The sequence below is a fragment of the Flavimaribacter sediminis genome (genome assembly GCF_019492055.1).
Classification (GTDB): Bacteria; Pseudomonadota; Alphaproteobacteria; order Rhizobiales; family Rhizobiaceae; genus Flavimaribacter; species Flavimaribacter sediminis.
Genome location: NZ_JAICBX010000005.1, coordinates 1 through 113985 on the forward strand (window position 1 = coordinate 1; position 113985 = coordinate 113985).

Sequence of the window (113985 nt, forward strand, 5' to 3'; positions counted from 1 at the left end):
TCAGAAACGCACCATCGAAGAGACATGGCGTCATGTGGGAAGTCTCATCGAGACAATCGCACCCGGCGAATTTGAAAACTATCTCAAAAATGCAGGCTACGCTTCAATCAAAACCTGACGTGCTCTAGCGTCGGGCCGTCGCCGCGTTCGTGCGCAGCGAGCAGTTCCGCGTCGATCCTCTCGATGGCGGTCGCGCTCACGGCGCGCGCTTGAACTGGGACGCCACCCAGTGATGAAACGCATGGGTCGGGCCGTCCATGACGGGCGAGAACCTCCCGCCGTCGAACTTCATCGCATGCCTGCCCTTCTGCATTCCCTCCACGACAAAAATGTCCTCTTCAAACACGCCCTTCCAGAGGTCTGCGTTTCGCCGCCGCATGTCTGCCATGGACGCGTCCTGCATTCCGGGCGAGGCGTAATAGATCGCGACCCGCTCTAGCGTGCGCTCCAAGCCGGTGGGCACGAGAATGATTGCAAACGTCTGATCTCGGTGAACGCCGAGCAACACATTGGGATACAACGCCGCGTACTCCGCGCCGGTCGCCCATTTTTCGCCGAGCCCGTCAAAATCGTCGAACTTTTCGCCCGTCTCGCTGAGCATAGGTCGATAGACGAGTGTCCCCTGACCCGAAAACCTGCCAGGCTCGATGATGTTGTAGTGGTCCTCGAGCCGCGAATAGCTGTTCAGGCCAGGATGCACCCAAGGCAAATGATAGCTCTCGCAATAATTCTCGACGGCGAGTTTCCAGTTGGTCGCCGCATCAAGCTCGAAAGCGCTGTCCTCGCCGCCGAACCAGACCGGTTGTTCGAACTCGCTCCATCGTTCGATCAGGCTGGCCGCATAGTCGGTGAATGACGGCGCGGCGCCAGACATGTTGACGAAGACGATATCCTGCCAGACATGAGAACGGATTTCGATCAGTCCCAGGCTTGCTCTATCGATGGCCTCATGGGTGTTGTAACCGGGTCCGCCGACATGCGGCGTCGTGTGCAGCGCTCCCGAATGGTCGTAACACCAGGAATGATAGGGGCAGCGAACGACGCCGGACAGACGCTTCTTCTTTTCCACAAGGATCATGCCCCGGTGGCGGCATACATTCTGGAAGACCCTTATAACGCCGTCGCGCCCGCGCAGGACGAAAAGCGGCTGGCCAAGCGCCTCGATCGGCATTGCGTCGCCCGGCTCAGGCACATCCTTGCCGAAACACAGGGCCATCCAGTTGTCGAAAAAGACATGCTGCTTCTCGGCCTCGTGCAGACCGGGATCCGTATAGTGCTCGTTGGGTAACCCGCGCGCCTGTTCAACCGGCTGCGTCACCTGTTCGAGCGCAAACTGCTGGAACTGATTCATGGCTCTCTCCCGAGGCAATGACAACGATCACAGTCTGCGCGCGCCTGTCCGTGGTTTCAATATGAATTCGATTGCGCGTCGAGTGAGCAGAATTCACGTCTTCACGCTGCGTCGACAAGCCAGTTGCGCGTCAATTCCTCCGCGGCGCTCAAGGTCCGCTCGCTGTTCCAGGTCAGGTAGTAGGCGCTCGGCGCATCGACGCTGGCGTCGGTTATCGGCACGAGTCGGTTGGCGTCAAGATAGGTCCGGATCAGACGCCGCCAGCCAAGCACGACGCCGGCGCCTTCTTCCGCCGCCTGAAGCGCAATCGTGTAGTTGTTGAAGGTCTTGTTCACAGGCGCGTTTTTCTTGACCCCGCACAGTCGGAACCACTCGTTCCAGCTCATCCATCCGACATCGATCGCCTGAAGCTGCAGCAGCGGCAGGTCGATGAGATCCGCCGCATGGCGCACCGGATGACGCTTCGCAAATTCCCGACCGCACACCGGCACGATGACGTCGGCGAACAGCTTTACCGCCGTCACTCCCTGCCAATTGCCGTCACCGTAGCGGATCGCGAGATCGACGTCGGAGCCTTCAAGATCGCTTGCAATGTCGGAGACCCGGTGGTTGATGCGAATTTCGGGATGCCTTTGCCAGAGCCGCGCAATTCGGGGTATCAGCCACAAGCTGGCGACCGCAGTGGACGCTCCAATGGTTATGACGCGGTCCGAGTCCGGCGCGCGTATCCGCTCGATCACCGCCGCCGTGCGGCTGAACGAAGTGGCGAGCGTGGCGTAGAGTTCATCGCCTTCCGGCGTGAGGACAACGCCGCGATGGACCCGCAGAAACAACGCAACGCCGATTTCCGCTTCAAGCGCTTTGATCTGGTGGCTTACGGCGCCGGGAGTCACGTTCAATTCCTGGGCCGCGTGCTTCAGACTGAGATGGCGAGCCGCCGCCTCGAAAACCGCAAGCGCCGTCAGGGAGGGAAGTCGGTAGTGTCGCCGGGTCAAGGTTTCTCCTGTGCATTCAGAAGATCGTCAATTCGGCAGATTCGTTCTTTTCCAAGGTAAGGTCAATCGAATTGAAAAGGTCAGTCGCGCGTCACGATGCGAAATCCGTCCGCAGGATGAGACAGCCTGACATGGGTGACCGTCTGACCTTCAAGCCAGGTTGTGCGCTCGATGATGAAAACCGGTTCGTTTGGACCAAGATCCAGATGCTCGGTTTCCTGCGGACTAGCGCCGGCCGCGCGAAAGACATGCTCCGCATTCGAATAGGGCACCGTCTGCAAAAGCCATTCGTTCGGGCTGACCGTCTCGAAACGCTCATCTGCCGCCTGCGGCACGACGTCGAGACTGATCCAACGGTTTTCCAGTTGAAAGGGCTTCCCGTCCGCAAAATGCAGGCACATGACATGCAGCGCGCCGGTTTCGGCGGCAAGTCCAAGCTCCGCCTGAATGGCCTGCGGCGGCCTTTCCACACCACGGCTGACCAGTAGATAGCTGTAGCGCCTGCCGCTCTGCTCAATTTCGTCCCTGACAATGCGTATGCGAACATGCGCGTCGCGCGTCATGCGCCGGACAACGCGCGTTCCGGCCTTGCGCCGGCGTTCGACGAAACCGTCCTCGGCGAGCGCCTGCATGGCGCGGTTCACCGTGACGCGGGTCGTTCCGAATTCGCCGGCAAGTTCGGCCTCCGGCGGCATCAGCATGCCGGGTTTCCACTCTCCGCTCTTGATACGGTCGAGCAGGACGCTTTGTATTTCCTTGTATGTCGGCATCAATCAGAGCCTTTCCCGCAAGCTGCGCGCCGCCGACCTGAAGGTGTTCTCGACGGCTTCGCGCGCGATGTGGCGCCCTTCCCTCACCATGTGGCGGCCCGCCGACCAGACATCGCTCACCACGTCGTCATTTCCCGCAAAAAGCCAGCCATCGATCAGTTGGTCTTCGCGAAGTCCCGTCAAGACCGTATGAGCCGTGTCGATTGCAACAAGATCCGCGAGCCGGCCCGTTTCGAGCACGCCGGCGTTACGCTGCAAGGCCTGCGCGCCTCCGGCTGTGACTGTCTTGAAGAGGGTCGTTCCCGTCGACTGCTCGCCAGCCAACATGACGTTGCGCATACGGCGCTTCAGACGCTGGCTGTATTCGAGCTGGCGCAACTCCTCCGACAGCGAAATGCGGATATTGGAGTCCGAGCCGACGCCGAAACGCCCTCCGGCGCCAAGGAATGTTTCGCCGTTGAAGACGCCGTCGCCGAGATTGCCTTCCGTAATCGGGCACAGACCAGCGACGGCCCGTGAGGCGGCCAGTCCAAGAGTTTCTTCCTCGGTCATCTGTGTCGCATGAATAAAGCACCAGCGATCGTCAATCGCGCAATTGTCCAGCATCCAGGCGACCGGGCGCGCGCCCAGCCAGGCCTCGACGTCATGCACTTCCTTTTCCTGTTCGGCGACATGCATATGGATCGGTCCATGCGTGAACTCGTCAGCGACGAAGGTCAGCAGGTCAGGCGAGACGGCGCGCAATGAATGCGGCGCAACCCCGATGGAGCAATCCTTAGGCAGAGCGCGCAACGCGTCATTCGCCGCCCCGTAAAGGCGCAGGAAACGCTCACTGTCACATCCGAAGCGCAACTGTCCTCCGGCCAGAGGCGCCTCGCCCGCCCCACCATAGGCGTAGAGCACCGGCAGGTGGGTGAGCCCGATGCCGGTCGTTCCGACAGCCGCGAATATGCGCTCCGACAGTTCGCCGATATTGTCATATTCACGCCCGCCGGTTTGGTGATGCACATAGTGAAACTCGCCCACAGACGCATAACCCGACTCGAGCATCTCCACGTAGACCATCGCGGCGATCGCCTCGATCTCTTCCGGCGTCAGAATATCGAGGAACCGGTACATGAGCGTGCGCCAGCTCCAGAAATCGTCATGTGCCGCCGAGCGATACTCCGTCATTCCGGCCATGGCGCGCTGAAAAGCGTGGCTATGCAGGTTGCCTGGCGCAGGCAGCACAAGACGCGAGGACAGCACTTCATCGCCCGGTTTTGCGGATACGCCCGTTTCCACGGCCTCAATCAGACCATCGCCGCCGAGGGCGATCCGAACATCGCGAACAATACCTTCGGGAAGCAGCGCCAGAGGTGAAAAAAGGATCGTCATCACGTATCCGCATTTGTTGACATAATCTTATTATGAATATACATAATAATTCGAAAGAAGCAAACGGGAACAGAGCCTGATGGCTGACTTCGTCCTTAAAAATGCGCGCATCGCCACGATGACCGACAATGGCGCGTCCTATGGTCTGATCGACAATGGCGCTGTCGCTGTCAGGGGCGGACGCATTGCCTGGATTGGCGCATCGGACGCGATCCCCGCAGACCACGCCGACCTCGAGACCGAACAGCTCGACGGGCGGCTCGTCACGCCGGCTCTCATCGACTGTCACACTCATATCGTCGCCGGCGGCAATCGCGCCAACGAATTTGAAATGCGGCTTAACGGGGCAAGCTACGAGGAAGTTGCGCGCGCCGGCGGCGGCATCGTTTCGACCGTCACGGCGACCCGCGCCGCAAGTGAAGACGAACTCCTTGCCGCCGCCCTGCCCCGCGTCGATCAGTTGATCGGCGAAGGCGTCTCGGTCGTGGAGGTCAAATCAGGATACGGTCTCGACGTTGAGACGGAACTTCGGATGCTGCGGGTCGCGCGCCGGATCGAACAGACCCGCAATATCAGAGTGCGGACAAGTTTTCTCGGAGCTCACGCAATACCACCCGAATACAAAGACCGTCCGGACGCCTACATCGGCGAGGTCTGCATTCCGGCCCTGGAGCAGGCGGCCGCCGAGGGTCTGGCGGACGCCGTCGACGGCTTCTGCGAATCCATCGCCTTCACGCCTGAGCAGATTTCCCGTGTCTTTGAGGCCGCCAGACGTCTGGGCCTGCCGGTCAAGCTTCACGCCGAGCAGTTGACCGATCAGGGCGGCGCGAAACTCGCTGCAAGCTATGGCGCCTTGTCTGTCGATCATCTGGAATATGTGGGCGAAGACGGTGTGGCCGCCATGAAGGATGCGGGAAGCGTCGCTGTCATGCTGCCCGGCGCCTTCTATACATTACGCGAGACGCAATTGCCTCCGATCGACCTGTTCCGCAAGCACAGCCTCCCGATGGCGGTCGCGACCGACTGCAATCCCGGTTCGTCTCCCCTTTCCTCCTTGCTGACGTCGATGAACATGGCGTGCACGCTCTTCCGCATGACTCCGGAAGAGGTTCTGGCCGGCGCGACGCGGATTGCCGCGCAAGCGCTCGGCCTCTCCGACGTCGGGATGATCAAGCCGGGATTCCGGGCCGACCTTGCAGTCTGGAATGTCGAAAGCCCGGCGGAACTCGCCTACCGCATCGCTTTCAACCCGCTTCAACGCCGCATCATGGCGTCCAAATCATCAAAGGAAACATGAACCCGTGAGCAGCCCGATCCTCACTCCCGGCGCAACGACCCTGCGTCAGCTCGAAACCATCTACTGGCAGGATCTGCCGGCGAGGATTAATCCCGCCTGCAAACCCGCCGTCGATCGCGCCGAGGAGATTATCCTTAAGGCGGCCGCCGGCGACCAGCCTGTGTACGGCGTCAATACCGGCTTCGGGAAACTGGCAAGCGTAAAGATCGCGGCGGAAGACCGGGTCAAACTTCAGCGCAATCTCATCCTGTCCCATGCCTGCGGCGTGGGTCCGACGACGCCGCCGCGCGTCGTCAGGCTGATGATGATCCTCAAAATGCTGTCCCTCAGCCGTGGCGCATCGGGCGTGCGCTGGGGTCTCATCAAGCTGATCGAGGGCATGCTTGAAAAGGGCGTCACGCCGGTTATCCCGGCGCAAGGATCGGTCGGCGCATCCGGCGACCTGGCGCCGCTCGCCCACATGACATGCGTCATGATCGGCGAAGGCGAGGCCGAGTATGAGGGCGCGGTCATGAATGGCGGCGACGCGCTGCGCAAGGCCGGCCTCGAACCGCTCGTCCTGCAGGTCAAGGAAGGCGTCGCCTGCATCAACGGCACGCAATTCTCCACCGCCTATGCGCTTGCTGGCCTGTTCGAAGCCTGGCGCCACGCGGAGGCGTCGCTGGTCGCCAGCAGTCTGTCCACGGACGCAATTATGGGATCGACCGCGCCGACGCGCGCGGAAATCCACGAGCTGCGTGGTCACAGAGGACAAATCGAAACGGCTGCGGCGATCCGACAACTCATGGAAGGTTCGGAAATACGCGAAAGCCACCTCGAAAACGACAGCCGCGTGCAGGATCCATATTGCATCCGGTGCCAGCCGCAGGTCACAGGCGCCTGTATCGATCTGCTGCGGCAGGCCGGCCACACGCTGGAAATCGAAGCCAACGCCGTAACCGACAATCCGCTGATCCTCGACGAAGACAGCATCGTCTCCGGCGGCAATTTCCACGCCGAGCCGGTCGCATTCGCCGCAGACCAGATCGCCATCGCGATCGCCGAGATCGGCGCCATATCGCAGCGGCGCATTGCGCTGATGGTCGATCCGGCGCTCAATTTCGAGCTGCCGACATTTCTCACGCCGCGACCCGGCCTGAATTCAGGCTATATGATCGCCGAAGTGACCACGGCGGCGCTCATGAGCGAGAACAAGCATCTCGCCAATCCCTGCAGCACCGACTCCACGCCCACGAGCGCGAACCAGGAAGACCATGTCTCCATGGCCGCCCATGGCGCGCGACGACTGGAGCGGATGAACCACAATCTCGCCCACATACTCGCTGTCGAATTTCTCTGCGCCACGCAGGGTATAGAATTCCGCAAACCTTTGAAGACAAGCCCTCAATTGCAGAAGGTCGTCGCTCGCATTCGCATCGACATTCCAACCCTGGAGGACGATCGCCACATCGCAAAGGATCTCAAAGACGTCGCGGAACTGATACAGTCGAGACGCCTGATCCGGGAAAGCGGGTTGGAGCCGTTCATTCATCTGGGGGAAGCATGATGGATCCTGTCGAAGTCGTCCGTGGAAGCGGGCCTATCGTTCTGGGCATGCCGCATACCGGCGTCGACGTGCCCGACGATATTCGAAAAGCGCTCAACGCCACCGGCCGTCGGCTGACCGACACCGACTGGAACATTCATCGACTCTATGACGGGCTTCTGGATGATGCGACGACCGTGCGCGCGACGTTCCACCGCTACGTAATCGACGCAAATCGCGACCCGTCCGGAGAAAGTCTCTATCCTGGACAGAACACGACCGGGCTTTGTCCAACCACCGATTTCGACGGCAAGCCGCTCTACCGCGAGGGAATGGAACCGGACGAAGCGGAGGTGGAACGACGCCTCGACGCCTTTCATCGTCCCTATCACGCCGCCCTGAAAGCGGAACTGGAGCGCGTTCATACAAAACACGGCGTCGCAATCCTCTATGATTGCCACTCGATCCGCTCGCACATTCCCTTCCTGTTTGAAGGCGCCCTGCCGGATTTCAACATCGGGACGGACCGTGGAACGACCTGCGACCCTGAGATCGAACGCATTGTCGCCGCCTGCTGCAACAGCGCCTACGGCTACACCTCGGTGGTCAATGGCCGCTTCAAGGGCGGCTGGACGACGCGCCACTACGGCAAGCCGGAAACCGGCGTCCATGCGATCCAGATGGAGCTCGCACAGAGATCACACCTCAAGGCCGAGGCAGCCCCCTTCGATCTGGATGAGCGCAATGCGAACTCCCTGCGACATCATCTCGGCGAAATCCTGCACGCTCTCGACACCTGGGCGCGTGAGCAGACCTCCGGATCCAAATAAATCGACAGAATTCTACAGGTAATCGACCATGACCAATTCACGCCACAACCTGCGCGACGTCTATCCGCCGACCGGGCCGGAACTGAACGCCAAATCCTGGCTCACCGAAGCGCCGATGCGCATGCTGATGAACAATCTGCATCCGGACGTCGCCGAAAACCCGCATGAACTCACCGTTTATGGCGGCATCGGCCGCGCGGCGCGAAACTGGGAGGCATTCGACCAGATCGTCGCCTCCCTCAAGACGCTGGAAGACGACGAGACCCTGCTTGTCCAGTCGGGAAAGCCGGTCGGCGTCTTCAAGACCCATGCGGATGCGCCGCGGGTGTTGATCGCCAATTCCAACATCGTCCCGCACTGGGCCAACTGGGACCATTTCCACGAGCTCGATAAGAAGGGCCTGATGATGTACGGCCAGATGACGGCCGGTTCCTGGATCTATATCGGCAGCCAGGGCATCGTTCAGGGCACTTACGAAACCTTCGCCGAAGCAGGCCGCCAGCACTATGACGGCGACCTCAAGGGCAAGTGGATTCTGACCGGCGGCCTCGGCGGCATGGGCGGCGCTCAGCCGCTTGCCGCCACGATGGCCGGCGCCTGCATGCTCGCGGTGGAATGCAATCCAGACAGTATCGATTTCCGTCTGCGCACCCGCTATCTCGACGAGCGGGCCGAGACGCTGGACGAAGCGCTGGAGATGATCGACCGCTGGACAAAGGCCGGTGAAGCCAAATCCGTCGGCCTGCTCGGCAATGCGGCCGACGTCTTTCCGGAACTCGTGCGCATCGGCGTGAAGCCGGATATGGTCACCGACCAGACCTCCGCACACGATCCGCTCAACGGATATCTGCCGCAGGGCTGGACGCTCGCCGAGTGGCGCGAGAAACGCGAGAGCGATCCGAAGGCGGTCGAAAAGGCTGCCCGCGCCTCGATGAAGGTCCATGTAGCCGCCATGGTCGATTTCTGGAACATGGGCATACCGACGCTCGACTACGGCAACAATATTCGCCAGGTCGCCAGCGAAGAGGGTCTGGAAAACGCCTTCGCCTTCCCCGGTTTCGTGCCGGCCTATATCCGGCCGCTTTTCTGCCGCGGCGTCGGCCCGTTCCGCTGGGCCGCGCTATCAGGCGATCCGGAGGACATTTATCGCACCGACGAGAAGGTCAAGGAAATCATCCCCGACGACCCGCACCTGCACAACTGGCTGGACATGGCGCGCGAGCGGATCGCCTTTCAGGGCCTGCCCGCCCGCATCTGTTGGGTCGGCCTCGGGCAGCGGCATCGTCTCGGCCTCGCCTTCAACGAGATGGTGCGCAACGGCGAGCTGAAGGCCCCTGTCGTCATCGGTCGCGACCATCTTGATTCCGGTTCTGTGGCCTCGCCCAATCGCGAAACGGAAGCGATGAAGGACGGTTCTGACGCCGTGTCCGACTGGCCGCTGCTGAACGCGCTGCTCAATTGCGCCTCAGGCGCAACCTGGGTCAGCCTGCACCACGGCGGCGGCGTCGGCATGGGCTTCTCGCAACATGCGGGCATGGTGATCTGCTGCGACGGCACGGAAGCCGCCGATGCGCGTATCGGTCGGGTGCTCTGGAACGACCCGGCCTCCGGAGTCATGCGCCACGCCGACGCCGGCTACGAGATCGCCATCGACTGCGCAAAGGAAAACGGTCTGCGCCTGCCGGGCATCCTCGGAAACTGAGAAACACGCGCTCCTGCGCCCTGACGCCGGCCAACAAGCCGGCGTCCGGCAACCCGGTTTGACTGTTAATTTTTTGAAGACTTTGAAGTTTCGATTGAAAGACTTTTCGGGAAGCTGCTGGTACTTTTTCGCAAAAGCGAGATAGGATAGATTCAAACCGTTCTATTTCAGCGTCAGGAGAAAGTATGAGCGTACCCGTCCGCAAGCAGATCCGCTTCATCCTCAATGACAGGCCGATCAGTCTCGACGATATCGCTCCCGACTTCACGCTTCTCGACTTTCTTCGCATCGATCAGAGACTGACCGGCACGAAAGAAGGCTGCGCAGAAGGCGATTGCGGCGCCTGCACCGTGCTTGTGGGGCGGCTCGGCGCCAGCGGTCTTGTTTATGAAACCGTCAACGCCTGCATCCGTTTTGTCGGCTCGCTCGACGCTTGCCACGTCGTCACGATCGAGTATCTGGCCGCCTCCGACGGCGCGCTTCACCCGGTCCAGCAGGCGATGGTCGACCGGCACGGTTCGCAATGCGGATTCTGCACGCCGGGCATCGTCATGTCGCTCTACGATCTGTGGCTCGAAACGTCTGACGCCACGCCTGCGGCGGTGGAAAAGGCGCTGCAGGGCAATCTTTGCCGCTGCACCGGGTACGAGACCATCATCGAGGCGGCGAAAGCTGCCAGCAGCGTCGCCTGCGACGATGATCGCCTCGTCGCCGGCAGGGCGGCCATGGAAGCCCGCCTGAGCGAATTGCGCGACGGCGCCCGCGTCGAAATCGAAAGCGACGGCGGCATCATCTTCGTACCCGGGTCCCTGGACGACCTCGCCGAAATCCTGGAAGCAAATCCCGAAGCGACGATCGTCGCCGGCTCCACCGATGTCGGATTGTGGGTCACCAAGCAGTTCCGGTCGATCACGCCGGTGGTCTTCATCAACAATCTCGTGGAACTCAAACAGATCACCGAGACCAGCGAGGGTCTGACGCTAGGCGCGGGCGTGACCTACAGCGACGCCTTCGAGGCGATCGCCGAACGCTATCCGGAGATGCGCGGCTTCTGGGAGCGCATCGGCGGCGAGCAGGTGCGCAATATGGGCACCGTCGGCGGAAATATCGCCAATGGATCTCCGATCGGAGACACGCCGCCGCCGCTTATTGCGCTATCGGCGCAGGTGACCCTGCGCAAGGGCGCAAGCGAACGCACATTGCCGCTCGAGGAATTCTTCATCGACTACGGGAAGCAGGACCGCCGGCCCGGTGAATTCGTTGCGGCTGTCCACATCCCGGCGCTTGACGCATCGCGAAGATTCGCCGCCTACAAGATTTCAAAGCGGCGCGACGAGGATATTTCGGCCGTCTGCGGGGCCTTCAACGTCAAGCTGGAGAATGGTCGCGTCGCCGATATCCGCATCGCCTTCGGCGGCATGGCCGCGACGCCGAAACGGGCGTCCGCCGTCGAAGCAGCGCTAAAAGACCAGCCCTGGAACGAAACCACGATCGACACCGTGATGGAAATATTCGAAAAAGACTTCCAGCCACTGACGGACTGGCGTGCGACGGCGGGTTACAGGCTTCTGGTCGCGAAGAACCTGCTGATGCGATTCTTCCTGGAAACGGAAGGCAATTCGGTCGTCATCGAACGGTTCGAAACGGCGGGAGCGTGACCATGGAACAGACATCCGCCAGCAACACGGAAATCTCCGGCGGCGTTCACACGTCGCGCCAGCATGATTCCGCCCACAAGCATGTCACAGGAACGGCCGAATACACCGACGATATCGGCGAACCGATCGGCACGCTGCACGGCGCGCTGGGCGGAACCGATCGACCGCATGCAAAGATCATATCCGTTGATCTCGACAAGGTGCGAAGCGCGGCCGGCGTGGTCGATGTGCTGACGGCTGCCGATGTGCCAGGCGTCAACGATCTGAGCCCCACAGGGCTCAATGACGAGCCAATCTTCATAACGGACACCTGCCTCTATCACGGACAGCCGCTCTTCGCCGTTATCGCCAAAACGCGCGAGCAAGCCCGCAGGGCCGCGACGCTTGCCGAAATCGAATACGAGGATCTCCCCTTCGAGACCGATGTCGTCGGCGCTATGAACGCCGGATACAAGCACGTCACAGATCCTCTGAAACTACAATATGGCGACGTGGACACAGCGCTCGCCAATGGCACAAACCGCTTTTCAGGCGAAATGCGGGTCGGCGGTCAGGATCATTTCTATCTTGAAGGCCAGGTCTCGCTGGTCGTGCCCGGCGAAGACGATGAGGTCACCGTCTACGCCTCCACCCAGCACCCCAGCGAAATCCAGCACATGGTGTCGCATGCGCTCGGGACCTCGTCCAACGCGGTTACCGTCAATGTCCGCCGCATGGGCGGCGGCTTCGGCGGCAAGGAGACCCAGGGCAACATCTTCGCCGCCATCGCCGCCATCGCGGCCAAACGGCTCAAGCGCCCCGTCAAGATGAGACCGGATCGCGACGAGGACATGACCGTCACCGGCAAGCGGCACGATTTCCACGTCGCCTATGACGTCGCCTACGACAATGACGGCCGGATCGAGGCGCTGGAGGCGACCTTCGCCGCCCGCTGCGGCTTCTCCTCCGACCTGTCTGGCCCGGTGACCGACCGCGCTCTCTTCCACGTCGACAATTGCTATTTCCTGCCGAACACCCGTCTGGTGTCGCGACCCATGATGACCAATACGGTCTCGAACACCGCCTTTCGCGGTTTCGGCGGTCCGCAGGGCATGATAGGCGGCGAACGGGTTATCGAGGAAATCGCCTACAGGCTGGGCAAGGATCCACTGGAGATCCGCCGGATCAATTTCTACGACGAGGACAAGCGCAACGTCACGCCCTACCACCAGAAGGTGGAGGACAACATCATCGCCAGAATCGTCGACGAAATTGAGGAAAGCTCCGACTATCAGGCGCGACGCAAGGCGGTTATCGAGTACAACCAGACAAGCAAAGTCCTCCGCAAGGGGATCGCGCTCACGCCCGTCAAGTTCGGAATTTCCTTCACCGCCACGTTCTTCAACCAGGCCGGCGCCCTCGTCCATGTCTACCAGGACGGTTCCGTCCATCTCAACCACGGCGGCACGGAGATGGGCCAGGGATTGAACACGAAGGTGGCGCAGGTCGTCGCAGACGAATTCCAGATCGACCTGGAGAATGTGCGCATCACCGCGACCCATACAGGCAAGGTGCCGAACACGTCGGCGACCGCCGCTTCTTCCGGCTCGGACCTCAACGGCATGGCCGCCGCCAACGCTGCGCAGCAGATCAAGACGCGGCTGGTGATATTTGCTTCCGAACAATACGGCGTACCGGAGGAACAGATCGATTTCGTGCCGAACCACATGCGCGTGGGAAACCAGTTGATCCCGTTCGCCGACATGATCAGGCAGGCCTATATGGCGCGCGTGCAGCTGTCGGCCGCCGGGTTCTACAAAACGCCAAAAATCCACTGGGACCGCGACAAGGGTCAGGGCCGGCCGTTCTTCTATTTCGCCTACGGTGCTTCGGTGTCCGAAGTCAGCATCGACACGCTGACCGGCGAGTATCATGTCGACCGCGTCGACATCCTCCACGATGTCGGCAAGTCGCTGAACCCGGCGATCGATCTCGGTCAGATACAGGGCGGCTTCGTGCAGGGCATGGGCTGGCTGACGACCGAAGAGCTTTGGTGGGATGACAAGGGCAGACTGCGCACCCACGCGCCGTCCACCTACAAGATCCCGCTCGCTTCCGACAGACCGAAGGTTTTCAACGTGACGCTCGCCCAGTGGTCGACCAATCGCGAGCGCACGATCCGGCGCTCCAAGGCTGTCGGCGAACCGCCGTTCATGCTCGCCAACTCCGTTCTCGAAGCCCTTTCGATGGCCGTCGCCAGCGTAGGCGATTACCGCGTCTGCCCCTGCCTCGACGCGCCGGCGACGCCCGAGCGCGTCCTCATGGCCGTCGAACGGATGAAGAAGGCATGATCCATGGCGCGACCGCTCTCGCCGCTTGAACTGCTCGACGCCGGCGAACCGCTGGTCAGGATCACCGTCGCCAGTGCGCGCGGCTCCACGCCCCGCGAAAAAGGCACTTGGATGCTTGTTTCAGCCAAGGCGCAGGCCGGCACGATCGGCGGCGGTCAGCTGGAGCTTGCCGGCGTCGAAAAGGCGCGCGAACTGCTGACTTCCGGAGAGACTTCGGCGCATCTCGATATCCCGCTTGGACCCGAGATCGGCCAATGCTGCGGCGGCAATGTCGCGCTCTCCTTCGACAGGCTGGACGCCGCGAGCCATGACGCCCTGCAGGCGGAGTGCCGCATGGAAGAAGACGCCCTGCCCTGCGTCTACGTCTTCGGCGCCGGCCATGTCGGCAAGGCGCTCGCCGAGGCGCTCTCTTTGCTGCCTGTGCGCACCGTGCTCGTTGAAAGCCGAAAAGCGGAGCTGGACGGCGCGACCGACAGGGTGAAGAAACGCCTGACCGCTGTGCCTGAAAGCGTCATCGCCGATGCGCCGGCAGGCTCCGCCTATGTGACGATGACCCATGAACATGCGCAGGATTTCATCATTGTCGAGCAGGCGTTACAGCGCCTGGACGCACCTTATGTCGGGATGATCGGTTCGAAGACAAAGCTCGCCCAGTTGCGAAGCTGGCTAAAGAAGGAAGGCGGCGGCGCCGATCCGGCGCGGCTCGTGTGCCCGATCGGCGGCTCGCAGGTCCGGGACAAGCGACCGGCCGTAATCGCAGCGCTCGTCGCCGCCGAACTGATGACCGTGCTTGGCAGTCAACCTCAGTCGTAAAACCCGCAACCCGTACACATAGAAGCTTGACGAAGGCCCGGTTCCTCTTTAGTTTTTCGATATGTGCAAATATTTTCGATATGCGAAAATTATATCCGCATGGGATGAGGAAAAGATTTTCATGTTAATCGCGACGTCGGAAAACCCATGCTGAAGATTACGCTGCTGGGAACTGGCATTCCGAACCCAAGCGTTCAGGCGTTCGGCACGTCCACCCTTATCGAAGCGGGCGAGCAGCGGGTCATGATCGATTGCGGCCGCGGCGCGGTTATCCGGCTGTCGCAACTCGGACTTCCTGTCGGATATGTCGATACGATCATCCTGTCGCATTACCATTCTGACCATTACAGCGGCATTTTCGATCTCTTGATGTCGGGAACAATCCGGCAGGCGTGGGCGGGCAGAGGCGGCCCTCTGCATGTCCACGGACCGGAAGGCGTACAGCACCTCGCCGAAGGCGCCTGGCTTGCGACGAAGCCCGATCGCGACATCCGCGTAGCCGATCACGAGATCGATCCGGAGGACATGCGCATTATCCCGCACGTCTACGAGGAAGGCGTCGTCTATGACCGCGGTGGTCTGAAAATTATCGCCATTCTGGTCGATCACGGCGACAACATACCGACGGCCTTCGGTTTTCGCGTCGAATATGGCGACCACGTCTTCGTGCATTCCCACGACACGCGTTACAACGAAAACCTGATCGCTCAGGCGCACGGCGCTGACGTCTTCATTCACGAAGTCGCAGCTGCGCGACAATCGACACTCGACAATTATCCGAATGTCAAAATCGCGATCGACCACCATTCGTCGCCGGCCGAAGTCGGCCGCGTGTTCGCGCAGACCAGGCCTAAGCTCGCCATGCTGACGCATTTGGCGCTGCTGCCGCCGGACCCGCCGAGCATCGACGGCCTGCTCGCGGAAATCGGTGAGGAATATGAAGGCGTCGTGCTGATTGCGGAGGATCTGATGACGATACGCATCGGCAAAGGCATATCCGTAGAACCTTTCCGGCATCCCGGAAAATGACCCACCAACACCGGCGAGCGATACGCAGCCGGCCTATCGCAAGGGAGGAACTAGCGATGATGAAGACCACCACCGCCCTGATTGCAGGCATGTCCCTGGTTACGGCGAGCGCCGCTTTCGCGCAGGAAAATCTTACTGCGATGACATCGGCGCCCGGAACCGCGGTGCATCTGACGATCTCGCATCTGGCGGAGATTGCAGCAGACCGCGGCATCGCCGATATCCAGATCACGCTCGGACAGACAGGCGTCAACCAGACGCAGGCGGTGGCGGAAGGCAGAGCCGATGTCGGAAACTGCCCGTTCATCCTTCCATTCCTGCTGTCGAAAGGCGCCGGTCCCTACGCCGCCCTCGGCGCGGAAAAAGGCGCTGAGCTCGCCGCCAACCTGCGCGTGCTCTATCCCTACTCCTTTGGCGCCTACATGCTTTACGCCTACGACACGGCCGGCGTTGGCGGCTGGGACGATCTGGCGGGAAAGACCATTCTCGACGGACCGCCGCGCGGCGCCGCAACAGCCGAAGCCCGCAGTCTTATCCAGGTCGTGACCGGCCTGAAGCCGGACGAGGACTACAAGACGATCGAAAGCGACTGGCCGCAAATGGTGACGACCATCACCGAGGGGTCTTCCGATGTCGCCGTCTTGCCGGAATTCATCCCCAGCGATCGACCGCTTCAGGCCCTGTCCGCCGGCAAGATGACGTTCTGGTCCATCCCGAAGGAAACCTTCGAGAGCGAGCCGATGCAGAAGCTGCTATCGTCGCCAGGCACGGCGCCGTTCATCCTCACCATGGAGCAGATGCAGACGCTTGGCGAAAACGCCAAGATTGTTTCCGAAGACGATCTCTTCCGCACGCGCGGCTCGGTCGGCGGCAATTGCGTCAATGCGTCAATGAGCGACGATCTCGCCTATGACTTGACGAAAGCCCATCTCGAAACCCTCGACGCCCTCTACGCAAAAGCGCCATACGCCACGAATATCGGCCTGGAGGAACTTGACCCGAAAAAGTCCGGCATGTGCGGACTGAACCCGGTCAAATTTCATCCCGGCGCCATTCGCGCCTGGGAGGAAGCAGGTTACACTGTGCCGGATTGCGCAATATAGGCCACTGCAAATTGAGCCGGCCGCCTGTGTCGCGGCCGGCCGCGACAACCGGACATCCACCCGACCATCATGACCGAAACTGACGATAGCCACTCCACCAGTGTGTTCGCGCGCAGGCTCCTCTACGCGCTCGCGCTGGTTCTGGTTGTCGTCGGCATGATCAACTCCACGCCGTCAATTCCCGGATGGGACGAATTCTGGCGCAACCTGACGGGAATGCCGGACCTGCTGGTGCGGCGTTTTCCCTACGAATATTTCTATCCTCTCGCCTTTGCATGGATGATGATCATCGTCGTTCTGTCCAGTTCGATCTGGCGCAGATGGCAAGACCGATCAAACGGCTGGCGCATGCTTGGCCTCGCCATGGATGTCGCGCTGCTGGTCGCCGCGCTGGCGATAGCCGCCTCCTATCTCATCGAGAATGAGGCGGTCTGCATGATCGACGTCATCACCGGCGAGCGCGCTATCTTGATGGAAAACGCGCTGAAGGCCGAAAAGGAACTCGCCCAGTTGATGGGCCTGCCCGAGCCCACCAGTGTCGACAACCCGCTGTGCCAGGTCGACACCGGCGTCTGGCTCGTCTGGATCGTCGGCTTTTCCGTCCTCGTCTTTCTCGCCTACAATGTCGAAATCTGGGGCTTCTCGCTGGTTCTGGTGTCCATCGTCATGGCGGCCTACGCCATCGGCACCGTCCTGATCTGGTACGTCTTCGGCCCCGAGGGCATGAACAAATACGCGATCACCGTTCTTGGCGGCGAGCCGCGAACGCTGCTCGACGGGCGCTATCGCATACACGATCTGCTGATAAACCAGGGCTCCGGGCTGCTCGGGCAGTTCCTCCACATCATGTTGAACACGGTGTTCCCCTATATCGTGCTTGGCGCGCTGCTTGCCGTTTCTGCCGGAGGCAACACGCTGATCAAGCTCGCTTTCGTGTGGACGCGGCGGTTGCGGGGCGGCCCGGCCCATGCGGCCATCGTCGCTTCGGCGCTGTTCGGCACCACCACGGGAACGCCAGTGGTCAATGTGCTTGGAACCGGAGTCCTGACCATTCCGATGATGATCAAAAGGGGCTTTTCCAAGGTCTATGCCGGCGGCATAGAGGCGGCCGCATCGTCCGGCGGACAGATCATGCCGCCGATCATGGGCGTCGCCGCCTTTGTGCTCGCCGCAATGACCGGCGTACCCTATCGAGAGGTGGCGATCGCCGCCGCCATTCCGGCCGTCGCCTATTTCTTCTGCATGTTCCTTTCTGTGCTCTTTCAGTCACGCAAGCAGGGCATCGAGGCAGTGGGTGAAATTCCGGACGACATGAAGCTGACGCGCCAGGACTGGACGCATCTTCTCCAGATCGCGTTGCCGATCCTGCTGATCATCGTGTTGTTGCTCATCCCCAAGGACGCCATCGGCTGCGACCCGGTCAGTCGGCTGCTCGGCGCGGAGGTCATCCTGTCCGGAAGCGCCTGCCGCGCTGAAAGCCTGCCGTGGATCATGCAGCTCGTGCAGAATTCGGCCGGAGACGCGGGCAGCGTCGGCTGGTGGGCCTCGATCCTGCTCATGGCTTTGCTCTTCATGGATCCCAAGTTTCGCAGCAAGCCGCGCCTTCTGGCCGACGCCCTGTCGAACGCCGGCGTCACCATATCCACGCTCTACCTGATGTTCCTCGCCGTTTCGGTCATCGACATCAGCCTCAACCTGACCGGGCTCGCCAATTTCGTCGCGCTGGACGTCCTGGGCTGGCTGCGCGCGCTCGACCTTGGCGGCGGCGGTCCCGGTGTCTTCCAGCTTGCTGCGCTTTTAGTAACGATGCTTCTGGCGATCCTGCTGGGCATGGGCATGCCCGCCGTGCCGGCCTACATTAACGCCGCGCTCCTGATGGGGCCGCTTCTCGTCGGACTCGGCATTTCCCTGTTTACGGCGCACATGTTCATATTCTACTTCGCCTGCGCCAGCGCCATAACGCCGCCTGTGGCGGTCGCCTCCTACGCGGCGTCCACGATCACCCGCGCAGATCCGATCGCCACGAGCTTCTCGGCCGTCCGTTCCGGCATCGTGATGTTCGTGATCCCGTTCGTCTTCGCCTTCTATCCCGAATTCCTGCTGGTTCCGGCCGCAGTGCTGAACCCCGATACGGCAGCCGACGCGCCAAGGTTCCTGCCGGGCTATGACGGCGAATTCCACCTCGGCGTTCTGCTGCTCCTGCTGCTTCGACTTGGCCTTGCGCTGTATCTTCTGGCCAGCGCGCTCGCGCGTTTCGATCGCTCGAAACTTGCTGCGTGGGAAACCGCGGCGCGTCTTGCCCTCGCCGCGCTAGTCATGATCCCCTCGCCTTTCGTGTTCATTCCCGCGGCGATCGGCGCAATCCTCCTGATGACCGGACACACGATCAGCGCGCGCCGCAACGCCTTTCCGGCTTGATTGGTTTTCCAAATGAAAAGGGCGCCAGCCTTTCGGCCGACGCCCGTTACGCTTTGATAGCGATCAATGTCAGGCGGCGACTGTCTTGTCGCCGGCCTTGCTCTTGATCGACTTGTCGAAATAGGGAACCGGCGCAACGGTCGCGCGGATTTCGCGCACTTCGTGGTCTTCCACCGTGCGTCGACGCGAGTTTGGCTCGCCCCAAAGCAGGGTTACCTCCGTGCCCGGTTCGGCATGCTCCATGTCGATCAGGGCGGTCGAGAGCATCGAACCCGCATTGGACGAATAGGACATCCAGTTGGAAATGCCGATTCCCTGGCCGTTGCGCATCACCGCATCGGCCTGGAACGACGAATACATCGGAACCGGCAGCGAGATGAACTTGGAGCGCGGGCCGTCAATGGTCAGTGACTGGCGCAGAATGTCGAACACATCCCCATTGTCCCAAACCAGCGTCACCTTCTTGCGCTGCTGGTTTTCCTTCATGCGTGCAAGCGCGTCGCGACCAATGAAGTCGTGATCGAGATTGACGAAATTGCCGTACCCGACCTCGAAAGGATCGACATAATAGTCGGAGATCTCGGAGGACACAAAACTGCCGCCGAGCGATCCGGCCGCCTCGAAGGAGCGCGCCGGTATCCACTCGCGATAGGACTGCATGAATTCGCCTTCGTAGATCGCCGGCAGCGGGCGCGGCATCCAGCCGGATTCCTGCGCCGCTGTGCCATAGGTCACTGAGCCCGCCTTGCGCAGGTCGTAGGCTTCGCCCGCCTTTTCCACGACTTCGCGCACCGCCTGCTGGTCGTCCCATGGGCCGTACACCTCGAAACCAGGCTGGCCCGCCATGCCGTGGCGCAGGGCGCGCACGGTCTTGCCGCCAATCTTGAACTCGCCGATGTGGAAGAACTTGATGTCGGGCAGCGTCCCGTCGGTCACTTCCTGCATGAGCGCAAGCGCATGCGGTCCCTGGAGCTGGAAGCGATAGACATCGCGACGCTCGCGCGGCACGATCATGTTTTCATCCCGCTCGAAAGTCACGTCGTAGTTGGTCTTTTCGGCGTTGAACTGAACCCAGTTCGCGGCGGTCGGCGGTCCGACGACGCGCAGGAAATCCTCTTCCTCGCGAAACACCACCGCATCGGAGATCATCTTGCCGTCCGGACCGGTCATGATCACTTGCTTGCCGCGCATCGGCGCGAAGGTGTCGAACCGGTTGGTTCCAAGCTCCGACAGGAAGGCCATCACGTCCGGACCGCGCAGGCGCATTTCCGTCATGTGATAGGTTTGCTCCAGAAGCGCGACGCTTTCCTTCCATGCGCGCTGTTCGTCACGCCAGTTGGTGAACTCCGGCGGTATCCCCGGGAAGATGGTTGTGCCCATGTTCGAGGTGCGCAGAAGGTCGATCGGACCTCCCGCCGCGTCGATGGCCTGTTGCAGCGTCTTCGGTGTGGGGATGCCGGTGCCTGTCATGCTTATCCTCCCGGTGGATGTTTCGCGTTGTGGATGGAAGCAGCCGGAGACAATGCTGCTTCTATTCTGCATAATATTTTCGGATAGCGAAAATAAATACTCTATTCGAAAATTAATAGCTATTGCGCGAGCAGTCAACGCCTTTCGGCCCTGTCGGGCGGTGGAAGAGTTGAAACCGGCCGTTTGGCGTCAATTCCCGTTCAATGCTTCCAGAATCATCCTCTGGCATCGCGCGGTCATGAAATCGATGAACAGCCGCAGTTTGGGGTCCTGGAAATCCTTGTGCGGATAGATCACGGCGAGTTGGGCGGGAACCGGCGGCGTACCTTTCAACACCTCGACCAGCCGGCCCTCCTGAATATACGCCTGAACTTCGAAGCGCGGGCGATTTGCGATGCCATGGCCTTCCAGCGCCCAGGCCAGAAGCACGTCGCCGTCATCGGAATCGAAGACGCCACGCACATCGATCTTGCTGGCGCCTTCCGGCGTCTTGAGCGTCCATGCATGTTCGGTGGAGCCGGGAAACCGCAAAAGCAGGCAATTGTGATTTCCCTTGGCCAGTTCGTCCGTCGTCGCCGGCGCGCCGAATTTTTTCAGATAGGCGGGCGATGCGCAGAGCACGCGTTCGCACTCCATGATCGAGCGCATGCGCAGGCTGGAGTCCTCGATCACGCCGAGGCGAAATGCGAGGTCAATCCGTTCCTTGAGGATATCGACATTGTGGTCGGAGAGCCGCAGGCGCACCTCGATGTCGGGATAAAGGTCATGAAACGCCGGAATGCCGGAGGCAATGTAACGCCGGCCGAAACCGAGCGGCGCGCTGACGCGGATCGTTCCCTTCGGCTTGCCGGAGACTGACGCAATCGAGGCCTCGGCGTCGTCTACCGCCTGGATGATGCGGTTTGCGCCCTTGTAGAAGATCTGCCCGTGCTCGGTCGGCGTAAGCTGTCGCGTGGTGCGGTTGAACAGGCGGACGCCGAGATATTTTTCCAGTTCCTTGACGCGGTTGCTGGCCACCGCGGGTGAAATACGCATGTCCCGACCCGCTGCGGAGAGATTTCCGAGTTCGACGACGCGGACAAAGACCTTGAGATTTTCAAAGTATGACATGGTTAGACCATATGATTTGACAGATTTTTTTGAAAGTCATCATTCGACTTTCCTCTTTTCAAGAGCGTCGCTGCCCTGCACAATAAACAAAACTGCCGGGGACGATTTTTCATGTACGATTTCGCCGTCGCCTGGGAATGGCTTGCTTTCGCTGCGCGTTGGCTGCACGTGATCACCGCCATTGCCTGGATCGGATCTTCCTTCTACTTCATCGCGCTCGATCTCGGGTTGCAACATCGTCCAGGCCTGCCGGAAGGGGTTTCCGGAGAGGAATGGCAGGTGCATGGCGGCGGCTTCTACAATATGCGCAAATATCTGGTCGCGCCGCCGGAGATGCCCGAACATCTGACCTGGTTCAAGTGGGAGTCCTATACAACGTGGCTGTCGGGCTTCGCGATGCTGTGCATCGTCTACTACGCCGGCGCCGATCTTTACCTCATCGATCCGAATGTGCTCGATATCTCGATACCCGTCGCGATCCTGATCTCGCTCACCTCCATCGCTTTCGGCTGGATCGCCTACGACTTCATATGCAAGACGTTCGTCAACTACAGCAATACGATCCTGATGGTGTTCCTGTACGCCTTGTTGGTGGCGATGGCCTGGGCCTATACGGAAGTGTTCACAGGACGCGCTGCGCTCCTGCATCTGGGCGCCTTCACCGCCACGATCATGAGCGCCAACGTCTTCTTCGTCATCATCCCCAACCAGAAGATCGTGGTCGCCGACCTGATCGCGGGCAAAACGCCTGATCCGATCTACGGCAAGATCGCCAAGCAGCGTTCGACGCACAACAACTACCTGACCCTGCCGGTCATCTTCCTGATGCTGTCGAACCACTACCCACTAGCCTTTGCTACCGAATACAACTGGATCATCGCCTCCCTGGTTTTCCTTATGGGCGTCACCATCCGCCACTGGTTCAACACACAACACGCCCGCAAGGGCAGCCCGACCTGGACGTGGCTGGTCACGGTGATCATCTTCATCGTCATCATCTGGCTGTCCTCCTCGCCGAAGCTGAGCGACATGGACGCAGAGGGCGAAACCTCGGTTCCGGCCACCTATCAACGATTTGCAGACAATGCTCATTTCCCGGCAGTGAAAGACATCGTGCTGTCGCGCTGCTCCATGTGCCATTCAAACGATCCGGTCTGGCAGGGCGTCAACTTCCCGCCGAAGGGCGTGCTTCTGGAAAGCGACGCCGAGATCGCCGCCCATGCGCGCGAAATTTATTTTCAGGCAGGCCGCACCAACGCCATGCCTCCGGCCAATGTCACCGAAATCGCACCGGACGAGCGCGAAATCCTCGTCGCCTGGTTCGAGACTTCGGTTTACGGCGACAGGAACTAGACGTGACCGAAAAGCTCATTCGCGCGCGGTTGCTTTCGTTCAGGCGGCAACCGATGTCCTTCGACGACGCCGACGCCTACGCCTATCACGAAGACGGAGCGCTGCTGATCCGCGAAGGCCTGATCGCCGCCGCCGGCGATTACGCGGAGGTCGCCGGGAGCGCGTCGGCTGACACTCCGGTCATCGATCACCGGCCCTGTCTCGTCATGCCGGGGTTTATCGACCCGCACATTCACCTGCCGCAGATGCAGGTTATTGGCTCCTATGCGCCTGCGCTGCTTGAGTGGCTCAACACATACGTGTTCGTCGAGGAGCAGCGCTTCCGCGATCCGGCCCACGCGCAGCGCATAGCAGCGCGCTTTCTGGACGAACTCACACGCCACGGGACCACGACCGCAGTCGCCTATTGCTCGGTGCACAAGGAATCGGCCGAGGCGTTCTTCGCCGAAAGCCACCGCCGCAACATGCGCATGGTCGGCGGCAAGGTGATGATGGACCGCAACGCGCCGCCGGAACTGCGCGACACGCCGCAGAGCGGCTACGATGACACGAAGGCGATCATCGAACGATGGAACGGCGTCGGGCGGCAGCACGTCGCCATCTCGCCGCGCTTCGCAATTACATCGACGCCGGAACAGATGGAGATGGCCGCAACGCTGCGGCGCGAATATCCCGATCTCCTGCTGCAGACGCATTTGTCGGAGAACCTCGCGGAAATCGAATTCACCAGGGAACTGTATCCGTCCGCGAAGGATTATTTCGACGTCTACGAACACTACGGACTTGCCGGCGAGAAGAGCCTGTTCGGTCACTGCATACACCTAAGCGAGCGCGAGGCCGACGCCATGGCCGAAAGCGGCTCCGTCGCCGTGTTCTGCCCGACCTCGAACATGTTTCTCGGCAGCGGGCTTTTTCCTTTGAAGACGCTGGACGAACGCGAGAAGCGGGTGCGCATCGCCATCGCGACGGATGTCGGCGGCGGCACGAACTATTCGATGCTGAGGACCGCCGACGAGGGCTACAAGGTTTTGCAGTTGCAGGGGCAGAGAATGACGCCGCTGGAATGCTTCTGGCGGCTGACGCGCGGCAATGCAGAGGCGCTTTCCCTCGACCAGCATATCGGATCACTCGAGCCCGGTCGCGACGCCGATCTCGTCGTGCTGGACGCCGGTGCTACGCCGGCCATGAAGCTGAGGATGGAGACAGTCGGCACGCTGGCGGAAGAACTGTTTCTGATGCAGACGCTCGGCGACGACCGCGCCATCGTCGAGACCTATGTCGCCGGAGAACCGGCGAAGAGCGTTCTCGCCACACAATGACAGAGTTCATAGGCGGGTCTGTTTCCCAGACCTGGCAAATCAGATACATCACTCGCCAAATATGTCGAAGCGACGGGCTCAAAGTGGCTGACGATATCAGAGAAGCGGAAAACGGCGAAAACCGGATCGGTCGGCTGACCGAGAACTGGGTCTATGGCGCGCTGCCGATTGCCCTGCTGCTGATCCTGTTTGCTCCCTTCGTCAACGGGATCGCCCTGCCCGTCTACCTCTCCCTGCCGATCTAAATGCTGCACCAGTATGAAGAACACGACGCCGATCGCTTTCGAAAAAGCATCAACCGAATGTTCGGGCCGAAGGCGCGGGGGCTTTCTCACACTGCGGTCTGGATCATCAACGTCATTTTCGTATGGTTTGCGCTGCTCGTCGTCTTCTTCGCGGCGTCGGCCAATCCCGGCTGGGGCGTCGTCGCAGCCTATCTGATGGCGATCAATGCGCTGGTCCATATTGTGGCCGCAGTCCGCACCCGGCAATACAATCCTGGCCTCGTCACGGCAATCGTCCTTTTCCTGCCGCTTTCGGCCTGGATTTTTGCTGCCCAGCCGGCGAGCCTGACGCAATATCTGGCCGGCGCGATTCTGATTGTCGGCCTTCACGCAGCCATCGCATTCCGGGCGACGCGGCCGGTGCGGTGAGTTGAATTACAACACCCAGGGAGACGTTTCATTCGTGGGCTCCGGTCCGCCCGGCCGCGCGCCGGAATGCTCCGGCGTGCTGAAACGGTCGTAATAGGCCGCGATGAGGTCAAGGAAAGACCGGCATAGCTCCGGATTGTCGCCGGCGATATCGGTCTCCTCGCGCGGATCGGTCACAAGATCGAAAAGACGCACAGTTCCGGTATCAAGCCATTCGACGCATTTGTAGCGATCGCCTCTCGCCATACGCGTTGTTCCGTATTCGCAGAACTGCAGGTCACGCCAATCGGCCAGGTCTCCGCCCCCGAGCAAACCAAGATAGGAACGGCCTGCATAGTCTATGTCCGTCGGCGGATTGACGCCTGCGACATCAAGAACCGTTTGGAACAGGTCCAGGTGATCGACGAATTCGGCTCTTCTTTGTTCCTTTTCCACGCCCGGGCCCGACACAATAAGCGGAATGCGGATCGTCTCCTCCACCATATTGAGCGGAAGGGTGCCGTTGCCCTTGCCCCAAATGCCGTGATGACTGCAATTCAGACCGTGATCGGAAGTATAGACGATAAGGGTGTTCTCGCTCACGCCAGCGGCGTCGAGCGCATCCAGCACCCGGCCGACGCCCTCGTCGATCGCCGTCACGGAGGCATAATACTGGGCCAGAGCCTCGCTTTGATGCGCACGATCGATCAGATCTCTGGATTCCAGGTTCTGGGCTCCAAATGGAAAAGATTCGCCTTGAGGCAGCTCGGCAAAGTCATGGCTGCGGTAGCGATCCGCCAGACGCTCGGGATGGCCCTCCCACGGGCTATGCGTCGAGACATGCCCGACCACGAGGAAAAACGGCCTTTCCCCATCGCGCTTCCTGAGAAAGTCGATCGCGGCGTCCGTGATCACGTCAGCCTTGGAGCCGGCGATAGTGACGACCTCGCCGTCCTTGCAATACCGCGCCGGACCGGCTGCGTCGATCGGATAGTCGCCCGCAAGCGCGCCCCAGTGCTCGAAACCCCTTGCCGGTTTCGTGTCGTTTCCGAGATGCCACTTGCCGACCAGCCCCGTTTCATAACCCGCTGATTGCAACAGTTCGGGCGCGGTTTTCTGACCCTCCAGCCAGTCCCGCCCGAAACGCGCTGGCTCGTTGTCGAGGTAGTCATGCACGCCATGCTGCGAGGCGGTGCATCCGGTCAGAAAACAGGCCCGCGCCGGAGAACAGACCGGCGTCGGCGTGAAGGCGTTTTCCATGACCGCGCCCGTGCGGGCGAGGTAGTCGAGATTGGGCGTCTCGACCCCCGGATTTCCCGATGAGCCGAGCGCCCACTGGCCGTGGTCGTCGGTCAGGAATACGATAATGTTCGCCGCCATGTCAGTAGTTGGCCGTTTCGCGCACATAACGGCGCAGCCAGTGCCGCCCGAGCATCTTCCAGGCGTAGTCGGTCAGAAGCCCGAAGAAACCCAGCAGAAAGATTCCGACGAACATCCAGTCGATCCGGAAATAGAGTTTCGACGTCCAGATCAAGTAGCCAAGACCGGATTCCGCCGCCAGCATTTCCACCGCGACGATGACCAGGAAGGAACCGGCGAGCGCCAGCCGCATGCCTACATACATCGACGGAACGGCCGCAGGCACGGTGACAAACCAGAAGATCTGCCAGGTCGACGCGCCCAGCGTCTCGGCGGCGAGCTTCTTGTTCTTGTGCGTTGTCACCACGCCGGTCGCGGTGTTGATGACGACGATGAATCCGGTCGAATACATAACCAGCAGGATCTTCGAGACCTCGCCCACCCCGAACCAGACGAGGAACAGCGTGGTCAGCGCAAGCGCCGGAATGAAGCGCAGAAAATGGATATATGGATCGAAGATCTGCCGCACCGGCATGTAGCTGCCGATAATCAGGCCGAGCGGTATTGCGACCAGGCTGCCCAGAATGAAGCCCGTGATGATACGGAAAAGGCTGATGGCAATATGCTGAAACAGCAGGCCGCGCTCGATCAGTTCGATCGCGCCTGCGACGATGGCGCTGACCGGAGGCAGGAAAAACGGATCGATGAAAAAGCGCGCCGCGATTTCCCACACGATCAATCCGAAAACAATCGACAGGAAGGAGATCCAGAAGCCGGCGATCCAGCGTCCGAGCAGCGCTGTTTTGGGCGGCGTTGTTTCTGTTGTTTCTACGACCATACCTTGGTCACCTCTTCCTCGATATCCTTCGAAAGCTTGTCCAGCAGGTCGATATAGGTCGGATCGGTCTGATCACGGGGATAGGACAACGGAACCTCGTATTCATGCTTGATGCCGGCGCGCGGCCCGGCCGACATAAGCAGGACGCGCTGTCCGAGGTTGAGCGCCTCGCGAATGTCATGCGTCACATAGATGGCCGTGCGCTTGACCTCCGACCAGATCGTGACGAGCTGGGTCTGCAGCATCTGGCGCGTCTGTGCGTCAAGCGCGGCAAACGGTTCGTCCATCAGCATGATTTCGGGACGCATGGCGAGCATCCGGGCGATCTGCACGCGCTGTTTCATGCCGCCCGACAATTCGTCGGGCAGCTTGTCGACATGGCCGGAGAGATTGACCATGCGCAATGCTTCGTCGGCCTGCCGCTTGCGGTCGGCGTCGGAAACCTTGTTCATGCGCAGACCGAATTCGACATTGCCCCGAACCGTCAGCCACTGAAACAGGGCGCTGTCGAGATCCTGGAAAACCATGCCCCGGTCCTTGCCCGGACCGGTCACAGTCTTGCCGGCGACCTTCACTTCGCCGGTCGTCGGCTTGTCAAAGCCGGCGATCAGCTTCAGCAAGGTCGATTTCCCGCAGCCGCTCGGTCCAAGCAGGATGAGGAACTCGCCGTCGGGCACGGTGAGATCCACATCCGCCAAGACCGGAAGGCCCTTTGTCCCGCCATTATAGGCGAAGGAAACGCTGCTCATTTCAATCGTCATTCTTTGTCTCCGGCGGGACTGTTCTGGAGGTTCGATTTACTTCTGAAGCATCGGATCGACTTCGACGCCCGGAATGGCCTCCGTCAGGGCGCCTGCGTCAAACTGCGCGGTGAAATCGTAGGGCTCGATCTTTCCGGTAGCGACCATGAAGTCGTACTTTGCTTTCAGGCTGGACATCGGCGAGCTTCCGAAACTCAGGCCATAGCGTTGCTGCTGGATGACGTTCTTGATCTGCTTCTCATCGCCGCCCACGCTTTTGGCGATCACCGCGACCGCTTCGTCCAGGTCGGACTTCATGTATTCGGAGGCTTTCTGGAAGGCGCGAAGGGTTTTGGCGACCGTGTCCGGATGTGTGTCGTAATAATCCTTCAGGACGACGAGCGGCGCACTCGTGCTCTGGTTGACGACGCTGTCGTCGGCGATGAATTTCCAGCCGTCATCGGCGTCCATGGTCGGAACGCCCTCGCCCCAGATCCACGCTGCGTCCAGTCGCCCGGCCTTCATGGCGCCGACGATCTCGAACAGGCTGGTAAAGCCAACCATGTTGACGTCTTCATCCGGATTGATTCCGTTGTCGGAGAGATAGGTCCGGGTGACGAATTCCTGCGCCGTGCCCGTGGCGACGCCAATATCCTTGCCTTTCAGGTCGCCCGGGATTTCGAGATCGGCCTTGGTGTAGAGCTTGTGCCAGCCCGGAAGCGGCTCGGCGATAATCGCCGGGGACATCAGCTTGCCGGCGGCGAAGCGGGTAAGCAGCGGAAAGTCGATGATCACGCCGAAATCGGCGTTGCCCGCAAGCACCGCGTCGACGGTGTCGACCCCGTAGGAATAGGTCTGAACAACAGGCTTGATGCCTTCTTCTTCCAGGAAGCCCTTTTCGGCTGCGACAATGGCGAGCGAGCCCATTCCGTAGCCGTCAGTCGCATAGCGCACGACTTCCTGCGCTTGCGCCGAGACATTGAGCGCGACCGTTGCGGCGAGCGCCACCGCGGCGCCGAGTACTTTGTTTTTCAACATGCCATGTGTTCCTTCTGGTTGGTTCAGGTTTCTGGTTGTTCAACTGGTGTAAAGGGACGGCCCGCCAGCCCGCTCGAAGCCTTCTTGGCCGCAAATTCGAGTTTGGACAGGACTTCGGTCTTGTTGATCGGATGCGCATTCAGAGCCGCGACCGAAACGACGTTGCGAACGATTCCCGATCCCTGCTGATCGAGACCCATGACGAAACGGGTAATCGCGCCCTCGCTGCGAACCAGCAGGCCTGTCTTCCTGATTGTCTCGAAACCGTCCAGGTGTTCCTGCGGAACTTCCAAACCGAAGATATCGCGATAGATCCGCTCGACGTCCGCTTTCGGTTGGTAAGCAAGCAGGAACTGGCCTATGCCGTTCTGGATCCAGTCCGTATTCGGCGCGAAGACATCGATGAAATGGTAGCAATTGTGCAGTTCGGTCTTGGCGAGCAGCACAAAGCAGTCTCCGTGATAGGAGGCGATACAGGCCGAATGTCCGGTCTGATAGGCAAGATTGGCGACGGTGCCCTGCACCTGCGCGCTTTGCAGAACCTGCGCGCTTTGCAGTCCGAAAGAGCGCAAGGCGTCGCCCAGTTGCAAGGTCCGGTACCCAACCGTGTAGCGGCCGTTCGACTGGCGCTGGCGAATCCAGTTCTCTTCCATCAGCATCTTCAGAAGACGCGTCAGAGACGCTCCGGACAAATCCATTGCCTTTGCGAGATCGGAAAACGACCGCTCGTAAGGATACTCCGCAAGATGTTCGATCAGCCGCAATGAGCGACGACCGGCAGCCAGTGGGTTTGCCATCACTTACTTTCAAAAATGAAACTAATTACTTTCACTATTGACAGTTTTGCGGATCGACGGTTTTTTGTCAATGGGCTCTTTTGAACGACCGAGTCCCAGCCTTTAAAGGAGACCTGGCTTGAGTGACCGTCCGAATATCCTGATCGTATGCACCGACCAGCAGCGCACCGATACGCTGGGTTGCTACGGCAACGATCAGGTGTCCACGCCCCATATCGACAGTCTGGCCCAAGAGAGCGCCCTGTTCGAAAACGCCTTCGTGCAGAGTCCGATCTGCTCGCCCAGCCGCGGCAGTTTCATGACCGGGCGCTACCCGCGCACCACCGGGCTGCGCCAGAACGGACAAATCATGCCGCCGGATGAAAAGCCGGTCTCGAAGCTGCTGGCCGATGAAGGCTATCTCGCCGGCCTCGTCGGCAAATTCCATTTTGGACCCGGCGACCCGGCGATCGCCAAGACCACGGAGCCGCGCATCGATGACGGCTTTTCCGAGTTCAACTGGGCGCAGTCTCCGATGGACATGTGGGGGATGAACTCGGACTATACGCGTTTCCTGAAGGCGCGCGGCCTGCATTACGAAACCACGCCCCACGACCGTTCGCCATGGGTTCTGAACGGCATGCCGGAGGACGCGACAGAGGCGGCCTGGTGCGGAACCAGGACGTGCGAATTCATCGAAAAACATGCATCGGGCGATGCGCCCTGGTTCTACGTCGCCAATATCTACGCGCCGCATCATCCTTTCGATCCGCCGCCCTCCTTCATGGAGCGCTGGCTTGACCGGCTGGACGAGGTCCCACTACCCGCCTCAACGGAAGACGATCTCGACGCCAAGACCCACTATCAGCGCGTTGATTCAGACGGCGCCTATGGTCAGGTGAAGAGCTTCATCGGCGGTTACGGGCGCAACGAAATGCGCGACATTGACCACCGCATGGTCAAAGCGGCCTACTGGGCGATGTGCGAACATGTCGACCAGCAGATGGGCCGCATTCTCAAGGCGCTCGACGACACCGGCCAGCGTGACAACACGATCATTGTCTTCATGTCCGACCATGGCGAGATGATGGGCGATCACAACATCTATCTCAAGGGCCCCTATTTCTACGACGCCGGCATTCGCGTGCCCTTCATGATCCGCTATCCCGGCAGGATTCCGCCCGGTCGGTATCGCGAGCTGCTGGAACTCGTGCATCTCGCGCCGACCCTCATGGACGCAGCCGGCGCTACGCCCTACGCCGGCATGCAGGGCCGCTCGCTCCTGGACTGGTTGAGCGGCGACGAAACAGCGAAAAAGGGCGACGATTCCGTCTATTGCGAATACTACAACGCCATGCCCTATCACGTTGATCCGACGGCGCAATTGACGATGCTGAGGACCGAGACTCACAAGATCGTCGTCGATCATTCCCATGACGACGGCGAACTGTACGATCTCGTCGCCGACCCGCAAGAGATCAACAACCTGTGGCGCGATCCGGCCTCGCTATCCCTCAAGGCGGACATGCTCACCAAACTCACGCACCGTATGGCCTTTACGGTCGATCCGTTGCCTCCGCGTCTGTCGGAGTGGTAACGTCCTGCGATGAGTGAACGGGACGACATGAAAGGCTGCTGCACTCCGTCGCGCGGCAGCGGCGAGCCAGCGCAAAACCCGCCTGCATTCGCGCCTGACGTGGCGCCGTCGCGAGACAATATGCAGCAAATCCCCGGCGGTTCATTCGACATGGGCGGCGAGGACGCGGACGGCTTTCCGGCCGATGGCGAAGGCCCGATCCGCTCCGTCGAGACAGCCTCCTTTCTGATCGATTCCTGCGCCGTGACGACGAGCGAATTCGCCCGCTTCGTGGAGCGGACCGGCTATGTCACCGACGCGGAACGCTACGGCTGGTCGTTCGTGTTCGCCGCCGCCGTCCATCCGGCCGCCTTCGGCCACATCATGGATGGACGGTTGCCTGGAACCCCCTGGTGGCTGGCGGTGAAGGGCGCCTGCTGGAAATGTCCGGACGGGCCGGGATCGGACTGGCGCGACAGGCCCGACCATCCTGTGGTTCATGTCTCCTGGAACGACGCGCAGGCCTTTGCATCCGCCTGCGGTAGGCGGTTACCCACCGAAGCCGAGTGGGAAAAGGCCGCGCGCGGCGGGCGCAATCAGTCGCGGTTTCCATGGGGCGACGAACTGGAGCCCGACGGCCGGCACATGTGCAATGTTTGGCAAGGCAGGTTTCCGACGGACAACACCGCCGCCGACGGCTTTCTGATGACCGCGCCGGTCCGCTCGTTCGAACCGAATGGCTACGGACTTTACAATACCGCGGGCAATGTCTGGGAATGGTGCAATGACGGCTGGAGCCCCGTCTGGCATGTCGAAGAAACCACAGCCACCCGGGTCAACCCGGTCGGTCCGTCGAATGACGAGGCGAAGGTTATCCGCGGTGGCTCCTATCTCTGCCACGCCTCATACTGCAACCGTTACCGGCTGTCGGCCCGCACCTTCAATTCACCCGACTCAAGCGCCGCAAACACCGGTTTCCGCTGCGCGCTCTAACCCCGATCATCGATCATCGCGTTCAGCGTCTCCAGGCGGTCCGCCTCCATCGGCAGCTTGTCCTGGCGCAACCGCGAAATGCGCGGAAAGCGCATAGCCACGCCCGATTTGTGGCGCTTTGATCGCGCGATCCCTTCAAAGGCTACTTCAAGCACGAAGCCGGACTGCGGCTCCGCGCGCACGGCCCGCACCGGCCCGAAGCGGTCCACAGTATTGTTGCGCACGAACCGGTCTAGGATTTCGAGCTCAGCGTCTGTGAAGCCGAAATAGGCCTTGCCTACGGGCACCAGCGCCTCGGCGCCAGGTTCCCCCGTCCAAACGCCGAACGTAAAGTCGGAATAATAACTCGACCGCTTGCCGTGGCCGCGCTGCGCATACATCATCACGGCGTCGATGATATGCGGTTCGCGTTTCCACTTGAACCAGGGCCCCTTGACCCGCCCTGCCTGGTAGGCGCTGTCGCGCCGCTTCATCATCACGCCTTCGATCACCGGATCGTGCGGATCCTTGCGTAGGCTGTCGAGTTGCTCCCAGCTGTCAAACTTGACCAACGGCGAAAGGTCGAACCGCTCCCGCGCCGCTGTCTCAATCACTTCCGAAAGCCGCTCCCGCCGATCCTCCAGCGGCTCCTCTCGAACGTCGCAATCCTTCAGGAACAGCAGGTCGTAGGCGCGAATGAAGGCCGGATAGTCGGTCATGTGCTTCTGCGTAACCGTCTTGCGGTTCAGCCGTTGCTGCAGATCGGAAAAGGTCAGCGTCGGCGAATTGGTGCGCGCCGTGCCGCCGATCAGCAATTCACCGTCGATCACGCCCTCGAAATCGACCGCATTCAGAATGTCGGGAAAACTGCCTGAGATATCGTCGCCGCTGCGCGAGTAAAGTCTGCGATGAGCGCCGTCGGCGGACAGCTGAACGCGAATGCCGTCCCACTTCCATTCCGCCAGATAGTCGGCAGGGTCAAGTTTTTCGAGATCATTGTCGGTCGCCGGATGCGCCAGCATCACGGGATGGAAGATCGCCGGCGTCGAAAGCTCGGGCCTGTCGCCCCTGCCCTCCAGCCATGAAAAAAGGCTTTCGTAAGGCGGCTCGAGTCCGTGCCAAAGCGTCTCGATTTCGGACACGTCGACATCGCCCATCAGCGCCAGCGCCTGCTTGGTCAGGCGCGCAGACACGCCGATCCGCAGGCCGCCGGTCGCCAACTTGATCAACGCATAGCGCCCGCTGGTGTCCAACCGGTCAAAAAGCGCGCGCACATGCGCAGGCACGTCGCTGCGGCCGAGCCCGTTCAATTCCTCGATCACCTCGGACAGTCGCGGCTCATAGGCCTCGCCCTCCTCCGGCGCTTCCCAGACAAGCGAGATCGTCTCGGCCAGGTCGCCGACGTAATCGTAGGAATAGCGAAACAGCGTCTCGTCCATCCGCTCCAGCACGAGCTCGCGCAGCAGCGCCGGCTTGACGAGCCTGATGTCCAGCGTTCCGGCCAGTGCTGCCAGCGCATATCCGCGATCCGGATCAGGCGTCGCCGAAAAATAGTCGACCAGCAGCCGCAGTTTCGCGTTTCGCTGCGGCGTCAGCGTCAGGCGGTCGAGGAGACGGGAAAAGGCTCTCATCAGTCGCCCTCGTCCTCGTAGCCGACGAGGTGGAGTGGCCGCGCCGGAATGCCCTCCAGTTCGCACCAGCGCACCAGCGCCTCTTCGCGCCCGTGCGTCACCCACACTTCACCCGGGCTCACGTCCCTGATCGTGTCCGTCAGTTCGGGCCAGTCGACGTGATCGGAAATCACCAGCGGCAGTTCGACGCCGCGCTGCCGGGCGCGCTGGCGGATCAGCATCCACCCGGATGCGAAGGCCGAAATCGGGTCGGCGAAGCGCCGCGCCCAACGATCGGCGAAGGAGGATGGCGGGCACACGATGACGGCGCCGCGATAATCGTCGCGCGCCGATTTTTCCACCGTCGCCGGCAGGAGTTCTCCCAGATCGACGTCCTGGCTCTGGTAATAATCGCAAAGCTTCGCCAGCGCGCCATGGATATAGATTGGGCGGTCATATCCTTGCCTGCGCACCAGCGCGATCACCCGCTGCGCCTTTCCCAGCGCATAGGCGCCGACGAGGTGGCTGCGCTCCGGAAACGTCTGCAGGGATTTCAGCAGCTTGCCGATCTCGGCTTCGGGGTCGGGATGATGAAAAACCGGCAGGCCGAAGGTCGCCTCGGTGATGAAGACGTCGCAAGGAACGGGTTCGAACGGCTCGCAGGTGGGATCGACCGAACGCTTGTAGTCGCCGGAGACGACGATGCGCATACCGTCCTTTTCAATAGCGATCTGCGCCGAGCCAAGCACATGACCGGCCGGATGGAAGGTCACCGTCACGCCGTTGACGTCGATCATCTCACGCAGATCGGCGGCCTGCTCCTGGCTGCAAAAATCCTCGCCGTAGCGGATGCGCATGATGTCCAGCGTCTGCCGGGTCGCCAGAACCGCCTGGTGGCCGGAGCGCGCATGGTCGGAATGGCCATGCGTGATCAGGGCGCGCTCGACCGGGCGAACCGGATCGACGTAAAAGTCGCCCGGCGCACAGTAGAGACCTTCCGGCCGCGGGCTCAGCAACGCTTCGGCTTTCATGGGAACTCAACCCCGACAAACAAACCTCAACGCCATGATCTGCTGCACGTTCCCAAAAATGCAAGTTCTCTTCTTTCAGGGAGCAGACCAAAGCGTTGCAGCATGGGACTTTTTGCGCCGCGGACGCAGCGCTACCGGATGCCGGCTCGCGATCTCAAGCGATCTGGGATCCAACGATCTCCCGCCCGCACCCAATATGACACAAAGTCAACACACAGGGATCCAGCGGCCGGCACGTCCGTGCAGGCGAAAGATGACAGGTCGGAAGCGTCAACTCCCCCGATAGGTCGAATAGCCGTAGGGTGAAATCAGCAGCGGCACGTGGTAGTGCGCATCCGTGTCCGCAATGCCGAAGCGGATGGGAATGACATCAAGAAAAGCGGGTTCCGTAAGGTCTGCGCCAGTGCGCTTCAGATAGTCTGCCGCGTGGAAAACCAGTTCGTAGACGCCTGTTTTCATTTTGTCGCCGCTCAGCAGCGGGCCGTCGCAGCGACCGTCATGATTGGTCACGACCGAACCGATCACATGGAAGGTTTCGTCGGCGCAGACCTCCCGCAATTCGATCTTGAGGCCTGCGGCCGGACTTCCTTTCGCCGTGTCCAGCACGTGGGTCGTCAGTCGTCCGTTGGCCATCTACTTGCTCCAATTGATTTCGAAAGGGTTCGGATAATCAAACTCTTCCAGATTATTGCCCTCGCCTTCGCGGTCAACCACCAGAAAGTCGCTCACGTCATCCAGCGCCATCAACGGATGATGCCATATATTCGCACGATAGTTCACCCCTTGGGCGCCGGAGGCCAGAAAAACCTCCGGTGAACCGGGCCTGCCGTCCACATCCTGCGCCACGACCACAAGCCAGCGCCGGTTCTGCAGGGGATAAAAAGCCTGACTGCCCAGCGGGTGGCGCTCCATCATCGTCACGGAATAGGGACAGGACCTCGGCTGGCCGCGAAAAATGCTGACGATCGCCGCGCCCCCGCCGGTCTGCGCCTGCGCCAGCGCGTGGAAACGCTCGGTGGTTCCACCATTGATCAGCCGCACGTCGGCGCCTTCCGTCTCGATGACGTCGCCGAAGGGCGCGAACGCTTCTTTCGTCAGTTTCCGGACCTCCAGCCGGACCGACATCAGGCCTTGTGTCCCATCACGCGCACACGGCTGACACCGCCGTCCGGATGGATGTTCAGGCGAAGATGCGTAAACGGCCCGCGATCAAGGATCGTATCCGCGTGGTATTCGTGGATGTGGTCCATTTGCAGCTTGCGGTCCTTCAGGATCGGCGTCCAGTCCACGGAAGCAACGATATCATCGTCAGAAAGGCTTCCCACATGATCCGGCATGAAAGCGCCCAGCAGGTCGAACCGGTCGGGGTAGTTGCCCTTGAAATGCGCCGTGTCGACAATGACCCTGTCAACTGTGCCCGCATGGCCCAGCTTCAGGATCGCCCAGTCGTGACCGGGTCCGCGCCGACGGGCGGTTTCCCAACCGTCGCCCATATTGACGCCGCGGCCTGGCGAAATCAGTTTCGCCGGAAAGCCGTAATGGGCGTCCGACCAGGCGAGCGCCCTTCCGCCATGAAAGATATAGGCGAGATCGACTTCCTCTTCAGCCGTCACCCTGGACCAGTCGAAATGCGCTTCTCCATACACCCGAAGGCGCGCGATGCCGCCATCCGGATAGATATGAACCCGCAAATGGGTCCAGACGCGCTTGCGCATTTCAGCGTCCGCGACCTGGTGGAAATGATGTTCGTCCGGTTCGAGATATGTCTGCGGCAGTATCTCGATCCAGTCCGATTCGTCGTCGGGATCGCCATCGTCTTCGAAAATAGCTTCGATGCTGGCCGCCGGCGGATAGTTGCCGGTAAAGAAACTGGTGTCGATGTCGAACCCGTCGATGCTGCCCGGCACCGCAAGGCGGATGACGGCCCAGTCATGCCCGGGACTGCGCTTGCGGCGCGATTCCCAGCCGTCCATCCATTTGCCGTGATCGTCATACTTGTCGTCAATGAAAACCGCAGGATCGTCGTTGAGCATGCGCTCCACCGGAGCGAAGAACTCGTCGGTGGAGTAGAGCGCAGCCGCGCCCAGCCGCGCCGAGGCGAGATTGACCTTTCCGCGTGTGAATTCCGGCGCCCTGATTACCTGCTTTGTCGTTATCGCCACGTCCATCTCCACTTACTCCGTTATTATTGTCTGCAGCCGCAGGCGGGCTATTTTCTCCACCTGCTCGCACGCGGTCCGGAGTTCCGCTTCGCTGCTGTTGTGAACACGCCTTCGAAAAGCGTCCAGAATATCCGTCTTGTCCAGCCCCTTGACCGCAATGATGAAGGGAAACCCGAACTTGTCGGTATACTCGGTGTTCAGACGCGTGAACTCGGCGTGTTCGTCCGGCGTTAACCGGTCGAGACCCGCGCCCGCCTGCTCGTTCCTTGAATCGTCCGTCAGTTCGCCGGCGATCGCCAGTTTGCCGGCAAGATCGGGATGCGCGCGCAGGACGGCTAGCCGTTGATCGGCGCCGGCGTCGCGAAACTTTTCGCACATTGCGGCGTGCACGTTTTCAAGCGTCAGCGGCTCGCCGATCCGGCCTGCGTCCCAGGCCTGTTCGGCGATCCAGGGCGAATGTTCGAAGACCCCGCCGCACGCCTCCAGAAACTGTTCGCGCGTCGTCATTGTCAGGCGCTCTCCGGCTTGTGATGTTCACGCCAGTGGCGCGCAATGTCGATGCGCCGCGGTATCCAGACCTTGTCATGCGAGGCCGCGTAGTCGAGGAAACGCGCCAGCGCCGCGGCCCGGTTGGGACGCCCGACAAGCCGGCAATGCAGACCGACCGACATCATCTTCGGCGCGCCCTCGCGACCTTCCTCATAAAGATAATCGAAGCCGTCCTTCAGATAGCTGTAAAACTGGTCGCCCGAATTGAAGCCCTGCGGCGTCGCAAACCGCATATCGTTGGCGTCCAGCGTGTAGGGAATGATCAGATGCGGACCGTGCGGCCCTTTGATCCAGTAGGGCAGGTCGTCGGCATAGGCGTCAGAGGTATAGAGGAACCCGCCCTCTTCCATCGCCAGGTCGGTCGAATGGATGGATGACCGGCCGGTGTACCAGCCAAGCGGACGTTCGCCGGTCACCTCGGTGTGGAGACGGATCGCCTCAATCACGTCTGCGCGCTCGGCTTCCTTGTCGTAGTCCTTGTATTCGATCCACTTCAGGCCGTGCGAGGCGATCTCCCAGTCAGCCTCCTTCATGGCCGCGACCGCTTCCGGATTGCGCTCCAGCGCCGTCGCGACGCCGTAGACTGTTACGGGCAGATTGCGGCTGGTGAACATCCGCCAGAGCCGCCAGAAACCGGCCCTCGACCCGTATTCGTAAATGGACTCCATATTCATGTGCCGCTGGCCGATCCAGGGCTGTGCGCCGACGATTTCCGACAGAAACGCTTCCGAGGCCTTGTCGCCATGCAGGATGTTGTTCTCTCCGCCTTCTTCGTAATTGATGACGAATTGCAGCGCGATCCTGGCGTCTCCGGGCCATTTCGGGTCGGGTGGCGTGCGGCCGTAGCCAATCATGTCGCGTGGATACATGGAGTTTTCCGGACTGTTTGTGGTTGCGATGAAAAATAGCATTCGGAGCGCCAAAACTCGACGCCCGGGAGCCCATTGTTTTCTTGAAACTGCCTATTGTAAAACTTTAAAGGGTTTCGCCCCGCAAGTTCTTGAAATTTAACGACCCGACCAGCCGGAACTACATTGCTTCTTTGCAGTGCGCACGAGCGTCACCACAGTCGCGGCGCCTTTGCGGTTTTGCACTACGGCTGGATTTTCGGTTGGTTGTTACGGATTGGTACGAGCGGTTTCCGGACACGACGGCGCTTAATCCCACACGCCTTCATGTAGTGCCGCGCCCTCGTCTTCGAGGATCGGACCCGTCACCTTCACCTCGCGCTGTCCGGAGGCAAAGACGATGCGGCAGGATAGATCGAGCGTCGGATTTTCCGGATGGTTGCCCGTAATGGTCTTCAGGCGCGCCTCGCTCAGGCCGTAGACAAGGCGTCCGAGCCCCGCCCAGTAGGCCGCGCCGGCGCACATCGCACAGGGCTCGGCGGAGGTGTACATGGTGCAGCCCTTCAGGAATTCCGGATCGTAGGCCTGAGACGCCCGTGTCATCAACACCCGCTCGGCGTGGCCAGTCATGTCGTGGTGCGGCAGAAATGCATTGCCCTGCTCCATCAGCACCGCATCGTCCGGACCGACAAGAATCGCGCCGAAGGGATGGCTTCCCTCGTCAAGCGCCTTTTTGGCGACCGCGAAAGCCTTTCGCATGAACCGGGTGTCCCGCTCTTCCGCCGATTCTTGCTTGCCTGATGCCATTTCCGATGTCCTGCCTTGGTATTTACACGAACGGTATCGCCTGTGAGCGCACGAACAAGCTTCAATTTTCGACGATACCGTGCGAATAATTGTTACACCAGAAACGGTGACCAAATGCAGCTACTTTCTTCCGCCGCCCTGATGATCGACGAAGTCGCCCGGTCCGGATCGATCCGCAAGGCGTCCGAGCGCCTGAACATTTCAGCATCGGCGATCAACCGGCAAATCCTCAATTTCGAACGCGACGCCGGGATCGAGTTGTTCGAGCGGTTGCCCCGCGGCGTCAGGCCCACGGCCGCTGGTGAACTGCTTCTTGCCGACATCCGGCGCTGGCGGCGCGAGCAGAACCGGGCCGAGGGGCAGTTGAAGGACATGACCGGCCTGCGCCGCGGCATCGTGCGCATCGGCGCCATGGAATGCTTTTCGACCGCTATCCTGCCCGAAGCGATCGCCGCCTTCCGCGCCGATCATATGCTGGTCGCAATCGACCTGCAGCTGGGCGGCACGGAAGAACTCATCAAGAAGCTTGCCGCCAACGAGATCGATATGGCGCTGTGCTTCAGCCCGCCGCATCGCACCCAGCTCTCGGTCGCCTACACAGCCGAATTCCCTCCTGGCATCGTCATGGCGCCGGACCATCCACTCGCCGGCGAGGAAACGCTGTCCCTGGCAGATTGCGCCAGCTATCCCTTCGTCCAGCCCGACCGCTCCCTGCCGTTGCGCAACCTCATCGACCACGCCTTCAGCCGCGCCGGTATTTCCCATCCGGTCGTCACCACGACCAATTCCATCGCGGCGGTAAAGGCGCTCGTCGCAGCCGGGGACAGCCTCGCCATTCTCAACGAGCTCGATGTGCATAACGAACTCGCCCGCGGCGACCTCCTTCAGAAACCGATCGAAAGCAACCCGGTCACGTCCGAGACGTTATCGCTGTGCACAGCGCACGGCTATCGACCGAGCGCCATGGCGCAATCGATGATTGATACCCTGAAACAGCATCTTCCCCCACACAAGCGCTGACCACACTCTGCTGCGATGCAAAAAATCGTACGCTCCATGCATAATTCTATGCTTGTGCGCACACTTGGCCAGTGAAACTCTTGAACGAGTAAAGTTGTTTATATCGTTTCGGAGTACACGCCAAATTGTCCGCCAATCTGCTCAACTGCAGACCATACGCCCGGCTGGTCGGTCTAGCCGGCGCAATCATGGCGGTGTTGACGACAGCGATTGCGGCGCCTGATCCCGCCGCTGGCACAGAGATCGATCTTCCAAGGTGGGTATCCGGCCTGCCGCCCTATTTTCTGGTTTCCGGCGTAAAAACCGAACCCACTTATGTGGCGCGCATCGACATCTGGCGCGATGGCGACAATTTCGGCGTCGTCGGCGGCGCGCCGGCCTGGGCGATGCGCGCCCTGCAGGCCGTCAGCGTTTCCCCGGACGGCCTGGTGAGCGAACTCGCCTGCCCCGAGAATGCATTCTGTGGCGACGCCAGCGACGCCGGTGGATATCTGTCTACGGCCGCGCTGGTCGCCGCGGCCCGGAAGAATGCAATCAAGGGGGCTGCTACCGTACGTCAATTTGGCGATTACGAGGTCGTGTGTGTTCCAGCCGAACAACTTGGCGTCGCCGATCCCATTCTCGATCCCTGTTTCGAGCTTCAATCCGGGGCAACGCTCGCTCTGCTGCACCGCATGAGCCAGACCTTTGACGGACCAAGCCTGTCCGTGTCTCCACTGGCCGTGGAAATCCCATCCTCCCCACCGAAAACACCGCAAGGATATCACCATGCTGAATATTGATCGCAGACTGTTTTCCAGGCTCGCCATCGCGCTTGCCGCCACCACCGCGCTCTCCATGCCGGCGCTCGCCGCAGACAAGCTCAAAGTCGCTCTGCTGGTGCCGGGCCTCGCCAATGACGGCAGCTTCAACCAGGTCGCCCGCGAGGCGATGGAAAAGCTTGCCGAGGAAGGCAAGGTCGAGTTCGAGCTGCGCGAGCAGCAGGCGGACCCGGCCACATCCGAACCGGTTATTCGCCAGTACGCCTCGCGCGGCTACGACCTGATCATCGGACACGGCATCGAGCTCAGCGAGCCCATCCTCACCGTCGCGTCCTCCTTCCCGGACATTCATTTCGCAGCGTCAGGCGGCATGGACCTCGCCGATCGGCTGATCGCGAATGTCGACGGATGGACCTACGATTTCGCGCAGCTCGGCTATCTGAACGGCTTCATCGCCTCCAAGCTCAATGACGTCAGCGTCATCGGCATGGTCGGCGGTCCGGAATTGCCGTTCCTTGTCGCCAGCCATGAAGGCTTCAAAGCCGCTCTCAAGGAAGCGGGATCCGATGCTGAACTCATCGAAGTCTATACCGGCTCCTTCGACGACGCTCAGAAATCCGCAGAAGTCACGCGTGGCATGATCGCCCAGGGAGCCAAGGTGATCTGGACATCGGGCGACGGCATCGGCAACGGCGTTGCAGCCGCAGCGTCACAGGGCGACGCCTATACGCTCGGCGTGTCCGGCGACGCCGGCGGTCTTGCAAAGAGCGTGAATATCGCAAGCGTCGATCTCGACATGTATCCGACGTACACGGCCTATATTGACGATATCAATGCTGGCTCTTTCGGCGATAAGTTCTTCATCTCCGGTATCGGCAATGGCGGCCTGGTCGCAACACCGATCAACGATGTCGGCGACATTGTGCCTGACGATCTCGGCAAGGAAGTCTCCGACCTCGTTAGCGCGCTGGCGTCGGGTGAAAAGACCCTGCCGCAGTTCTGATATGCCGCAGTCGGCGCACCCGCTCCTTTCGGCGCAGGCCATTAACAAGCGGTTCGGCGCGGTCACCGCGCTGTCCGATGTGGCCGTTGAGCTGACTGCAGGGCAGGTACGTGCGATTGTCGGCGAGAACGGCGCCGGCAAATCGACGCTTGCAAAGATCCTGGCGGGCATCTACGCGCCGGATTCAGGAACGGTTCTGTGCAACGGCGAACCTGTGACGCTGTCCGATCGCCGGGCCGCCCGTGATCTCGGCGTTGCCTTCGTGCCGCAGAGCCTGTCTTTCATCGGCACGCTGACGCTGGTTGAAAACCATATGCTTGCCCAGACCGGATGGCGGCTCGACCACGATGCGACCCGCGCGGCCTTGCAGGCGGCCGCGGCTGAGGTCGCGCTCGACATCGAGACAGACCGGCCGATCGAAACACTCGGTCTCGCCCAGCGCCAATTGGGTGAAATCGTGTCGGCGATCGCCGCCGGTTCGAAGGTTCTGTTGCTCGACGAGCCGACATCCGCGCTCGGACCGCGCGAAATAGAAGCGCTGATCGCCACCATGCGCATGCTGGCCGAAAAGGGCCAGGCGATCGGACTGGTCACGCACAGAATAGAAGAAGTCATGCAGGGCGCCGACACGGTCACCGTCCTGAGAGGCGGCGAACTGGTGTTCGACGGAGAAACGACCGGTCTCGACGGCGATTCCATCGCCCGGTTGATGGTCGGTGACCGCAATCGCGACCGCGTCGAGCTCGGAAAGATCCAGACCGACTGGAAACGCCTGATGGCCGAACATCTCCGCGTCGAGCGCGACGGGCAGATGCTGATCGAGGATATCGGTTTTACGGTTCGCCAGGGAGAGATCCTCGGCGTCGCCGGCGTTTCTGGCCCCATGCAGCCTGCGCTGGCCGAGGCCTTGGCCGGCCTTCTCGCTCCGGTCTCGGGTTCGGTCAAGGTCGATGGCGTCAACATCGCAGGTCAGCCCGCCCGGGCCCGCAAGGTGGGTCTGGCCTATGTGCCCGAAGACCGGACACGCGGCGTTGTCGGCGGACTGAGCACCGCCGAGAACGCCAGCCTGTTCAGGATCGGTCAAAAGGCGATGACACGGTTCGGACTTCTGCGCGATCGTCAGGCTGAAACCGAACTCGGCGCCGACATCATCCGCCGTTTCGACGTGCGGCCGCCCGACCCGTCGCTGCACGCCGGCGGCCTGTCCGGCGGCAATCAGCAGAAATTGCTGGTCGGGCGCGAACTGAACGACGATCCGGCGGTGGTCATCGCTCACGGCCCCGCCAAGGGCCTCGACCTGTCGGCCGCCGCCGCGATACGCACAGCGCTTGTCGATGTCGCGGCCAAAGGCGCGGCGGTCGTCGTCATATCCGCCGATCTCGATGAACTCATGGAAATATGCCATCGCCTTGTGGTTCTTTCCGGGCGACGCATCAGCGGCGTCTTCGACCTTGCCGAACCGCTTGATATGGGCCGCCTCGGCCAGGCCATGGCGGACGCCGCCCCGCTGGAGACTGCTTGATGACATCCGATCCGATCAATTTCCCCACCACCGGCACAGCCTATGCCCCTTCGGTCGACGAGATCATGAATCTGCGGCGGGTGGCCGCTGGCCAGGAAGCGCCGGACATGATCGTTCGCGGCGGCAAGGTGCTGGCTCTGCATACCGGCGAGGTTCTGGAGCGCGACGTCGTCGTCGCAGGACGGCACATCGCCGCGATCACGCCGGTCGGACATTTCGACTGCGACATGGTCGTCGACGCAACGGGCCAGTACGTTGCCCCGACCTTTATCGATGTCCACATCCACATCGAATATACAAAGCTGGTTCCAGGTGAATTGGCTCGGATTTCCATTCCGCGCGGCACGACGACGGTGCTCGCCGACGCCAATTGCATGGCCAATGTCTGCGGCGAGCCGGGGCTTGACTATATGGGGGCGACGTCGACGCCGCTGAAAATCTTCCGGCAGGTGTCCGCCAAGGTGCCCGGCGCTCCGGATCTCGGGCTGAACGCCCAACACCTCACGCCGGAGCAGATCATAGACCGCGTGCAGCGCCCAGACGCCGCGACCTTTGGCGAATCGAGCCCGTTCGACATGGATGTGGAATCCGCGCGCAAGCGCGCCGCCGCAATCGCGGCCGGCAAACGGCAGACCGGTCATACGGCCCTTCTCGAGAACGAGCCGCTCTGGGCCTATCTGGCCGGCGGCGTCAGCGACGATCACAACGCACACGCCACCAGGGATGTGGTCGAGCGGTTGCGGCTCGGTTCGGTGCTGACCGTCATGGCGGGCTCGATGAACGACAACACGCCGGAGGTTTTCGCCGATATCGCAGCTCTCGGCGACGGGCTGAACCACATCACATTCTGCGCCGATGACAAGTATTGCGAGGATCTGGACGCGACCGGCCATATCGACCATCACGTCCGCGAGGCGATCAAATGCGGCGTGGAGCCGATGAAGGCCTGGCGCATGGCGACGCTCAACGCCGCGCTCTACTACCGGCTCGACCATTTGATCGGATCGCTGACGCCCTCGCGTATCGCCGACATACAGATCGTGCCTGACCTTGCCGATGCGCGACCGTCGACCGTCATTGTGGACGGCAAGGTCGTGGCGCGCGACGGCAAGCCCTTGTTCGAAAACACCGACCCTATTCCGGATTTCGCCCGAAATACCGTCCACCTCAACCCGAAACTCGATGCTTCGTCCTTCGCTGTTCGCAGCAACGCGTCGCAGGTCTGGGTGCAGGCGATGGAGATGTATGACGGCTACTTCAAGCGCGCCTTCCACGCCGAATTGCCGGTTATCGACGGCGACGTCGCCTTCGATATCGAGCGCGATATTCTCAAGGTCGCGATCATCGACCGGCACCACGGCACGGAATCCGTCGGCATCGGTTTCGTGCGCGGCTTCGGCCTGAAGCGCGGCGCCATGGCCGCCACCACCACCTGCGACAACCAGAATCTGGTCATTGTCGGCACATCGAACGAGGAAATGTCGTTCGCCATAGAGGCCATCAACCAAATCGGCGGGGGTCTCGTCGCCGTCGCCGATGGAGAAATATTGGGTTCGGTGCCGCTGGCGGTTGGCGGTTGCATGAGCGACCAGCCCTGGGAGACCGTGCGCGACCAGTCGCTTGCCTGCAATGCGGCCGCCGCCGATATCGGTTGCACGATCCAGGGTCCCTACATGATCATGTCGTTCATCGGCCTGACCGCCGTTCCGGATCTCGGTCTGACCGAACAGGGTCTTGTCGAGGCGAAAACCCAGCAATTCATCGATCTTATCCTTTCCGAGAATAACGGCGTTGTCGGATGCCGTTGTCCGAGCCACGCCCACCTTGTCCACAAGCTGATGGACGCGGACAGTTTCAACAAAAGCGAATAGAACCTGCGGAGCGACGTTCCCGTGCTTACCACCCAAACCAAACTCACCCCCCTGCTTGGAAAAGCCTTTCCGGCCAACCGGATCGAGCCGGAGTTTCATGACCTGTTCGCTCGTCTGGAGCAGGTGATCGAAACCGACATTGCGCCGATGGCGAAAGAGGTCGACGCGGCCGGACGCTATCCGACCAAATCCATCGCGGCCCTGAAAACAACCGGCGTGCTTCACCAGATCGTGCCGTCTGCTTTCGGCGGCGTCGGAGTTCCCTCTCGGGTAAGCATGGAGATCCAGCTCCGCCTCGCCATCGCCGATTCTGCTGTCGCACAACTCTACAAGGTACATGACGAAATCGTTCGCGAAATCTACACCTATTGCCCAGAGGGGCTGAAACCGCGCCTCGCCAGCGCGATTCTTTCAGATGACGCCATCATCGGCCTTGCTGTCGCCGAATCCGGCAAGACCGTGACCGATCCGATGAAGACGACCGCCTTGAGACGGCCCGAGGGCGGTTTCACCATCGAAGGCGTCAAGATCTACACAACCGCCGCTGCGGAAGCGGACTATATCGCCGTCTGGGCGTTCAACCCGCAGGCCGAGGGCGTCGACGACAATCCGCTCAACGGCCTGCAGCTCAATCTCGTGCCGCCCTCGACGCCGGGCGTCACGATCCACCGCGACTGGGATGCTCTCGGCCAGCGCGGCACCGATTCCGGCATGATTACCTTCGCCGACGTCAAGACGGATCCCGACTGGATGGCGAACGAACCCGGCCGGGTGTCGCCTGTCAGCGCCTCGCTGCGCTATCAGCTCGGATTTTGCGCGATCATGATCGGCAACGCCATCGGCGCGCTTCGCGAGGCGGCCGCCTTCGTTCCCGCAAAGAGCCGCCCATGGCCTTCGGCCGGCGTCGACAACGCCGCCGACGATCTCCTCGTGCGCCGAACCATGGGCGAGCTGACCGCGCCGCTGGTCGCCGCCTACTCGCTGATGATGGACGGCGCAGACCTGCTCGACGAATTCGAGGCGGGCAATATATCGCGCACAGATCTCGCCATTCCCGTCTACGCCGCCAAGATTGCGGCCGACAAGGCGGCGCTCGCCGCAACATCGGATGTCTTTGCGCTGATGGGCACCCGCTCGGTCGCCGGCAAGAACGGTTTCGATCGCTACTGGCGAAATGTGCGGACGATAGCCCTGCACGATCCGGTCAACTGGAAACAGGAAGAAATCGGCCGGCACCTCCTGACTGGCTGGGAGCCGGAACCGGGGCTTTACCAGTAATGTCCGGACGCAGATCATGACGGGGCGTTCCGGCGCGCGAGCCGGCATGGCGCTGGGCTTCGTGCTGGTCATCGTAGTCGCGCTGATCTGGCTGGCCGGCGCCAATCCCCTGCACGCCTTTTCCGGTTTGATCGAGGGCACGCTTGGCGACAGTTACGTCATCGCCGAAACGCTGGTGACGGCGGCGCCGCTTGCAATCGTGGCGCTCGGCGTCATGCCGGCGCTGAGAGCAGGCGTATTCACCATAGGATCCGAGGGTCAGCTGGTGATCGGCGCCATGGTTTCCACAGCCGTCACACTCTCCTTTCCAGGCTCGGGACCGGAGTACCTGGCCATCGGCATCCTGGCCGGCATGGCCGGCGGCATGCTCTGGGCTTTGCTTCCGGCGCTGCTGCGCGCCTATCTGCACGTCAATGAAATCCTGTCGACACTGCTTCTGAATTACATTGCGGGTCATCTCCTGCTCATGATGTTGAACGGTCCGCTCAAGGCCAATGCGCAGATCGCAACGCCGCGCAGCGATCCATGGCCGGCGGAGGCCCACCTGCCCTACCTTCTCGATGGAACGCGGCTGCACGCCGGCGTCTTGCTGGTCCTCGCGCTGCTCGTCGCCGCCATGATATGGACACGCACCGCAAGCGGTCTTCGCTACGGGCTGCACGCGTCGCAACCGGAGCTTTCGGCGCGGTTGGGTCTTTCCGAACCGCGGGCGGTGATCGCCACCATGCTGGTCGCCGGCGCGGCGGCAGGCGCGGCCGGCTGGATGCAGGTGAGCGGTCTGACACACACGCTCTATCCAAGCGTCGGCGGCGGCCTGGGTTTCACAGGCATTCTCGTGGCCCTTCTCGGCGGACTGAACCCGGTCGGCATCGTGGCGGCGGCTCTCGTGCTGGGCGCGCTGGACACCGGCGCGCAGGGCATGCAGATCGGCACCTCCGTGCCGGCGTCCATCGCCGAGGTCATACAGGGCCTGCTGTTGCTGGCTGTCGCTCTCGTCGTCGCCGGCCGCTCGCTCAAATCGCCGGGCTCGAAGCAAAGGCCCGCGAAACCTGAGCAGGTTGCGCACATGAAGGAGGCGACGCCATGAACTGGCACGATCTCCTGTTCTGGGAAGTGGTTCTCGCCGGCGCCGTCCGGCTCGCAACGCCGCTGATCTTCGCCGCTCTCGGAGAAATGCTGACCGAGCGATCCGGGCTGATCAATCTCGGCGTCAACGGCATCATGACGGCCGGCGCCTTCGCCGCGGTGGTCGGCTCGAGCATGTTCGGCTGGACCGGCGGACTGCTGGCGGCTGCAATCGTCGGCGGCCTGTACGGCCTGCTGATCGCCTTGTCGGTCATCAAAGGCGGCGCCAACCAGATCATCGTCGGCATCGCCATCGCTTTCGTCGGCACGGGTTTGACGGATTATCTCTTCAAGATATGGCAGCCGTCGGGCCAGTCCGCCATGTTCGTGCCGCTGGTTCCGACATTGAAAATACCTGGCCTCGCAGAGCTGCCCTTTTTCGGACAGTTGCTGTTTTCGCACACCCTGTTGACCTACGCCGCCCTGGCGCTGCTTGCCGGCGTCTCCTTCTACATGGCGCGCACCAGAGGCGGACTTCGGCTGAGAGCCGTCGGCGACGACCCCGAAGGCGCCAGCCTGCAGGGAATCCGCGCCGACCGCATCCGCATGGCCGCCGTTATCGTCGGCGGTGTACTGATGGGTATTGGCGGAGCCGCCATCACCATCGGTTTTCTCGGATCATTTACCTCGGGCGTCGTGGCCGGGCGCGGCTATGTCGCTCTGGCCGTCGTCATCATCGGCCGCTGGACGCCCGCCGGCGCGCTCGTCGGCGCCCTGCTCTTCGCCTTTTTCGACAGCCTTAGCCTCAGAAGCGAAAGCGGCTTCGCCGGGGTGCCGACCGAGCTCTTCTACATGCTGCCCTACGCCGCCACGCTGTTCGTGCTGGTGCTCTCGGCCCGCGGCAAGGCCGGCCCTCGCGCGCTCGGCCGCGAACCGGGCTAGCTCTACCAGGCGTCTATGTCTTTCAGGATGTCAGCTTTCAGATTGTCGTCGGCGAAGGAGGCGCGCACGGAGTTGCGCGCGAGTTCACGGACCGTCTCCGCGTCCCAGCCATTGGCGCCGGCCATGTTGGCGTATTCCTGTTCGAGGCTGAGACGCAGCGGAGCCGGGTCGTCCGTGTTGACGGACACCGTCACGCCGGCCTTGCGGAGGTTCTCGAAGGGATGGGCGGCAAAGTCCTCATAAAGACCGAGCGTCAGGTTCGACGACGGGGTAACGCCAAGCGCGATGTCGTTGTCGATCAGCATGCTGATGACTTCGTCGTCCTCGATGGCGCGCACTCCATGGTCGATGCGTTCGGTCTGAAGCAGTTCGATGGCGTCGCGCACGCCGTCCGGACCGCTCGATTCGCCGGCGTGCGCTGTGCGGCGCAAGCCCCCTTTCGCCGCCCGCCTGTAGGCTTCTGCAAATCGCGGCCCGGTGCGCCCGGCCGCAGTCTCGTTCCCGTCGATCGACAAGGCCACGACCCGCGGATGCTTCAGTTCAACAAGCAGGTCAGCCAGTTCGACGCCCTCCTCAGCCGTCTGCTGGCGCAAAAGGCTGATGCAAAGCATGGATGGTTGGTAGCCATCCTCTTCGGCTTCGCTGAACCCGGCGTGCAGTCCGTCCAGCATGCCAGCAATATCCTTTTTCCAGTGCTCCCAATGCGTTGGATTGACGATCACGTCGCTGTATCGCACGCCAGAGCCGCTCTGCCGCTTTGCGAAGGCGTAGGCCGCCCGCGCCAGTTGGTCGCGGGTGCGGACAAGCCCGCAGGTCCAGTCCAGAAATGCGAGAAAATTGCTGAGCGACGACACATCGTAGAGCTCGCCGGGCGGACGCGGCAGCTCTTCGCCCGCTTCCGCGGCCAGCGCGGCGATATCGTCCGGCTCGAAACATCCTTCCAGGTGAATATGTATTTCCGCCTTGGGCAGCGCGATAAAATCCACAGACCAGTCCTTTCTGTTGCTGCATTGCAGTCTGCCCATGGTCGGCGCGGTGACAAGGAGAAAGTTGCGCCTGCCATGTGCGCGAAATCGCAACGCTCGTCCAACCGCCGCCAACACGGTTGCACCGTCCGGAGTCATCCTTTGCACTTTCTCCTTGCATTTATTTTAGTAATTGCTAAATTAGTATAATCTAATTAATTATTTCGATCGCTTCGCCGCGTCGAAAAGGAGGAGAAAATGAAAAACATTGTGGTTCTTGGCGCCGGCCTCGGCGGCGTAATCATGGCTTATGAGATGAAGGAAAAGGTGGGGAGCACGGCCAACGTCACGGTCATCAACGAAGGCTCCACCTATTCCTTCGTTCCGTCGAACCCGTGGGTCGCGGTTGGATGGCGCGACCGGGACGACATTTCCGTCGAGCTGGAGCCGGTATTCTCCCGACGCGACATCGCCCTCAAGCCGCAGGGCGCGAAAAAGGTCCATCCCGAAGAAAACCGGGTTGAGCTCAATGACGGCGAGATGGTGGATTACGATTATCTGATCATCGCGACCGGTCCCGATCTCGCCTTCGACGAAATCGAAGGGCTCGGGCCGCAGGCCTGCACCGAATCCATCTGCCATATCGATCATGCAATGGATGCAAAGCAGTCCTTTGAAAAGCTGGTCGAGAAGCCCGGTCCCGCCATCATCGGCGCTGTCCAGGGCGCCTCCTGCTACGGTCCGGCGTACGAATTCGCCTTCATCGTCGACACCGCCCTGAGGCGCGCGAAAAAGCGCGACCAGGTGCCAATGACCTTCGTCACACCGGAACCCTATATTGGCCATCTCGGCCTCGACGGCGTCGGCGACACCAAGTCGCTGCTTGAGAGCGCGCTTCGCGATCAGCACATCAAGTGGATCACCAACGCCCGCGTCAACAGGGTTGAAGAAGGCGTCATGCATGTCGAGGAGGTCAACGAAGACGGCAGCCTGAAAAAGGCCCATGAACTGCCGTTCTCGTTCTCGATGATGTTGCCGGCCTTTCGCGGCGTCTCGGCCGTCTCCGGCATCGAGGGCCTGACGAACCCGCGCGGTTTCATCACGATCGACAAGCACCAGCGCAACGGAAAATACCCGAACGTCTTTGCAATCGGCGTCTGCGTGGCGATCCCGCCCGTCGGCGAGACCCCGTTGCCCGTCGGCGTGCCGAAAACCGGGTTCATGATAGAGTCCATGGTGACTGCGACCGCCGAAAACGTTTCCGCGCTCATCAAGGGCGACGAGCCCCGCGCCGTGGCCACCTGGAACGCGATCTGCCTGGCCGATTTTGGCGACAAGGGCATCGCCTTCGTCGCGCAGCCGCAACTCCCGCCGCGCAACGTCAACTGGTCTTCCCAAGGCCGCTGGGTTCACGCCGCCAAGATCGGCTTCGAGAAATACTTCCTGAGGAAGGTCCGTAGCGGCAAGAGCGAAACGTTCTACGAAAACCTCGCTCTCGATGTGCTCGGCATCAAGAAGCTCAAGGAAATCCACATGGAAGACGCCGGTTGAAACAGCTCCGCCAGATAAAGGAAGACGCCCCGTCTGGCACGGACGGCAAGCTTGGCGACATCGGTCCGCTCATCGAGCGGTCACACGAGGTCGCCCGGCTGCTCAAGCTCCTGTCGAACCAGAAGCGGCTTCTGATCCTGTGCCGGCTGGCGGCCTCGGGAGAATGCGCGGTCCACGCGCTGGCCGAATATGTTGACCTTAGTCAATCCGCCCTGTCCCAGCATCTGGCAAAGCTGCGCAAGGAAGGTCTGGTGACCTACCGGCGCGAAAGTCAGGTTCTCTACTACTCGATCGGGGATGCAAACCTCCGGTACCTGCTCACGACCCTCAAGGAAATCCACTGTCCGGACCCGGACCTGAAAAAGGAGAAAGAAAAATGAACATTGATCGCGCCGTTATGGCCTTTGCAGGCGTTGTTATCCTCGTATCCGTCACACTTGGCTACTTTGTCTCGCCCGGGTGGTTTCTGCTTACCGCCTTTGCTGGCCTGAACATGATCCAGTCTTCCTTCACGGGCTTTTGCCCGGCTGCTATCGTGTTTAAAAAGCTCGGCGTCAGAGCGGGCAACGCCTTTTCCTGACCGCAACTATAACGGGCCGCCGAAGCCTGAAAGGGACGAAACGATGAGACGACCACTCACGGCACTGACGATTGCCGTCGTTTTTGCGACTTCCGCCTCTGCCGCCGATTTTGTGATCGAGCCGACCACGGTTCCGGTCATGAAGTCCGTCTTTGGCCAGGTCCAGAGCCGCGACACGCTTCCGGCGCGCGCGCGGATCGGTGGAACCGTCGTCGAAATCCTCATCGATGAAGGCGACGCGGTTCAGTTCGGCGACGAGATCGCCAATGTGGTCGACGAGAAAATCGCGCTCCAGCTCGACGCAATAAATTCCCGGCAAGCAGCCATCGAGGCGCAACTCGAAAACGCCAGAACCAATGTCGAACGGGCGAGAAAGCTCTTCGAACGCGGCACGGTCGCAAAGACGCGCCTCGACGAGCAGCAGACCGCCTTCGACGTGCTCCAGAACCAGCTGGACGCCATCGAGGCCGACAAGTCGGTGATCGTCCAGCAGGCGAAGGAAGGCACGGTGCTGGCGCCGGCTTCCGGCCGTGTGCTGTCCGTGCCCGTTTCGCAAGGTTCCGTCGTTCTGGCCGGCGAAACCATCGCCCGTATCGCAGGCGGCGGCTATTTTCTGCGCCTGTCGCTTCCCGAACGCCACGCCGCCGGCATCAAACAGGGCGACGAGGTGACCGTCGGCGCTCGCGGGCTCACGCCTTCGGACGACGGCGAAAAGCTGACCACCGGCCATGTGGCGAAGGTTTATCCGGAGATTTCCGACGGCCGCGTCACGGCCGATGTCGAAGTCGACAATCTCGGCGATTTCTTCGTCGGGGAACGAACCCTCGTCACCATTCCGATCGGCTCCCGCGAGACTTTGTTGGTGCCGCGCCCGGCCCTGATGACCCGCCACGGCATGGATTACGTCACGGTTCTCAAGGGCGACGAGGAAACCGAAGTCACGGTTATTCCCGGTGAATCCTTCACGATCGACGGCGAGGATTTCATTGAAATTCTGACCGGTCTGCGCGCCGGCGATACGGTGGTCGCACCATGAATCTCGGTATCGCAGGCCGCCTGACTCAGGCCTTCATCACCTCTCCGTTGACGCCGCTTTTGCTGCTGGCTTCCTTCGCGGTCGGTCTGATCGCGCTGATGACGCTGCCGCGCGAGGAAGAGCCGCAGATTTCCGTGCCCATGGTGGACGTCCATGTCCAGGCCAACGGCCTGAAGGCCGACGACGCCGTCAAGCTGGTGACGGAGCCGCTGGAGACCATCCTCAAATCCATCGACGGCGTCGAACACCTCTATTCCCAGACCAATGACGACCAGGTCATGGTGACCGCCCGCTTCGAGGTGGGAACCAGTTCCGACGCCGCGATCCTGAGGGTGCATGACAAGGTCCGCGCCAATTACGACCGCATACCGACCGGCATTCCCGAGCCCCTGATCGTCGGCCGCGGGATCGATGACGTTGCGATCGTCACCGTCACATTGGCTCCCGATCCCGAAGCGCCCGGCGTCTGGACCGCCAATGACCTGACGCGGCTTGCCCGCGAAGTGCTGGTCGAGATCACAAAGCTGGAAGATGTCGGCTTCACCTATGTCGTCGGCGACCAACCGGAAGAGCTGCGCATCGAACCGGACCCGGAAAAACTGTCTCTTTTCGGCGTCACGCTACAGCAGTTGGCTGGCAAGCTGACCGGCGCCAACCGGTCGCTTCAGGTCGGACAGGTGCGCGAGGGCCAGGAACAGGTCGGGCTGGTCGCCGGCCAGACCCTGCAGGGCGGCGTTCAAATCGGCAATCTGCTGGTTACGGCGCGCGACGGCAGGCCCGTCTATGTCCGCGATCTCGCCAATATCGACCTGATCACCTCGCCAAACGAGACCTACGTGTCTCACATCGCCCGCGACGGCGATACGCTGTCGCGCGTGCCCGCAGTCACCATCGCCATCGCCAAGCGGCCAGGCTCCAACGCCGTGGTGATCGCCGAAAAAATCCTGCACCGGCTTGAAGCGATCGAGGCCGAGCTTGTGCCCGAAAGCGTCGAAATGACGGTGACGCGCAACTACGGGGAATCGGCGAACGAAAAAGCCAACGAACTGCTGTTCCACCTCGGGCTGGCGACCATCTCGATCGTCCTTCTGGTCGCGTTCGCCATTGGCTGGCGGGCGGCGATTGTCGTCGCCATCGTCATACCCACGACCATTCTGCTCACCCTGTTCGCGGCCTGGATCATGGGTTACACGCTGAACCGCGTCAGCCTCTTCGCCCTGATTTTCTCGATCGGCATCCTCGTCGACGACGCCATCGTCGTCATCGAGAACATCGCCCGGCACTGGGCGATGAATGATGACCGTCCGCGCGTCCGCGCAGCGATCGAGGCGGTCGCCGAGGTCGGCAACCCGACCATCGTGGCGACGCTCACTGTCGTCGCCGCGCTGCTGCCGATGTTGTTCGTCTCCGGCCTGATGGGTCCTTATATGAGCCCGATACCGGCGGTGGCGTCCGCGGCGATGATCTTCTCCTTCTTCGTGGCCGTCATGCTGACGCCGTGGCTGATGATGCGCATCGCGGCCAAGGCCTCCGCCCATGGCGACGGGCATCACGAGACGATCGGCGCGCTTGGCCGGGTCTATATCGCCGTCGCCCGGCCGATCCTGAAAACCCGGTTCCGCTCCTTCGTCTTCCTGATGCTGGTCGGGATTGCGACGCTGGGCTCGCTCGCAGCCTTCTATACGCAGCACGTCACGGTCAAGCTGCTGCCGTTCGACAACAAGACCGAATTGCAGGTCGTCGTCGACATGCCGGAAGGCACGTCGGTCGAGGAGACCAACCGTGTGCTCGAGACCGTCAGCCAGCGGCTCGCCGACATCGAGGAAGTCACCTCTTTCCAAACCTATGCCGGGACCTCCGCCCCGTTCAACTTCAATGGTCTGGTGCGGCACTACTATCTGCGCAGCATGCCCAATCAGGGCGACGTACAGGTCAATCTGGTCACGCGCGAGCACCGCGACCGCACCAGTCACCAGATCGCGCTCGACATTCGCGAGCGCCTCGCCGGTCTTGATGTCCCGGAAGGAACGGCCATCAAGGTCGTCGAGCCGCCGCCCGGCCCGCCTGTCCTGGCGACGCTGCTGGCCGAAGTCTACGGCCCGGACGGCGAAACCCGCCGCGCCGTTGCGGAGAAAATCCGCGAAGCCTTCCTGAAAGTGCCTTATGTCGTGGACGTCGACGATTCTTTCGGCGTGCAGTCGCCGCGGATCCGCATGCTCATCGATGAGGACAATCTGGAGTTCTTCGGCGTTGAACACAGCGATGTTTTCGAGACGATCTCCGCCTGGTTCGGCGGGCAGACCGTGGGTTATTCCCACCGCGGCGATGGCCGGCATCCGATCGCCATCACCGTCGCGCCGTCCAAGAGCGACAGGGTCGTCGACGAACGGGCGCTTTCAACGCCGGTCGCCGCCAACCTTCTGCCGGGCAACCGCAGCATCGTGGAGCTGGGCGACGTCGTCACCATTCGCGAAGAGAAGTCGAGCTACCCGATCTTCCGCCACAACATGCGCTCCACAGAGATGGTCATGGGTGAGCTTGCAGGCGAGTTCGAGGCGCCTGTCTACGGCATGATCGCCGTCGCCAATGCGCTCGACGAGATCGACTGGGGCGACCTGCCGAAGCCGACGATCAAGCTCAATGGCCAGCCGGAAGACGAGAGCCAGCCGGTTCTGCTGTGGGACGGCGAGTGGGAAGTGACCTGGGTCACCTTCCGCGACATGGGCGCTGCCTTCATGATCGCCCTGGTCGGCATTTATATCCTCGTCGTCGCCCAATTCGGCTCGTTCAAGGTGCCGCTGGTCATCCTGACGCCGATCCCGCTGACCTTCATCGGCATCATGCTCGGCCACTGGCTGTTCCATGCTCCGTTCACGGCGACGTCGATGATCGGCTTCATTGCGCTTGCCGGCATCATTGTTCGCAACTCGATCCTGCTCGTCGACTTCGTCAAGCACACGCGGACACCGGATCGCGAACTGATCGACGTGCTCCTGGAAGCCGGCGGCATTCGCTTCAAGCCGATCCTGCTGACGGCGCTCGCCGCAATGATCGGCGCCGCCGTCATCCTGACGGACCCGATCTTCCAGGGTCTGGCCATCTCGCTGCTCTTCGGGCTCGCTTCGTCGACGGCGTTGACCGTTTTGGTGATCCCGGCGATCTACATCTTGCTGCGGGGCGGCCGCCGGGCGTAGAAAGCATCCACCGGCTGCAGCCTCCGTCATGACGACGGAGGCGGTCGGCGGAGGATGACACAATGAGCAGCCGCAACGCCTGGAACAACCCCTTCGAGAAAGGCGGATCGGACTACGCCCGTTTCCGCCCCACCTATCCGCAGTCGCTCGCGGACGCCTTGGCGGATCTGTGCGGATCGACCCGCCACGCCCTCGACGTCGGCTGCGGCAACGGTCAGTTCTCCTGTCTTCTCGCCACCCGCTTCGATACGGTCACGGCCACCGATCCAAGCGCGGAGCAGATCGAGAACGCGTTTCAGGATCCGAAGGTAGAGTACCGACAGGAGAGCGCCGAGGCCATCGGCCTTGCCGATGACAGCGCCGATCTTGTCGTCGCCGCGCAAGCGGCGCACTGGTTCGATCTCGACGCCTTCTACGCCGAGACGCAGCGGGTCGCGTGTCCGGGCGCCGTCATCGCGCTTGTTTCCTACGGGGTGCCGGAACTGGATGGCGACATCGGACAGCGCTTTCACGATTTCTACTGGACGGAAATCTTCGAATACTGGCCGGCGGCGCGCCGCCATGTCGAGGACGGCTATGCGGCGATGCCCTTCCCCTTCCCCGAACTCGCCCTGCCCGACATCGCGATCGAGCGCCAATGGACGCTCGGAGAGTTGCTCGGCTATGTTTCGACATGGTCGGCGGCGAAGGCTGCAAGAAAGGCGGGCGCCGAAGCGGCCATCGACGTGTTTGCGAAAGAGCTGGCGGATCTCTGGGGCGCGGCCGAAATGGTTCGTACGGTCCGCTGGCCGATCAATGGCCGGATCGGGCGCATCGAAAAGGAGCCCGGGTCGAAACGATGATCAGCGCTCGAGCTTGCGGATGATCTTTTCGATCCGCTTGCGCTTGCTTTGCGCCATGTGATCGTCGAGACGACGCATCAGGACATCCCGGAAAGCCCGGTACTCCGACTTGTCCAGGACCGGAAAGATCCTTTCGGCATACAGGGGCAACTGGTTGACGGCCGCCGTCTCGAGCCGCTCCAGCATCAGGGCGATCAAGATATTCATGGCCTGATCTTTGGCGATGACGCTGCCGCGGTCGGCGGCGTCGAGGATAACGTTCAGATGTTGACCGGCAATTTTGTGCGGCGCCACTTCGGCCACACAGGCAAGGGCCGTCAGGCTGCCCCAGACGATCCGGTTATTGTTGCTCTGGAGCCGCTCCATCAGAATGGCCATGTGCTGCACGATCAGATGCGGCTTGCGCGCGCCGATCTCGTAGAGAACCTTGACCGCGTCGGACTGTATGGCAGACGATCCGAAGGTGAGGCATTCGGCCACCGCCTTGACGCCGCCTGCATCGTCGGCTTCTGCCAGTTCCTCGGCGAGCTCCACATTGGGGCCCTCGTCCCGCCGTCCCTGGCTGCAGGCGAGCCGGTGTTCGATATCGGGACCGGTCTGCGGCTTCAGTGCTGCCATCGTTCGAGTCTCGGAATACCGCGGGTAAAGAGCCAGGCCATGATACGCGGCATACCTTTCTTCTGGAGCTGAACCACGCAGTGTTCCTGCATCTCGGAAACCGTAAAGTCCGGATGCACAAACCGGCCGTTCTCGTAGCAAAGCGAGCAGTACCGGCCGCTGCGGGAGCCGTCGGCTTCGGAGCCGCCGCCCTTCGGGTCCTTGTTGAGGGGCATTCCACAACTCTGGCATTTACCGCTCATGGGTCTCTCCATACCGCTCGGGGCTCTTGAAACCATCGCAAAACCGTTGTCTATAGTCAATGGTTTTGATTCGAGGAACAGAATGCGTATTGGCGAACTGGCGAAACGAACGGGCCTCAGCCGTGACTCGATCCGCTTTTATGAGAAGAACGGGCTGATCCGGTCGGATCCCGGTGACGAACCGTCGAACAATTACCGCGACTATCCGGAAGACCTGTTGCCGACGCTGGAAATGATCGCGGAGGCACAGGCGGCCGGTTTCACCATTTCCGAGCTTCGCAGGTTCATGGCGCAGCTTGATGCCGCCTCCATCCACGATTTCGATGGCGAGGCATTTCTTCAGGGAAAAATCGAGGAAGTGGAGCGCAACATCATCAGATCGAAGCGCTTTCTGGAAACGCTGAAAGCAGCAAAGTCAGCACTCGCAATCGGCGGTGTGGACGACACGGATCCAGACTGAACGCGCTTTCATTCCTGGCCAGCCGACTTGTGTTGATGTGTCGCGTCGGTTAATTTGCCTAAAGCAATATATATTTGTTATTGGCAAAATTATGCCCGAATTTGAAGTCCCCGCGGAAAACGTAGCCGCCGTACGGAGATTCAAACCGCTTTCACACACGCCTCGTGGGCGCGCTGAACGATCGGCTACTCTCCTCCGAATTTTCGTTGCCGCAGATGCGGATCCTCTACGAGGTCGCCAATGCGCCGGCCGGCGGCCGCGTCTCTGCCGCCGATCTCGGCCGCGACCTCGTCCTCGATGCGGGCTATCTCAGCCGGCTTATTGTCGGGCTTGAAAAAAGGGGGCTCATCACCCGCCTTCCCTCCCGGGACAATGCGAAACGGCTGGATCTGGAACTGACGGAAAAGGGTCGGGCCACCTTTGCGAAACTGAATGCGGCATCGGCGGCGGAGGTCACTGCACTGCTCGGCAGGCTCCACCCGAGCGAACAGCGCCAGCTGGTCGGGTCCATGCACCGGATCGAGCGGCTGCTCGGTACGAACGGACCGGACCGCATCGTCACGCTTCGCGATCCGGAGCCCGGCGACTTTGGCGCCATCATCCATCGTCAGACCCGGCTCTATGCAACCGAATATGGCTGGGACTGGACCTTCGAGGCATTGCTTGGAGAGATCGTCTCGAAATTCATCACCAAATTCGATCCCGCCCGGGATCGCTGCTGGATCGCCGAAAGCGAGGGCGAGATCATTGGCTCCGTCTTCGTGACGCGCGAAGATGACGAGATCGCGAAGCTGCGCATGCTTTACGTCGAGGAATCGGCGCGCGGCATGGGTCTCGGCCGGCGTCTCGTGGACGAGTGCATCCGCTTCGCAAAGGCGCGAGGATACAGCCGCATGGTGCTCTGGACCAACGATATCCTCGTATCCGCCCGGCGCATCTACGAGGCGGCGGGTTTCACTTTATTCGAAGAAGAACCGCATCACAGTTTCGGCAAGGACCTTGTCGGTCAGATGTGGGAGCGGGATCTCTGATCTTCAGATAGCGGCAAAAGTTGAATTTCCGATTCAATTCAGATGGGCTTCATACACTGAGCTCTCCATTATGAAATCCAGCCGGTAAAGGCCTGACGCCGTCACTGGCGGCGTATCGCATTCCGGCGATGCCAGGATCGCGTCCACGGCCGCCTTCAACGGCTCGGCCATTGGCCCCTCGGCCAAAAGGATTGCGCGCGAGGTCTCGTCCTTCTTGCCGCGCATGGCTGATTCAGCCGTTTCGAGCACCGCTTCGCCGCAGCGTTCCAAAAGGTGTACGGCCGACAGGTTCTTCGACCGGATGAGCGCCGTGGCGACCGGCGCTGCAAGGTCAGCGTCGCAATCGAGCCGCAAAGCAATCACGAAGCCTGCGGCGCCATGGCCTGTGCTCGCAACGACCTGGCAGGGCGTCCGCGAGAAGTTCGTGAAATGGGGCACGACCCGGCGCGTCCATTCCGTCGGGTCGTTCAGCCGGGATAGATAGGTTTCGGAGAAAAGGATGTCCGGCGTTTCAGTCTCGTAGAAATTGAAATACGTCGGTTGACCGTCCACCGCCGCATAGCGCCGCGCGCGCAGGAAACCCGGAACCGTCAACCGCTCGGGAATATGCTCGTGCACATGCCATCGGATGAATTCCGCGTCGTGACCTTCCTCCATGCCGTTCCAGATGGCGAGGACGCCCTGTCCCGGAGTCATGCCGCCCCCTGATCCGGCACATCGGTGTCGAGATGAATCTTGATTGGCCAAAGTGACGACAGGCGTTTCGCCGCGGTCATGACGCGAGGCGCGATCTCTGCGATGCGGGCCGGCGTCATGCGGGCGCTCGGACCAACGACGATTACCGAGCCGACGACCTTGTCGGACGCCACGCCCTCGAAAATCGCGGCGGCGACGGCGTTGACGCCGATGGACGCCTCTTCCATCGCGGTCGAATAGCCGCGCGAGCGTATCGACTCCAGCTCGTCCTGCAACGCCCGCATGGTGCGCAGGGCATTGGGGCCCATGTCGCCAGCGTCTGGGAAACCTTGCGCAAGAACCACCCGCGCAGCTTCCTCGTCGGTGAGCGTCGCAAGCCAGGCCTTGCCGGCGGCGGTCGCGTGCAGCACCGCCTGCCGGCCGAGATTGCCGTCGTAGCGCAGGCCATCGCGCGCGCCCTGCGCCTCTGCGACCCAGGCCATGCTGTCGCCGCCCACCACCACGGCGAGGCGAACGAGCTCGCCCGTCTCCTTGGCGAGAAGCCGCATGTCCGGATGGCAGATGTCCCGTATGCCGGTGGCGTTGAGATGGGCGAAGCCGAGAATGGCGAGCTTGAGCGTGGCGCTATAGCGCTGAACGTCCTCCTCCTGCTCGATATAGCCGCGCTTTACCCACACTTGCAGCAGGCGGTGCGCCGCCGATTTGGGCATGTCGAGCTGGCGGGCGATTTCAGCCAGGCCCACCGGCCTTTCCGCCTCCTCGATCAGTTCCAGAATATCGATCGCTCTCTGGAGTTGTACGGACATTACTGCTTCCTGGCCTGCTGTCGTTTCACTTGTGAATTCCGGGGACGTCGGCGAACGCCGGCGAAGATCGCGGCCAGGCAGACCGCGACCAGCACGAGCGCTATCGGTCGGGTGAAGACCTGCGTTGGGTCCCGATCGATCAACTGTAGCATGCGGCGCAGATTCTGGTCGACCATGCCGCCGAGGATGATGCCGAGAATGAGCGGCGCCATGGGATATCGCATCAATCGCATGGCGAGGCCGAGCAGACCGAAAGCAAGCACGACATAGATATCGAAGACACGTTGCGTCAGGGCATAGGGCCCCAGCAGGCAAAGACAGAAGATCACGGGGGTGAGAAACTCCCGCGGGACCTTCAGCACCAGCAGCAGCGGCCGCGACAGGGCGAGCCCCATGACGGCCATTGCGATGGTGCCGAAGATGACCATCCAGCACACCGCGGCGACGAAATCCGGGTTCTCGATCATTATCATCGGGCCGGGCCGGACATTGTGTATGAACATGGCCGCAAGCAGAACGGCGGCCGGGGCGGAACCCGGGACGGCGAGCGTCAGCGCCGGAATGATGGCCGAGGGCAGCGCGGCGCTGTTGGCGGTTTCGGCGGCGATCAGCCCGTCATCCGACCCCTTCGTGAATTCATCGGGCGTTTTCGAGGCGCGCCGCGCGGCGCCGTAGGAAATCCAGGCGGCGACATCCTCGCCGACGCCCGGAATCACGCCGATGGCGATGCCGATGATACACGAGCGGATAACCGTGACCTTGCGGCGGATCATGTCCCGGAAATTCGACAGGAGCGGTGTCGCCTGCATGGGCGCGTCGACCATGCGCGCCTTGCCCGAACCCAGCGACATAAGCAGCTCCGAAATCCCGAAGGCGCCGACCATGGCCGGAATCAGCGCAATGCCAGCGGCGAGATCCAGACTGCCATAGGAAAAGCGGGGATAGGCGTGCATCGTCTCCTGACCAACCGTCGCGATGGCGAGGCCGAGGAAGCCTGCGATCCAGCCTTTCAGGGGATCGTCGGCGGCCGTCATCCGGCCTGCGACGATGATCCCGACGATCCCGAGCAGGAAGTATTCGGTCGAGCCGAAGCCGAGCGCCAGTTCGGCGAGCAGCGGCGCGATAAGCGCAAGCGCGACGCCGCCGATCAGGCCTCCGGTGAGCGATGCCAGGGTGGCAAGCCCCAGCGCGCGGTGCCCCATGCCGTTTCTCGCCATCGGATGGCCGTCCAGTGCGGTGGCCGCATTGGCGGGCGTGCCCGGAATGTTGAGAAGGATGGCGCTGCGGCTACCTCCGTAGATCGAGCCGATATAGAGGCAGATCAGCACGAGAATCGCCTGCTGGCCGACCATCGCATAGGTGAGCGACGTCATCAGCGCCAGGCCCATCGTCGCGGTGAGGCCGGGCAGTGCACCGATGACGATGCCGCCGAGCGTCGCCCAGAGTACGTTGAAAAGCGTCGTTGCGCTGGCGAGTTCGAGAAAGGCGTCGATCATGGCAGCCGGATCAGGAAAACATGCTGGAACGTCATCGGAACGAGCACCGCGACGACGAGAATGACGAGGGCAAATGCCGCGGCGCGACGGACGATCTCCTCACGCGGGCCGCGCCACGAAACGAAGAGAGCGGCAAAGGCCACGCAAAACCCCGCGAGAAGAAGACGGAAATCGATGTGTCCGATCAGGGCGATAGTAACCGTCATCAGTCCGAGGCCGGTCAGCATCGGTCGCCACGCCAGTCCGTCCGCTGACGAGGCTGGTGCGGGACGTCGCACGGTTCGAAGGGCCAGCAGGGCCCCCAGCAAAAGCAGGACGACGGCAATGAAGCCGGGAAAGATCGCGGGCGCCGTCAGAACGGTTCCACGATCTGCATAAGTGGGCATGGCCAGCGATGCGGCAAGCATCCCGGCGCCAAGAACGATCAGTATCGATCCGGTTGCGAGATCGGCGGCATGAAGCCGCCGACCATTGAGTTCGCTCACGATCCCGCTTCCGGTTCAGGGCCGTGTAATGCCCAGTTCTTCGGGGGACATCTTCGCATCGCCGCGATCATACAACCCCCAGGCCGCGGCGGCGATGGCCGGATCGGCCGATTTCATCGCCTCGTCTCCGGCAACCGGCTTTACCCCGCATCCGCGGGAAGTGCATAACTGCTGCAGTGCATCCGATCCGGACAAGGTTTCCGTCCACACGGATTCCAGCATGTCCAGCACCTCCTGCGGCACGCCGTCGGGCAAGTAGATTCCTACGAAGTTTTCCGCGGGCGGCAGGTTCGGCAGCTGTGCGGTGATCGGCGGAATGGACAAATCGCCGAGCTTGATCTCGGTCGTGCCGATGGCGGCCAGCGGCGTCAGCCGGCCGGCGCGGATCATTTCCGCCTGTTCCAGCGCGAGCTGGGTGGTGGCCTGCGCCTCTCCGGAGACGGTGGCGAGAATCGCCGGATTGCCGCCATCATAGACGATCTGCTTGGGATCGATATCGGCGGCCGTCGCAATCGCGGCCAGTCCCTGACCACCAGACGAATTCGGTCCCGCCGTCGCGATCAGCAGCTTGTCGCCGTCGGACTTCACCCGGGCGATGAAATCCTCGACAGAACCGATGCCGGTATCGGGATTTACGGAGAGCACCGACGACATGGAGGCGATGATGAACGGATGCCAGTCGTCGAAGGTCGTGTCTATCATCCCCATGATCTTGTAGGTGCCTATGTCGCGCACCCCGCCGGAAAGCCAGGTGTATCCGTCCTTCGGCGCATCGAGCACCGCCTGAGTTCCGACGGACCCATTGGCGCCGGGCTGGTTGACAACAACAACTTTCTGACCGAGGACCGGCTCGAGGTCCGCCGCCACCGCGCGAACTGCGAGATCGGTGACGCCACCGGGCGGATAAGGCACGATGACGGTGACCGGCTTTTCCGGCTTCCAGTCGGCCATTGCGACGCCGGCAGACACTGTCAGTGCTAGCGCGGCCATAATCATTCTGCTTATCATGGTTTCCTCCCTTTGATGATTGTCAGTGTCAGCCCGCCGCGGATGCGGCCGCCTGGCTTTTTCCCGCCTGCCACTCCTCTAGCAGCCGGATCCACGGGCCGACATAGTGGCCGTGATCGTGGAATGTTCGTCCCGAAACAAGATTCCCGTCGATGACACAGGGCGCGTTCACATAGATGCCGCCGCAGACCTCCAGGTCGAACTGGCACTTGGCGACCGTCGCCATGCGGCGTCCGCGGACCCGGTCGGCGCGCGCCGGGATCTCGACCCCGTGGCAGACGCTGGCGATCGGCTTGTCGGCGTCGAAGAAATGCTGCGTAGCGCGAATGAGATCTTCGTCGTCGCGAATATACTCCGGCGCGCGACCGCCGGAGAAGAACACGCCTGCGAAATCTTCCGGATCGACGTCTGTGAACGCGACGTCTGCGGCGAGCTGATAGCCTTCCCACTCGCGCGTGATCGTCCAGCCCGGGCGCACCTCGTGCATGACAAGCTGGTAGACACGTTTTTCAGGCGCGGCCACAACCGGCTCGAAACCGGCTTCCTGCAGCCGATAATAAGGATAAAGCGTATCGACTGTTTCCGAAGCGTCACCGATCGGCATAAGCACTTTGTTGCCTGAATTTTTCATTTTTTGAACACTGTTCCAAAATTGATTAATGGATCAATATCACCGCGAAGAGGCGTTATCAAGCCTCGAACTGCGACATGGTGTGGACAGATGCGAAGGGCTACAACACGGTTTGGGAAAGTAACTTGTCAGTCAGATGTCGGAGTTTTTCCAACTCGCTGCAGTTGGCGGATTACCTGAAAGACCTTTCTTCCTGGTTCCGCCACCGCATTCGACTCAATCCTCTTCTCACGACGAACGCGCGTCATTGCATGCCAACGCCGTGCGTTTTCGGTCTGATTATTGCATCCTCCTACTGAATGTGAAGCGGCGTCATCGGAAAGGCTTCCTCATGCTTGCAATCTTCGCACTGACATGGGCCGGCGTGCTTGCCGCCCAGATTTCTCCGGGACCTAATCTCGCCGCGGTCGCGTCCATCGGCCTTGCGCAGGGTCGGCGGCCGGCGCTCTTCGTCGTCGCCGGCGTCGCTTCGGGAATGCTTGTCTGGTCGTTGGCGACCGCACTCGGCCTCGGCGCGCTCATCGAGGCCTTTCCCGCATCGCTGCTGATCCTGAAGCTGGCCGGGGGCGGCTACCTGCTCTATCTCGGTCTCGAGGCTGCGCGCGCGATCATCCGGGGCGGCGGGAATGCGAAGATAAAACCGGATGAGCGCCCGCTGGGCAATGCTGCGGCCTGGCGGCGCGGCGTTCTCGTCGTGCTGACAAATCCCAAGGCGGCGCTGATGTGGGCCGCAGTGGCCTCGTTCCTTTTCGGACAGGCGTTGGGCCCGCTTCAGGTTCTCGCTTTCGGTCCTCTGGGCGCCCTGTCGGGTCTGGTGATTTACGGCGCCTACGCGTACCTGTTTTCCACCGGATTGGCGATGCGCGGTTACGCCCGCTTTTCCCGCTGGTTCGAGGGCGTGTTCGCCGCGGCGTTCGGCGCGATGGGCGCAAGCTTGCTTTGGTCGGGACTGCGCGACGCACAACGGTAGGCCGATGGATCGGACGCGCAGAGTGCCAAGACTCCGTCAACGCATGTTCAGTATGCCAGGCAACGCAAGGACAAGGATCAGCTGAATGCGTATTGTTTTTATTGCCTTTGGCATGTTCGCATTTGTCTCAGCATTCGCCTCCGCACAGGCCAGCGATTGGGACGACTGCGCAAAGGAACGCGACCTGAAGCTCAGTCTCGCCGGTTGCACCAAAGTCCTTGAAGCAGGCAAGGTCTCCGGCGAGCGGCTGGCGACGACCTACTATTATCGCGGGAATGTAAACCGCAGGCTCGGGAACCTCGACCAGGCAGTGGAGGACCTAAATCACGCCCTCGAACTCGATCCGAATTACAAGCATCCCTATATCGACCTTGGCCTGGTGGAGAAGACCCGTCACAATTACGAAAAAGCCATCGCCTACTACGACCTGGCGCTGGAAATCGATCCGGAATTCGCCAAAGCCTACTACAATCGAGGCAACGTATACTGGTATCAGGATCAGTATGATCGGGCGGTAATGGACTACGACCAGGCGATCGATATCGATCCGGACTACTACTTCCCCTATGTCGGTCGCGCCTGGGCGTTGTATGCCTTGGGCCACGACGAATTGGCGCTCCAGAACGCAGACAAGGCGCTGGAACTCCGTCCAGGGTATGGACACGCCCGCAACATCCGGGCGCTTGTCCTCAGCGTGTTGGGTCAATGGCAGGAGGCTCTACCGGAACTGGATGCTTTTATAATTGAGGAACATAAACCGGCTTTGGTGAAGAGGCTGCAGACCTCACTAATCGAGATGGGCTATTTTGACGGGCCGGTCGATGGCGCGTACGGCCAGAAAATGCGAAGCGCGCTGGAAGCCTGCCTGAAAGAACGATGCCGGCTGCTAAATTGACGTGCGGCGACCACGGAACAATCGCTCAAGCGACAGACTTACCGGTTTGAACCATTATCCTGTCTGCGCAACTGAACGACTGACCGCCTCGATCGCAGCGACAAGCGCCCTGCCCGCGTCTTCCAGCGCCCCGTTATTCTCGATGACGACGGCGTCGGCCATTTGCGCATCGCAATCAGGCTGACGCTCGAGACGCCTCAGGATCTCCGCCTCGCTCTCGCGACCGCGGCCGGCGAGCCGCCGGGCCAGAACATCCGGCCGCGCCGTCAGGCTGATGACGGTGAAGTTCGCATAGCGGGCGCGCAGGCCGTCGAGTGCGCCGCGCGACCCGTTGCAGATCGCGATGCGCCCGGAGCGCACGACCTCGTCGACCGAAACCGGCACGCCGTATTTCAGTCCGTGGGCGTCCCACCAGTGGGCGAAACCGCCGCGCGACAGTTCGGCGTCGAAGTCGGCGTCCGTGACCGGCCGGTGATCTTCGGTCTCGCCGTCGGCCGGGCGCGTGATCGCCCGCTGCACGAAGACGAAGCGCTCGTCGCCGTCAAGCGCGTTGCGAGCATGATTGAGAAGCGTGTCCTTGCCGGCTCCGCTCGGACCGACGACGGCGATGAAGGCGCCGCCGCCAATAGTCGCGCCTGCCGGGTCTGCCCCGTCGCCTGAACCCATCACACCACGCGCCGGCCTTCGCGCCAGACGGTGCGCACGATCGGGATCGCATGATCGACGCCGACCCGCACAAGGTCTCCGCGCTTGCCGATCGCGATTTCTCCGCGGTCGTCGAGACCGCAGGCCTTCGCCGGGTTCCTGGACACCATCTGTATCGCCTGCGGCAGGGAAATCGCGTCCACTTCGTTGTCGAGATGGAAGGCCGACTGGATCAGGCTGAACGGGATGTAGTCCGAGGACAGGATATCCAGCAGATTGTTTTCGGCGAGTTCGCGCGCCGCGATATTGCCTGAATGGGATCCGCCGCGCACGACGTTCGGCGCGCCCATCAGCACCGCCATGCCGGCCTCCTTCGACGCCTTGGCTGCTTCCATGGTAGTCGGAAATTCAGCGACGTGAATGCCTTGCTGCACGGCTTCCTCGACATGCTCCAGTGTCGCGTCGTCATGGCTCGCCAGTACGATGCCGCGTTCCTTGCAGGTCTCGGCGATGATGCCGCGATTGCGGTCGGAATTGGCCTCCGACTGGGCGATGCGAAGTTTGCAGAAATCCTGGAATTCCTGCTCCGTCATCTTCAGTTTGCCGCGGTAATAGACAGCGTATTGCTCGATATCGCGAAACTGCCGCTGGCCCGGCGCATGGTCCATCAGCGAGGCCATGCGCACGCGCGGATGCCCGTCGAAACCCTGAAACTGCTGGTGGCAGTTGGGCGCCGAAACCTCGCAGCGCAGATGCAGGTAATGGTCGGCTCGCAGGCTGCCCTTCTCCGAACTGTCGTCGATCGCGTTGGCCAGAACCAGCATTTCCTCGGCCGTCAGGTCCGCGTCGTGGTCCATGCCGACGCGCAGGGCGTCGAGAACGGTGGTGATGCCGGACGAGCAGATCTGCGCGTCATGCGCCAGCACGGCTGCGAGCGGATTCCAGCGCACCTTCGGGCGCGGCGCGTAGTGACCTTCCAGATGGTCCGTATGGAGCTCGACTAGGCCCGGGATCAGGTAGTCGTTGGCGAGATCCTCGGCGGAGGGAACCGAGGTGTCGGTCGAGATATCTGCAATCTTCCCGTCGCGCACGACGAGCGTCCCTTTCTTGACTTCGTCGTCGAGGACAATTCTGGCGTTCTTCAATATCAGTTCGGACATGTTTCCGTTTCTACTCTAAAACCCGCTCATGCAGTTCGGCGCTGATCCAGTCGCCCCAGCGGGTGAAGCGAATGGACCGAAAATGGCGCGCCCGTTTCGTCCTCAACGAAAAGGGCGATATTGTCGACTTCGACAGGCTCGCTCAGCACCGGATCAAAGAAGGCGTGCAGCGCCTGCTCCACCCGGTCTCTTTCAGCCCGGTCGACCGGACCTGAAAGCGTCATGTGGAATCGGAATTCCTCGAAGACGTATGGATAACCCCAACGCTGCAGGTTTTCCAGCTGGGCGGCCGTCAGACTGTCGGGATTGCGCCGCTCCAGTTCCGCCTCGCTCGGCGGCGCCCGGAAATCATCGAATTCCCGCACAATGCGCGCCGCAAGATCATGAAGATCGGGGACCGGTTCGCTCGGTGTGAGCGCGAAGAACGGTCCTATCCTGCTGATCTCCATGCGTGGAATCTCGAAAGGTTTGACCGTGTCGGAGAACCGCATCAGCTTCCTGAGCAGGTCTTCCTCCGTGCGGCCCTCGGCCAGCGCGAACGGCGCTTTCAGCGTTCCATGAAAACCGTATCGTCTGGGAGCTGCGGTATGAAACGCAATCTCGGCCGAATTGAGGCCTGTGATCGCTGGCGCCTCGACCGTCTGTCCGGTAAAGACATCACGGCCGAGCCAGTTCGTCGCGACCCTGTTGAGAGGGTCGTTCATAGGCGGGACAAAATAGATTGCATATCGCATTCTGTCTTCCTCGAATGACGGTGATTCTGGCTGATTTTCGCTGGTCTAACTGATTTGCATGACAGTTTCATGCACGATTTCCGAAACGGTCAGACCCGTTCACCGCCCTGGCCCATCAGGCGGCTTCGGATGGCGTTGGAAATATTGTCGAAAACGAACACCGTGATGAGGATGAGTATTACCATATAGGCGACGTTTTCCCAATCGGCATTCGTGCGCATGGCTTCCCAGAGTTTGAGGCCAATGCCGCCGGCGCCGACGGCGCCGATAATGGTCGCCGAGCGGGTGTTCGATTCCCAGAAATACAGTGATTGGCTGGCGAAAAGCGGCAGCACCTGCGGAATGACGCCGTAGCGCTGAACGAGGACGGGCGACGCGCCGACGGACCGGATGCCTTCACGTTGCCTGTCGTCGATATTTTCCAGCGCCTCGGAATAGAGCTTGCCCAGCGTTCCGGTGTCGGTGAAGAAGATCGCCGAGATACCGGCCAGCGGCCCCGGCCCGAAAGCCCGCGTGAAGAACAGCGCCCAGATTAGCATGTCCACGCAGCGCAGGAAGTCGAAGAAGCGCTTCAGCCCCTGGTTGACAAGACGGCTGGGCGTAATGTTGCGGGCCGCCGCAAAGGACAGCGGAAAGGCGAGGAATGTGGCGAACAGCGTTCCGACGAAGGCCATGACGATGGTCTGCAGCAGCTTGATCCATACGTCGAGGTGTTGCCATTCGCCGTTGTAAAGGAAGTTGTTGAAGGCAAGCGCCGCGTTCGACATTTCCGGATCGATCCGGTCGGACGAGAAGATCAGACCCACGACTTCCGTAAAACTCTTGCCCCAGAACGGTGAATAGGTGTCGAACCAGAAGTTTTCCCAGCCAAGGAAGCGCTTGCGTATCTTCACCTCGTCGCTTTCGACCTCAAGCCTTCCGGCAAAACCGAAACTCATCTTGATGTCGCCGCCGGCTTCTCTCTGTGCGGCCCATTCGGGCAGCGCGCCGCGGGCGTTGACCGATACGTCCGGAACAACGTCGATCACCAGTTCCTGACTTTCATAGACCACCGTCACGAGCCCGGGAACGATTAGAACTTGCGCGCCGCCAATCTCGAGATCGACCTTGGTCGTGACGACTTCCGTCACCGTTTTCATCTCCGGTTCGGCGGCTTCGGTCGTCTCGCCGGCGCCGGCGGCCTGCGTTCCGGGCGCCATGAAGCTGCCTGAACTTTCCTCCGAGTCGGCGCCGCCTTCCTGTGAGCCAGGCGCGCCTTCCACCATGAAGCTGCCGGTGCTGGAAAAGGCGCTGTTTTCCGTTCCGACGCCTGCGCCTGCCTCAACTTCGACCTGGCGCTCCACCTGTTCATTGGTCTTCTGGAGCCACGCGGGATCCGGGTCTGAGCCGAGCGGCGAGAAACGCGGAAACTCGACGGCGAGATAATCGCCGTCATATTCGACGTCGGGTCTCACCTCGTAGCTTACCCAGTCTGACAGATAGGCGCCGGCGATGTCCCAACGCCCTTCCGAAAAGGCTTTGCCGAAACCGAAGAAGAACCAGGAGAAGATCAGATAGGCGACAATAACGACGGCGGCGATAGGCGCGCGATAACGCTTGAAGAAAGGCTGTTCGAAGACATCCGGATATTTGGCGGCGGCGGCGTCAACGGACTGTGCGGACATGGTGTTCATTGTTGGTCTGACCTCATGCCCCGAAAGCGAACGCTTGTTCGCCGACGATTCGCTTGCGCAGATAGGCCGACAACTGGTCGACGGCGACGATCGTGAAAAACAGCAGAATGACAATGGCCAGGGTCTTCGCCTCGTGGCCGCGGCTGATCGAAAGTCTCAGCGATTCGCCGATGCCGCCGCCGCCCACGGCGCCGATGATCGTCGATGCGCGGACATTGATCTCGAACCTGAGCAGCGCATAGGAGAGGAAATTCGGCATGACTTGCGGCACGATGCCGAACCACACCCGTTCCACCCAGTTGCCGCCTGCGGCGCGCAGGCCCTCGTCAGGGCGCATGTCGGCGTTCTCGACCACCTCGAAATACATTTTGCCAAGCGCGCCGATCGTATGGATCGCAACGGCGATGACGGCAGGGATCGGCCCGAGTGAGAGAACTGCGAGGAAAAAGCCGGCGATCACGATCTCCGGAAAGGCGCGCAGGAGTTCCATGAAGCGGCGCACGAAGAAGCGAAGCCACCGGCGGGTCGTCAGGTTGGACGCAGCCAGGAAACACAGAATAAACCCGAAGAAGAAGCCGGTCAGGGTCGCCAGCAGCGCGATATTCAGCGTCTCGAACATCTTGTAGAAATATTCGGGAACGTAGAAATTCTCGGTGATGTAATAGCGCCCGTCGGGATAGTTGAATTTCAGGCTGCCGTCTTCATAAGGCGTCGGAAGATCGAAAAGCGCGCGCGGCACCTCCAGCCAGTCGCGCGGGATGAGATCGCCGACGAAATCGAAGAAATGCGGAAGGCGGTCGAAGAATTTTCCGGCGTTGGTCTCGTTCGCGAACCAGAGCGAGAAAAACAGAATGACGGCGAGCGCCAGGACGCCGCCCCAGGTGTAGAGCCTCTTCCAGAACTGCATCTCCTGCCAGTGACGCTCAACGAGCTGTCCTTCGGGAGAGAGGTGGACCGACGGCAACGAGGCGCTCATGCAGGGCTATCCGTTTCAGGCAGGAAAAGTGTCGCCGTCGCGACCGGGCGGTCGCGACGGGAATTGTCTTGGAGCTGGCGATTAGCTGCCGATCTTCGCCTTGCGAGCGGCGATGATGGTCTTGTAGAAGTCTTCGTCCACTTCGGTGAAGCCTTTGTAGTCACCGCCCTGGATGGCGCTGAAGCACTCCGGATCGCTTTCCGGAAGGGCCATCATAAACGCCTTGAACTTCTGCTTCATGTCGTCGTCCATGGACGTGCGGACAACGATCGGTCCGTTCGGGATCTGCGGCGACTGCCAGACCTGGACGAGATCGCCCATGTCGAGGATGCCCTTGTCGACCATCTTTGCCAGGTTGCCGGAGGTGTAGCCGTCTTCGAACTTGCCAACGCCGGAAGCCCAGGTTGTGCCGGCGTCAAAGTTGCCCTTCACGACTTCGAGAACGAGGTTCTCGTGGCCGCCACCGAAGCCGGTCTCAGCGAAATATTCTTCAACCGGCATGCCGATGTCGCCCGGCAGCGAAACGGACGGAACGAGGAAGCCGGAGGTGGAGTCCGGATCGGCGAAGCCGAGCTTCTTGCCCTTCATGTCTTCCAGCGTCTTGATTCCGGAATCCTTGCGGGCGACCATGACGGAGTAGTAGCCGGTGGAGCCGTCGGTCTGGATCGTGGTGAGGATCGGCTCAACGGCCTTGGGGTCGGTGAGGTAGACCTTGGCGTAGCCGGAAGCGCCGAGTTCGGCGTAGTCGAGCGTGCCGCCGAGCAGGCCCTGGATCACGCCGTCATAGTCGGCGGCGGGGAAAAGCGATACTTTTTCAACGCCAATGGCTTCCGGCAGGGTGTCGGTAAGGCACTGGAAGTTGCGAAGGCGGTCAGCTTCGTTTTCACCGCCCAGGATTCCGATGCGGAATACTTTCAGGTCCTCGGCCTGAGCTGAGCCGACAGCGATCGTCAGCAGTGCGGCTGTCGCCAGAAGGGCTTTCTTGAACATGGGTTTCTCCTGTTTGTCCCAGTCTTGGGTTTGCAAGTCGATGGGCCCTTGACGCGGGCAAGGCGATCCCGGCTGCCTGCCGCTCAAACGGCGTGCTGTAGCGAGCCGACCGATGGGGTTGACGCTTTGTCCTTGATGCTGGTCGAGGTGATGTCTTCGGACAGCTCTTCGGCTGCGGCGCCATAGATCATGCGCACGGCTTCCGATGTCAGGTTCTCTGCAGGTCCGTCGAAGACGACCTCGCCGGCGGCCATGCCGATCACGCGTTCGCAATAGTGTCTGGCCGTGTCGAGCGTATGCAGATTGGTGATGACGGTGATGCCTTCTTCCTGATTGATATTGTGCAGGGAGTCCATCACGACCTTGGCGTTGAGCGGATCGAGCGAGGCGATCGGTTCGTCCGCGAGAATCATCTTGGGTTGCTGCATGAGCGCGCGGGCGATGGCGACGCGCTGCTGCTGGCCGCCGGAGAGCGTGCCGGCGCTCTGCAGCGCGGTCTGGGCGATGCCCAGGCGCTCAAGCGCCGAGATGGCCATGGCCCTCTCTTCCTTGGAAAACGAGCCAGTCAGATTCAAAAGGGTCGACCGATAATTCAGTCGACCCAGAAGCACATTGGTCAGAACGTTGAGGCGTGGCACGAGATTGAACTGCTGAAAGATCATCGCGCAGTCGCGCTGCCAGTTCCTGAGCGCGGCGCCCCTCAGTTCCGTGATTTCCGTCTGATCGAAACGCACCGACCCGCTGCTCGGATCGATCAGCCGGTTCAGCATTCTCAGAAGCGTCGACTTGCCTGCGCCGGATCTGCCGATCACGCCGACCATCTGTCCTTTCGGGACGGTGATCGTCACGTTGTTTACTGCGGCGTATCCGCCAAAACGGCGGGTAACGTTCTCAAGCTTCAGCATGTCTGTCCCTGAACAGTAGGCGGGCTTTGTCATGCATCGGTTAGTGGGTCGACGTGAACGCGGCGTGTCATTTTTGTTACGGAAATATTACAATCCACAACGCCGTCTGTTGAACGGCGCATTGCTGTGCACAAGACCGGCAAATGCCCGGATTTTGAGCGGTCAAACCCCAAGCTTACCCCGCAGGGCGTTGCTTGCGCTCACCCTCACGCCGGGAGGCGGCGAAGGCGCGAAACGGTTCGGCGCTGTTTAAAGCCCCTGAGGAAATCCGTCCGCAGCAGCGCGCGTCACTCGTTCTTTGTTTCAACCTGCGCGGGGCGGCGGATGTGAACGTCCTGCTGCGGATAGGGAATGGAAATGCCGTTTTCGTCGAAGCGTTCCTTGACCTGCTGCGTCAGGTCCCAGAAGACCGTCCAGTAATCGGACGTCATGGTCCAGGGCCGGCAGACGAAATTCACCGAACTGTCGGCGAGTTCGTGCACGCGGATCACCGGCTCGGGGTCCTTGAGAACCAGCGGATGGTTCTTCACCGTCTCTTCGATCACGCGCGCGGCCAGCGGTATGGAGTCCTCGTAGGAGATACCGAACACGAGGTCCACGCGTCGCGTCAGGCTCGCCGTCACATTGGTTATCACGTTGCCCCACACGTTCTTGTTCGGAATGACGATGATCTGGTTGTCGGGCGTGGCCACCGTCGTCGCAAAAATGTTGACCGCCCGGACCGTTCCGGCAACGCCCCCGACATCGACGAAATCGCCCTGGTCGAAGGGCTTGTTGATCATGATCATCATGCCGCTGGCCAGATTGCCGAGCGTGTCCTGAAAGGCGAACGCCATAATGAAGGATGCGCCGCCTATCAGGGCGAACACCGGCGTGATGTCGACGCCCAGCGCCGAAAGCACAACCATCAGGCCGATTGCGAACACCACCCAGTATATGACGGCGACGAGAAAGGCCTGCAGCAGTTTCGACAGGTTGGGCACGTGCCCGATCCAGCGATTGGCGACGCCCCTGCTTACACGCGAGACGAAAAGCAGGGCCAGGATCGCGGCTGCCAGGATCAGCAGGTTCATGCCGATCTTCAACCCGCCGTCCCAGGCGAAAAGCCATGCCCTTGCCTGCGACAGAAGCGTCTTGAAGTCCGCCTGGCGCGTCTCCTCAACGATGATCGCATTCTGGTAGGCGCGGTAGCCGGCGATCGCGTCCGGGTCGCCGCCTTTCTTTTCCCAGGCCGAAATGACCTTGGAATATTTGTCGAAGAGCGCCCTTCGCTCGTGGGTCAGTTCCGTCAGCTTTTCCCTTGCCGCAGTTTCGACTTCGCCGTCGGTTCTGGATATCGCGATCTGGGCCGCCATGACCTCCTCGGTCTTGCCCTTCACGATCGCGAGCCACTCATCAGCAAGGGCGGCCAGTTCATCCTTCGTCAGCGGGACAAGCCGATATTCGAGTTCGGCTGTGTCTATTCCCGGTGTTTTGACGTGCGAGGAAAGACCGGTTTCAGCGTCCTTGTCGTCCGGATCGGTGTTCTGCTCGACGATCGCGTCGACAACCCGCTCCTCGACGCCGCCATCGGCGTTGTCCGCCTGCGCAAGAGTAGCGTTCGTTGCGAGCGCGAGACAGATCATCATGACGAATCCCATCACAACGAGCCGGCTTGCGCTGTTGAAAAATCTGGAAACCATGACCCTGTCGCCTCCCGGGTAATGCTGCACTACCCGGCAGCAATGCTGCAGTTGATATGGTTTTTCTATGTTCGCACTGTACGAACGCAGGCGACATCTTAACCCAAAATTGCATTTTTGACACCGGCGGCGGCGTTCGGACCACCCGGCGACGACGCGCTGATTGCTTGATTGACAGTCCAACTGATGGTCCAGCCCGTTAAATATCTTGACTCTGGATGCATACCCGAAATGATGATTTTATAGTCGATGAGGAGGAATCGATGTCAGATATCGAATTGGCGAATGTCTCGAAGAGTTTCGGCAGTGTGAAAGTCATCGACGGTCTTTCGCTGGTGGTGAATTCGGGAGAGCTTGTCGTCTTCCTCGGCCCTTCCGGATCGGGCAAGTCGACGCTGCTTCGCATGATCGCCGGCCTCGAGACGATCGACAGCGGGACTCTTACCATCGGCGGCGAACGGAGCGAGCACCTCGCCCCCGGCCAGCGCGGCGTGGCGATGGTGTTCCAGAACTACGCGCTCTATCCGCATATGTCGGTGCGCGAGAACATGGCGTTCGGGCTCCAGAATATCGGCATGGCGGGCAGCGAGATAGAACGCCGTGTCAGGGATGCAGCCCGTACTCTGGAAATGGAGGAACTGCTGGAGCGACGTCCCGCACAGCTCTCGGGCGGGCAGCGGCAGCGCGTGGCGATCGGCCGCGCAATCGTAAAGGAGCCGAAGGCCTTCCTGTTCGATGAGCCGCTCTCCAATCTCGATGCGGCGTTGCGCGTGCGCACACGCGTTGAAATCGCGGAACTGCATCAGCGCATCAAGGTCACGATGATCTACGTCACGCATGACCAGACCGAAGCAATGACGCTTGCGGATCGCATCGTGGTGCTGAACGACCGGCAAATTGAACAGATCGGGACGCCGATGGAAATCTACTTGCGGCCCGCATCGCGTTTCGTTGCAGGCTTCGTCGGCAGTCCCGGAATGAACTTCCTGCAAGTTGAAGTGACGGAGAGCGACAATTCGGTCGCCCGGCTCGCCGACGGGACGGTGGTGCCTCTTCAAGTCGATCATCCCGGCTGCGGCTCGTACGAACTCGGCATCCGGCCGGAAGCCATACGCGTTGTCGTCGCCGGCGGCGGCGATCACGCCACGACCCGCGCCACGGCAGGCGTCGTGGAGAGGCTGGGCGAACGCACGCTTGTCTATTGCACCTTGCGTGACGGTAGCGAACTCGTCGCGCAGGACAGTGGTCGTTCACAGGTCGCGCCGGGCGACGAAATCGCACTGAGTTTCGACCCATCCGCAGTGCATCTCTTCGACCACAAGGGACTTGTCTATCACGCGCACTGAGCCGGGATCAGCCCTTGATCCCGGCTGAAAGCGTGATCGCCTCGGTGACCCTGCGCTGGAAAAGAAGATAGGCCAGCGCGACCGGAAAACCGGCCAGCACCGCGGCCGCCAGTTCGCTCGCATAATAGACGCCGAAACTGTCGTTGGTTTGGGTGATCCCCACCGTGATCGTCATCATGTCGGTCCTGGTAACCGCGAGGAACGGCCACAGGAAGGCGTTCCAGGCCCAGATGAACGTTACGATCGAAAGCGCGGCGGTCACTCCCCAGTTCATCGGAATGTAGACCTTGAAGAGGATTCGCCATTCGGAAGCATTGTCCATGATTGCGGCTTCGCGGAAATCAGTCGGCACCTGGTCGAAAAACTGCTTGTAGACGATGATGATGACCGGATGGATAAGCTGCGGCAGGATGATCCCGGCCCAGGAGTTCAGCAGGCCCATATTGGCCATCAGCACGAAGTGATTGATGATGAGAACCTGGGTCGGCACCATGAAACTGGCGAGGATCAGCCACCAGAGGGGGCGCCTGAGCGGAAATCGCAGCTGCGAGATCGCATAGCCTGCGAAGACCGAAGTGCCGACTGTCAGAACCGTGACGCCGATCGCGGTGGCGATCGAGTTCATGTACCAGTAGCCGATCTGGGTCTGCGTCAGGGCAAAGACATAGTGTTCGAACGTCAAATTATCCGGCCAAAGTTCGATATAGGCCCGCACGACTTCGTCGTCGGGTTTCAGGGAACTCACGATCCCCCAATAGATCGGAAACGCCCAGAGCACGGCGCAGATCACGGTGACGAGCGTGATCGCAAAACCAATGGCGTTGAAACGGTGGGGTGACGCCAGGTTCATTTGTTGCGGCTTCCTGAAAGCCGCATCAGCTGAAAGTTCAGGACTGAAACGACGATCACGATCAGAAACAGAACTACGGCTGCGGCGGCGGCGCGGCCGCCCTGGTCCCGCTCGAAGGCGCGCTGGAAAATGTAATAGACCATGACGAGATTGTCGTTCGGCCTGCCGCCGTCGGAAAACAGGTAAACCTGGTCGAAGATCTTCAGTTGAAGGATGAGTTGAATGGTCAGCACCAGCGAGGTCACAGGCCATAGCAGCGGCCAGGTCACCTTGCGAAAGGTTCGCCAGCGGCTGGCGTTGTCGAGCGAAGCCGCCTCGTAGATCTCCCGTGGAATGGCGCGCAAGCCGGCGAGGAACAAAAGGATCGAGAAGCCCGCCGTCCACCAGATCGTCACGAAGGCCACGGCGGGCATGAACCAGCCGGTTACCTTGAAGATCGGGACGCGGTCTATTCCAACCAGGTCGAATGCATGCATGGCGATGCCGAACTGGAAATTCAGCGTCCAGTCCCAGAGCCGGTAGACCACCGAAACCGGCAGGATGTAGGGAAGGAAAAAGAGCGCCAGGACCAGCGCCTGAAGGCGTCCTGACAGGCGGCTGACGCCGAGAGAGATCGCCAGCGCGATCATGGCGCCGGGGATCACCGTCAGCGCGACGAAATAGGCGGTGTTCCAGAGCGCCGTATTGAAGCGGCGATCGCCCGGCAACCGGCCATAATTGTCAGTTCCGAGAAAGTCGCCGGGGCCGATGAGCGGCGCATCGGTGAAGGAAAGATGGAAGAGCTGCGCCGTTGGATAAATGAAAATGAGCCCGTAGATCGCGACGAACGGCGCGATCAGCAAATAGGCGACCAGCGCTTCTTTCCTGGGATTGCGGATCAACTTCCTTCCCCTTGCGCCGAAAAATCAGGAGCGGCGCAAAGGCCGCTCCTGAGGGAGGACTTTACTGCATGTCGTTCAGTTCGTACTGGATTTCGTCGACGGCCTTGGCCGGCTCCATTTCTCCGTTGAGCGTCGGCACAAAATAGGTCGACATGACGTCGAAGATCGGACCGGCGATGCCTGCGAGAGGCGTCTTCGGATCGAAGATCATGTTCTCGGTCAGGCTCGAATAGGTGGCGTTTGGCTCCATCGTCTTGTACGCGTCTGACGCCGTTACCGGACCGTAGGCGGGAATATGACCCGCCGTCGCCCAGAACAGCGAGTTCTTCGATATCCAGCTCATCACCTCGAGCACGGCGTCGCGCTTCTCGGCGCTCATTTCCTTGCCCTTGTTTGCCGGGATAGCGAAGGCGTGGCTGTCAGCATAGGTCGCCGGATGGTCGAAGATCACTGGCAATTCGACGGCGCCCCATTCAAACAACTTCCCTTCCTTGTGCAGATCGACCATGGTTGGCACTTCCCACACGCCGTTGATCATCATCGCTGCGTCGCCCGTGGTGAAAAGCGCAACGGTCGCCGGATAGTCGGTATAGGTCGACTGCAAGCCCTCGTTCGTCCATTCCGCCAGGGTCGCGAGTGCGTTTTCCAGTTTCTTTTTGTTGTCGCCAGCCAGGAATTCGCCATCCGTCATCAGTTCGCCGTCCTGCTGGCCCATCAGCGAATAGATCGTGCGGAACATGAAATTGCCGTCCGCCGTCACGCTGCCGAGAGGGAATTTTACGGCGCCGGTTTCCTTCAGCGCCTGCAACATGGCGGTAAAGTCTTCACGACTGCCCATGCCCTTCGGCGTTCCGTCTTCGGTCAGAAGACCTGCTTCGCCAAGCACGTCCTTGTTGTAGTAAAGGACGATCGGATGGGTGTCGATCGGCACCGCATATTGCTTGTCGTCGATGGTGACGGCGTTCCAGGTCGCATCCGCGTAGTCGTCTTTCGACAGCCCCATCTTCTTCCAGTCCGCGGGCGTAATCTCCTGCAGGAGGCCCTGCTTGACGGCAAGCGGAATGCGGCTGGCGTGATATGTCATGATATCAGGCGCCTCACCGACAGCGACTGACGTCTGCACCTTTGCGTAGAAGGGAACGCCCCACTCCAGGGTCGTGGCGTCGATCGAGATCTGTCCTTCGTGGGCGGCGTTGAAATCCGAGATCATCTGCTTCATGCGCACGCCGTCGCCGCCGGCGAGGAAATCCCACCAGACAACGGTTTCCTGCGCCTGGGCCGAGGTCGTCATCAACGCCACGGCGACCAGCGCAGTCTTTGCAATAATGCCATTTTTAAACATCTGCTTCTTCCTCCCTGCGTATGCGGCCCTGCGGGCCGCGGTAAAGTCGTTACTAGAGCCGGACCCTGATCATCGAATAGGAATGCGCTGGCGCGGAAACCACAAGCTTGCCGCCCGAGATGAAAGCTCCTCTCTTCGTCTCGGGCTTTACGGCGTCCGGATTCGTCTCTGTGTTCGTCGCCTCCAGATCGTCATGCTTTATCAGCGTGTGCTCGACCAACTTCGCCTCCCCGAAGCCTTCGATCGAAATGGTAATATCCATCGGTTCCCCGCCGTTGCGGTTGACGGCGAAAAAGGTCAGCGTGCCCGCATCGCCGTCGTGGACGCCGGCAATGTCCAGGTAGTCCACGCCATTGGCTATGTCGGCGTCATAGGACGGGCAGTCGACGTCGAGCCGCAGCGCCGCGCCGCGCCCGTAAAGCGAGGCGAACTGGAAAGGATAATAGATGGTCTGCTTCCACGCGGCGCCGCCCGGCGCGGTCATGATCGGCGCAATGACGTTTACAAGCTGGGCTATGCAGGCAATGCGAACGATATCAGAACGCCGGATGAAAGTGTTGAGTATGCAGCCGACCTGAAGCACGTCCTCGAAATTGTAGACATCCTCAAGCAGCGCAGGAGCATGAGGCCAGCCCCATTCCTTCATGCGTTTGGCGTCATTCTTTCGCTCGTGGTACCAGACGTTCCATTCGTCAAATGAAATCCTGACGTCGTTTGTGGCGCGCCGCTTCGCCTTGACGTAATCGATGACGCCGCCGACCGTGCCGATATACCGGTCGAGTTTTTCGGGCATCGCAAGAAATTCCGAAGTGTTCTTTTCGTAGTTCTCGAAATACATGTGCAGCGAGATGTAATCGACCTGTTCGTAGGTGCTTTCCAGCACGGTCGCTTCCCATTGCGGGTAGCTGACCATGTCGGAATGCGAAGAGCCGCACACCACGAGTTCGAGTTTGTCGTCAAAGGCGCGCAACGCCTTGGCTGTCTCGTTGGCGAGATGACCGTACTCGGCGGCGCTCTTGTGACCGACCTGCCATGGGCCGTCCATCTCGTTGCCCAGGCACCATAGCCTCACGTTCCAGGGGTCTGCGCGGCCGTTCCTCTTTCGAAGGTCGGACCAGTAGCTGCCGCCCGGATGGTTGACGTATTCGACGAAGTTGCGGGCTGCGTCCAGACCACGGGATCCGAGATTGACGGCCAGCATCATTTCGGTGTTGGCGGCTTGCGCCCATTCTGCAAATTCATGGATGCCGACATGGTTCGATTCAGACGTGTGCCATGCCAGATCCAGCCGGGTCGGACGCTCCTCCTTCGGACCAATGCCGTCTTCCCAGTTGTAGGCGGAAACGAAGTTGCCGCCCGGGTAGCGACATATCGGCGTGTCGAGGTCGCGAACCAGATCGATAACATCGCGGCGCATGCCGTTTTCGTCCGCGGTCGGGTGATCGGGTTCGTAGATGCCGGTGTAAACGGCGCGTCCCAGATGTTCGAGAAACGATCCGTAGAGGCGCCTGTCGATATCCGCGATCACATAGCGCGCATGCGCAGTGACGTGTGCCTCCACGTCGCTCCTCCCATATTTAAAACGCATTTTCCGGTTTATACCGGATATGATGTTATAATAAGCGCCGGGAGATGTGGTTCGTCAAGCCAATTTCGTAAAATTGCTCGATCAGGTTGCAATACGCAGTACGATGTCCTGGTCGTAATTGCCGAATCCCCTGCCGAAAATGTTCATGCCGCCAGGGTGTTCGGCGTCTTCCTTCACGCCGATGCGCATGCGAATGGAGTGGTGCTTGTCGATCATCAGGTCGTCCAGGGTTACGTCTGAAATCCGCACGCCGTCGATATAGCTGCCGCTGCCGTTGATTCGCCAGTTCTTCAGTTTGCCGTATTGTGAGCCGGCGAGTTTCCACCAGTTGGGCGTATAGACGCCGCGCTTGTCTCCGAAGTCGCCCGGCGAAGTCCATGTTCCGATATCGACCCCGTTGACCTGGAGGAAAATGTCGGAAGGCCAATCCGCCGCCGTGCCGGGCACCTCGGAGCTCAGCTCCATTGAGAATTCCAGCGCTGTCGGCCTGGTGCGATTGAGCTTGGTGTTGTTGGGAAACTGGTATTCGACATAACCTCTGGTGAACCAGAGAAGTCCTGCTTTCATGCGGTCCGGCTCAAGAAATGTATTCGGCACATCAAGCAGCCCGATGACGCCATCGGCCGAGCAAAGTCCGCACGGTCCCGCCACCTCGCAAGTGGTATAGAGACCGAGCGGCATCGAAACCTCAATGGTGCCGTCGTCCGCCTCCGGAAGTGGATCGCGAAATCCCACCAGGATTTCTGTGAAAGCCGTCCGGCAGACCTTCTGACTGCCCTTGCGCGCCTTGCGGCTTTCGGTCGTCACGAGGCCCGCATCCTCCAGAACCTGCAGGTTGGAGGAGACCGTCGACTGGGGAAGTCCCAGCTTCTCGGCAATCTGGTTGACGTTCTTTTCCTCGCCATCCCGGAGGAGCTTGAGAATCGAGACGCGCACCTCGCTCGCGAGGCCCCGGATGAGGTCCGGCCGCTCCGATGGATCTACTACAAGGACTTTTCCGCTCATGTCTGGCCCGTTTGATACGCAACAGAATGATGCATATCAGCATACCTGATACAAATAAAGCGTCGGCAACTTGCGTGATTTGGCGCCAGGCCTCACGTTCACAAGGATTTAGACTGCTGTATCGTCCGCCATTAAGAAAACAGGAGATCTTCATTCTCCATCGCGGTTCCCGCGGCCATTTCCAGCTGTTTCTGGCGAGATGTCCCCTCGGCGACGCTCGGACGCCGATTGTCGCATTGCCTATCGCCGCGATTTCCACTAAGCGCTTTCAACCATGACCGCGCAATTCGCCAAACGGGACATCAAGCTGCCGGCAATGTTGATTGCCGTCGCCAGCATCGTTTTCCTGCTGGCCTGGCCGATGCTGCCGCGCACGGTTCTTGTCACGAACAATGGCGAGGTCGCGGATCTTTCAGCCTATGTGCTGCCCGACGGCTCGCTGCCGTTTCTCTGCGCGGCAACCGGCGGCGACGATCCCGCTGGCGGGTACCGTGCGCATTGTCCGCTCTGCACACTGTCGAAAATCCTCGGTCCGCCGTCCCGCGAACCGGCGATCCTGCGCGTGGCGCGCTTTGCTCCCGTTGCGCCTCCGCTCTACATCGAACCGCAAATTTCAACCCGTGTCGTCCCCGGCCTGGGTTCCCGAGCGCCGCCCTCCATCGTCTGATTGACGAAGACAGGGCTCCGGCCCGTCCAGCGTCACCCGAATTTCCTGCAAACTTTTAAAAAGGACATTGCTGCCGATGCGCCGCATGCGCATGCAGCATGGAGGTACAAGATGAAATTGACAAAATCCGCCATGGCGTTCACCGCCGCCCTTTTCGCCCCGACCATGGTCGCCTCTCTCGCCCCCTCGCTGGCCCATGCCCACGCCACGCTCGAGCAGGGTCAGGCGTCTATCAACAGCTACTACAAGGCGGTGATGCGCATCCCACACGGATGCGACGGCCAGGCGACCCTGAAAGTCCGCATCACGGTTCCTGAAGGCATGGTTAGCGCAAAACCGATGCCCAAACCCGGCTGGGAACTGGAAACCGTCAAGGGCGACTACGAAAACACCTACACCCTTCACGGAAGGGAGATCACGTCCGGCGTGAAGGAAATCGTCTGGACCGGCCAGCTTGAGGACGATCACTACGACGAGTTCGTCTTCCAAGCACGGCTTGCAGACACGCTGCCTGTCGGTGAAACAGTCTACATCCCCACCGTCCAGGAATGCATGAAGGGCGAAGTGGCCTGGATCGAGATCCCGGCGGAAGGCCAGGATCCGCATGCGCTGGCGCATCCGGCTCCGGGTCTGAAAATCGCAGCGGCGGAAGGCGGTGATGGACATGGCGCCGGCCACGACCATGGCGCCTCGCATGGAGATCACGGCATGGAGATCATCAAGGTCGGCGATCTGGAAATCGACCAGCCCTATGCCCGCGCCGCGCCGCCCAACGCGCCGGTTTCCGCCGGATACATGGTCATCAGGAACACCGGCGCCGAAGGCGATCGTCTCGTCGGCGGATCTGTAGACTTCGCCGATCATCTTGAGGTCCATGAAATGAAGATGGACGGCGACGTCATGAAGATGCGCGAACTCTCCGACGGCCTGGAAATCCCGGCCGGCGGCGAGGTCGTGCTCAAACCCGGCGGCTTCCACATCATGTTCATGAAGATGAAGGAGCAGCTCAAGCCCGGCGAAACCCGTAAGGTCACGCTTGAATTCGAGAAGGCCGGAACCGTCGAACTGGAATTGCCGGTTCGCGACATGAAGGGCGGTCACGGATCGCACGACCATTCCGGTCACTCGAAGTCGAACTGACGGGCCTCGCGCCTGAGCGATGGCGAGGAGACCGCTACTGCGCCTCCACGCCCACGCGACTGGCGAAAGTTCAAATCGCCCGGGCGTATTTCTCGACAAAGGCTTCCGCGTCAAGCGCGCGGAAGTCGGCCAGCGCCGCATGCAGCCGGTCGTGGCTCCAGTCCCACCAGGCGAGCGCTTCCATCGCCGCGCCCGTGGCGGCTGAAAACCGCTCCCGGATCAGCTTCGCCGGCACCCCGCCGACAATCGTGTAAGGCGCAACATCCTTTGAAACGACGGCTCCAGCGCCCACTACAGCGCCATTTCCGACGGTGACGCCCGGCAGCAAGGTTGCGCCGTGGCCAAGCCAGACATCATGACCCACTGTCACGGAGTTCTCGCGTCGCCAGTTGAAGAAGTCCTGCTCGTGCTCGGCGCCTTCGAAATAGTCGCCGGCCCGATAGGTGAAATGGTGCAGCGTCGCGCGCCAGGTCGGGTGATTGGTGGCGTTGATGCGCACATGGCTTGCAATATTAACGAATTTTCCGATGGTGGCGCTCCAGATTTCGCTGTCGCGCATCACGTAGGAATAGTCGCCCATCTCGCATTCTGCGATCTGGCAGCGTTCGTCCACTTCCGTATAGCGGCCAAACGTGCTGTCGCGCACCCGGGCGGTTTCGTGGATCAGCGGTTCAACCGACAGTTTTTTCATCAGGCCGCCTCGCCCACGGCGCGGAACTCGCTGACGTCGATCGTGCGATCGGCCACTGCGGCGCGCACTTCGGCGTCGTGGAAGATGCCGAGGAGCGCTACGCCAGCTTCCTTCTTGGCGCGGATGAGGTCAATAACGACGGCCCGGTTCGCCGCGTCCAGCGACGCCGTCGGCTCGTCCAGCAGCAGCACCGGGTGGCTGGTGATGAAACCACGGGCGATGTTGACGCGCTGCTGCTCGCCGCCGGAGAAGGTCGCCGGCGGAAGCGACCAGAGGCGTTCCGGCAGATTGAGTTGCGCCAGCAGTTCACGCGCCCTTGTCATCGCCGCATCCTGCGATGCGCGCTGGGCGATCAGCGGCTCGGCTACCACATCGACGGCTGCGACGCGCGGCACCGTGCGCAGAAACTGGCTGACATAGCCGATCACGTCGCGTCGCAAGGCCAACACCATGCGCGGATCGGCGCTGGCGATATCGACGGTGCGATCGCCATGCGTGATCAGGATCTGCCCCTCGTTCACGCTGTAGTTGCCATAGAGCATCTTGAGAATGGAGCTCTTGCCGACGCCCGACGGCCCGCCCAGCACGACGCATTCGCCGGCGGCGACGGAAAAATTGACGTTGTCCACCACCGGCAGTTTCACGCCGCTGCGCAGATGCATGGTGAAACTCTTGGAAACTTCCGAAACAACCAAAGGGGTAGCCATGTTTCTAAACCTGCAGAATGGAGGAAACGAGGAGTTGGGTGTATGGCTCCTGCGGATCGTCGAGCACGCGATCCGTCAGCCCGTGTTCGATCACGTGGCCGTCCTTCATCACCAGCATGCGATGGGACAGAAGCCGCGCCACGGCGAGATCGTGGGTCACGACGATCGCCGAAAGGCCGAGATCGGCGACCAGCGAGCGCACCAGGTCGAGAAGGCGCGCCTGCACGGAGACGTCCAGGCCACCAGTCGGCTCGTCCATGAAAACCAGCCGCGGTCCGGTCACCAGATTGCGGGCGATCTGCAGGCGCTGGCGCATGCCGCCCGAAAAATCCCGCGGCTGATCGTCGATGCGATCGACGTCGATCTCGACCCGGCCCAGCCAGTCGCCGGCGGCGGCGCGGATCTTTCCGTAGTGGCGATCGCCGACCGCCATCAGCCGTTCGCCGACATTGGCGCCGGCCGAAACCGTCATGCGCAGGCCATCGGCCGGGTTCTGGTGGACGAAACCCCAGTCGGTGCGCATCAAAAGCCGCCGCTCGGCCTCGCCCATACGGTAGAGATCGCGCATCTGACCGTCGCGCATGCGGTATTCCACCGTTCCCGAAGTCGGCGGCAGCCGCGTTGAAATGCAGTTGAGCAGCGTCGTCTTGCCAGAGCCGGATTCGCCGACAACCGCCAGCACTTCGCCCGGCCACAGCGAAAAGGTCACCTCATCGCAGCCGATCCGGCCGCCATAATATTTCGTAACCGCGTTGACGCGCAACAGGGGCTGGTCGCTCATGAGTGCATCTCCGGGGCTTCTGCGGCAAGCGGTCCGCGATGGCCTTCCTCGCGGCGCTTCTCGCAATGATCAGTGTCGGAACAGACGAACATGCGCCCGCCCTTGTCGTCGAGGATCACCTCGTCCAGATAGACGCCTTCCGCGCCGCACAGCGCGCAGGGCTGGTCGAATTTCTGGACCTCGAACGGATGGTCCTCGAAATCGAGGCTGACGACCTCCGTATGGGGCGGCAGCGCGTAAATCCGCTTCTCGCGCCCCGCGCCGAAAAGCTGCAGCGCCTCCGACATATGCATCTTCGGATTGTCGAATTTCGGCGTCGGCGACGGGTCCATCACGTAGCGCCCCTCCACCTTCACCGGATAGGCGTAGGTCGTGGCGATATGCCCATTGCGCGCGATGTCCTCGTAGAGCTTCACATGCATGAGGCCGTATTCCTCGAGCGCATGCATCTTGCGCGTCTCGGTCTCGCGCGGCTCCAGATAGCGCAGCGGTTCGGGGATCGGCACCTGGTAGACCAGCACCTGTCCCTTTCTTAAGGTTTCTTCCGGAATGCGGTGCCGGGTCTGGATCACCGTCGCGTCCTTCGTGTGGGTGGTCACGGCGACATTCGCAACGCGTTGGAAAAAGGCGCGGATCGAGACGGCGTTCGTTGTGTCGTCGGCGCCCTGGTCGATGACCTTCAGGACGTCGTCCGGTCCGAGGATGGCGGCCGTGACCTGCACGCCGCCAGTGCCCCAGCCATAGGGCATCGGCATTTCACGGCTTGCGAATGGCGCCTGATATCCGGGAATGGCGATCGCTTTCAGGATCGCGCGCCGGATCATGCGCTTCGTCTGTTCGTCAAGATAGGCGAAATTGTAGGTCGCCATGTCGGTCTGCTGCATGGTCATTCGGCCGCCTCCAGCGTGTCGCCGCCGTTTCCTTCCCGCTTTTTCTGGTTTTCCTCGTATTCCGCGCGCATGCGCCGCACGAGATCCAGTTCGGCCTGGAAGTCGACATAGTGTGGCAATTTCAGATGCTCGACGAAGCCTGTCGCCTGAACATTGTCCGAGTGGGAAATCACGAATTCCTCGTCCTGCGCCGGCGCGACGATATCCTCGCCCAGCTCTTCGGCGCGCAGAGCGCGGTCAACCAGCGACATCGCCATCGCCTTGCGCTCGCTCTGGCCGAAGACCAGCCCGTAGCCGCGGGTAAATTGCGGCGGAGATTTCGCCGACCCCTTGAACTGGGTCACCATCTGGCATTCCGTCACCTGGATTTCGCCGAGACTGACTGCAAATCCCAGTTCGGGAACGTCAAGCAGCACCTCCACCTCGCCAATGCGGATCTCCCCGGTAAAGGGGTGCGTGCGGGCGTAGCCGCGCTGGGTCGAATAGCCGAGCGCCAGCAGAAAGCCTTCGTCGCCGCGCGCCAGCGCCTGGAGCCTTATGTCGCGTTCCATCGGAAACTCCATCGGCTCACGGGTCAGGTCGCCGGTGCGGTGATCGTCCGGCAATTCGCCATCGCTTTCGATCAAGCCTTCATCAGCGAGGATTTCTGAAACACGCGGCGTGCGGCCGGTCTCGGCCTCCGCTGCAATTCCTTCTTCCACCTCCCCGTCCGTCATCAGATCGGGATCGAGAAGCCTATGCGTGTAGTCGAAGGTCGGACCCAGAAGCTGCCCGCCGGGGAGGTCCTTGTAGGTCGCGGAAATCCGACGCTCGATGCGCATCTCCGACGTGTCGATCGGCTCGCTGTAGCCGAAGCGCGGCAGGGTCGTGCGATATGCTCTGAGAAGGAAGATCGCCTCGATCATGTCGCCGCGCGCCTGCTTCATGGCGAGAGCCGCCAGTTCGCGGTCGTAGAGCGAAGCCTCGCTCATGATCCGGTCGACGCCGAGCGCGAGCTGTTCGACGATCTGATCCAGGCTGACTGCGGGCACCGACCGGTCGCCGCGCCGTCTGTCAGCGAGCAACCGATGGGCGTTGTTGATGGCTTTCTCGCCGCCTTTCACTGCGACATACATGTCAACTGGCCTCCTTCACGTTGGCGAGCGCTTCCACCCGGGTGGTTCGCGGCAGACCGATAATCGCATCCGGGCCGGCAAGCACGAGATCGACACCGCGCGGAAACTTGCCGCCGTTCGCCTTCCAGAGCGCCGGAAAGGCGTCCGGCAACCCGGTGGGCCGGATAACTGCTCGGTCCTTGATGCCCGGTCCCGTCAACTCGAGCGCCGGACCGCCCTGCAGCGACGGCAGTTGCACGATGAGGGTGGTGGAGCGATCGGGATATTCCTGAGTGCCTTGCGCGAAATTTTCGAAGGAAGAAATGTGTCCGGGATCGGCGAGGATCGCGAAATGCGCGTCCAGCGCCTGATCCGTCAGCGGCGCTGATGTATGGAAGGCGAGCCACGACCGCGCCTTTTCTTCCCGTGCGATGAAAGGCCCCAGCCAGATGACGGTGTCGTGGTCGAACAGGGTCGCCGCAAGCGCGCCTGCGACCGCCGTTAGCGGCGCGGGCGGCGCAACATTCGTCTCGATCGCGTGAAGCACGCCGGGATTTGCCATCGCGTTCATCAGCTGGCGGAAGACCGCCTGCGCCTCGAAAACCGGATTGGCGAAGCCGCCGGTGATCGCCTGCGCCGCATTCCTCTGTGTCGCCGGCATCAGTCTTCTCCCCTGACCATCGTGAAGAAATCCACCTTGGTGGCGGCCGCTTCGGCGGCCCGGCTTTCATTGCGGGCCTGCACGCGCCGGCGCACCGGCGCAAGCACCGCGTCCTCGACGTCGTCACGGGTCTGCTCGTCCTGCCACAGCGCATCGAAGATCGCCGCATACCGGACCTTGCCTTTCGACGTGCCCAGCGCATAGGCGTGGCCCACCTGCCCCGTCGACAATCGCACCGTGGCGCGGGTCACCGTCGCCTCGCCGAAATTGAATGGGGATCCGCCGCCGCCGATCCGTCCTCTCAGCATGACGAGCCCGGTTTCCGGCCCTCTGACCGGCTCAACCTCGGGCTTGTCCCGCCAGTCGCTCCAGGCCGCCTCGAGCTCCGCCTGCGTGGCCCGGGCGAGAACAGCCATCGCCTCGCCTCTCGATGTTTCATCAATTGCAGTTTCGCTGGCCGCCATGTTTTCCTGCTTTGCCATGTCAACACTCAACCTGTCTATTCATCTAGACAACTAGACATTCAATGTGTATAGCAGATAGCGACAGAGGATGACAGCCTTGTGACAACCGATACGATTGAGCGGCGCAGCGGCATTTCGGTTTGGCGACAGATCGCCGACCGGATACGCATGGCGATCAGCGCCGGCGAATTCGACGACACCGGCGCCCTGCCCGGCGAAATGGCGCTGGCGCGGCGATTTCAGGTCAACCGGCATACGGTGAGAAGCGCTATCGCCGCGCTGGCGAACGAAGGTGTGCTTCGCGTGGAACAGGGTCGCGGCACCTTCATCGTAAGGCGATCGCGCCTGAAATACCCGATCGGACGTCGCACGCGTTTCACCGAGGGGTTGGCCGGTCAGGCGCGCGCCCTCGAGGCGCGGTTGAAAGCCGTCCAGAGAAATCCCGCCGACGCTGAAGTCGCCCGCGCGCTGGAGCTCGAAACCGGAGCGCCGGTCATCTGCCTTGAAACCCTGCATTACGCCGACGGCATCCCTGTTTCGTCAGCCCGCAACTGGTTCGACGCAGAGCGCTTTCCGGATATCGGCGATCTCTATCGGGAACTCGGCTCCGTCACCGCCTGCCTCAAACGCCTCGGCGTCGCCGACTATGTGCGCATTTCGACGCGCGTTTCAGCGCATCACGCCGAGCCGGAACTGCTCGACGAGCTCAATCTTTCCGCCGGCGCAGTCGTATTGAAGACGGAAGGCGTCAACGCCGAAATGGACGGAAGACGGCTCGAATATTCAGTCACCTGCTTCGCCGCTGACCGCATAGAACTCGACATCGACCACACTGCGCGCCAGTTCAGCAACTAACGCTCGCCCCAGGCGTCGAAATCCTTCGTCGCCATCATAACGCATTGCGTTATATAACGCTATGCGTTATCTAGGTTCATGATCCGGAATTTCGCTGATTCTGAAACGGAATTGATCTGGTCAGGACGGCGAAGCCGCAAACTGCCGCCGGACATTCAATCGGTGGCGTTACGCAAACTGCGGTTGCTCAATCAGGCGAGAGTGTTGCAGGACATGCGCGCGCCACCTGGAAACCGTCTCGAAGCCCTCAAGGGCGCGCGAGAGGGGCAGCACAGCATCCGTATCAACAACCAGTGGCGTATCTGCTTCGAATGGCAGGACGGAGGACCAACGAATGTCGAAATCGTCGCCTACCACGACTGAGTTTCTGCCGAACCCACACCCCGGCGAGATCCTGCTGGAGGAGTTCCTGAAGCCACTTGGCCTCAGTCAGAACGCGATCGCGCGCGCCCTTCATGTTCCGCCGCGCAGAATCAATGAGATCGTCCTTGGCAAGCGCGCCGTCACAGCCGACACTGATCTTCGTCTCGCGCGCTATTTCGGCATGTCGGAAGGTTTCTTCCTCGGTCTGCAGACGGATTACGAACTGATGGAGCGCCGCCGGGAAATCGAAGCCGATCTGGACACGATCGAACCAAGAGCCGCCTGATCAAGTAGGCTTAGCTCCGGTCTTTTAGATGTGAATCAAGCCGGAAACTCTCCGGCAGCTCCGGCGTCCCACCCGTTGCAAGGTCGATCACGCATTCGGCCATCTTGTGCGCAATGCCGAAGGTGATCTTGAAACCGCCTGTCGCCACAATGATCTCCGGATGGTCCGGGAGCACGCCGATCATCGGGTTGCGGCCGACGGCGCGCGGACGCAGGCCCGCCCAATGCTCGATCACCGGCGCATCGGCGATCGCCGGACAAAGCCGCCGCGCCTTGTCGAGCACCTCATCGAGCGCCGCATCCGTGGAAAAAGGCGCGTCGAACCGCTGCTCGCTGGTGCTGCCGACCGCCACCCGGCCGCCGTCATGCACGATGACATAGGTGCCGTCGTGGAAAACCAGCGGAAGATCGTCGTCAAGCTCCGCCGCAAGCAACGCCGCCTGTCCCTTGACCGGCCGGCCGTAGGAAGCAGCGTCGCCGCCCAGCAGTTGGCCGAGGATCGGGAAGGTCTCGTATCCCGCCGACAGCACTGTCCGACCCGCCATGATCCGTTTGCCGCCCGATGTTTCGACCACGCCGTCGGCGCAGGTCGCAAAGGCCTCGCCCTCGATGATCCGGACGCGGCTCTCGATGCTCCGGCGCAGCGCCGCCAGATAGGATCGCGGATCAATGCGCGCCGCCAGCGTATCGATGACAAGCCCGAGCGGCATGGCGTCCGCCGCCGGCCAGCCCTCGCGCGGAGGCCGCTCGACGATGTCCCAAGCAAAGCCGGTTTCCGGCGTTTTCCAGTTCTGACGCGCCGCGGCGGTCTGTTTGGCGGCGATGTCGGCGAAGCTTTCCTTCCAAAGCGGCATCAGACGGCCGCAACGGCGATAGCCGCAGTCGAGCCCGGTCTCCTCCTCGATTGGGCGCACGAGGCCGGGAAGCGACGTAAGGGCTTCAAACTGGAATCTTTTCTTGGCGTCCCAGCGTTCCGGCAGATGCGGAATGAGCGCGCCGAGCAGCCCGCCGCTGGCGCCTGAACCGACGCGATCTTTCTCGATCAGGATCGCATCGAGCCCCTTCAGGGCGGCGTGGCGCGCGATCCACAGACCGAAAACACCGCCGCCAACAACCAGCAGATCGCATGACAAGTCGGCTGTTCGGGGACTATAGGTGCGGGGCGCAGTCATGAGAGGCAGATCAGTGGGCAATAGCGAAAGCAACAGGGGGCTGGAATGGCATGCAGGTGATATGCCCTACTCAACCCGCTTTGGCGACCATTTTTACGCCCGCAGCGACGGCCGCGCGGAGTGCGCCCATGTCTTCATCGCCGGCAACGGACTGCCGGATCGCTGGCGCGGGCGCGACACATTCACAATCGCCGAACTCGGCTTCGGCACGGGCCTGAACTTTCTGGAGACCTGGCGGCAATGGCGCGAGCACCGCCTTCCCGCGGCGCGTCTGCGCTTCGTCAGCTTCGAGGCCTTTCCCATGCGCGCCGCCGAGATGCGTCGCGCGCTCGGACCCTGGCCACAGCTCGAACCGCTCGCCGACGCCCTCGCCCGCGCCTGGCCAAACGATCCGCCGGACACGATCGCGCAGGATTTCAACGATGGCGTTCGTCTCGAAGTCCATGTCGGAGACGCCCTTCATCGGGTTTGCAACTGGCGGGAATCAGCAGACGCCTGGTATCTCGACGGCTTTGCGCCGGCGCGCAATCCGGAGATGTGGTCGCCGGAGCTGATGCAGTCCGTTTTCGATCACACTGTCGCCGGTGGCGGCTTCGCCACCTATTCCGCGGCGGGCTGGGTCCGCCGCAATCTTGCGGCGGCCGGATTTCAGGTAACGAAGCAACCCGGCTTCGCCGGAAAACGCGACATGAGCGTCGGCGTCCGCCAGGATTAGCCCGGCGTCATGCCGCGCAGGCGTTCGGAGCGGCGGCGCAGCAGTTCGAGCGTCGTGAGCAGCGCAATGGATATTGCCACCAGCAGCGTTGCGACCGCGAGGATCGTCGGCGATATCTGCTCTCGAAGTCCGGTAAACATCTGCCATGGCAGCGTCTTTTGCGCCGCCGATCCAAGGAACAGGACGACCACCACCTCGTCGAAGGAGGTGATGAAGGCGAACAGCGCGCCGGAGACGACGCCCGGCAGGATCAGCGGCATCTGAACCTTGAAGAAGGTGGTCACCGGATTGGCGCCGAGATTGGCCGCCGCCCGCACGAGGCTCTGGTCGAAACCGACAAGGGTGGCCGTCACCGTAATGATGACGAACGGTGTGCCCAGCGCCGCATGCGCCAGAACGACGCCCCAATAGGTGCCCTGCAGGCCGATGCGGGAATAGAAGAAATACATTCCGGCCGCCGAAATGATCAGCGGCACGATCATCGGCGAAATCAGCAAAGCCATGACGGCAGAACGGAAAGGCATGTTGGATTGAGACAGGCCGATGGCGGCGAGCGTGCCGAATGCGGTGGCGAAGATAGTCGCAACCGGAGCGATCGAAAACGAGTTCCACATCGCGGACTGCCAGTCCGGATTGGTGAAAAAGTCGCGATAATGCTTGAGCGAATAGCCTTCCGGGTCCAGCGCCAGCATTTTCGGCGTGAAGGTGAAGAAATCCTCCGCGTTGAAGGACAGCGGAATAATGATCAGAACCGGGAAGATCAGGAAGAAGAAGATCAGCCCGCAAATGACCCGGAACGAGTAGAACCAGGCGCGTTGTCCGGCGGAAGCATAGGGCGGAAGTGCGGAAGCCATGATCTATCCCAGTTTAACGTTGTCGATGCCGACGATCCGGTCGTACAGCCAGTAGAGAACCAGAACCACGGTCAGCAGGATCACGCCGAGCGCCGCCGCCAGTCCCCAGTTGAGCGAAGACGAGATGTGATATGCGATCCGGTTCGAGATGAATATCCCGGAGGTGCCGCCGACCAGTTCCGGCGTAATGTAGTAACCGATCGACAGGATGAAGACGAGAATACTGCCGGCGCCGATACCCGGTATCGTCTGCGGGAAATAGACCCGCCAGAAGGCGTACCAGTCGGAAGCGCCCATGCTTTTGGCGGCCCGCATATAGGTCGGCGAAATCGTTTTCATCACCGAGAACAGCGGCAATATCATGAAGGGCAGCAGGATATGCGTCATCGCAATCACCGTGCCCGTCTGGTTGTTGATCAGCTCCAGTCGCGAATCGTCGGCGACAAGGCCGATCCACACCAGTGTGTCGTTGATCACGCCTTGCTGCTGCAGGAGCACCTTCCAGGCCGATGTGCGCACGAGAAGCGACGTCCAGAACGGCAGCAGCACCAGGATCATCAACAGGTTCGACGTTCGCATCGGCAGGTTGGACAAGAGGAAGGCGATCGGATAGCCGAGCAGAATGCACATCACCGTGATGGTCACGGACAAAAGCATGGTCCGCCAGAACAGGAACAGGTAGATGCGTTCGTCGGACGGCTTGAACTGGAGCCCGTCTTCCGGCGTCCGCTCGGCGTCGACAGCCGCGAGGAAATAGCCTGCCGTGACCGGCGAACTGAACTGCTTGATCACCTGCCAGGTCTTGGGCGTTCCCCAGTCTTCGTCAATATCGATGAACTGTTCGGTATAGTTGCCTTCGTCCATGCGCTTGACGCGCCGGCCCGTTTTACGAAACAGGCTGGACATGCCCGGGTTCTCGTAATTCAGGCGCGATCCGAGACGCGTATGGGTCTTTTGCTCGGCGGCGATCTTGAGGTCGCGCGCCAGCGCTGTGAACACGTCCTCATTCGGGATTTCACCCGAACTCTCATCCCAGGCTTCCAGCGCCACCACGGTCTCGGGCAGTGTTTCGGAAACGATGTCGTTTTCCACCGAACGATAGAGCATATCGGCGATCGGCGCGGTGAAGGTGATGAGAATGAATAACAATAGCGGCGTAACGAGCAGGAATGCGCGCAATTTCTGGCGGCGCGTGGCGCGCGCTATACTGACCTTCAGCGGGACTCCGTCCTGGGTCGTCAGCACTGGGCTTGTCTCTGCCGTATCCGTCATCGTTCCGCCTGAAATCTCTAAAATTCCGATAGGAGAGAGGACGGGGAAGCCCCCGTCCTCCATTGGTCAGTTTACTGGGTCAACCAGGCCTGGAACTTCGCATCCAGATCGTCGCGATTGTCAGCCCACCATTCGTAGTTATAGAGGAAGGTGTTCTTCGCGTTGTTCGGATCGGTCGGCATATGCGGAGCCATTTCGATACCGAGATCGGCGTGCTTGCCGACGAGCGGAGCGGAAGACTTGCGGGCCGGACCGTACGAGATGTACTTGGCCTGGTCGGCAAGGCGCTGCGTGTCGGTTGCGAAGTAGATGTAGTCCATGGCTGCTTTCAGACGATCTTCCGGCAGGCCGGCGGGAATGATCCAGCCGTCCAGGTCGAACACCTGTGCGTCCCAGAGCATGGCGACCGGCTGATCCTGCTCCTCGATGACCGAGAACAGACGACCGTTGTAGGTCGAGCCCATGACGACTTCGCCGTCGGCCAGAAGCTGTGGCGTTTCGGCGCCGGCCGACCACCAGATGACATCGTCCTTGATGGTGTCGAGCTTGGCCAGAGCCTGGTCGACGCCTTCCGGCGTAGACAGCACGTCATAGATATCTTCCTTCGCAACGCCGTCGCAAAGCAGAGCCCATTCGACGTTGTTGATCGGACGCTTTTCAAGCGAACGCTTGCCCGGATACTTCTCCGTGTCGAAAACCGCGCAAATGTCCGTCGGCGGCTCGTCGCCAACCTTGTCCGTGCGGTAGCCGAAGGTCGTCGAATAGACGATCTGCGGAATGAAGCACTCGGAAACCAGCAGGTCGCCGAAGTCTTCGGAAGCAGGCGTGCCGTCCGGAGCCGGAGCCAGATCCTTGTCCGGGTCGATCTCGACAGCCAGGCCTTCGTCGCAGAGACGGATGGCGTCGGATGCGACGACGTCAACAACGTCCCAGGTCACATTGCCGGCTTCGTTCATGGCGCGCAATTTGGCGACCGCCTCGTTGGACGATTCGTCGTTGATGATGTTCACATCCGGATGCATTGCCATGTAGGGCTTGTGATAGGCGTTGTTCTGGGAATCGGAATATGCGCCGCCCCAGGATACGATCGTCATATCCTCTGCAAATGCCGCAGGAACGCTCATTGTGAGCGCCGTCGCGGCGATCAGAAGAGATTTGAGTTTCATTTTATGCTCCCTTTTTGGAATTGGTCCGGGCTGTGGGTGCTCCGGACGCATACACGGGCATTGATTTTTCCCAATGCCCAACTTGTGGCCATGCAAATGGCCTAACCGACCGGATCGAGCGCTTTGCAATCACGCGCATACCAGCCGATGTTGATATCCTGGCCCTCGGAGAGCTTGCGCTCGCCGGACCGGTTGCGAACCTTGACGATGAATTCATCATTGCCGGCAACCTTCATCCGGACGCGCAGATGGTCTCCGAGATAGATCATGTCCTCGATCTTCCCAGGAACGATGTTTTCCATGGCGTCGTCCGGCACCGTCTCGATGCGCTCCGGCCGCAGCGACAGAGTCGTGCGGTGTCCGACGCCGTCGACATTGACCCTTTCAGCCTTCAGCTCGGTTCCGTCGTCCAGCTTGACGTCGCAGATATTGTCGTTGATCGCCGTTACGGTGCCGTTCATCTTGTTGTTTTCACCGATGAACTGGGCGACGAAGGAGTTCTGCGGCTCCTCGTACAGCATATCCGGCGCGGAAAGCTGCTGGATCACACCGTCGTTGAACACGGCGACGCGGTCCGACATGGTCAGCGCCTCGGTCTGGTCATGCGTCACGTAGACGACCGTCACGCCGAGGTTTTCGTGGATTTGCTTGATTTCGTACTGCATCTGCTCGCGCAGCTGCTTGTCGAGCGCGCCAAGCGGCTCGTCCATGAGCACCAGATCCGGCTCGAACACCAGGGCGCGGGCGACGGCGACGCGCTGCTGCTGGCCGCCGGAAAGCTGCGCCGGACGGCGCGAGCCGAATTGCGGCAGCTCAACCATTTCCAGGGCGCGCTTGACCTTTTCCTCCTGCTCGGCGCGGCTCATGCTGCGCACCTGAAGCGGAAAGGCGAGATTTTCCGCAACCGTCATGTGCGGAAACAGCGCGTAGTTCTGGAACACCATGCCGACGCCGCGTTTGTGCGGCGGCACGTTGTTGATCGGCTTGTCGTTGAGGTAGATTTCGCCGTGGCTGGCGGGCTCGAAACCGGCCAGCATCATCAGACATGTCGTCTTGCCGGAGCCGGACGGCCCGAGCATGGTCAGGAACTCGCCCGCCTCGATGTCCAGATTCAGGTCTTTCACGACAAGCGAAACGCCATCATAGCTCTTTTGCACTTGATCAAAGCGTACGCTCGCGCCTCTGTCACCTGCCATGCATCAGTCCCCTCGAAGATTTGTCCGCGTTCAGAACAAACGCAGCCTGCCGCCGCGTCGGCTCCTGAACCGAACCCACGTTGAATTTCTTTTCGGCCCGCGCCGGAATTTCAGCGACGCGCCCGTAGGTAGCGGTGGAAGTTTCATGCGACCGGGAGCGGGCCCGGAAGTGCATTGGGCACAATTCGCTCTTCCGGCGCGCACCGTTAATCGGCGGCCGGACTGTTGGCGGCATCATGCATTCCCCATTAATCGCCTTTGTGGCGTTTATTATCATGGCGACATAGCATGTTCATTTTTGCGGCGAGATCAACCCGCAAACAAGAACTGAATTTTTCTGTTTGCGACAAATTTGTGCACTGATTGTATTCTAGCCCTCGCCGCGCCACTTCCCATCGGGCTTCGGCGGTGTTAATGGGACAAAAAACGGTCCAACGAGACCAAAAAGAATACCGGGGAAGCATGACGAACATCATCGATGTCAGAAACGTCACCAAGCGTTTCGGTGGGTTTTACGCAGTCGACGACTGCAGCCTCTCGGTTGAAAAAGGCTCCATCACCGGGCTGATCGGGCCGAACGGCGCAGGCAAGACCACGCTCTTCAACATCGTCGCAGGCGCCTTTTCCCCGACTTCGGGCCAAATCCTGCTCGACGGCCAGGACGTTACAGGCCTGCCGGCGCACGCGCTGTTCGGCCGCGGCCTGCTCAGAACCTTCCAGATCGCCCACGAGTTCTCGCACATGACGGTGACGGAGAACCTGATGATGGTGCCCGAGCACCAGCCGGGCGAACATCTCGCTTCGGCATGGTTTCGTCCGGGCGCCGTCGGCCAGCGTGAATCAGAGGTGCGCCAGAAAGCCGAGGAAGTGCTCGACTTCCTCAAGATCGGCCACGTGAAGAACGAGCTCGCCGGCAACCTGTCCGGCGGCCAGAAGAAGTTGCTGGAGCTCGGCCGCACCATGATGGTCGACGCCAAGGTCGTCCTCCTCGACGAGATAGCCGCCGGCGTCAACCGCACGCTGCTCAACGACCTGGTGGACAATATCGAGCGCCTCAACCGGGAGTTCGGCTACACCTTCTTCGTGATCGAGCACGACATGGACATGATCGCGCGGCTGTGCGACCCGGTCATCGTCATGGCATCCGGCTCGGTAATGACCCAGGGCCATATCGCCGATATCCAGCGCGACGAAGCCGTGATCGAGGCCTATTTCGGCGGCTCGCCCACCGGCAACGCCACCACCAGCGCAGACCATGCCGCGGGCGCTGCGCCATGAGCCTTCTGAAGATTTCCAACCTGCACGCCGGCTATGGACAGATGTCGATCCTCAAAGGCGTCGACATGGCGCTGGAAGCAGGCGAGATCGGCGTCATCGTCGGCCCCAACGGCGCCGGCAAGTCGACGACGCTCAAGGCCATCTTCGGCATGCTGAACATAACGGAAGGCTCGATCGAATTCGACGGCGAGGACATCACCGGTATCCGCTCCGAAGCGCTGGCCGCCCACCGCATCGCCTTCGTTCCGCAGGAAAACAACGTGTTCCACACATTGACGGTGCACGAGAACCTGGAGATGGGCGCCTATATCAGGCGCGATGATTTCAGCCGGGTCATGGACCACGTCTATGAGATCTTCCCGCCGCTGAAGGAAAAGCGCCGCCAGCCGGCCGGCGAACTGTCGGGCGGCCAGCGGCAGATGGTCGCCTTCGGCCGCGCGCTGATGATCGAGCCGAAGCTGATCCTGCTCGACGAACCGACGGCCGGTCTTTCGCCGATGTTCATGTCGCAAATCTTCGACCGGGTGATCGCCATCAACAAGACCGGCGTCACCGTCGCCATGGTCGAGCAGAACGCAAAACAGGCGCTCGCCATCGCGCACAAGGGATTTGTGCTCGCCAATGGCGCCAACTCATTCACCGACACGGGCAGAAATCTCCTCGAGAACCCCGAAGTCGCCAAGAGCTTCCTTGGCGGATAGCGGGAGGACCACGTGAACGATCTCGTCTTTTTCATCAACAAGGGCCTCTTGTCCGGGATGATCATCGGTTCGATCTATGCCATGGGCGCGATCGGCGTTACCATGATCTTCGGCATCCTGCGCTTCGCCCATTTCGCGCATGGCGACATGATGACGCTTGGCGCCTTCGTGACGCTTATCATCGCCGCGCTTCTGGCGTCCGCCGGCGTTGTCCTGCCCTGCCCGATCGCCTTCGCGGCGATCATTCCGGCGATGGCCGTCACCGCGGTTCTCGCGATTGGCCTCGACAGGATTTTCTACAAGCCGCTGCGCAACGCCGGCGCCAGGCCGGTTGTCCTCGTCATGGCCTCGGTCGGCGTCACCCTCATGCTGCAGGGGCTGATCCGCCTCTTTGCCGGCGTGCGCGCCCGCGACATGTTCATCGACCAGCCGAAAGATATCTTCCAGATACCCTTCCCTGGCGCGACGCGCGCAGTAATCCTGACGGAGCCGCAAATCGTGCTGATCGGCTTCACCGTCGTCGCGGTGCTGGCGCTGCACCTGTTTCTGACGCGCTCGCGTCTCGGCAAGGCGATGCGCGCGGTCTCCGACAATCCGGAGCTCGCCCGCATCACCGGCATCAACACCAATCACGTCGTGTGGGCCACCTGGATCATCGGCGGCGGGCTTGCCTGCGCCGCCGGCTCGCTTCTTTCCATGGACGTAACGCTGAAGCCTGACCTCTCCTTCAACATCCTGCTGCCGATCTTCGCGGCGACCATCGTCGGCGGAATCGGTCAGCCATACGGGGCGATCGCCGGCGGTTTCCTCGTCGGCTTTTGCGAAACGCTCGCTGTCTTCAACTGGTCGGTGCTCCTGCGTCCGATCAAGGACAGCCTGTGGTTCGAATTGCCGCGCAACATGGCGCTGGTGCCCACCGAGTACAAGCTGATGGTGCCGTTCCTGATCCTGATCATCGTGCTGATCTACCGCCCGACCGGCATTTTCCGCGGGAGGGTGCTCTGATGGAAGGAAACCTGTTCGACCGCAACCGCCGCGACCTGATCCTGTTCGCCGGTCTTGCCCTTCTCGTCGCCGTTATCTTCCTCACTCAAGGCAGCGTCTATTCGCTGCGCATGCTGGTGGAAGCCGGCTGCTATGCGATGATCGCGCTCGGGCTCACAATACAGTGGGGCTACGCCGGTCTTTTCAATGTCGGCGTCATGGGCTTCATCGCCGCCGGCGCCGCCTCTTCGGTGCTCATCACCTTCCCCACCAATCCGGATTTCTGGAATTCCAACGGCCCGCAGCTGGTCGGCATATTCCTCGTCAAGCTGGCCTTCAGCGCGGCTCTCCTGTGGCTCGCCAATATTTCCGGCCGTTTCGGCGCAGGCCGCCGGCTGCGCGGTTTGCTGATCGTCATCGCCATCGCCGTCGCCTATCTCGTGCTGTCGGCGCACATGACGGTGATGGCCGAGCAGATCGAGGCGAACAGCGGCTGGATCGGCGGGCTGGGACTACCCGTCCTCGTCGGCTGGATCGTCGCCGGCGTCGTCGCCGGAATCATCGCCTGGTTCGTCGGCAAGATCTGCCTGGGGCTACGCTCGGATTATCTGGCGATCGCGACGCTCGGCATCGCCCAGATCATCAAGCACTTCTTGAAGAACGCCGACTGGCTGACCCGCGGCACGCTCACCGTCTCGCCGCTTCCATGGCCGGTCGAGACGCCGAGCGGCGGCGAATTCATCATGGCGCGCGCCTCCTATCTCAGCTTGGTGGCGATCGCCGTCGTCATCATCTATCTGCTTCTCGAGCGCGCCTACAATGCGCCCTGGGGCCGGATGATGCGGGCGATCCGCGACAACGAGACCGCGGCCGAGGCGATGGGCAAGAACGTCACCAGCCGCCGCATCGAGATATTCGTGCTTGGCAGCGTGCTGATGGGCTTCGGCGGCGCAATGCTCATCCACTTCGCCTCCATCTACGATCCGTCCGGCTTCCTCGATCTCAACCACACCTTTCTGATCTGGGTGATGGTGATCCTCGGCGGCTCGGGCAACAACCGCGGCGCCATTTTCGGCGCGATCTTCGTCTACATCGTCTGGGTCATGTCAGAGCCGATCACGCTCGCCCTTTTCGACGTCATCCGAACCTACGGCGTCGCCTGGTTCGACTGGGAGCCGCCGTCGGATTTCAACAGCCGTGCGCTGCAGATGCGCGTCTTCGTCATCGGCCTCACCATAACGCTGGTGTTGCGCTTCGCGCCCCGCGGCCTGCTGCCTGAGCGCCAGGCGCGGCATTAGCAATAACGATCAGGCAGGGATTGCGCGAGTTCGCGATCGCGTGACCGCTCAAACAGCTTTGGCGTCGTCGGGACGCATCAGTTCCCAGGCTTCGGTCACCGTTGCATAGTCCCGATATCCCATGCGCGCGATCGGGCGGGCGCTGGCCGTGTCGAACCGGCCGTCGCGTATATATTCATCGCGAATATGCGTGTGCACGACCTGACCGATGACGAAAAAGCGGTTGATCGGATTGCCGTCCTTGTCGCTCAGCTGGGTCGCCGACACCGTGATGCATTCCATCGCCGCCGGGCTTTCGGCGACAAAGGGCGTCGAAATCTCGACCGGTTCGCCGAGCGTGAGACCGGCCAGCTTGAATTCGTTCGCGCCGTCGGGAACCGACCCGGAAGATATGTTCATGGCGTCCGCAAGCGCTTCCGTGGCAAGCGATATGGTGAACTCGCCGCGGTCGCGGGCGTTCGTGAAGGAGTGCTTGGCGCCTTCGCTCGAAAATCCGATCATGTTCGGCGTGGCGCCGAGACCGGCGAAGAAGGAATAGGGAGCGAGATTGGGCACGCCGTCGGCGTTGCGCGTCCCGATCCAGCCGATGGGTCTCGGCGCGATGATCGCCTTGAAAGGGTCGAATTTGAGCGCCTCCGGGCGCTCGTCGCCATAATGCATGTTCGGTCTTTCCTGCTCGTTGTCCCGTCAGTCGCAGCGCACGGTCATACCGCCGTCCACCACGATTTCGGTCCCGGTGATGAATCGGGCTTCGTCGGAAGCGAGGAAGAGCGCCGCATTGGCTGTGTCCCGTCCGTCGCCCATGAAACCCAAAGGAATACGCTTCAATCGCGCGGCAAGCAACGCATCGACGTCGCCGCCGGCGCGCTGGCCGGCGAGACGGGCCTCGACCATAGGCGTGTGAAGCTGACCCGGCACGACCGTGTTCACCCGAACGCCCTTCGGCGCGTATTCCACGGCGACCACGCGCGAAAACTGGATCACGGCGGCTTTTGTCGCCGCATAGGCGCTTTGCGCCGCGCCTGTCCACCGCAGACCCGACGTCGAGGACGTGTTGACGATTGCGCCGTTTCCGCGTTCGGACATATGGGGAAGAACGGCGCGACAGGTGAGGTAGACGGATTTGAGATTGAAGTCGACCTGCCGGTCCCAGACCTCTTCTTCCATGTCCACCGGGCCGCCCCTGGCGGATCCGCCGACATTGTTGACCAGAATATCGACTTGTCCGTAGCGCGCGATACCGGCGGCCACCATCGCCTCCACCGAGCCGCGATCCGTGACGTCGCAAAGATGCGGTTCTATTTCGCCGCCGGCGTCGCGCACGCGCTCAAGCGTCTCTTCCATGGTGTCGGCCTTCAGATCGACCGCAAAGATCCGGGCGCCTTCCTCGGCGAACCGGACACAGGCCGCGCGTCCGTTTCCCCATCCCGGGCCAACGCAGCCTGCGCCCGTGACAATCGCGACCTTGCCTTCCAGGCGCCCGCTCATTGCCGAGCCGTATCTTCGCCAAAGGCGTAGAGCCGCTGTGGATTATCCACGAGAAGCGCCTGCCTTGCGCCTTCCGAAGGCGCGAACGCGCCGATCAGGTCCACCAGGCCGCCGTCGTCAGGCGGATCGGCCCGGAAATTGGGATGCGGCCAGTCGGTTCCCCACAGCACCCGGTCCGGATAGGTCTCGACCAGCTTCCGGGCGAATGGAAGTGCGTCGGCGTAGGGCGGGTCCAGCCGCGACGCCCGCTCGCATCCCGACACCTTGACCCAGACATGTTCGTTTTCAAGCAGCTTGAGCAGTTGCGCGAACGGCGCCTGATCGATGCCCTTCGAAGCGTCGATGCGCCCCATGTGATCGACGACGACAGGTATGGGCAGCGCCGCAAGCACCGGCGCCAGCTCCGCGATAAGCCGGTCTTCCATGTGGATCAGCAAATGCCAGTTCGCGTCCGCCAGTCGTTTCGACAGGGCGCGAAGCGCGTCCGGATCGGCGCCGGGCGCAAGATGCGACATGTAGTTGAAGCGCAATCCCCGGAAACCCTGTTCGGCAAGTTCGGCGATATGGCTGTCTGGAATGTCGGGCGGCGCAAGCGCGACGCCGAGATAGCGCCCGGGGCGAGCGGCGATCGCGTCGGCCACCACCGTGTTGTCGAAGCCATGGCAACCGGACTGAACGATGACGCAGCGCTCGATACCCAGCATGTCATGCAGTTCAAAAAGCTTTTCCTTCGGCGCATCGCCCGGCTTGAAGCCGCTTTCCGGCGCATAAGGGAAACGGTCGACGGGACCGAAGACATGGCAATGAGTGTCCGTCGCGCCCGCCGGCAGCTGCAGCTGCGGCGTGGAAGGCGACGGATTCCAGGTGATCGGCGCGTCGTTCATGTCAGCTCTTTCGTCGCATCGGATGGAGGTGAAATGCGGAAGATGTTCAGCGTCAGCGAAATCAGGCTGTAATAGCCGAGGACGCCAACCAGATCGACAAGCCGGTCCACGCCGAGGGTCTTTTCGGCTCTTGCGTAAAGGGCGTCGGTCACCTGCCTTGTCTCCATGGCCGCGCTCGTGAAGGCATGCACGACTTCCTCCTCCTCGCTGGCGAAAGGCGGGGCGGTCCGGTTCCGTATCGCTTCGACCACCGCTTCGGAAAGACCGGCGTCGAGCGCATGTTTCCTGTGGGCGCACCACTCATATTCGGCGTCCCAGATCCGGGCGATCGTCAGGATCGCCAGTTCCGACAGCCGCGGCTCGAGCTTTGAATCATAGCGGCAGTATCGGCCGAGTTCCTGCGCGCGCGCCGCAAGTTCCGGCCGGTGAAGCCAGACCGCAAGCGGTCCACGAACGCCGCCTCGAGGGCCGGACGCGATCGCCTCGTGAATTTCCTTCTGGCGCGCGTCGTAACGGGACGGATCAGGCGCGCCCAGTCGCTGTTCGGGCCAGTCGGTCATTTCGGGGGCTCCGTATTGTTGAACGCGGGCTCCGACGCCGCAAATGCATCCAGCCATTCGACGAGCTGCGGCCACCGGGCGCGCCAGTCGACAGGCTTTCGCCAGTCAAGATAGCCGAGCGCACATGCAAGTGAAATCGAGACCAGGTCGGTATGCGTCGGATCCGGTGGGCAGTCGGACAGATCGCCGAGCGCCCTGGCGAGCTTGCCGTGCTGATGCTCGAGCCAGCGATCTGACTTCTGGGATTCGTCCCGGAAACGTCCCTCATAGACGATCAGCAACGCCGCATCGGCAACCCCGTCGGCGAGACAGGACCGGGTCAGACAGACGAAGCGCTCAAGTCCGCCTGTCGGGCAAAGCCGCCCGCCGCCGCCCAGCATGTCAAGATATTCAAGGATAACCCGGCTATCGTAAAGCACGGCGTCGTCCAACAGCAGGCACGGCATCTTGCCGAGAGGGTTCTGCAGGCGCAGATCGTCCCCGGCGTCGAGCGTGTCGGCCGACTGGATATCGATGGCGTCCGCGAGACCGAGCACCTCGGCGGCCATGCGCACCTTGCGCCCGAATGGCGAGGTCAGTGTCGAGCGGAGGACTGCGCGACTGGTCGGCTCGCAGCCGCTCAATGCGTTCAGTGTGCTGGTCATTTCATCGTTTCCGGCAGGAACAGGGCGATCTGCGGGAACAGGCACAAAAGGATCAGCATGGCGAAACCGGCGAGAACGAACGGCACGAGACCGCGAAAGATCTGCTCCAGTCTCACCCGGCCTTCCGACGCCGCCTGCACCACGAAACAGTTGATGCCGACCGGCGGCGTCACGGCGCCGATCTCGACCAGGAGAACGACGAAGATGCCGAACCAGATCGGATCGAAGCCGAGCGACATCATCACCGGATGGGTGATCGGCAGCGTGATCGCAAGCAGCGCCGGCGCATCCATCATCATGCCGAGCGCAAGATAGATCAGCGACACCAGAACCACGATGACCCAGCGATTGACCTCCAGTCCGGTCAGATATCCGCCAACGGCGTTGGCGACGCCGGACAACGCCAGGAACTTGGAAAACAGCAGCGCGCAGATCAGGATGGCGAAAATCATCGCCGAAGTGCGGATTGTCTCCAGCAGCGTCTTCTTCAGTTCGACGCCCTTCAGGCCGCGATGTCGGATAATCGCAAGCAGGAAGGTGAAGGCCGCGCCGATGGCGCCGGCTTCGGTGGGCGTGAATATGCCCAGATACAAACCCGCCACGATCACCATGATGACGAGAACCAGCGGGCCGGCGAGGCGCAGGGACGCCAGCTTTTCCCGCAGGGTGAAATGCTGATGCTGCAACGGCGCGAGCTTCGGGTTTCGAAAGACGGTCAGCCAGATCGCAATGCAGAGCACGATCGAAAAGACGATGCCGGGAATGAAACCGGCGATCAGCAGTGAACCGATCGAGCTGTCCGTCAGGATTCCGTAGACGACGACCAACGCCGATGGCGGTATCATGACAGCCAATGTGCCGGCGATCGCGATAGACGCCGAGGCGAGGCTCTTGTCATAGCCGCGATCCAGCATCTGGGGGAGCGCCAGCTTCGTGAACACCGTCGCCGTTCCTACAGAGGATCCGGACGCAGCCCCGAACGCCGCCGCGCCGAGGGTCGTCGAAATGGCAAGGCCGCCGCGCAGGTTGCCGAGCCATTTGGTCGTCGCCTCGAACAGGTCCTCGCCCAGCCCTGCGCGCATGGCGAAGAAGCCCATCAGCAGGAAAAGCGGAATGACCGAGAAATGAAAAGAATGGGTGGTGTCGAAGAAGACCGTGCCGAGGATCGCCGTCGCGGCCTTGAATCCGACGAGGGAGGCGAGGCCGAAGGCGCCCACCAGCCCGAGCGCAACCATGACATTGACGCCGAGCAGGATCGTGGCGAACAGCGCGACAACGCCAAGCATGCCGATCGAAAGCGAACTCATTGCGCTTCTCCCGCTTCGTCACCGGCCAGTTTTCCGCCCATGGCGCAGTAAATCGCATCAAGAAGGAACTGGATGGCGAGCAGCGCCAAACCGAAGAACACCGCGAACTTGACCGGCCATATCGGAAAGCGGATCGAGCCGCGTTCCAGTTCGCCGATCGCAAAACTCTTCATTGCCATGTTCCATCCCGCATAGGCGGCCCAGGCGAAGAGCAGCGCGCCAAGCAGCATGGCGATGACCTTGACGAAACGCTGCAGCGGCGCCGGAAAATGCTGGGTCAGGAGAACGACCTTGATGTGCTCGCCCTTCAGCTGGGTCAGCGCCAGCGACAGGAAAATCATCAGTGGCAAGGCGCTTTCCGTCAGTTCAAGCGTGCCTGCAATCGGCTCGTTGAAGATGAAACGGAGAAGCGCGTTGGCGACGACGAGACACATGACGGCAAAGGTCAGGATACCGGCCAGCAAGCCGCACTGGGTCAACACCACGCCATAGGATGCGCGCAGACGCTCAAGATTTTTCATCGATTTCGCGGTCCCTGATAATTATTGGCCCCGCCAATAGTGACGGGGCCAGTCTCTATCAGAACTTGAGATTGCTGACGATCTCATCGGCCGGCAAACCGGCGGCGTTCGCCTTGTCGATCCATTCCTGGCGTACGGCCTGGATACCGGCGTCATCGATGACGGCGAGCAGTTCGTCCTGCGGGAATTCAATGACCTCTACGCCAAGATCGCCCTTCCACAGTTCGCCGACGCGCGCGCGATCCTCATCCAGAACACGCGCATATTCGACAAGATAATCCTTGCCGAGCTGATCGACGATCGCCTTGGTTTCGTCGTCCATGCCGTTGTAGCTGTCGAGGTTCATCGCCAGCAGGTGGCCGAAAGACGCGCCAAGCGGAATATCGATATAGTACTTTGCGACTTCGTCGTATTTCCATCCCCGCGCCAGGGCCGGGCCAATCGGCGTGCAGTCGATGATCGAGCGCTGCAGGGCCTCATAGGCTTCGGATGTGGCGATTGAAACCGGCGTTGCGCCAAGCGCCTCGATCAGTTTCGGATAGGCGAAGCCGTAGGACCGGATGCGCAGACCTTCAAGGTCTTTCACAGTGTTGACCGGTTTCGTGCAGAGCAGGCCGTAGCTTTCCAGCGGCCGGAAGCCGAAAGCGTAGAGGTTCTGGCTCGCCAGTTCGTCCTTGAACTGCGGATAGGTCTCGTGGAGTTTTTCCAGGAACTGGCCGACTTCAAGGGTGCCCATCGGCTGCGGAATAAAGAAGCCGACGGCGTTGTTCATCGGCATTGCGTCGGGGAAATAGGGCGTGATGATATCGCCGAAATCGCCGACACCGGCCGCCAGCGCATCCGGTATTTCGCGCGTCTTGGCGACCGAGCCGCCCCAGAACACCTCGATCTCGTGCTTGCCGCCAGTCCGCTTCGCGAACTCGTCGACCAGCCATTGGGTCGTGACCGCCTGGGCGTCACCGGCGCCCTGAGGCTTGAATGTGATCCATTTGTAAACTTCCGCCTGCCCCGATACGGTCAGGCCGAGAACTGTCGCCAGGGCGAGCCCGGTCGAACGAAACAGCTTCGTGTAATTCATGGTTCCTCCCAAATAATGTACAGCGGGCCACTCCTTGACCCGGCAGGGCGGACGATGCCGCATGCAGTCGATATATTGCAAATACTATAAACTGATCGCCTCCATGCCTTTCAGGAATACCTAGCGCCATATCCCGCGCGCCACCAGATCGGCGACGATCACCCGCGTTGTGTGTTCCACGATCTGGATCGCCTTCTTGCGGCGCTGGTCGGCTTTGGTGGCGATGCAGAGCGTCCAGTCGATTCTCGGCTCTGTGATTGGTCTTGCCTCCAGCGTTCCCTGCTGGATTTCGGAAAGCACGCCGCCATAGGTCAGGATCGTGAAGCCGTGACCGTGGCGAACGAGCGACTTGAGATGCCACACGCCGTCCACGCGCTGGACGATGTTCAGTTCTTCACCAATCGCGTCGGCGTGCTTGTCGACGAGGATCCGCAGATAATTCGGCCTGCTCGGCATGATCAGGGGCAGCGAAATGGCCTCGCGCAACGTGTAGCTCGGACGGTCCAGCGAGCCGTGTGGGCCAATTAGATAAAGATGCTCGACGAGCAGTTCCGACGTCTCGATGTCGTCTTGCAGCGGAGCGTCATGCATCACCGCCAGACCGATCTCGCCGCGCCCGAGCTTGCTTTCAAGGTCGCGGCTGAACCCCTCGACGAAACGCAACTCGATCTCCGGATATTTCGCTTTCATTTCCGCCAGCAGCGGCGGCACGATGAATTCTCCCGGCGTCGGCGGCATGCCGACGACGACCACGCCGCGCGGCGCTTCCGTGTGCGCCGTAACATCGTGGTGGGCCTGGGTGATCTGCGCCATGACGGCGTATATGCGGCGCTGAAGGATCTCGCCGGCATCGGTCAGTTCGACGCCGCGCGGCGTCCGCTTGAAAACGGCTACGCCGAGGCCTTCCTCCAGCCGCGCGATCTGCCGGCTGAGGGCGGGTTGGGCGATGCGCAACCGCTCCGACGCCCGCGTCATGTTCTTCTCTTCGGCCACGCAAAGAAAGTAGCGCAACGTGCGCAATTCCGGCTGCCAGTCTAGGTTGCCGGTCTTGCCGTTGGTCAGGTCCATTCAGACGTCCTTTGACGCGATATCAAAACGATGTTGTGTCGTTTTCTATTATCTTACCGCGCCAATGTCGAAAATCGGTTCGATCGCCCCGCCGGCTGCCGTCAGGAGCGTGAACGCTCAGAGGCCCGCCGCCTTGAGATACCGGGCGATTGTTTCCCTGGCGTCGCCTTCGAAGGGAAACAGCTTGAAGTAATCCTCCAGCCCGAAATCCGGCCGCGCTGCGCGCAGCCGGGCAACGTGAAAGTCCACGCGATCCGGCAATCCTGCCGCGACGGCGCACCAGACCGCGATAATGCTGGCCAGGTGGCTCGACCGCGGGTGCAGATCGGATGCTTCGGCGGCCCGGTATCCCTCCTCCACCTCGCCTGCGAGCGTCAGCGCGTGGGCGCGGATAGCGCTCATGTGGAAACCCGCAGGATCCAGGGGGCTGATCGATTGCCCCGCATCGGCGTGCGCGAGCGCGTCAGCGTTCCGCCCGACGAACAGCAGCGCCCAGGCGCAGAAACTGCGCGCGATGTAGGAACTGGGGTTCAAGGCGACCGCGCGAAGCAGATGATGCAGACCGTCGCTTCTGTCGCCCATGGCGCCCATGGCGCACCCCATGGCCACGAGGCCGTCCGGTTCGTCCGCGTCCAGTTCGATGGCGCGGCCCGCAAGATCGACGCAACGCAGGAGGGCGTCCGTGCTGGTGGGCGGCTCGAACAGGAGTTGCCGGCGAAATTCCAGCGACGCCAGAGCGGCGGAAATCCGGGCCGCATCCGGGGCGAGCGTGACGGCGCGGGAAAGAATGGCGTGCGTCTGTTCGACCTCGGCCATCGTTGAGGCATAGCGCGACGGTCCCTCAGCGCGGTGATAGAGGCCCCAGGCGTCAAGCTCTTCGATCGGCTTCAACCGCGCGATCGTACGCATATGCGCCTCGATGCGCGTTTCGACCGACGTGGCGATCTGTCTGCCGATGGCGTCGATGACGTCGAACACGCCGTCCAGCGCGCATTCGAACGTTTCAGCCCAGACCACGCGGGTGGTCTCGGCGTCGCAAAGCTGCACGGAGGCCCGAAGCCGCCTTTCGTCGGCCATGGCGTGACCGGAAAGCGCGTAGCGAACGCCAAGTCGCCGCGCGAGCGTGATCGGGTCGAGCTCTTCGGCCTTGAGAACCGCAACGCTTCCACGTCCGGTGACGAAGAGCCAGCGCGAGCGGGCGAGCGCCACAGCGATGTCACGCGACAGTCCTGTCGAAATCGCCATCGTTTCTGGCGACGCGGCAATGGTCTCGAATGGCAGGACGACGACAGACGGTCCTGAAGGCAAGGCCCAGTCGCCAAGCGGCGGCGCCTCATTCCTTGCGGGCGCGGTTTCGCTCGCCGTGGCGGAGGCTGGCGTCGCGACTTCTCCGGGGAGAAGCCGGTAACCGGATTTCGAAATCGTCTCGAGATACCGGGGATTGCGCGCGTGATCGCCGAAGACACGCCGCAACTCGGCGATCGCCTGCGTGAGAACCTCCTCACCGACCGTCACGTCCGGCCAGACCTCGTCCAGCAGGCGCTGGCGAGCCACCACCTGGCCGTTCGCAGACATCAGCAGGGCCAGAACGCCCGCAGCCTTCGGCGACAGCCGCGATTCCCGCCCGTCGCGGCGAACGCGCCGGGAGTCCAGGTCCACGTCGAACGGCCCGATTTTTTGTCCTTCGGCGATCATCATCACCACATCCGCCCTTCACAATTCGGCTTCATCTTTATGCGCAAAGCAGAATTAGCTCAACCTGTCGGGATGTGTGTGGGCATTCCCACAACCTCAGCGAAGCTTTAGCGTTTCCTAATGAAAACTTCACATCGCCCTCAGGTCGACAGGCTCTCATCCTGACAGTTTGCCGTCATCAGCGCCGATGTCCGGCGCGATGTTCGAAACAAAAGGATAGAGGTTATGACACTCAATATCGGCGCGATCGCGCCCGACTTTATTGCCGACACGACGCAAGGTCGGATCCGCTTCCATGAATGGATCGGCGACAACTGGTGCATGCTGTTCTCGCACCCGAAGGACTTCACGCCGGTCTGCACCACCGAACTCGGAGCCATGGCGCTGGCCGCGCCGGAATTCGCGCGCCGCGGCGTCAAGCTCATCAGCCTGGCCGTCGACAGCGTCGAGGATCACATGGCCTGGACAAAGGACATCATGGCCTACTCGGACGTTTCGCCCGATTTTCCGATCATCGGGGACACCGATCTTTCGATCGCCAAGCTTTACGGAATGCTGCCGTTAGACGCGACCGGCGTCGCCGACTGCCGGACGGCCTCGGACAATGCGACGGCGCGCTGCGTCTTCGTCATCGGTCCTGACAAACAGGTCAAGTTGACCATGACCTACCCGATGACCACAGGCCGCAACGCCAGGGAGCTCCTGCGCGTGGTCGACAGCCTGATGCTGACGGCAAAGCATCAGGTCGCGACGCCGGCCGGCTGGCAGCAGGGCGAAGACGTCATCATCGTGCCGGCGATAAAGGATGACGAGGCCCGCGAACGCTATCCGGAAGGTTGGGACGCGCCGCTGCCCTACATGCGCATCGTTCCGCAGCCGGCCTGAAAATCCGCAACGGAGATCAAGACAATGAGAAAATATCTGATCGGGGCGACGATGGCGATCGCCATGTCGACCGCCGCCCTCGCCGGAGAAAACGCCTACCCGAACGATCATCTGATCATCAACGCGAGTTCGCTTGTCGAGCTCGTTGCGGCCGACAGCGAAAGCCCGGTCGTCGTGATCGACATGCGTCCGGCAGAGGCCTTCGCCGAAGGTCACATCGCCGGCGCGCAGAGCATGCCGTTCACCGCGCTGTCCGACCCGGAAGGGCCGGTCGAAGGCATGCTGCGCTCCGAGGCGGAGCTCACCGGGATGTTCGCCGCCGCAGGACTGGATACATCGTCGCAGATCGTGCTCTACGACGATCGCGGCGGCTTCCGGGCGGCGCGGCTGTTCTGGCTGCTCGAGCTCTACGGCTATCGCAACGTCTCGATCCTGGACGGCGGAATCGGCGCCTGGACGGCGGCGGATTTGCCTCTGTCGGTCGGCGCGGGCTCAACGCCGGCCGGTCGGCCCCGCTTTCCGGTCGCCTATACGCCGCGGCGCTACGCTTCGGCGGAATGGATCCTGGAGCGGCGGGACGATGCGGAAACCGTTGTCGTCGATGTGCGCCCGACCGACCTGTTCACCAAGGGGCATATCCCCTGGGCGCGCAACATTCCCTGGGCGGCCAATCTGGACGCCGACGGAACCATGCTCGACCCGCAGGCGCTGGCCGTGCATTTCCTCGAGGCCGGCGTCCATCCGGAAGACAACGTGGTGGTCCACTGCCAGAATGGCTCCGCGGCAGCGCACAGCTACTTTGCGCTGAGGCTTCTCGGCTATCCTCGGGTGCGCGTCTATGACCGCTCCTGGTCGGAGTGGGGCGCTGACCCGACGCTGCCGCACGCGGCAATGGTCGGAGAATAGGCGAGACGACCGGAGGCGGCCGCAACGACCGCCTCCGGCTTGTTGTTCAGATCTGGTTCTGGCCGCCGTCGACGAAGAACTCGGCGCCGTTGACGAAGCTCGAAGCGTCGGATGCCAGAAACAGGACAGCATTCGCTATTTCCTCGGGCTTGCCGATCCGGTTGGCCGGAACGAGGCTCGCCATCTGCTTCTTTGCCTCTTCGGCCTCCGCGTCGCTTGCAAAAAGTCCGTTGAGACCGGGGGTCTCCGTCAGGCCCGGACTGACGACGTTGACGCGGATACCACGATCCTTCAGGTCCAGGATCCAGCTGCGGGCGAAATTGCGCACCGCCGCCTTGGTCGCCGAATAGACGCTGAAGTTGGCCGTGCCGGCGCTGCCGGTCGTCGAGCTGGTGAGGATCACCGAAGCGCCGTCGGGCAGCATTGGCAGCGCCTTCTGCACGGTGAAGAGCACGCCCTTCACATTCGTATCGAAAGTCTGCTGGAAGTGCTCCACGGTGATCGCGCCGAGCGGCGCAAAACCGCCCCCGCCTGCATTCGCGAACAGCACGTCGATCTGCGCGTGAGTCTGCTGGACCGCGTCGTAAAGCCGGTCGATATCGGCGAGGTCGGACATGTCTCCGCGCACGCCGGTCACGTTGCCGTCGATGGATCGCACTGCGGCGTCGAGCGCCTCCTGGCGCCGGCCCGTGATGAAGACTGCAGCGCCTTCAGCCGCAAACGCCCTGGCGGTCGCGAGGCCGATGCCGCTCGTGCCTCCGGTTATCACCACGACCTTGTTGTCGAACTTGCTCATCGTCTGTCTCCTGTGTCGCGGGCAGGACCACCCTGCCCCGTGTTTTGGAGATAAATCTGCAACGATTACGCTTGTAGTATCCAAAATTGGCCTCTATCGTTCTGAATATGGAACGATAATCATGAAACCCGATCTCAACGACTACGCCTATTTCTCGGAAGTGGTGACGCATGGCGGCTTCGCCGCCGCGGCCCGTGCGTTGCGGGAACCCAAATCAAAGCTCAGCCGGCGCGTCGCCCGGCTGGAGGCGCGTCTCGGGATCCGGCTGATTGAACGCTCAAGCAGGCGCTTTCGCGTCACCGATGTCGGCCAGGCCTTCTACGAACGCTGCCGTACGATCCAGCTCGAGGCCGAGCAGGCCGAAGCGCTGGTGCTGCAGTCGCAATCCGAACCGCGTGGGCTGATCCGGTTCAGTTGCCCGACCGGCATGGTGGAGGTCGTCTCGGACCTGACGCGAAGCTTTCTGGAGCGCTATCCCGGCATGCGGCTTCAACTCGTGGCGGCCGACCGGCCCGTGGACCTGATCGGCGAGCGGATCGATCTCGCCTTGCGGGTGCGCGTCGCGTTGACCAGCGACGCCGAACTGACGATGCGCTCGCTCGGCAGTTCCACGCGCGTCCTGGTCGCCAGCCCGGCGGTGGCGAACCGGCTGGACGATATCGAGCAACTGAAACAGACGCCGACGCTCGCCACCAGCGATGCGGACGCCGAGACCGAATGGCGGCTGGAGTGCGTGGATGGCCAGGCGCATTTGCACCGCCACGAGCCACGCTTCGGCTGCGCCGA

The 113985-nt window shown here is 61.5% G+C and carries 112 protein-coding genes and 1 pseudogene (1 of these 113 only partly in view); 49 read left to right on the forward strand and 64 right to left on the reverse strand.

Annotation, left to right across the window (positions count from 1 at the left end):
* Positions 1-118 (forward strand): annotated as a pseudogene (locus K1W69_RS27165) (IS630 family transposase); the annotation flags it as partial.
* Between the two features lie 78 nt (positions 119-196).
* Here K1W69_RS27165 and K1W69_RS21960 read toward each other — a convergent pair.
* The 4 genes from K1W69_RS21960 to K1W69_RS21975 all read right to left on the reverse strand — a co-directional run bounded on the left by K1W69_RS21960 (position 197) and on the right by K1W69_RS21975 (position 4493).
* Entirely contained in the window at positions 197-1351 is a 1155-nt protein-coding gene (locus K1W69_RS21960) for an aromatic ring-hydroxylating oxygenase subunit alpha (protein ID WP_220230615.1), read from the reverse strand.
* Between the two features lie 101 nt (positions 1352-1452).
* On the reverse strand, positions 1453-2346 hold the full coding sequence (locus K1W69_RS21965; protein ID WP_220230616.1) for a LysR substrate-binding domain-containing protein: 894 nt from the start codon (positions 2344-2346) through the stop codon (positions 1453-1455).
* A gap of 80 nt (positions 2347-2426) precedes the next feature.
* Positions 2427-3116 carry a histidine utilization transcriptional repressor HutC gene (gene hutC / locus K1W69_RS21970; protein ID WP_220230617.1) on the reverse strand — a complete coding sequence of 230 codons (690 nt, stop codon included), beginning with the start codon at positions 3114-3116 and terminating at the stop codon, positions 2427-2429.
* Between the two features lie 3 nt (positions 3117-3119).
* Positions 3120-4493, reverse strand: coding sequence for a formimidoylglutamate deiminase (locus tag K1W69_RS21975; protein ID WP_220230618.1), 1374 nt, complete (start codon positions 4491-4493; stop codon positions 3120-3122).
* A gap of 79 nt (positions 4494-4572) precedes the next feature.
* Between K1W69_RS21975 and hutI the strand changes: the two genes are divergently transcribed.
* From hutI to K1W69_RS22025, 10 genes are all read left to right on the forward strand, one after another.
* On the forward strand, positions 4573-5790 hold the full coding sequence (gene hutI / locus K1W69_RS21980; RefSeq protein ID WP_258571284.1) for an imidazolonepropionase: 1218 nt from the start codon (positions 4573-4575) through the stop codon (positions 5788-5790).
* Positions 5791-5794: 4 nt separating this feature from the next.
* Positions 5795-7336 (forward strand): histidine ammonia-lyase, encoded by a 1542-nt coding sequence (gene hutH, locus K1W69_RS21985; protein ID WP_370688291.1) that lies wholly within the window; start codon positions 5795-5797, stop codon positions 7334-7336.
* The gene (gene hutG / locus K1W69_RS21990) at positions 7333-8145 is read left to right on the forward strand and encodes an N-formylglutamate deformylase (protein WP_220230620.1); all 813 of its coding nucleotides are present in this window, start codon (positions 7333-7335) and stop codon (positions 8143-8145) included. The genes hutH and hutG overlap by 4 nt, the downstream gene beginning before the upstream one ends.
* A 28-nt stretch (positions 8146-8173) precedes the next feature.
* Positions 8174-9847 carry a urocanate hydratase gene (gene hutU, locus K1W69_RS21995; RefSeq protein ID WP_220230621.1) on the forward strand — a complete coding sequence of 558 codons (1674 nt, stop codon included), beginning with the start codon at positions 8174-8176 and terminating at the stop codon, positions 9845-9847.
* A 185-nt stretch (positions 9848-10032) separates the two neighbouring features.
* Entirely contained in the window at positions 10033-11505 is a 1473-nt protein-coding gene (gene xdhA, locus K1W69_RS22000; protein ID WP_220230622.1) for a xanthine dehydrogenase small subunit, read from the forward strand.
* A 2-nt stretch (positions 11506-11507) separates the two neighbouring features.
* Positions 11508-13835 (forward strand): xanthine dehydrogenase molybdopterin binding subunit, encoded by a 2328-nt coding sequence (gene xdhB / locus K1W69_RS22005; RefSeq protein WP_220230623.1) that lies wholly within the window; start codon positions 11508-11510, stop codon positions 13833-13835.
* Positions 13836-13838: 3 nt separating this feature from the next.
* Positions 13839-14648 carry a xanthine dehydrogenase accessory protein XdhC gene (gene xdhC, locus K1W69_RS22010; protein ID WP_220230624.1) on the forward strand — a complete coding sequence of 270 codons (810 nt, stop codon included), beginning with the start codon at positions 13839-13841 and terminating at the stop codon, positions 14646-14648.
* A gap of 147 nt (positions 14649-14795) precedes the next feature.
* The gene (locus K1W69_RS22015) at positions 14796-15677 is read left to right on the forward strand and encodes an MBL fold metallo-hydrolase (RefSeq protein WP_220230625.1); all 882 of its coding nucleotides are present in this window, start codon (positions 14796-14798) and stop codon (positions 15675-15677) included.
* A 56-nt stretch (positions 15678-15733) separates the two neighbouring features.
* Positions 15734-16780 (forward strand): TAXI family TRAP transporter solute-binding subunit, encoded by a 1047-nt coding sequence (locus K1W69_RS22020; protein WP_220230626.1) that lies wholly within the window; start codon positions 15734-15736, stop codon positions 16778-16780.
* A gap of 69 nt (positions 16781-16849) precedes the next feature.
* A complete protein-coding gene (locus K1W69_RS22025; RefSeq protein ID WP_220230627.1) occupies positions 16850-19198 on the forward strand; it encodes a TRAP transporter permease in 2349 nt (782 codons plus the stop codon).
* Positions 19199-19267: 69 nt separating this feature from the next.
* Here K1W69_RS22025 and K1W69_RS22030 read toward each other — a convergent pair whose 3' ends face one another.
* Entirely contained in the window at positions 19268-20668 is a 1401-nt protein-coding gene (locus tag K1W69_RS22030; protein WP_220230628.1) for an aminomethyl transferase family protein, read from the reverse strand.
* A 189-nt stretch (positions 20669-20857) separates the two neighbouring features.
* Positions 20858-21778 carry a LysR family transcriptional regulator gene (locus K1W69_RS22035; protein ID WP_220230629.1) on the reverse strand — a complete coding sequence of 307 codons (921 nt, stop codon included), beginning with the start codon at positions 21776-21778 and terminating at the stop codon, positions 20858-20860.
* 111 nt (positions 21779-21889) lie between these two features.
* Between K1W69_RS22035 and K1W69_RS22040 the strand changes: the two genes are divergently transcribed.
* The 4 genes from K1W69_RS22040 (at position 21890) to K1W69_RS22055 (ending at position 25103) form a co-directional block, all read left to right on the forward strand.
* Positions 21890-23131 carry a urate hydroxylase PuuD gene (locus K1W69_RS22040; protein WP_220230630.1) on the forward strand — a complete coding sequence of 414 codons (1242 nt, stop codon included), beginning with the start codon at positions 21890-21892 and terminating at the stop codon, positions 23129-23131.
* Positions 23132-23133: 2 nt separating this feature from the next.
* Positions 23134-24450, forward strand: coding sequence for a guanine deaminase (gene guaD, locus K1W69_RS22045; protein ID WP_220230631.1), 1317 nt, complete (start codon positions 23134-23136; stop codon positions 24448-24450).
* An 83-nt stretch (positions 24451-24533) separates the two neighbouring features.
* A complete protein-coding gene (locus K1W69_RS22050; protein WP_220230632.1) occupies positions 24534-24695 on the forward strand; it encodes a hypothetical protein in 162 nt (53 codons plus the stop codon).
* On the forward strand, positions 24696-25103 hold the full coding sequence (locus K1W69_RS22055; RefSeq protein ID WP_220230633.1) for an HXXEE domain-containing protein: 408 nt from the start codon (positions 24696-24698) through the stop codon (positions 25101-25103).
* 6 nt (positions 25104-25109) lie between these two features.
* Here K1W69_RS22055 and K1W69_RS22060 read toward each other — a convergent pair whose 3' ends face one another.
* Genes K1W69_RS22060 through K1W69_RS22080 form a run of 5 tightly spaced genes read right to left on the reverse strand, consistent with a single transcriptional unit; the run spans position 25110 to position 29854 of the window.
* Positions 25110-26462, reverse strand: a complete 1353-nt coding sequence (locus tag K1W69_RS22060; protein ID WP_220230634.1) for a sulfatase-like hydrolase/transferase — start codon at positions 26460-26462, stop codon at positions 25110-25112.
* A 1-nt stretch (position 26463) separates the two neighbouring features.
* Positions 26464-27279, reverse strand: coding sequence for an ABC transporter permease (locus tag K1W69_RS22065; protein ID WP_220230635.1), 816 nt, complete (start codon positions 27277-27279; stop codon positions 26464-26466).
* A complete protein-coding gene (locus tag K1W69_RS22070) occupies positions 27270-28040 on the reverse strand; it encodes an ABC transporter ATP-binding protein (RefSeq protein WP_220230636.1) in 771 nt (256 codons plus the stop codon). Before K1W69_RS22070 ends, K1W69_RS22065 begins: the two co-directional genes overlap by 10 nt.
* Positions 28041-28076: 36 nt before the next feature.
* Positions 28077-29057, reverse strand: a complete 981-nt coding sequence (locus K1W69_RS22075; RefSeq protein ID WP_220230637.1) for an ABC transporter substrate-binding protein — start codon at positions 29055-29057, stop codon at positions 28077-28079.
* A gap of 23 nt (positions 29058-29080) precedes the next feature.
* Positions 29081-29854 (reverse strand): helix-turn-helix domain-containing protein, encoded by a 774-nt coding sequence (locus tag K1W69_RS22080; RefSeq protein ID WP_220230638.1) that lies wholly within the window; start codon positions 29852-29854, stop codon positions 29081-29083.
* Positions 29855-29972: 118 nt separating this feature from the next.
* Between K1W69_RS22080 and K1W69_RS22085 the strand changes: the two genes are divergently transcribed.
* Both K1W69_RS22085 and K1W69_RS22090 read left to right on the forward strand, forming a co-directional pair.
* On the forward strand, positions 29973-31430 hold the full coding sequence (locus tag K1W69_RS22085) for a sulfatase family protein (RefSeq protein ID WP_220230639.1): 1458 nt from the start codon (positions 29973-29975) through the stop codon (positions 31428-31430).
* A 9-nt stretch (positions 31431-31439) separates the two neighbouring features.
* Positions 31440-32402, forward strand: a complete 963-nt coding sequence (locus tag K1W69_RS22090; protein ID WP_258571285.1) for a formylglycine-generating enzyme family protein — start codon at positions 31440-31442, stop codon at positions 32400-32402.
* Here the strand turns inward: K1W69_RS22090 and K1W69_RS22095 are convergent.
* The 8 genes from K1W69_RS22095 to K1W69_RS22130 form a co-directional block, all read right to left on the reverse strand.
* Entirely contained in the window at positions 32399-34012 is a 1614-nt protein-coding gene (locus K1W69_RS22095) for a cisplatin damage response ATP-dependent DNA ligase (RefSeq protein ID WP_220230640.1), read from the reverse strand. The genes K1W69_RS22090 and K1W69_RS22095 overlap by 4 nt on opposite strands.
* Positions 34012-35022 (reverse strand): ligase-associated DNA damage response exonuclease, encoded by a 1011-nt coding sequence (locus K1W69_RS22100; protein ID WP_220230641.1) that lies wholly within the window; start codon positions 35020-35022, stop codon positions 34012-34014. Before K1W69_RS22100 ends, K1W69_RS22095 begins: the two co-directional genes overlap by 1 nt.
* 270 nt (positions 35023-35292) lie before the next feature.
* The gene (gene uraH / locus K1W69_RS22105; RefSeq protein ID WP_220230642.1) at positions 35293-35655 is read right to left on the reverse strand and encodes a hydroxyisourate hydrolase; all 363 of its coding nucleotides are present in this window, start codon (positions 35653-35655) and stop codon (positions 35293-35295) included.
* A complete protein-coding gene (locus K1W69_RS22110) occupies positions 35656-36147 on the reverse strand; it encodes an ureidoglycolate lyase (protein WP_220230643.1) in 492 nt (163 codons plus the stop codon). It lies immediately after the preceding gene.
* Entirely contained in the window at positions 36147-37178 is a 1032-nt protein-coding gene (gene alc, locus K1W69_RS22115) for an allantoicase (protein WP_370688304.1), read from the reverse strand. The genes K1W69_RS22110 and alc overlap by 1 nt, the downstream gene beginning before the upstream one ends.
* A gap of 18 nt (positions 37179-37196) precedes the next feature.
* Positions 37197-37691: a 2-oxo-4-hydroxy-4-carboxy-5-ureidoimidazoline decarboxylase gene (gene uraD / locus K1W69_RS22120; RefSeq protein WP_220230645.1), complete on the reverse strand. Its 495-nt coding sequence runs from the start codon at positions 37689-37691 to the stop codon at positions 37197-37199.
* Positions 37692-37693: 2 nt separating this feature from the next.
* Positions 37694-38602: an allantoinase PuuE gene (gene puuE, locus K1W69_RS22125; protein WP_220230646.1), complete on the reverse strand. Its 909-nt coding sequence runs from the start codon at positions 38600-38602 to the stop codon at positions 37694-37696.
* A gap of 288 nt (positions 38603-38890) precedes the next feature.
* A complete protein-coding gene (locus tag K1W69_RS22130) occupies positions 38891-39388 on the reverse strand; it encodes a nucleoside deaminase (protein WP_220230647.1) in 498 nt (165 codons plus the stop codon).
* Between the two features lie 114 nt (positions 39389-39502).
* Here K1W69_RS22130 and K1W69_RS22135 point away from each other — a divergent pair, with 114 nt between their 5' ends.
* The 8 genes from K1W69_RS22135 (at position 39503) to K1W69_RS22170 (ending at position 48850) form a co-directional block, all read left to right on the forward strand.
* A complete protein-coding gene (locus K1W69_RS22135) occupies positions 39503-40408 on the forward strand; it encodes a LysR family transcriptional regulator (protein ID WP_220230648.1) in 906 nt (301 codons plus the stop codon).
* 125 nt (positions 40409-40533) lie between these two features.
* Positions 40534-41190: a hypothetical protein gene (locus K1W69_RS22140; protein WP_220230649.1), complete on the forward strand. Its 657-nt coding sequence runs from the start codon at positions 40534-40536 to the stop codon at positions 41188-41190.
* The gene (locus K1W69_RS22145) at positions 41177-42172 is read left to right on the forward strand and encodes a BMP family protein (protein WP_220230650.1); all 996 of its coding nucleotides are present in this window, start codon (positions 41177-41179) and stop codon (positions 42170-42172) included. Before K1W69_RS22140 ends, K1W69_RS22145 begins: the two co-directional genes overlap by 14 nt.
* A gap of 1 nt (position 42173) precedes the next feature.
* Positions 42174-43694: an ATP-binding cassette domain-containing protein gene (locus K1W69_RS22150; RefSeq protein WP_220230651.1), complete on the forward strand. Its 1521-nt coding sequence runs from the start codon at positions 42174-42176 to the stop codon at positions 43692-43694.
* Positions 43694-45565, forward strand: coding sequence for an adenine deaminase C-terminal domain-containing protein (locus tag K1W69_RS22155; protein ID WP_220230652.1), 1872 nt, complete (start codon positions 43694-43696; stop codon positions 45563-45565). Before K1W69_RS22150 ends, K1W69_RS22155 begins: the two co-directional genes overlap by 1 nt.
* 21 nt (positions 45566-45586) lie before the next feature.
* Positions 45587-46843: an acyl-CoA dehydrogenase family protein gene (locus tag K1W69_RS22160; RefSeq protein ID WP_220230653.1), complete on the forward strand. Its 1257-nt coding sequence runs from the start codon at positions 45587-45589 to the stop codon at positions 46841-46843.
* Positions 46844-46859: 16 nt separating this feature from the next.
* Positions 46860-47930 carry an ABC transporter permease gene (locus tag K1W69_RS22165; protein WP_220230654.1) on the forward strand — a complete coding sequence of 357 codons (1071 nt, stop codon included), beginning with the start codon at positions 46860-46862 and terminating at the stop codon, positions 47928-47930.
* On the forward strand, positions 47927-48850 hold the full coding sequence (locus tag K1W69_RS22170; protein WP_220230655.1) for an ABC transporter permease: 924 nt from the start codon (positions 47927-47929) through the stop codon (positions 48848-48850). The genes K1W69_RS22165 and K1W69_RS22170 overlap by 4 nt, the downstream gene beginning before the upstream one ends.
* Before the next feature lie 2 nt (positions 48851-48852).
* On the opposite strand, the gene add is transcribed toward K1W69_RS22170, so the two are convergent.
* Positions 48853-49974 carry an adenosine deaminase gene (add, locus tag K1W69_RS22175; protein ID WP_258571286.1) on the reverse strand — a complete coding sequence of 374 codons (1122 nt, stop codon included), beginning with the start codon at positions 49972-49974 and terminating at the stop codon, positions 48853-48855.
* Positions 49975-50073: 99 nt separating this feature from the next.
* On the opposite strand from add, the gene K1W69_RS22180 reads away from it, so the two are divergent.
* The 6 genes from K1W69_RS22180 to K1W69_RS22205 all read left to right on the forward strand — a co-directional run bounded on the left by K1W69_RS22180 (position 50074) and on the right by K1W69_RS22205 (position 57018).
* Positions 50074-51366, forward strand: a complete 1293-nt coding sequence (locus K1W69_RS22180) for an NAD(P)/FAD-dependent oxidoreductase (protein WP_220230656.1) — start codon at positions 50074-50076, stop codon at positions 51364-51366.
* Between the two features lie 59 nt (positions 51367-51425).
* Positions 51426-51746, forward strand: a complete 321-nt coding sequence (locus K1W69_RS22185) for an ArsR/SmtB family transcription factor (RefSeq protein ID WP_370688305.1) — start codon at positions 51426-51428, stop codon at positions 51744-51746.
* The gene (locus K1W69_RS22190; protein ID WP_220230657.1) at positions 51743-51946 is read left to right on the forward strand and encodes a YgaP family membrane protein; all 204 of its coding nucleotides are present in this window, start codon (positions 51743-51745) and stop codon (positions 51944-51946) included. Before K1W69_RS22185 ends, K1W69_RS22190 begins: the two co-directional genes overlap by 4 nt.
* A 43-nt stretch (positions 51947-51989) precedes the next feature.
* On the forward strand, positions 51990-52982 hold the full coding sequence (locus K1W69_RS22195) for an efflux RND transporter periplasmic adaptor subunit (RefSeq protein WP_220230658.1): 993 nt from the start codon (positions 51990-51992) through the stop codon (positions 52980-52982).
* Positions 52979-56176, forward strand: a complete 3198-nt coding sequence (locus K1W69_RS22200) for an efflux RND transporter permease subunit (protein ID WP_220230659.1) — start codon at positions 52979-52981, stop codon at positions 56174-56176. The genes K1W69_RS22195 and K1W69_RS22200 overlap by 4 nt, the downstream gene beginning before the upstream one ends.
* 62 nt (positions 56177-56238) lie before the next feature.
* Complete coding sequence (locus K1W69_RS22205; protein ID WP_220230660.1) at positions 56239-57018, forward strand: class I SAM-dependent methyltransferase; 780 nt, start codon at positions 56239-56241, stop codon at positions 57016-57018.
* Here K1W69_RS22205 and K1W69_RS22210 read toward each other — a convergent pair whose 3' ends face one another.
* Both K1W69_RS22210 and K1W69_RS22215 read right to left on the reverse strand, forming a co-directional pair.
* Positions 57019-57636: a hypothetical protein gene (locus tag K1W69_RS22210; RefSeq protein ID WP_220230661.1), complete on the reverse strand. Its 618-nt coding sequence runs from the start codon at positions 57634-57636 to the stop codon at positions 57019-57021.
* The gene (locus K1W69_RS22215; RefSeq protein ID WP_258571288.1) at positions 57624-57878 is read right to left on the reverse strand and encodes a zinc ribbon domain-containing protein; all 255 of its coding nucleotides are present in this window, start codon (positions 57876-57878) and stop codon (positions 57624-57626) included. The genes K1W69_RS22210 and K1W69_RS22215 overlap by 13 nt, the downstream gene beginning before the upstream one ends.
* Positions 57879-57960: 82 nt before the next feature.
* Between K1W69_RS22215 and K1W69_RS22220 the strand changes: the two genes are divergently transcribed.
* Together K1W69_RS22220 and K1W69_RS22225 are read left to right on the forward strand one after the other, a co-directional pair.
* The gene (locus K1W69_RS22220) at positions 57961-58338 is read left to right on the forward strand and encodes a MerR family transcriptional regulator (RefSeq protein WP_220230662.1); all 378 of its coding nucleotides are present in this window, start codon (positions 57961-57963) and stop codon (positions 58336-58338) included.
* A 215-nt stretch (positions 58339-58553) separates the two neighbouring features.
* Positions 58554-59369 carry a bifunctional helix-turn-helix transcriptional regulator/GNAT family N-acetyltransferase gene (locus K1W69_RS22225; protein WP_258571318.1) on the forward strand — a complete coding sequence of 272 codons (816 nt, stop codon included), beginning with the start codon at positions 58554-58556 and terminating at the stop codon, positions 59367-59369.
* 33 nt (positions 59370-59402) lie between these two features.
* Here K1W69_RS22225 and K1W69_RS22230 read toward each other — a convergent pair whose 3' ends face one another.
* From K1W69_RS22230 to K1W69_RS22255, 6 genes are read right to left on the reverse strand one after another with little or no spacing between them, the layout of a single operon-like run.
* Complete coding sequence (locus tag K1W69_RS22230) at positions 59403-60065, reverse strand: DUF4286 family protein (protein WP_220230663.1); 663 nt, start codon at positions 60063-60065, stop codon at positions 59403-59405.
* On the reverse strand, positions 60062-60871 hold the full coding sequence (locus tag K1W69_RS22235; RefSeq protein WP_220230664.1) for an IclR family transcriptional regulator: 810 nt from the start codon (positions 60869-60871) through the stop codon (positions 60062-60064). The genes K1W69_RS22230 and K1W69_RS22235 overlap by 4 nt, the downstream gene beginning before the upstream one ends.
* Complete coding sequence (locus K1W69_RS22240) at positions 60871-62367, reverse strand: tripartite tricarboxylate transporter permease (RefSeq protein WP_220230665.1); 1497 nt, start codon at positions 62365-62367, stop codon at positions 60871-60873. Before K1W69_RS22240 ends, K1W69_RS22235 begins: the two co-directional genes overlap by 1 nt.
* On the reverse strand, positions 62364-62852 hold the full coding sequence (locus K1W69_RS22245) for a tripartite tricarboxylate transporter TctB family protein (RefSeq protein WP_220230666.1): 489 nt from the start codon (positions 62850-62852) through the stop codon (positions 62364-62366). Before K1W69_RS22245 ends, K1W69_RS22240 begins: the two co-directional genes overlap by 4 nt.
* 15 nt (positions 62853-62867) lie before the next feature.
* Positions 62868-63860: a Bug family tripartite tricarboxylate transporter substrate binding protein gene (locus tag K1W69_RS22250; protein ID WP_220230667.1), complete on the reverse strand. Its 993-nt coding sequence runs from the start codon at positions 63858-63860 to the stop codon at positions 62868-62870.
* A 28-nt stretch (positions 63861-63888) separates the two neighbouring features.
* Entirely contained in the window at positions 63889-64464 is a 576-nt protein-coding gene (locus tag K1W69_RS22255) for a DJ-1/PfpI family protein (protein ID WP_258571320.1), read from the reverse strand.
* Between the two features lie 358 nt (positions 64465-64822).
* On the opposite strand from K1W69_RS22255, the gene K1W69_RS22260 reads away from it, so the two are divergent.
* Positions 64823-65461 carry a LysE family translocator gene (locus tag K1W69_RS22260; protein WP_220230669.1) on the forward strand — a complete coding sequence of 213 codons (639 nt, stop codon included), beginning with the start codon at positions 64823-64825 and terminating at the stop codon, positions 65459-65461.
* An 85-nt stretch (positions 65462-65546) separates the two neighbouring features.
* Positions 65547-66356 (forward strand): tetratricopeptide repeat protein, encoded by an 810-nt coding sequence (locus tag K1W69_RS22265; RefSeq protein WP_220230670.1) that lies wholly within the window; start codon positions 65547-65549, stop codon positions 66354-66356.
* Between the two features lie 54 nt (positions 66357-66410).
* Here K1W69_RS22265 and phnN read toward each other — a convergent pair whose 3' ends face one another.
* The 8 genes from phnN to K1W69_RS22305 form a co-directional block, all read right to left on the reverse strand.
* Positions 66411-67022 carry a phosphonate metabolism protein/1,5-bisphosphokinase (PRPP-forming) PhnN gene (phnN, locus tag K1W69_RS22270; protein ID WP_220230671.1) on the reverse strand — a complete coding sequence of 204 codons (612 nt, stop codon included), beginning with the start codon at positions 67020-67022 and terminating at the stop codon, positions 66411-66413.
* Complete coding sequence (locus K1W69_RS22275; protein ID WP_220230672.1) at positions 67022-68161, reverse strand: alpha-D-ribose 1-methylphosphonate 5-triphosphate diphosphatase; 1140 nt, start codon at positions 68159-68161, stop codon at positions 67022-67024. Before K1W69_RS22275 ends, phnN begins: the two co-directional genes overlap by 1 nt.
* A 26-nt stretch (positions 68162-68187) precedes the next feature.
* A complete protein-coding gene (locus K1W69_RS22280) occupies positions 68188-68895 on the reverse strand; it encodes a DUF1045 domain-containing protein (RefSeq protein ID WP_220230673.1) in 708 nt (235 codons plus the stop codon).
* Positions 68896-68984: 89 nt separating this feature from the next.
* Positions 68985-70559 (reverse strand): phosphonate ABC transporter, permease protein PhnE, encoded by a 1575-nt coding sequence (phnE, locus tag K1W69_RS22285; protein ID WP_220231013.1) that lies wholly within the window; start codon positions 70557-70559, stop codon positions 68985-68987.
* Between the two features lie 22 nt (positions 70560-70581).
* Positions 70582-71544 carry a phosphonate ABC transporter, permease protein PhnE gene (gene phnE / locus K1W69_RS22290; protein ID WP_220230674.1) on the reverse strand — a complete coding sequence of 321 codons (963 nt, stop codon included), beginning with the start codon at positions 71542-71544 and terminating at the stop codon, positions 70582-70584.
* Between the two features lie 81 nt (positions 71545-71625).
* Positions 71626-72534: a phosphonate ABC transporter substrate-binding protein gene (gene phnD / locus K1W69_RS22295; RefSeq protein WP_220230675.1), complete on the reverse strand. Its 909-nt coding sequence runs from the start codon at positions 72532-72534 to the stop codon at positions 71626-71628.
* Between the two features lie 83 nt (positions 72535-72617).
* The gene (gene phnC, locus K1W69_RS22300; RefSeq protein ID WP_220230676.1) at positions 72618-73439 is read right to left on the reverse strand and encodes a phosphonate ABC transporter ATP-binding protein; all 822 of its coding nucleotides are present in this window, start codon (positions 73437-73439) and stop codon (positions 72618-72620) included.
* A 287-nt stretch (positions 73440-73726) separates the two neighbouring features.
* Positions 73727-75121, reverse strand: a complete 1395-nt coding sequence (locus K1W69_RS22305; protein WP_220230677.1) for a mechanosensitive ion channel family protein — start codon at positions 75119-75121, stop codon at positions 73727-73729.
* A gap of 263 nt (positions 75122-75384) precedes the next feature.
* Between K1W69_RS22305 and K1W69_RS22310 the strand changes: the two genes are divergently transcribed.
* Positions 75385-76467 carry an ABC transporter ATP-binding protein gene (locus K1W69_RS22310; RefSeq protein WP_220230678.1) on the forward strand — a complete coding sequence of 361 codons (1083 nt, stop codon included), beginning with the start codon at positions 75385-75387 and terminating at the stop codon, positions 76465-76467.
* 7 nt (positions 76468-76474) lie between these two features.
* On the opposite strand, the gene K1W69_RS22315 is transcribed toward K1W69_RS22310, so the two are convergent.
* The 5 genes from K1W69_RS22315 to K1W69_RS22335 all read right to left on the reverse strand — a co-directional run bounded on the left by K1W69_RS22315 (position 76475) and on the right by K1W69_RS22335 (position 82133).
* Positions 76475-77317, reverse strand: coding sequence for a carbohydrate ABC transporter permease (locus K1W69_RS22315; RefSeq protein WP_220230679.1), 843 nt, complete (start codon positions 77315-77317; stop codon positions 76475-76477).
* Positions 77314-78198, reverse strand: coding sequence for a carbohydrate ABC transporter permease (locus K1W69_RS22320; RefSeq protein ID WP_220230680.1), 885 nt, complete (start codon positions 78196-78198; stop codon positions 77314-77316). The genes K1W69_RS22315 and K1W69_RS22320 overlap by 4 nt, the downstream gene beginning before the upstream one ends.
* A gap of 61 nt (positions 78199-78259) precedes the next feature.
* The gene (locus K1W69_RS22325; RefSeq protein WP_220230681.1) at positions 78260-79540 is read right to left on the reverse strand and encodes an extracellular solute-binding protein; all 1281 of its coding nucleotides are present in this window, start codon (positions 79538-79540) and stop codon (positions 78260-78262) included.
* Between the two features lie 52 nt (positions 79541-79592).
* Entirely contained in the window at positions 79593-81101 is a 1509-nt protein-coding gene (arfA, locus tag K1W69_RS22330; RefSeq protein WP_220230682.1) for an arabinosylfuranosidase ArfA, read from the reverse strand.
* A gap of 108 nt (positions 81102-81209) precedes the next feature.
* Positions 81210-82133, reverse strand: coding sequence for an ArsR/SmtB family transcription factor (locus K1W69_RS22335; RefSeq protein ID WP_220230683.1), 924 nt, complete (start codon positions 82131-82133; stop codon positions 81210-81212).
* A 274-nt stretch (positions 82134-82407) separates the two neighbouring features.
* Here K1W69_RS22335 and K1W69_RS22340 point away from each other — a divergent pair, with 274 nt between their 5' ends.
* Positions 82408-82800, forward strand: a complete 393-nt coding sequence (locus K1W69_RS22340; RefSeq protein ID WP_220230684.1) for a hypothetical protein — start codon at positions 82408-82410, stop codon at positions 82798-82800.
* A 111-nt stretch (positions 82801-82911) separates the two neighbouring features.
* Complete coding sequence (locus K1W69_RS22345; protein WP_258571290.1) at positions 82912-83940, forward strand: DUF1775 domain-containing protein; 1029 nt, start codon at positions 82912-82914, stop codon at positions 83938-83940.
* Positions 83941-84010: 70 nt separating this feature from the next.
* On the opposite strand, the gene K1W69_RS22350 is transcribed toward K1W69_RS22345, so the two are convergent.
* From K1W69_RS22350 to phnG, 7 genes are read right to left on the reverse strand one after another with little or no spacing between them, the layout of a single operon-like run.
* On the reverse strand, positions 84011-84631 hold the full coding sequence (locus K1W69_RS22350; protein ID WP_370688292.1) for a DapH/DapD/GlmU-related protein: 621 nt from the start codon (positions 84629-84631) through the stop codon (positions 84011-84013).
* A complete protein-coding gene (phnL, locus tag K1W69_RS22355; RefSeq protein ID WP_220230685.1) occupies positions 84631-85338 on the reverse strand; it encodes a phosphonate C-P lyase system protein PhnL in 708 nt (235 codons plus the stop codon). Before phnL ends, K1W69_RS22350 begins: the two co-directional genes overlap by 1 nt.
* 4 nt (positions 85339-85342) lie before the next feature.
* On the reverse strand, positions 85343-86119 hold the full coding sequence (gene phnK / locus K1W69_RS22360; RefSeq protein ID WP_220230686.1) for a phosphonate C-P lyase system protein PhnK: 777 nt from the start codon (positions 86117-86119) through the stop codon (positions 85343-85345).
* Complete coding sequence (locus K1W69_RS22365) at positions 86116-87009, reverse strand: alpha-D-ribose 1-methylphosphonate 5-phosphate C-P-lyase PhnJ (protein WP_220230687.1); 894 nt, start codon at positions 87007-87009, stop codon at positions 86116-86118. Before K1W69_RS22365 ends, phnK begins: the two co-directional genes overlap by 4 nt.
* Positions 87006-88124 carry a carbon-phosphorus lyase complex subunit gene (locus tag K1W69_RS22370; RefSeq protein WP_220230688.1) on the reverse strand — a complete coding sequence of 373 codons (1119 nt, stop codon included), beginning with the start codon at positions 88122-88124 and terminating at the stop codon, positions 87006-87008. The genes K1W69_RS22365 and K1W69_RS22370 overlap by 4 nt, the downstream gene beginning before the upstream one ends.
* Before the next feature lies 1 nt (position 88125).
* Positions 88126-88764 (reverse strand): phosphonate C-P lyase system protein PhnH, encoded by a 639-nt coding sequence (gene phnH / locus K1W69_RS22375; RefSeq protein ID WP_220230689.1) that lies wholly within the window; start codon positions 88762-88764, stop codon positions 88126-88128.
* Positions 88764-89246, reverse strand: a complete 483-nt coding sequence (gene phnG / locus K1W69_RS22380) for a phosphonate C-P lyase system protein PhnG (RefSeq protein ID WP_370688293.1) — start codon at positions 89244-89246, stop codon at positions 88764-88766. The genes phnH and phnG overlap by 1 nt, the downstream gene beginning before the upstream one ends.
* An 81-nt stretch (positions 89247-89327) precedes the next feature.
* Between phnG and phnF the strand changes: the two genes are divergently transcribed.
* From phnF to K1W69_RS22395, 3 genes are all read left to right on the forward strand, one after another.
* Positions 89328-90083: a phosphonate metabolism transcriptional regulator PhnF gene (gene phnF, locus K1W69_RS22385; RefSeq protein WP_370688294.1), complete on the forward strand. Its 756-nt coding sequence runs from the start codon at positions 89328-89330 to the stop codon at positions 90081-90083.
* A 78-nt stretch (positions 90084-90161) separates the two neighbouring features.
* Entirely contained in the window at positions 90162-90446 is a 285-nt protein-coding gene (locus tag K1W69_RS22390) for a type II toxin-antitoxin system RelE/ParE family toxin (RefSeq protein ID WP_220230690.1), read from the forward strand.
* Positions 90418-90732, forward strand: coding sequence for a HigA family addiction module antitoxin (locus K1W69_RS22395; RefSeq protein ID WP_220230691.1), 315 nt, complete (start codon positions 90418-90420; stop codon positions 90730-90732). The genes K1W69_RS22390 and K1W69_RS22395 overlap by 29 nt, the downstream gene beginning before the upstream one ends.
* A 10-nt stretch (positions 90733-90742) precedes the next feature.
* On the opposite strand, the gene K1W69_RS22400 is transcribed toward K1W69_RS22395, so the two are convergent.
* The gene (locus K1W69_RS22400) at positions 90743-91903 is read right to left on the reverse strand and encodes an NAD(P)/FAD-dependent oxidoreductase (protein WP_220230692.1); all 1161 of its coding nucleotides are present in this window, start codon (positions 91901-91903) and stop codon (positions 90743-90745) included.
* On the opposite strand from K1W69_RS22400, the gene mnmC2 reads away from it, so the two are divergent.
* A complete protein-coding gene (gene mnmC2, locus K1W69_RS22405) occupies positions 91902-92618 on the forward strand; it encodes a tRNA (5-methylaminomethyl-2-thiouridine)(34)-methyltransferase MnmC2 (RefSeq protein WP_220230693.1) in 717 nt (238 codons plus the stop codon). The two genes, K1W69_RS22400 and mnmC2, sit on opposite strands and share 2 nt — an antisense overlap.
* On the opposite strand, the gene K1W69_RS22410 is transcribed toward mnmC2, so the two are convergent.
* The 4 genes from K1W69_RS22410 to K1W69_RS22425 all read right to left on the reverse strand — a co-directional run bounded on the left by K1W69_RS22410 (position 92615) and on the right by K1W69_RS22425 (position 97106).
* Complete coding sequence (locus K1W69_RS22410) at positions 92615-93472, reverse strand: ABC transporter permease (protein WP_220230694.1); 858 nt, start codon at positions 93470-93472, stop codon at positions 92615-92617. The genes mnmC2 and K1W69_RS22410 overlap by 4 nt on opposite strands.
* A gap of 3 nt (positions 93473-93475) precedes the next feature.
* Positions 93476-94744, reverse strand: coding sequence for an ABC transporter permease (locus K1W69_RS22415; protein WP_220230695.1), 1269 nt, complete (start codon positions 94742-94744; stop codon positions 93476-93478).
* Between the two features lie 71 nt (positions 94745-94815).
* Positions 94816-95910 (reverse strand): extracellular solute-binding protein, encoded by a 1095-nt coding sequence (locus K1W69_RS22420; protein WP_220230696.1) that lies wholly within the window; start codon positions 95908-95910, stop codon positions 94816-94818.
* Between the two features lie 101 nt (positions 95911-96011).
* Positions 96012-97106 carry an ABC transporter ATP-binding protein gene (locus K1W69_RS22425; protein ID WP_220230697.1) on the reverse strand — a complete coding sequence of 365 codons (1095 nt, stop codon included), beginning with the start codon at positions 97104-97106 and terminating at the stop codon, positions 96012-96014.
* Positions 97107-97577: 471 nt separating this feature from the next.
* On the opposite strand from K1W69_RS22425, the gene K1W69_RS22430 reads away from it, so the two are divergent.
* The 4 genes from K1W69_RS22430 to K1W69_RS22445 are packed head-to-tail and all read left to right on the forward strand — an operon-like array spanning position 97578 to position 101367.
* Positions 97578-98384 (forward strand): ABC transporter ATP-binding protein, encoded by an 807-nt coding sequence (locus tag K1W69_RS22430; protein ID WP_220231018.1) that lies wholly within the window; start codon positions 97578-97580, stop codon positions 98382-98384.
* Positions 98381-99085: an ABC transporter ATP-binding protein gene (locus tag K1W69_RS22435; protein WP_220230698.1), complete on the forward strand. Its 705-nt coding sequence runs from the start codon at positions 98381-98383 to the stop codon at positions 99083-99085. The genes K1W69_RS22430 and K1W69_RS22435 overlap by 4 nt, the downstream gene beginning before the upstream one ends.
* A gap of 12 nt (positions 99086-99097) precedes the next feature.
* Positions 99098-100090 carry a branched-chain amino acid ABC transporter permease gene (locus tag K1W69_RS22440; RefSeq protein ID WP_220230699.1) on the forward strand — a complete coding sequence of 331 codons (993 nt, stop codon included), beginning with the start codon at positions 99098-99100 and terminating at the stop codon, positions 100088-100090.
* Positions 100090-101367 (forward strand): branched-chain amino acid ABC transporter permease, encoded by a 1278-nt coding sequence (locus tag K1W69_RS22445; RefSeq protein WP_220230700.1) that lies wholly within the window; start codon positions 100090-100092, stop codon positions 101365-101367. The genes K1W69_RS22440 and K1W69_RS22445 overlap by 1 nt, the downstream gene beginning before the upstream one ends.
* A gap of 48 nt (positions 101368-101415) precedes the next feature.
* Here the strand turns inward: K1W69_RS22445 and K1W69_RS22450 are convergent, their stop codons facing one another.
* The 10 genes from K1W69_RS22450 to K1W69_RS22495 form a co-directional block, all read right to left on the reverse strand.
* On the reverse strand, positions 101416-102027 hold the full coding sequence (locus tag K1W69_RS22450) for a flavin reductase family protein (protein WP_220230701.1): 612 nt from the start codon (positions 102025-102027) through the stop codon (positions 101416-101418).
* A 27-nt stretch (positions 102028-102054) separates the two neighbouring features.
* Entirely contained in the window at positions 102055-102855 is an 801-nt protein-coding gene (locus K1W69_RS22455) for an SDR family NAD(P)-dependent oxidoreductase (RefSeq protein ID WP_220230702.1), read from the reverse strand.
* Positions 102852-103739 (reverse strand): amidohydrolase family protein, encoded by an 888-nt coding sequence (locus K1W69_RS22460; RefSeq protein ID WP_220230703.1) that lies wholly within the window; start codon positions 103737-103739, stop codon positions 102852-102854. The genes K1W69_RS22455 and K1W69_RS22460 overlap by 4 nt, the downstream gene beginning before the upstream one ends.
* Entirely contained in the window at positions 103736-104299 is a 564-nt protein-coding gene (locus K1W69_RS22465) for a carboxymuconolactone decarboxylase family protein (protein ID WP_220230704.1), read from the reverse strand. The genes K1W69_RS22460 and K1W69_RS22465 overlap by 4 nt, the downstream gene beginning before the upstream one ends.
* On the reverse strand, positions 104296-104943 hold the full coding sequence (locus K1W69_RS22470; RefSeq protein WP_220230705.1) for a glutathione S-transferase family protein: 648 nt from the start codon (positions 104941-104943) through the stop codon (positions 104296-104298). Before K1W69_RS22470 ends, K1W69_RS22465 begins: the two co-directional genes overlap by 4 nt.
* Complete coding sequence (locus tag K1W69_RS22475; RefSeq protein WP_220230706.1) at positions 104940-106250, reverse strand: TRAP transporter large permease; 1311 nt, start codon at positions 106248-106250, stop codon at positions 104940-104942. Before K1W69_RS22475 ends, K1W69_RS22470 begins: the two co-directional genes overlap by 4 nt.
* Positions 106247-106771 (reverse strand): TRAP transporter small permease subunit, encoded by a 525-nt coding sequence (locus K1W69_RS22480; protein ID WP_220230707.1) that lies wholly within the window; start codon positions 106769-106771, stop codon positions 106247-106249. The genes K1W69_RS22475 and K1W69_RS22480 overlap by 4 nt, the downstream gene beginning before the upstream one ends.
* A 58-nt stretch (positions 106772-106829) precedes the next feature.
* A complete protein-coding gene (locus K1W69_RS22485; RefSeq protein WP_220230708.1) occupies positions 106830-107849 on the reverse strand; it encodes a C4-dicarboxylate TRAP transporter substrate-binding protein in 1020 nt (339 codons plus the stop codon).
* Between the two features lie 120 nt (positions 107850-107969).
* Positions 107970-108917, reverse strand: coding sequence for a LysR family transcriptional regulator (locus K1W69_RS22490; RefSeq protein WP_220230709.1), 948 nt, complete (start codon positions 108915-108917; stop codon positions 107970-107972).
* A 117-nt stretch (positions 108918-109034) separates the two neighbouring features.
* Positions 109035-110615: a winged helix-turn-helix domain-containing protein gene (locus tag K1W69_RS22495; protein WP_220230710.1), complete on the reverse strand. Its 1581-nt coding sequence runs from the start codon at positions 110613-110615 to the stop codon at positions 109035-109037.
* 222 nt (positions 110616-110837) lie between these two features.
* On the opposite strand from K1W69_RS22495, the gene K1W69_RS22500 reads away from it, so the two are divergent.
* Together K1W69_RS22500 and K1W69_RS22505 are read left to right on the forward strand one after the other, a co-directional pair.
* The gene (locus K1W69_RS22500; protein WP_220230711.1) at positions 110838-111497 is read left to right on the forward strand and encodes a peroxiredoxin; all 660 of its coding nucleotides are present in this window, start codon (positions 110838-110840) and stop codon (positions 111495-111497) included.
* Between the two features lie 24 nt (positions 111498-111521).
* Positions 111522-112403 (forward strand): sulfurtransferase, encoded by an 882-nt coding sequence (locus tag K1W69_RS22505; RefSeq protein WP_220230712.1) that lies wholly within the window; start codon positions 111522-111524, stop codon positions 112401-112403.
* A 46-nt stretch (positions 112404-112449) separates the two neighbouring features.
* Here K1W69_RS22505 and K1W69_RS22510 read toward each other — a convergent pair whose 3' ends face one another.
* Positions 112450-113199, reverse strand: coding sequence for an SDR family NAD(P)-dependent oxidoreductase (locus tag K1W69_RS22510; RefSeq protein ID WP_220230713.1), 750 nt, complete (start codon positions 113197-113199; stop codon positions 112450-112452).
* Positions 113200-113320: 121 nt separating this feature from the next.
* On the opposite strand from K1W69_RS22510, the gene K1W69_RS22515 reads away from it, so the two are divergent.
* A protein-coding gene (locus K1W69_RS22515) for a LysR substrate-binding domain-containing protein (protein WP_220230714.1) crosses the window boundary here: on the forward strand, positions 113321-113985 show its 5' portion. Its footprint extends 238 nt past the window's final position; the window shows 665 of its 903 coding nt (coding positions 1-665); its start codon is at positions 113321-113323; its stop codon lies off the right edge, out of view.

Coding starts and splice junctions, on each gene's coding strand:
- K1W69_RS21960 (WP_220230615.1), bottom strand. CDS start 1,351: ATGAATCAGTTCCAGCAGTTTGCGCTCGAACAGGTGACGCAGCCGGTT.
- hutC (WP_220230617.1), bottom strand. CDS start 3,116: ATGCCGACATACAAGGAAATACAAAGCGTCCTGCTCGACCGTATCAAG.
- K1W69_RS21975 (WP_220230618.1), bottom strand. CDS start 4,493: ATGACGATCCTTTTTTCACCTCTGGCGCTGCTTCCCGAAGGTATTGTT.
- hutI (WP_258571284.1), top strand. CDS start 4,573: ATGGCTGACTTCGTCCTTAAAAATGCGCGCATCGCCACGATGACCGAC.
- hutG (WP_220230620.1), top strand. CDS start 7,333: ATGATGGATCCTGTCGAAGTCGTCCGTGGAAGCGGGCCTATCGTTCTG.
- hutU (WP_220230621.1), top strand. CDS start 8,174: ATGACCAATTCACGCCACAACCTGCGCGACGTCTATCCGCCGACCGGG.
- xdhA (WP_220230622.1), top strand. CDS start 10,033: ATGAGCGTACCCGTCCGCAAGCAGATCCGCTTCATCCTCAATGACAGG.
- xdhB (WP_220230623.1), top strand. CDS start 11,508: ATGGAACAGACATCCGCCAGCAACACGGAAATCTCCGGCGGCGTTCAC.
- xdhC (WP_220230624.1), top strand. CDS start 13,839: ATGGCGCGACCGCTCTCGCCGCTTGAACTGCTCGACGCCGGCGAACCG.
- K1W69_RS22015 (WP_220230625.1), top strand. CDS start 14,796: ATGCTGAAGATTACGCTGCTGGGAACTGGCATTCCGAACCCAAGCGTT.
- K1W69_RS22020 (WP_220230626.1), top strand. CDS start 15,734: ATGATGAAGACCACCACCGCCCTGATTGCAGGCATGTCCCTGGTTACG.
- K1W69_RS22025 (WP_220230627.1), top strand. CDS start 16,850: ATGACCGAAACTGACGATAGCCACTCCACCAGTGTGTTCGCGCGCAGG.
- K1W69_RS22030 (WP_220230628.1), bottom strand. CDS start 20,668: ATGACAGGCACCGGCATCCCCACACCGAAGACGCTGCAACAGGCCATC.
- K1W69_RS22035 (WP_220230629.1), bottom strand. CDS start 21,778: ATGTCATACTTTGAAAATCTCAAGGTCTTTGTCCGCGTCGTCGAACTC.
- K1W69_RS22040 (WP_220230630.1), top strand. CDS start 21,890: ATGTACGATTTCGCCGTCGCCTGGGAATGGCTTGCTTTCGCTGCGCGT.
- K1W69_RS22055 (WP_220230633.1), top strand. CDS start 24,696: ATGCTGCACCAGTATGAAGAACACGACGCCGATCGCTTTCGAAAAAGC.
- K1W69_RS22060 (WP_220230634.1), bottom strand. CDS start 26,462: ATGGCGGCGAACATTATCGTATTCCTGACCGACGACCACGGCCAGTGG.
- K1W69_RS22065 (WP_220230635.1), bottom strand. CDS start 27,279: ATGGTCGTAGAAACAACAGAAACAACGCCGCCCAAAACAGCGCTGCTC.
- K1W69_RS22070 (WP_220230636.1), bottom strand. CDS start 28,040: ATGACGATTGAAATGAGCAGCGTTTCCTTCGCCTATAATGGCGGGACA.
- K1W69_RS22075 (WP_220230637.1), bottom strand. CDS start 29,057: ATGTTGAAAAACAAAGTACTCGGCGCCGCGGTGGCGCTCGCCGCAACG.
- K1W69_RS22080 (WP_220230638.1), bottom strand. CDS start 29,854: ATGGCAAACCCACTGGCTGCCGGTCGTCGCTCATTGCGGCTGATCGAA.
- K1W69_RS22090 (WP_258571285.1), top strand. CDS start 31,440: ATGAGTGAACGGGACGACATGAAAGGCTGCTGCACTCCGTCGCGCGGC.
- K1W69_RS22095 (WP_220230640.1), bottom strand. CDS start 34,012: ATGAGAGCCTTTTCCCGTCTCCTCGACCGCCTGACGCTGACGCCGCAG.
- K1W69_RS22100 (WP_220230641.1), bottom strand. CDS start 35,022: ATGAAAGCCGAAGCGTTGCTGAGCCCGCGGCCGGAAGGTCTCTACTGT.
- uraH (WP_220230642.1), bottom strand. CDS start 35,655: ATGGCCAACGGACGACTGACGACCCACGTGCTGGACACGGCGAAAGGA.
- K1W69_RS22110 (WP_220230643.1), bottom strand. CDS start 36,147: ATGTCGGTCCGGCTGGAGGTCCGGAAACTGACGAAAGAAGCGTTCGCG.
- uraD (WP_220230645.1), bottom strand. CDS start 37,691: ATGACGACGCGCGAACAGTTTCTGGAGGCGTGCGGCGGGGTCTTCGAA.
- puuE (WP_220230646.1), bottom strand. CDS start 38,602: ATGTATCCACGCGACATGATTGGCTACGGCCGCACGCCACCCGACCCG.
- K1W69_RS22130 (WP_220230647.1), bottom strand. CDS start 39,388: ATGGCATCAGGCAAGCAAGAATCGGCGGAAGAGCGGGACACCCGGTTC.
- K1W69_RS22135 (WP_220230648.1), top strand. CDS start 39,503: ATGCAGCTACTTTCTTCCGCCGCCCTGATGATCGACGAAGTCGCCCGG.
- K1W69_RS22145 (WP_220230650.1), top strand. CDS start 41,177: ATGCTGAATATTGATCGCAGACTGTTTTCCAGGCTCGCCATCGCGCTT.
- K1W69_RS22150 (WP_220230651.1), top strand. CDS start 42,174: ATGCCGCAGTCGGCGCACCCGCTCCTTTCGGCGCAGGCCATTAACAAG.
- K1W69_RS22155 (WP_220230652.1), top strand. CDS start 43,694: ATGACATCCGATCCGATCAATTTCCCCACCACCGGCACAGCCTATGCC.
- K1W69_RS22165 (WP_220230654.1), top strand. CDS start 46,860: ATGACGGGGCGTTCCGGCGCGCGAGCCGGCATGGCGCTGGGCTTCGTG.
- K1W69_RS22170 (WP_220230655.1), top strand. CDS start 47,927: ATGAACTGGCACGATCTCCTGTTCTGGGAAGTGGTTCTCGCCGGCGCC.
- add (WP_258571286.1), bottom strand. CDS start 49,974: ATGACTCCGGACGGTGCAACCGTGTTGGCGGCGGTTGGACGAGCGTTG.
- K1W69_RS22180 (WP_220230656.1), top strand. CDS start 50,074: ATGAAAAACATTGTGGTTCTTGGCGCCGGCCTCGGCGGCGTAATCATG.
- K1W69_RS22190 (WP_220230657.1), top strand. CDS start 51,743: ATGAACATTGATCGCGCCGTTATGGCCTTTGCAGGCGTTGTTATCCTC.
- K1W69_RS22195 (WP_220230658.1), top strand. CDS start 51,990: ATGAGACGACCACTCACGGCACTGACGATTGCCGTCGTTTTTGCGACT.
- K1W69_RS22200 (WP_220230659.1), top strand. CDS start 52,979: ATGAATCTCGGTATCGCAGGCCGCCTGACTCAGGCCTTCATCACCTCT.
- K1W69_RS22205 (WP_220230660.1), top strand. CDS start 56,239: ATGAGCAGCCGCAACGCCTGGAACAACCCCTTCGAGAAAGGCGGATCG.
- K1W69_RS22210 (WP_220230661.1), bottom strand. CDS start 57,636: ATGGCAGCACTGAAGCCGCAGACCGGTCCCGATATCGAACACCGGCTC.
- K1W69_RS22215 (WP_258571288.1), bottom strand. CDS start 57,878: ATGAGCGGTAAATGCCAGAGTTGTGGAATGCCCCTCAACAAGGACCCG.
- K1W69_RS22220 (WP_220230662.1), top strand. CDS start 57,961: ATGCGTATTGGCGAACTGGCGAAACGAACGGGCCTCAGCCGTGACTCG.
- K1W69_RS22225 (WP_258571318.1), top strand. CDS start 58,554: ATGCGGATCCTCTACGAGGTCGCCAATGCGCCGGCCGGCGGCCGCGTC.
- K1W69_RS22230 (WP_220230663.1), bottom strand. CDS start 60,065: ATGACTCCGGGACAGGGCGTCCTCGCCATCTGGAACGGCATGGAGGAA.
- K1W69_RS22235 (WP_220230664.1), bottom strand. CDS start 60,871: ATGTCCGTACAACTCCAGAGAGCGATCGATATTCTGGAACTGATCGAG.
- K1W69_RS22240 (WP_220230665.1), bottom strand. CDS start 62,367: ATGATCGACGCCTTTCTCGAACTCGCCAGCGCAACGACGCTTTTCAAC.
- K1W69_RS22250 (WP_220230667.1), bottom strand. CDS start 63,860: ATGATAAGCAGAATGATTATGGCCGCGCTAGCACTGACAGTGTCTGCC.
- K1W69_RS22255 (WP_258571320.1), bottom strand. CDS start 64,464: ATGCCGATCGGTGACGCTTCGGAAACAGTCGATACGCTTTATCCTTAT.
- K1W69_RS22260 (WP_220230669.1), top strand. CDS start 64,823: ATGCTTGCAATCTTCGCACTGACATGGGCCGGCGTGCTTGCCGCCCAG.
- K1W69_RS22265 (WP_220230670.1), top strand. CDS start 65,547: ATGCGTATTGTTTTTATTGCCTTTGGCATGTTCGCATTTGTCTCAGCA.
- phnN (WP_220230671.1), bottom strand. CDS start 67,022: ATGGGTTCAGGCGACGGGGCAGACCCGGCAGGCGCGACTATTGGCGGC.
- K1W69_RS22275 (WP_220230672.1), bottom strand. CDS start 68,161: ATGTCCGAACTGATATTGAAGAACGCCAGAATTGTCCTCGACGACGAA.
- K1W69_RS22280 (WP_220230673.1), bottom strand. CDS start 68,895: ATGCGATATGCAATCTATTTTGTCCCGCCTATGAACGACCCTCTCAAC.
- phnE (WP_220231013.1), bottom strand. CDS start 70,559: ATGTCCGCACAGTCCGTTGACGCCGCCGCCGCCAAATATCCGGATGTC.
- phnE (WP_220230674.1), bottom strand. CDS start 71,544: ATGAGCGCCTCGTTGCCGTCGGTCCACCTCTCTCCCGAAGGACAGCTC.
- phnD (WP_220230675.1), bottom strand. CDS start 72,534: ATGTTCAAGAAAGCCCTTCTGGCGACAGCCGCACTGCTGACGATCGCT.
- phnC (WP_220230676.1), bottom strand. CDS start 73,439: ATGCTGAAGCTTGAGAACGTTACCCGCCGTTTTGGCGGATACGCCGCA.
- K1W69_RS22305 (WP_220230677.1), bottom strand. CDS start 75,121: ATGGTTTCCAGATTTTTCAACAGCGCAAGCCGGCTCGTTGTGATGGGA.
- K1W69_RS22310 (WP_220230678.1), top strand. CDS start 75,385: ATGTCAGATATCGAATTGGCGAATGTCTCGAAGAGTTTCGGCAGTGTG.
- K1W69_RS22315 (WP_220230679.1), bottom strand. CDS start 77,317: ATGAACCTGGCGTCACCCCACCGTTTCAACGCCATTGGTTTTGCGATC.
- K1W69_RS22325 (WP_220230681.1), bottom strand. CDS start 79,540: ATGTTTAAAAATGGCATTATTGCAAAGACTGCGCTGGTCGCCGTGGCG.
- K1W69_RS22335 (WP_220230683.1), bottom strand. CDS start 82,133: ATGAGCGGAAAAGTCCTTGTAGTAGATCCATCGGAGCGGCCGGACCTC.
- K1W69_RS22340 (WP_220230684.1), top strand. CDS start 82,408: ATGACCGCGCAATTCGCCAAACGGGACATCAAGCTGCCGGCAATGTTG.
- K1W69_RS22345 (WP_258571290.1), top strand. CDS start 82,912: ATGAAATTGACAAAATCCGCCATGGCGTTCACCGCCGCCCTTTTCGCC.
- K1W69_RS22350 (WP_370688292.1), bottom strand. CDS start 84,631: ATGAAAAAACTGTCGGTTGAACCGCTGATCCACGAAACCGCCCGGGTG.
- phnL (WP_220230685.1), bottom strand. CDS start 85,338: ATGGCTACCCCTTTGGTTGTTTCGGAAGTTTCCAAGAGTTTCACCATG.
- phnK (WP_220230686.1), bottom strand. CDS start 86,119: ATGAGCGACCAGCCCCTGTTGCGCGTCAACGCGGTTACGAAATATTAT.
- K1W69_RS22365 (WP_220230687.1), bottom strand. CDS start 87,009: ATGACCATGCAGCAGACCGACATGGCGACCTACAATTTCGCCTATCTT.
- K1W69_RS22370 (WP_220230688.1), bottom strand. CDS start 88,124: ATGTATGTCGCAGTGAAAGGCGGCGAGAAAGCCATCAACAACGCCCAT.
- phnH (WP_220230689.1), bottom strand. CDS start 88,764: ATGCCGGCGACACAGAGGAATGCGGCGCAGGCGATCACCGGCGGCTTC.
- phnG (WP_370688293.1), bottom strand. CDS start 89,246: ATGGCAAAGCAGGAAAACATGGCGGCCAGCGAAACTGCAATTGATGAA.
- K1W69_RS22390 (WP_220230690.1), top strand. CDS start 90,162: ATGATCCGGAATTTCGCTGATTCTGAAACGGAATTGATCTGGTCAGGA.
- K1W69_RS22395 (WP_220230691.1), top strand. CDS start 90,418: ATGTCGAAATCGTCGCCTACCACGACTGAGTTTCTGCCGAACCCACAC.
- mnmC2 (WP_220230693.1), top strand. CDS start 91,902: ATGAGAGGCAGATCAGTGGGCAATAGCGAAAGCAACAGGGGGCTGGAA.
- K1W69_RS22400 (WP_220230692.1), bottom strand. CDS start 91,903: ATGACTGCGCCCCGCACCTATAGTCCCCGAACAGCCGACTTGTCATGC.
- K1W69_RS22410 (WP_220230694.1), bottom strand. CDS start 93,472: ATGGCTTCCGCACTTCCGCCCTATGCTTCCGCCGGACAACGCGCCTGG.
- K1W69_RS22415 (WP_220230695.1), bottom strand. CDS start 94,744: ATGACGGATACGGCAGAGACAAGCCCAGTGCTGACGACCCAGGACGGA.
- K1W69_RS22420 (WP_220230696.1), bottom strand. CDS start 95,910: ATGAAACTCAAATCTCTTCTGATCGCCGCGACGGCGCTCACAATGAGC.
- K1W69_RS22425 (WP_220230697.1), bottom strand. CDS start 97,106: ATGGCAGGTGACAGAGGCGCGAGCGTACGCTTTGATCAAGTGCAAAAG.
- K1W69_RS22435 (WP_220230698.1), top strand. CDS start 98,381: ATGAGCCTTCTGAAGATTTCCAACCTGCACGCCGGCTATGGACAGATG.
- K1W69_RS22445 (WP_220230700.1), top strand. CDS start 100,090: ATGGAAGGAAACCTGTTCGACCGCAACCGCCGCGACCTGATCCTGTTC.
- K1W69_RS22450 (WP_220230701.1), bottom strand. CDS start 102,027: ATGCATTATGGCGACGAGCGCCCGGAGGCGCTCAAATTCGACCCTTTC.
- K1W69_RS22455 (WP_220230702.1), bottom strand. CDS start 102,855: ATGAGCGGGCGCCTGGAAGGCAAGGTCGCGATTGTCACGGGCGCAGGC.
- K1W69_RS22460 (WP_220230703.1), bottom strand. CDS start 103,739: ATGAACGACGCGCCGATCACCTGGAATCCGTCGCCTTCCACGCCGCAG.
- K1W69_RS22465 (WP_220230704.1), bottom strand. CDS start 104,299: ATGACCGACTGGCCCGAACAGCGACTGGGCGCGCCTGATCCGTCCCGT.
- K1W69_RS22470 (WP_220230705.1), bottom strand. CDS start 104,943: ATGACCAGCACACTGAACGCATTGAGCGGCTGCGAGCCGACCAGTCGC.
- K1W69_RS22475 (WP_220230706.1), bottom strand. CDS start 106,250: ATGAGTTCGCTTTCGATCGGCATGCTTGGCGTTGTCGCGCTGTTCGCC.
- K1W69_RS22480 (WP_220230707.1), bottom strand. CDS start 106,771: ATGAAAAATCTTGAGCGTCTGCGCGCATCCTATGGCGTGGTGTTGACC.
- K1W69_RS22485 (WP_220230708.1), bottom strand. CDS start 107,849: ATGAATTACACGAAGCTGTTTCGTTCGACCGGGCTCGCCCTGGCGACA.
- K1W69_RS22490 (WP_220230709.1), bottom strand. CDS start 108,917: ATGGACCTGACCAACGGCAAGACCGGCAACCTAGACTGGCAGCCGGAA.
- K1W69_RS22495 (WP_220230710.1), bottom strand. CDS start 110,615: ATGATGATCGCCGAAGGACAAAAAATCGGGCCGTTCGACGTGGACCTG.
- K1W69_RS22500 (WP_220230711.1), top strand. CDS start 110,838: ATGACACTCAATATCGGCGCGATCGCGCCCGACTTTATTGCCGACACG.
- K1W69_RS22505 (WP_220230712.1), top strand. CDS start 111,522: ATGAGAAAATATCTGATCGGGGCGACGATGGCGATCGCCATGTCGACC.
- K1W69_RS22510 (WP_220230713.1), bottom strand. CDS start 113,199: ATGAGCAAGTTCGACAACAAGGTCGTGGTGATAACCGGAGGCACGAGC.